A 115343-nucleotide genomic window follows, 5' to 3' on the forward strand; every position below is an offset into this window, starting at 1 on the left:
GTATTCTTTTTCCGTGGCTTCCATTACCGTGAAAGTATCCCCGGCTTGAACAATTCCTTTTAATTTGTCACGTGCAGCTTGCAATCGCTGATCATATTGGGCAAGCCACGTTTTGGCTTCCTGCTCTTTTCCCAGTAGCTCACCAAAAGCTGTCAGTTCTTCATGTACATTCTTGTACGTTCCATAAGGAATGACTATAGTCGGAGCAATTTTACTATATTTTTCATATTCAGAAGTATCTTTAGAACCAATCAGAATCATATCCGGCTGTTAAGCCAATACTTTTTCAATAGATACACTGCCACGGTCTCCAATGCTTTCAATGCCTTGTACAAGATCCTTCGAAAACGGATTATCCAGATAATACTTAACACTTCCCACAGGTTTAATTCCTAGTGCTAATAAATCATTCTGGTACATATCTACTACAATCCGCTGAGGGTGAACCGGAATCTTAATATCTCCATGAATTGTCTTGACTGTTTTCGTTGCAGCTGACTTTGATTCACCAGAAGCTTGATTCTGCTTTTCGTCTGGCTGATTTCCCCTTCCACCACAGGCGCTAAGAAAAACAATGACTGACAAAAAAAGCATCGTCACCATCCACATTTTCTTTGTCAAAATCATTCATTCCTCTCTCTATTTACGATGTTGCAGTTGACTCTTACGTTCCATATTGAGCTTGGTGCAGGCGGCTATATGCACCTTTTACGGCCATTAATTCTTCATGTTTTCCTTGCTCGGCAATCCCTTGATCTGCAACTACAATAATACGATCAGCATTTTTGATCGTTGCCAGACGATGTGCAATCACGAGTGTCGTGCGACCCTGTGATAGCTCTGTCAAGGCCTGCTGAATTGCAGCTTCTGTCTCTGTATCCAATGCTGATGTCGCTTCATCCAAAATAAGAATTGGCGGATTTTTCAGAAACATCCGGGCAATTGATAAACGTTGCTTTTGACCACCGGACAGCTTTACGCCTCGCTCACCGATCATCGTATCCAAACCCTCTGGGTAGGATCGAACAAGTTCTTCAATCTGAGCACGACGGGCAGCATCCCAGATTTCATTTTCTGAAGCATCAAGTTTGCCGTAAGCGATATTCTCACGAATCGATCCATCAAAGAGGAATACATCCTGCTGTACGATACCAATCATGGATCGCAGCGAATCCAGCTTCATTTCGCGGATATCCATACCATCAATCGTAATACTGCCTTCCTCGACATCATAGAAGCGAGGCAGCAAGCTGCAAAGTGTCGTTTTGCCTGCACCTGAAGGGCCTACAAGAGCTACGGTTTCTCCCGCATGTATGGATAGGTCCACTCTATGCAAGACCTTGTCTTTATTTTCATAGCCAAACGTTACACCTTCAAATTGAATATCTCCCTTGAGATGCTTAACGGTCTTCGCGCCTGGCAGATCCTCTACGTCGGATTCACTTTCCAACAAGTCCAGGTAACGTCGGAAACCGGCAATTCCTTTGGGATACGTTTCAATGACAGAATTAATTTGTTTGATGGGTGCGAGGAATACATTGGACAGCATTACAAATGCGATAAATTCCCCATAGGACATCTGTCCCTCAATAACAAACCATGTTCCACATACAAGCACAAACAATGAGACCAGTTTCATCAGAATAAAGCTAATTGAAGAATTCCACGCCATAATGCGATAAGCAATCAGCTTTGTTTTACGAAACCGTCCATTATTTTCAGCAAAACGCTCCATTTCATGGGCTTCGTTGGAGAACGCTTGAACAACGCGAATACCGCTAACGTTATTTTCAATCCGGGCGTTGTAATCTGCAATATCAGAAAACATACGATGGAAAGCAGCATTCATTTTGCGACTAAAATACAATGACAGGTAAATCATTAGTGGAACGATAATAAATGTCAGCACAGCCAGCTTCCAGTTAATACTGAGCATAATACCGAAAGCCCCGCCCAGAGTCATCAGCGCGATGAACAAATCCTCAGGTCCATGGTGGGCAATTTCTCCGATATCCATCAGATCGTTGGTCATACGGGAGACCAGATGGCCTGTTTTGTTATTATCAAAAAAGCGAAAGGATTGCTTTTGTACGCGATCAAACAGCTTTTTGCGCATATCCGATTCAATGTTAATTCCCAGCTTGTGTCCCCAATACGTAACGACGTAATTCAATCCGGCACTTACAACATAAATCGCAAGTAGAGCCAGACAGGCAAATAAAATCCATTTCCAGTTTCCGCTGGGTAGCAAATCATCAACCACCCGATTAACTGCAAGCGGAAAAGCCAACTCCAGCAGTGCAGCTAGTATAGCGCAAGTAAAATCAATGATAAATAACGTCCGATAAGGACGGTAATACTCAAAAAATCGTTTAAGCATATGACTTCTCCCTTCCTATTCAAATGAACTGGTTATGTAGGATCGACGGAAAGCATCTTAATAGCCTCATCCAGTGAGTGATCGATAGCCAGTGGTGAGTAGGTAAACCAAGGATCGGCCTTGATGAAATACACTTTGTGGTTTTTGACAGCCGGGAGATTTCTCCACAGCGCACTTTGTTCAATTTCCTTCAACATTCCGTCCTTAGCCGCTTCATCGTAAACCAACATAATGATACGATCCCCTGACAGTTCAGGCAGCTTTTCCATCGAAATGCTATCGTATACAAAGTTATACTTCGGGTCCTTTGCGAGCTTCTGACGTATGTACTCTGGAGGATTCAATTCCAGTGAACGGTAGATGACATGTCCTACATTTCGCGCCCCGTACACTCTTAGCACGTCCTTACCGTAGGTCATATAAATGGTAATCGTTTCATCCTTTTTGAATTTTCCAGCCAGCTTCTTTCGACCTTCTTCAGCCTTTTTGTCGAAACTAGCGATCCAATGCTCGGCTTCCTTGTCCTTACCCAACACGGCTGCGACATCCCGCAGTTGCTTAAATACATCCCCATCTCCAAACGAGACGGCTACGGTTGGAGCAATTTTCTCCAGCTGTTCTTTCACTTCTGGCGAGGTATCTTCTGTTGCTATGATCAGGTCAGGTTGTAGCTCCAGTACCTTTTCCACATTCGTCGGGTTTCCGATATCAACAATCCCGTCAATCTTTCCTTTCAAATAGTCGCCTTCTAACACATGAGAAGCAGCCCCTACTGGCTTAACACCTAAAGCCAGCATTGCATCCAAATATTGTGTCGTGACGACTCGCTGTGGATTTGCAGGGATACTGACCTTTTTGCCAGTGGCATCAACATATTCACGCATAGCAACCGATTGGGATTGCCCGTTAAGAGCATCCGTTCCGCTCTTTTCATTGGTCTGGTTGTTACTAGCTGCGTTTCCGCATGCAGCCAATACAACCATCAAAAAAACGCCAAGACCAAGCATGATTCCCCATTTTAAGCTGTACTTTTGTTGCACAATATACGTCCTCCCTAGATATATGTCTTTATAAAATGATAGTGATTCTCATTATCATACAATTGTTATTCTATCTTTTACCATCCTTTCTTACAATACAAAAATTAAAAACTTCCATTTATGTGTATAAATCGTCTGGGTAGAATAGCCAAAAAAAGGACTGATGCGCATTACAGCATCAGCCCGAAAAGCTTAATATGTTGGGTTCAAACGCCCGTTTTATTTCGATTGATCCACTAACTCCAGCTTAGCGGGAATGGATGTTTTCACGGTTTTACCTTGAAGTACATCCTTGGCTGCCTGTACCGCCAATTGACCAATCAGCTCGGGTTGCTGAGCCACGGTGGCGGTCAGCTTCCCTTCCTTAATTGATTTGAGCGCATCCTCGTTACCATCAAAGCCAATGACTGGAATATTCTTACCAGAGCTTTGAATGGCTTCAATGGCTCCCAACGCCATTTCATCATTGTGGGCAAATACAGCCTGAACATCCGGGTTGCCTTGCAGCAGATTTTCCATCACATTCAAACCTTTGGTCCGATCAAAATCGGCCGATTGTTTGGCTATGACTTTCAGATCCTTATCTGCTACTTCATGGAAGCCTTTCCCACGTTCGCGGGTAGCCGATGCGCCTGGGACGCCTTCCAGCTCAATGACCTTGGCACCTTTTCCGACTTGATCAATCACGTATCTGGCAGCCATCCGTCCTCCCTCGACATTGTCCGAAGCGACAAGTGCTTTTACATCTCCTTTGTCAGCAGATCGGTCCAGTGTAATAACCGGGATGTTCAAAGCATTCGCTGACTGCACGACAGTTGAGATAGCTGACGAATCTGTCGGGTTAATGAGTAATGCGTTCACTCCCTGCTGGATCAGATCATCCACGTCATTACTTTGTTTTGCAGAATCATTTTGTGCATCGACCACAATAACCTGCAATCCTTGTTTTTTGGCCTCTGCAACAACTCCGTCTTTAAGAGAAACAAAGAATGGATTATTCAATGTTGAGATCGACAAGCCGATTTTAATATCCTTCAGGTCTGCAGTCGCTTTAGGCTTCGCCCATTCGGGCGGCTCCAGGGAACACCCTGTCATGAGCAGGAGCAGTAAGGCAGTCATGATTAATGTAAGCTTTTTCATATTTGTGTGTCTCCTTCTATGCAGATTAGGTGTATTATGCGGATTTTTTACGGTCAATCAATACTGCAATAGCAATAACGATCCCTTTTACAACCATTTGGTAAAAAGAGTTAACCCCCAGCAAATTCAAGCCGTTGTTTAGAGTACCGATGATAAGTACACCAATTAATGTACCTACGATTCGTCCGCGTCCTCCCGAAAGGCTTGTTCCACCTAATACGACAGCCGCAATGGCATCCAATTCATAAGAAGTACCCGCTGTCGGCTGCGCCGAGTTCAAACGTGAAGTCAAGATAGCTCCCGCCAATGCGGAAAGCATTCCGGCCAATGAGTAGATCCAAATTTTTACACGTGGTACTTTAATACCAGATACAATCGAAGCCTTCTCGTTACCGCCGATGGCATACGTTTTACGTCCGAATGGTGTTTTATGCAAAATGATCCACAGGACAGCAAAGGTAATGAGCATCGTAATCGCTGGAACCGGAATACCAAACTGATAGCCACGACCGAATAATTGAAATACCAGACTGTCTCCGAGCCCCGTAATAGGGTTACCGTTGGTATAAACTAAGGTTAATCCTCTAAAAATAGTCATGGTTGCGAGTGTCGCGATAAACGGAGCCATTTTACCTTTCGTAATCATTAAGCCGTTGACCATCCCCATCACGCCACCCAATGCACAACCAATAATAATTGCCAAAATCGGATCAAAGCCGGCCAGCATCATATTTGCGACAAACGCACTGGATAGTGCTAATATGGAACCGACGGACAAGTCAATTCCACCTGTGAGAATAACGAAGGTCATACCGAACGCGATCAATGCATTAATAGATACCTGGCGCAACAAATTCAAAATATTAAGCGGTTCCAAAAAACTGGGATTTAAGGCCGATACAATGATCACCAAAATAATGAGTCCCAACAATGGGCCAAGCTTCTGTGTGATTTGTGATATTTGAATGCCTTTGCTACCTTTTGCTTCATTCTTAGTTGTCATATTACTGTCCTCCTGTAGCTAGCGTCATAATATTTTCTTGTGTGGCTTCTTCCCTGTTCAGCTCTCCGCTGATCTTTCCCTCGTGAACCACGACAATACGATCACTCATGCCAAGTACCTCGGGAAGTTCTGAGGATACCATGATAATTGCGACTCCACGTTCGGTCAGCTCGTTCATCAACTGGTAGATTTCCCGTTTGGCTCCCACATCCACGCCTCTTGTCGGTTCATCAAGAATGAGCACATTGGGACCAATACCCACCCATTTGGCAATGACCACCTTTTGCTGATTGCCGCCTGACAAACTGCCAACCGTTGCTTCGGCTGATTGGGTTTTAATTTGTAAGCGCTTAATTAATGTATTAACAAAATCCATCTCTTTTTTGCCTGAAATAAATCCTTTTGATGTAAAACTGAACAGATTCGTCAGCACCATGTTTTCCCGAATGGAAAAATCCAGCACTAAGCCCTCATCTTTTCGGTCTTCTGTAATGAAGCCAATCCCTAGTTTCACTGCATCATCTGGCTTGCGAATAGACACCTTTTTCCCACGTACGTGTATCTCACCACTATCCAAAGCATCCAGTCCAAATAACGACCGCATGATCTCGGTCCGTCCCGAACCCATCAAGCCCGAAAAACCTACGATTTCCCCAGAGCGCACAGTAAAATTCACATTTTCAAATAGACCTTTATGCGATGCGTTTTTGACCTCTAGCACCACTTCTCCCAAAGCAGGCGTTCTTACCGGGTAGCGTTCAGTCAGCTCTCTGCCAACCATTTTCCGTACAACCTCGTCAAAATTCGTATCAGGGATTGCTTGAGTATCTACGGTTTTCCCATCACGCATAATGGTAATCCGATCACAGATTGCGAATATCTCCTCCATCCGATGGGAAATATACACGATTGAAACACCATCTTTTTTCAAGGAAGTAATAACCTCAAACAGCTTTTGTATTTCCCGTTCGGTTAAGGCTGCTGTCGGCTCATCCATTACGATCACTTTAGCATCCGTCATGAGTGCTTTGGCTATTTCAATCATTTGTTGTTGACCCACTGAACACTCGCCTGCTTCACCGTTCAAAGGAAGATTTACTGAAAGCTTGCTAAATTGCTCATTTGCTAGCGCTTTCATTTTAGAGCTATCTAGTAATCCCCACTTGGAAGTCATCTCCTTGCCGATAAACAGATTTTCCAGTACCGTCATCTCCGGCCACACATTCAGTTCCTGGTGAATAAAAGCAATCCCTTTTTGCTCCGCTTCCTTGGGGTTGGCAAAATAGGTTTCCTGACCGTCAATGATGATCGTTCCCTCATCGCGTCGATGCAGTCCGATTAAAATATTCATCAGCGTTGATTTGCCTGCACCATTTTCACCCATGAGGGCATGTACTTCTCCTTCACGGAGATCAAAGTCAACACCACTTAGGACCTGATTGGTTCCAAAGGCTTTGTGAATTCCTTTCATTTGAATCTGCATGCTGTCCCCCCCTTTTCATTCCACACTGATTTATCCAAAATGAACTCCTGCCTGTAAAATACAATTGGCAAACGGCGTAGCCTCTCCTGTACGAATGACAGCTTTTGCTTGTCGGGTTAATGCCTTAAATTGTTCATGTGAGCAAAACTCAATAACGGCAGTCGGCTCAATAATCTGTGAATGCTCTAGTTGCTCTCCTGCAAAGGTGCGCATAATATACTGCAATGCTTGTTCATTTTCTTGTTTGATTTCTTCGGCTAATGTTACTTTTTCAATCACCATGTCTGCCGCAATGACATCAACAACATCCTGAAAGGAGGGAACCCCCAGTTTCAATGCCAAATCAATTTTGGTAACGCCTTCAGGAACTGGTAAGCCGGCATCAGCCACGACAATAAAGTCCGTGTGGCCAAGATCCGCTAGTATTTTAGAAATATGACTGTTCAGAATTCCATGTTTCTTCATTATAATTGCTCCTCCACTTCACGACGGGTTGGCATTCCGCCTTGCGCTCCAAATTTGGTAACGGACAATGACGCAGCCCGATTAGCAAATTTCACACTGTCTGCTAGCGATTTTCCTTCAGCCAGTGCCACCGCAAATGCAGCGTTGAAAGTATCTCCTGCACCTGTTGTATCAACGGCTTCTACCTTGTAAGTAGGAACCACAACTTCCTGTTCTCCGTCGAAAAACCGTACACCATTGCTGCCTTCAGTTACAAACAGCTTATTCGGATATTTGCGCAACGCTTCTTGAAGACTCATGTCCTTAAACATGATGGCAGCTTCATGCTCGTTTGGCGTAATGTAGGTTGCATTGGCAATTACGCTTTCTTCCACCTCACGAGCTGGGGCTGGATTCAGCAATAATGGTACCTGATACTTCGCACAAATTTCGCTTACATAGACAATCGTCTCTGGCGGTATTTCCTGTTGAATTAACACAATATCCGAATTTCGAATGACATCAAGCGCTTCTTCCACGTAAGCGGGTGTAACTTCATTATTTGCTGCTTTTACCACGACGATACTGTTATCACCCTCGGCCAGTACAATGTGCGCTGTACCACTTTCCATATGTGTAACCGGTTTCACATAATCAATATGAACATGATTTTCTTCAAAATTGCGTAAAATCTGTTGTCCAAAATGGTCATCCCCTACACGTCCAATCATCTTAACGTCCGCGCCGAGTCGTGCTGCGGCTACTGCCTGATTGGCTCCTTTACCTCCAGGCACGGTTGTAAAGCTTTCTCCTAATACGGTTTCACCAGCACCGGGACGCTTGGATGAAGTCACTACGAGGTCCATCGAACTGCTTCCGATAACCGAAATTTTAGCCATGATGATCCACCTTTCTCGTCGTTTCCCGTTCGATAAATTTGACGGGCAATTGTATGCTTGAATAGGTAAGTACTTTCGAATGAAGATTAGGTACACTTGTTTTCGTTGCTTGCACCTGCTCAATTAACTGAATGAGCAAACCTGCCGCCTCCCAGCCCATTTCATAAGCAGGCTGTCGGATCGTTGATAATGGCGGAAATAACAAGCTGCTTAATGGTATATCATCAAACCCGATTATTTGAACATCTTCCGGGATTTTCTTTCCTAATCTATGTGCCTCATGCATCACCGCTGTAGCTACAATATCGTTACTGGCAATCACTCCGTCCGTATCCGGATACTTGCTGAACAGCTCTTTGGCCCACGATTCAGCCTCCTTGAACGAAAAAGACGTTGTCTCGACGACATGGTAAGCAATACCGGAATGCTGAAGCTCTTCCACCGCCCCGCGAAAACGATCTTGTGCTGGACGAATATGAGCAGGCCCCTGCATAACTGTAATTTGTCTGCTGCCACGGGCAACCATGGCCTGAGCAGCCAAGCGGCCGCCATGAGCTCCATCCGCATAAACGGAGAGACTGTCACTGGAAGTCCGGTCGAGAAAAACGACTGGTATTTTCAGTTTGGCGTAACAGTCGGCAGCAGGGTCATTGGTAGATGAAATAACCCCAACAACATTATTCTGAACAAAAGTATCCATGTAATCTAATTCTTTTTGGCGATCTTCATCACTATTACCAAAAATAATCCGAAAATCATTTTCCTGCATTCGATCCTCCACCCCACGAGCCAACAAGGGAAAGTAAGGGTTCGTAATATCCGGCAGCAGCAGGCCGATTAATCTGGATTTCTTTTTATACAGAGAACGTGCAACTTCATTAGGCTTGTAATTTAGCTGCTTCACTGCAGCTTCAACCTTCCGCCGTGTATCCTCGTGGACATATCCGGTTTCATTAATAACTCTGGATACGGTCGCTACGGAAACACCTGCAAAACTTGCTACCTGCTTAATTGTTGTCATAATGTAGGTTCAACTCCAATTGTGTAACCGGTTACACATATAAAATATCATAGCATTTATTTTTTGACAAGCATTAATTATTTGCACGTCGAAAGCATTAGCCGTATAATTCATTTTGTAACTGATGAAGTTTCACCTTTTTTACTTACACTAAAGTAGGCAGATTCACTCCCAGTTGCTCAATAAAATATGTATACATGGAGGCATTTCCTGATGAATATCGAAGTTTGGTCTGATTATATGTGTCCGTTCTGTTATATCGGCAAACGCCGTTTGGAGCAAGTTTTACAGCAGTTCCCACACCACGATGAGGTTCAATTGACATTTAAGAGTTTTGAATTGAACCCTAATGCTGTGAAAGATAGTGGTAAAACGATTAATGAAGAACTATCAGCAAAATATGGTGTCAGTCTGCAAGAGGCTCATGCCATGAATGATCGCATGACCGAAAATGCTCGTTCTGCGGGTCTGGACTACAATATTCATGCCATGGTGCCGACAAACTCTCTCGATGCTCACCGCCTAACGCATTGGGCTCACACACAAGGCAAAATGTTGGAATTGAGCGAGCGTTTATTTCAGGCTGTCTTCATGGAAGGCAAGCATACCGGGGAACATGAAGTGCTGGCAGCGTTGGCAGCCGAGGTGGGTTTGGATCATAACGAAGCCGCTGCTATTTTAGCCAGTGACCGCTTTACCAACGAAGTTAGAGCTGATGAAGCTGAAGGCGCTAAGTTAGGCGTTCAGGGTGTGCCATTCTTTGTATTTGATCGAAAATTTGCTGTTTCTGGTGCTCAGCCGGAAGAGGTATTTCACGATGCGCTTCAAAAAGCATGGGATGAACGTTCACCTTTTACTATGATTAGCGGCAGCTCGTCCAAACAGGATGCAGCTGGTGTATGTACCGATGACGGTTGCGAGCTTCCAAGCCGTGAGAGCTGATCAGTCAATAAATTAAACCTCTCTCTAAATAACTTATGAAAAAGCGTGCCAGCACCAATTACACCTGATGCGGCACGCTTCTTTATTTTTTTATAATGATTTAATCATTCCGCCGTCCACAAGAATGGTGCTGCCAGTCAAATAGGATGAAGCCGATGATGCCAGAAAAGCAACGACTTTACCGAACTCTTCTGGCTCTCCGTACCGTCCCAACGGAATGCCCTCTTCTGCTTGTTTGCGAACTTGATCCGTCGTTTGGTGGGATTTTTCGGCTCGATGCTCGTCCAAGCTGCGTACGCGATCGGTTGCAATTCTCCCTGGTGCTACAGTATGTACCAGAATATTGTAAGGGGCTAATTCCATTGACAATGTTTTCGCTAATCCAGCGACCCCAGTACGTAGTGTGTTGGAAATAATCAGGCCCGGAATCGGTTGTTTAACTGATGAGGAGGCGATATTTAAAATTCTACCGCTTTGTTGTTTTTTCATATAGGGTAACACCTCACGGATCAACCGGATATGACTAAGTAAATTTTGCTCAAAGGCCTGCATCCATACTTCATCTGTAAAATCATCAAAGGTGCCCGCAGGAGGGCCACCCGCATTGTTAACCAAAATATCGACGGTGCCAAACCAATCAACTGTACGGCGGATGGCCTGGGAGATATGTTCAGGTTTGGTTACATCACAAACTACATATTCAACGCGACCACTCGCTGTTTCCCGTAATTCGGCTTGCATCCGCTGAAGCTCTGCTTCATTTCGTCCCGAAATAACTACATTTGCACCTTCACGTGCCAATTCGCGTGCACTTGCTTTGCCAAGTCCTTTACTGGAACCTGCAACAAAGGCTGCTTTTCCCGTTAATCCTAAATCCATTTATGATGACACTCCCTTTTCTGAGACTTCTCTATTTAATTGTACACATGACCAGAACATAATGCGAATAGCTCGGTACAAAATAGCAAAACAAAAAAGGGCCTGACATTCAGCCAGGCGCCCTTTCTGTATACACCATTTTTTGTTGACAGCACGTTATAATGCTTCAGATGTTGTTGCCTGCTCATATACAACAACAGACTGGCTCTCAGGCTCCCATTTAACATTTGCTCCCAAAGCCTCTCCGATTACCCTTACAGGTACCATTGTTGTTCCATCCACTATGGATGCTGGCTGCTCGATAGAGTATGGCTGGCCATTAATGTAGGCTTTGGCGCTATTCACGAATAATTTGACGGACACACCGTTACGCGTGACAGTAACAGCCTTTTCTTTCGGATCCCAGGAAACCTTGGCATTCAGAGCTTCGGAAGCTGTTCTAAACGGAACAAGTGTGGTGCCATTGCGGTTAATCGGTTCGGCATCGTATTTTTCACCATTCACGAACAGCTTCATACCTGATGACCGTCCAGCCTTCCTCGAGAATAAATCCAGCTTTTTGTAGCTTTCCAGATTGGACACATCAGCCAATACTGCCTCTTCCTGCATGTAAACGGCATCTGTTACATTTCCGTTTTCAGCTAGTAGCTCTGCAGCCTTAGTTAGTGCTGTGTCAGAATTTCGGATCAATTCAAGTTCAGTTACCTGCTCCGGGGTCAAACGTTCCGGGTATTTTGTAAGCAACAGATTCGCAATAACCGCTCCTGCCGGCTTATCTTTTGTATTTTCTACCGCTTGAAGCAGACCATTGTACCCGTTGTGTCCCTTGCGACCTTTTTGGTCTTTGGACTCCCCGTATGTATCATCCGTTACTGCAACAGGGGTATTCTTTTTGATTTCGTCGTGTTTATCTTTTTTGCTGCTCTTTTCATTCCGGTCTTTATCAGACGCCTTTGCTTCCTGTTTGTTCTCCTGACCATTTCCGCGCCCCTGCTTGGCTTCGGCGGTTCCCGCTGCCAGTCCCAAGACCAGTATACACGCTAATAATGCTGTCCATGTGTTTCTCATGATGCGATTCCTCCTTATAGTAAAAGACCAGGTTTAAATGTAACCTACATATATTAACGGCTACTATAAGCTAAATATGAAGCTCTTTTTTTCTAGTGTTGCATTTTTAGGGGCTGATGGCTAATCCAATATAATAAATTTTATTATGCGCGAATCTGTTTCCACAGTATAATGGAAAATGCAAATGCATTTTAAAGATTAACCTTTCCATTCGCATAATAGAAAGAAGAGGAGACAGACATGTTCGGCACCATTCTTTTAGACGTTGTTTTACCTATTTTTGTCCTTATCGGTTTTGGCTGTATCATGCAATATTATTTCCGACTGGATTTGTATACCTTAGCTAAAATTAATTTTTACTATATCACCCCTGCAGTTGTGTTTACCGGTCTTTATAACTCTGAAATTTCTTTAATCCTCATGGGTGAAGTCTCACTTTTTTATGCCTTGTACATAGCTATTTTGTACGTAATCAGCACTACCGTTGCCAGATCTCTGAAATACAGCCCCGGCATGCGTGGAGCTTTTACAAATAGTGTAATGCTTGATAATTCAGGAAATTATGGTCTACCAATTAATCAGTTGGTGTTTAAAGGTGATCCGTTGGCTATTTCCGTCCAAGCTCTGATTATGACTTTTCAAAGCTTTGTTACATTTACATACGGTACTTTTGTTGTACAAAATGGTAAGGCCAATACACGAAAAATTTTAATTAATTTTTTGAAAATGCCTGTGCCCTACGCGCTTGTGCTGGGCTTGCTCCTGAATCTACTGCACAGTCCATTGCCTAATTTGCTGGCTGAGCCTCTAAACTATATTAGCCATTCGATGGTCGCAGTGGCTCTACTTACTTTGGGAGCACAAATTGTGCAGTACCCTTTTCATTTGCGCCGGACAGCCGTGTATATCAGTATGGTATTACGCCTGATTGCAGGTCCAATAGTTGGTTTTATGCTCGTGTTCTTCCTAGGTCTTAAGGGGATTCCCGCTCAAGCATTGCTCATTGCGTCAGGTATGCCTACCGGCGTTAATACAAGTATTTTGGCGGAAGAATATAAAAATGAACCTGATTTTGCAGCACAGACAGTATTACTTTCTACGATTGTGAATGTCATTACGATGACCCTGTTAATTTCAATATCCCGTCATCTTACTTGAGGTGTATGATAAATATAAACTTGATTTATGACGCTTTTTGTCTGAGGACAGGAGCGTTTCTTTTTCAACAAAAAAAGAACATACGTTCTGGTTCTTATCTTTTTTTCTGTTTGAAGTGGTGTGTTTGTTTGACGGAGATGGTATGCAAGAAGGAATCTTTTTCTATTATGAATTTTTCATATAGTGAAATAGTTATGTGTTTGAATTCAAACCCCTGCTGATTGCTGTTTTTAACTTGAGCTTCTTTTATTTTTAGATAAGAATGAGGAGAACTAATTCCTCAAAAAATAAAGCCAGCTCGCTCATTAGAGTGGCTGACTTTAGAGTATTTTTATGAAGATTTAGGGCTCAATTCCCCATTGCTTGATCCCAGACAGGTAAGCGGTTATTTTAGTAGAATCTTGTAAGCTGTTTGCTGTGGGGTTAAAGGAATAATCATCAGTCTGTGTATAATTGCTCCAATCCGCTTTGGATATCCGGGTTTGTAGCTCAACACTCTGACCAGGCTCTAAAGAACCCGCTGCCGACTTAAAACCAATTTCCGCATAAGAATCTGCACTTGGCTTTGCATTGGTTAACGCTTTGAAGTTAGCAATCACATTCTCTGTACCGATGCTTGACCAATCTGTAAAGAAGTTCTGCGATTTCTCACCGTTAATGGTGTAATAATAACGCAATGTCACGTCTGCTAGGGAAACGGGTGAGCTTCCTGTATTGGTTATTTTAAACTTGGAGCTGATCGTATTACTTGTTGCAGATATATTCCCATTGAAAGATTGCACCTTCAGAGCGCCCTCGCCTGTTCCCGGCTCACTTGGCGTATCCCCTTTTACCGTAATCGTGAACAACGCATCATTGCCAGTACTAAAATGGAAGTTAAGCGTTGTCTCTCCTTTGGGAAGTTTAGATAAATACTTGTTGGTAAGAATGACTGTTTCTCCACTAACCGTATAATCTTCACCTTTGCTCAGTGTCACGCTCCCTTGCTTGATCGCATCTAGTGTATTACCGTTAAGTGTAAGCTTTACAGTAATATCGCTATTGCCGTTAGCCACTCCATAGGTTGCAGCTGTCGGTGTAATACTTGCTTGCCCGGTCGAAGGCTGATCCCCCCCTACACGATCTGCCACCAGAATGCCGCGCCCATTCGTTCCCAGATAAGCACGTCCGTAAACCCGAGGATCCCCAATAATGGTGGTCACACGAGCATATTGATGCTTGTCATCATTAATGCGTACCCAGTTTGCGCCAGTATCGTCCGAGCGATAGAATCCACGTGTACCGTCAATTTTACCAACGATAAACACTGTTGCATTGGTGCGATTGGGTGCTGCTTTGCCAAAGCCTACAAAATCCGCCTCCTGTACATGATCAAGCTTGGTGAATGTAACACCTGAATCTTTGGAATGCCATAAGCCGTATGGCCCTCCGTCCTCGGAGCCTCCAGCAAACCACACATCCCCTTCCGCTCCTCGTACAGCACCAATATCTGCATTCCCTACACTTGGCAAACCAGTAACTGTGGATGCTGTGAAGGATGCGCCTCCATCAACACTTACATATATTTTTCCAGCAGCAAACGCGTAGTATTTGTTAGAATTTACTCGGTCAGAGGCGATCTTTGCATTGGCTGGTATTCCCGTGCTTGCTGTCCATGAGTTTCCTCCGGTTTTGGAATAAAATACACCTTTGTCCGATGTACTCCACAGCAATCCATTACCATTTGCCGCAACAGCGATGCTGCCTCCTCCTGCTGTACCAGAAGGCTCGCTATTTGCTTTGTACCAGTTTGCTCCGCCATCATTGGAAAATCCGATGGATTTGGCATTTGGATCTTTTTTATAGTCTGCTTTACCCACCCGAGCCATAAAAGAAGGGTTCAGCTCGGCATAATCAATGCTTTCGCTGCTTGTAAAGGTTGGATTATCCAGCATTTTAGCGGGAGCCTTGAACAGATCATCATGTCTGAATCCGGAAACATCACCCACTGCACTCACTAGAGGAGCTCCAGTAGGAGGGCTCACCAGATCCAAAATCGCCGTTTCCTCTATCCCTTTAGCGGCTACCGAGATGTCCAGCTTATCTCCCTTGTCCCAATTGGTCAGATTTTTAGAGCCATATATCGTAGCTCCTGTGCCATACAGCATATGATCTGAGTTAAATGGATCTATCTCAAGATCTCCAATCATCCACCCTAGCTTGGGCGATACTTCTGGCGGAGCAGGGTTGGCATTGAAAGTCAGCCAAGGCGCACCGGATATATCCAGATTGTATTTGAGCTTACGAGACGGGTAACCGTCGAATTCCCAAATAGGGCTCCAGGTTGCTCCACTATCAGTACTGCGGTAAATCGTTTCATCCGGCCACCAGGCATTCAATGTTGCAACCATAAGGGTACCAGGCTTCTGGGCATCCACCGTCAGTCCACCATACCCAAAATGATTGTCTGCGCTGCTGCTGGCAACGGGGCTAATGTTAGTCCACTGTCCGCTGGCTGTATTCAATTTCCATAGTTCACCCTTTGTTCCGTCATATGGCCCAGCTCCATCGCTGTAAGAAATATACAGGTTTCCATCTGGTGATAAAACACCGTGATGTGGCAAATAACCTGTAGGCTGTCCTGCTACAGCAGACCAGGTTGTCCCGCCATCTGTACTGCGGTAGACACTTTGCTTTTTGTCTGCGACACCCACATAGATGGTCTGTGTTGCTTTGCTGGAAGAGCCCGTTTTTTTGTCAAAGGTGATCCAGGCTAAACCGACAATATCACTGGTGTATTCATTTGAAGGGTCCTGTACATACGTCCCCGGATTCGGGAAACCGCTCACCTTACTCCAGGTTGCCCCGAAGTCGGAGCTTTTCCACAGTCCATTACCACTTCGAGCTCCGAAGAATAATATATTGTTCTTATTCGGATCAATTGTCAGACGTTCACCCATCGAGCGTCCCGGCATATTGCCTCCTACCTTAAAGGGAAGCTTCGTAGTCTGCCATGTATTACCTTTGTCAGTGGAGCGCATAATTTGCCCGTTATGTTTATCCCAGGAATTAGTATACGTACCTGTAGCTATATATACACGATTCGGATCCACAGGATCGGTGGCTAGTGCGTCGACACCATTTTTGTTCCAATCTTCCCAGCCCACAGAATCGGTCAGCGGAATCCAGCTTTCATTGGCAGGATTCCAGCGGTAAGCTCCTCCAATATCTGTGCGGGCATAGATCAGATCTTTTTCCGTTTCATTAAAAATAATACCAGGTACAAAACCACCTCCACCACCTGTAACGACACTTTTCCAAGTATATTCGTCACTTGGAGCAGCATGAGTGGGTGCTATCATGCCTGTCCAGGAAGCACCCCCTACTACAAGCGCCAAACATGCAATTCTCAACCTGCTTTTTGTCTTAGTCAATGAATTCAACCTCCTTCTCTGTAATCATTTGAATTGGTAAGCCATTTGGAGCTAAAAGTAATCAGACAATTGCGGATTCATTCCTATCGTTATTATTCCATTCATCAATCAAACGAGCGTTCTTTCAAGCTCACCTCCAGTAATTCAATAGATATGCAACATCCGATTGATAGCGCTCACACGGATGTTTGCTCAATAGTTTCGTCATCTTTTTCTCTTTTCCTTGTGTGAAAAATCAAGATAATGTAATAGGATCTCCTGGTTGACTACTTGTAATATAAGAGTAAGCTTTCCCTTACCGTTGATACCTCTTATAATTTACTATTAGGAATTTTTCATATAGTGAATTATTTTCTTAATTTTTTATTCAATCTAGATACCAAAATACTTTGATTTACAGCAAAAAACCGCGCTATGCGCGGTTCGAGCTTCCGTTAATGCTATGGCTAACCATTAAAAAATATAATTATTGCAAATATTCAAGCGCCAACGCTAGAAAAATATGTCCTGAGATGAGCAATGCGCGCTCATCAAAATCAAAGTGAGGATGGTGATGAGCAAAATGCGTTCGTTCATCCTCATTACGTGCACCCACATGAATAAAAGCTCCAGGTCGTTGCTCTAGATAATAGGCAAAATCCTCTGCTCCCATGACCGGTTTCAAGTCCATAAAAGCATCTGCCCCATACAGCCTGCTGACTAGCTCACGTACCCGTTCTGTTTCGGCCTCAGCATTCACCAGTGCAGGATAGCCATTCAAATAATCAATTTCGTATCCCGCATGATAAGCCTCCGTCAGACCTTTTACGATACTACGAATTTCGTTCTCGACTTCCTTGCGTACATCCTTATTAAACGTACGTATGGTCCCTTCGATTTTGGCTTTATCTGCAATCACATTAAAGGCAGTACCCGCTTGAAATACCCCAATCGTTAACACCGCTGATTCAATAGGGTCCACTCTGCGACTCACCACCTGCTGCAATCCGTTCACAATCTGACTGCCGATGACAATGGAATCCACTGTCTGATGTGGCCTGGCGCCATGTCCACCTTTGCCGTTGATCTGAATTGTGAAAGCATCGACTGCAGCCATTGCCGGACCACTCTTTAAACCAATTTTGCCCAGCGGGATCTCCGAGGAAAGGTGGATACCATATACTGCTTCCACCCCATCCAGACAACCATCCTCGATCATGAATTTGGCTCCGCCAGGCGGTTTTTCTTCGGCATGTTGAAAAATAAACACAAGCTTTCCCTTCAGTGTCTGACGGTGATGGCTTAACACTCGTGCGACTCCTAGCAGCGCAGCCGTATGACCATCATGTCCACAAGCATGCATAACACCGGGAACGGTCGATTTATAAGGCGCATCCTTTTCATCCTGAATAGGAAGTGCATCAAAATCAGCACGAAATGCAATCGTTCTACCTGGCTGGCCACCTTCTAAAAAACCGAGCACACCATTTCCACCGACATTCATTCTTACTTCAATACCAAAAGAGCGTAATTGATCGGCGATAAATGCAGATGTATTCGTTTCTTCAAAAGAAAGCTCTGGATGCTGATGCAGATGTCTTCTCCATGCAATCAGTTCTTGTTCACCATCTTTTAGTTCCTGAACCCATTTCTCCAGCATATTACCCTCTTTTCCTATTGAATTTATATACTTACATCCTTATCTTACCATAGATGATTCCAATAAGTTATATATGAATTAGCAAATAGCTTTATACCTGTGTTTTTATAGTGTCAATGCAGCTTCTAATTGGAACGATCTATGGATAGAAGACTGTAATTAACAACAAAAAAAGCCGACAGAATATTCTCCTCGGCTCTTTTCTGATGATTTTCTATTATGAATTTTTCATGTATTGAAAAACTGACTTATATTTCCTCGCACTGGATGTGTCTGCTCCCTATACTCACCATTCGTATAGCTTCCAATTACCTTGCGCCAAAAGGATTGGGCTGGTCTATTCGTGCTCATCTGCGTCACCTTCCACCGCCCGTTAAAACGTCCAAACAGCTCATGAGCCGCCCATGTACCCACACCATTGTACCGATAAGGACGAAGTACAAAGAACTCAGCCATGTAATAGTCAGCTTCTCGATTGCTAGACATTCGGTCAACGAGTGCAAAGCCCACAGGAATATCCTGTCTCCAAATCAGAAAAGGTAGCTTCTGTTCGCCGCTCGTCCAGTATTGATACAAGTCTGGATAAGCCGGGAATGTTCCCTTCTCAGTGACATCAATTCGCAGATAGGCTGTAAAATCGTATAAGTAAAATTGCATGAGTTGGACAATAATGTCCTTCTGCGACTCTGGTACACTCTTTATGGACAGCTTCAATTCTGATTTGATATTATATCCCATACTTTCACCTCTCTTGGCGGTCAGCTTGTTCTTTACTTTGATTACTCCCATCCAGTGCTGTTCAAAATATGCTAAAATACATGTATTATGACCGGACGAGGTGGACCCTATGAACATACAAAAGATCATCGACCGGCGCAAACTGGATGAAAAGATGCCGGATCTGCCATGGTACGTACAGCAATTTATGGATTACAAGCTTCCCGACCTATCTCCCTCTACTTTGCTGGAATATGTACGGGATTACGAAGCTTTTTTTTCATGGCTTCGCTCGGAAGGCTTGTCTGCCGGAGAAGCGAATGCCCAAGTTACGCTGGAAGAATTAGAGACACTTCATATGGATAGCATTACAGGCTTTCGCTTGTTCCTGTCTACCAAACGCGAAGGCTCCAATTCCCGCATCACCATTTCACGTAAGTTGTCGTCCCTGCGTTCACTCTTTCATTACTTGAGTCAAATCGCTGAGGATGAAAACTTTTATCCGTTGCTCAAGCGCAATATTATGGCCAAAGTCGAAATTAAGCGCGTACATAAACCCAAGGATACGGCCGCCAAGCTCAAAGGAAAAATACTGGAAGAGGAAGAGCTGCTTGAATTTATCGGCTATATTTATGAAGGCTACGGACAAGATTTGGCTGATAACAAGCAAGCCCTATACTCCTATGAATTAAACAAGGAGCGGGATGCCTGTATCGCAAGTCTTATTCTAAACTCGGGGCTACGTGTATCCGAAATCGTCAACTTGAATATGGATGATCTCGATATAAACAATAAATTACTGTATGTGTACCGCAAAGGAAATAACGATGAAACTTTTAAAACGCCAGTATATTTCCGCGAGCAGTCCAAAGATGATCTCGCACTTTATTTGTCCTTAAGACATACCCGTTATCGCGCTCCAAAAAAAGAAAAGGCTCTTTTTGTCGCACGTCCCAACGGCAGTACGGAGGGCAAACGGATGACTAAAAGAGCGATTCAAGCTATGATCATCAAATACGCCAAACGGTTCGGCAAGCCCTATTTGACCGTTCACAAGCTCCGTCATTCCTTTGCTACTGACTATTATTTACAAAATGATATTTACAAAACCAAGGAACAGCTGGGGCACGCTTCGACAGAAACAACGGAGGTCTATGCCCACCTGACTGACAAAACGATGTCTCAGGCGATCGAACGGCGGATAGAGACTCAGACTGACCCAGCCGATTAATGGCCTTCTCAGCCCTGCTCTGTCTGGAATCCTGCTCTGTGCCTCTGAATTTGTTCGAGTAACCAGCGGCCTGCCGGGTCGCTGGCATCGGCAGGATATATCTGCACCGATTGTTCATCTGAGTAGAAATCCTGAGCCCAATCCATATGGCACTCCCAAACTACTACTCCCTGTACATTTGTCAGCTCCTGAACAAGTCGGGCATCCGATTGTTCTCGCACCATGACCAGCTTCGGATATTTTTCCTGCTTGAAGCCTTCCAGCAACACACAGTCATACGCCTGAAAATGCCGGATGAGTCCGGTCACAGGCCGACTATGTTCCTCTAAAATGGCTGTTCTTTCTGCCGAAACAATCGCTACGCCTTCGGCGCCTGCCTGTCGGTGCTTGTACGTATCTGTTCCCTCATGATCCATCTCAAATTCATGACCATCATGCTTGATCACTGCTACACGTAGTCCTGACTGCTGCACATATCGAATTAAACCTCCAAGGAAGGTGGTTTTTCCTGTATTTTTGAATCCGACAATTTGACATACAAATGGATGTTTTGTTTTCACGTCACCTGTCCGCCTTGAAGCACCAGTACATGCACCTCTTCACCTTCGCGCAAGCCTTCTGTTGTGGGAGGAACTACGATCAGACAATCGCTGTCCTTAATCGTGACCATGGCACTGGATTCATCTACTCGCGCAGGAATCGCATATACTTGTCCACCACGTATCTCCAGAGAACTGCGTACAAAGCGGGTATAGTTGTTTACCTTCGTATAATCTGCTCCTAGCTTCGCTGTCCAGGTTTGCAAATACGGATGTACCGAAGATAACATCATTTGAATAGTTGGACGTACAAACAGCTCACAGCCTACAAAGCACGCACCGGGATTACCTGAAAGCGCAAATAACAGCTTGCCGTCTATCACTGCGGCTGTGGTTACACTACCTGGACGCATCGTAACCTTGTTGAACAGCATATTCACATCTTCCTGCCGCACGAGGTCACCCATAATATCAAAATCACCCACCGACACTCCACCACTCGTAACCACGATATCATAGGCAGCTATTGCTTCTCTGACAGAAGCCCGAGCAAGGTTCAAATCATCATGAATGGCTTGCAGAATGAACGGATCTCCTCCTGCCTCTCTAATTTGAGAAGCCAGCATATATGTATTACTGTTTCGAATTTTCCCCGGTTGTAACGGCTCATCCACTGCGAGCAATTCTGACCCTGTGGAAAAGACGGCCACCCTTGGCTTCCTGTAAACAGGCACACGATGTACACCAAAAGTAGCCAGTACCGAGATGTGCCCTGCTCCCACACAAGTTCCCTTACTGAGCAAAAGCTGACCTTCCTTAATCTCATGACCAATTTGTGTCACATTTTTGCAAACTTTCATACGCTTCTTCAAGCCAACATATGTCTGTCCATTTTCCTCACGCAGCTGTGTCGCCTCCAGCATAACCACCGTGTCCGCTCCTTCAGGTAATTGTGCTCCTGTCATGATGCGGGCTGCCATTCCCGTCTCCACCCGCTTGTCCGATACGGTGCCACAAGGAATTTCATCAATCACATGTAGCCAGATTTCCTGACCAGTCGAACAGACTTCAGTGTCCGAGGCAAGGATCGCATAGCCGTCCATTCCAGAGCGACGAAAGCGGGGATACGGATGTGGCGCAGTCAAATCCATCGCCAGATAGCGACCATGTGCTTGCTCAAGCCCTACGTCCTCCCTTTCGCCCTGTTGAACATAGCTAGCTATCCTGCTTTGTGCCTCTTCCACCTTAACTGCTTTACGTTGGAATTTTTCTGTATTTAATGGCGTCTGATTCATGTTCTCACTCCGTTCTTCTAAAATACCCTCTTTCTGTTATAACGCTAAAACCGTTATCTGGCAAATCCGAACGGTATTTATTGGATTGCTGCAAGTCTCTATCCGCCAAAAAACAGCCTGAATATCATATCGCGGCTGTTTTTGGTAGATTTTAGTCTTTGGTTTTTGGTTTTGCATGTCATCACGTCAGTTTTCTACGTATATTAGGTTATATTATTTTTACCGAAATAGATTGAATCTATTGAAACCTCATATAACGAGGACATTTGCTGCGCTCGAGCTATTGTTAAATCGGATGAATCTTCCTCTATATGTTTTAATTCATTCATTGACATACCAAGTATATTGCAAGCTATTAACTCACTATATCCTGAAGCGAGTCGTGCCATCTTTATTGTATAAAAGCTAGTGCAAGTTACATTTTCATTTTTATCTGCAACCATCCAATCAACTCCACAATATAATTGATAAAAAAGTAATTTACCTGTATACTCTGAACGAAACACTTTTCCCCTGTTAGGAGCAAGTAAGGTGCAAAAACTTACTCGGGGGAAATGCCTTTTGAAAGAGGAGCTCAAATCTCATGGACGCACTCAATCATGGCTCGCCCGACGAACTGGATATTCGCGGCAACAAATATCCAACTGGATCGCGGGACGTGACAAAATGTCATTCGAGGCGGCAGTCCTCATTTCTAGGATATTGGAGTGTAAAGCTGAGGACTTATATGAGTGGGAACTTGCCTGACAAACAGGCATTTCCTTCGGGGCATTTGTACATGCCGGCATTTACAATATATATCCCGCTTTCACCCTCCTTTTCTTATATGTAGGTTGTTTTCACCTTAATTTAAAAGATTGTTATTTTTTTCATAATCAATTTTATCACATGGAAAATGATTAAAAACGGGAAATATGTCGAATTAAATCGAAACCGTCCGGCTTATCCTAGTCTAACTGATTATTGACTTATTCATTTAAATCTGGTAATAAAAATGACCCCTGAATTTTCATGGGTCATTTCCACAGTTTTTTAAGCGCTTTAAGTTTATTATGAGACATCGAGCAAGTGAAGTCAGATCCTTCGAATCGTATCAGCCCTCCAAATGCGTTAGACTCAATTTCACAAACCAAGTCGAGATTTATCAGGGTATCTTTATAAGCTGGATATAGATACGGAAAAGCTTCCCTGCAAGCCTGTGCGGTTAGCCCGATTGTATAAGAGCGATCTCCAGAGTGGAAACGCGGGACATAGTAATTTTTTTTAGGTTCCCACATATCCACACTAAGCATATTCCCTACCTTAAAAAAACCGCTCACTGTTGCCTTACCCACTACCTTGATTTCCGATCCGAAAATATAACGAATTTCTCTATCGGCATTCATTGCATCCGCATATATTTGTTTCCATCGAGATAAATTGGCTGAATTTATACTTTCTTTGATGTCTTGATTTTTAAAAACAACCTGCCCCCCTCCATAATCTCCCGTAATGATCTTGTCCACTTGTGTGATGTTAACCAAATTAGATCCGTCCAAATTGCAAAAAGTGGGTAAGCCTACGGAACATTCATGGAGGGTGGTGGGAACTGTAAATCTTCCATGAGAAGTATGAAAAAGCGGGATGTGATAATTGCTTTTAGGCTTCCACAATTCAATCGCAACTAGGTGATTCTCACAAAAGAAAGAGCAATCTCCAAGTGAATTGTCATCAAGCAATGGAGTGGCTAGGATTCGCTTTCCCTCTTCCATTAAATTCAGTTCTTTTCTGTTTTCTTCAGCTCAGCTGGTACAGGTTTAGCGCCAAATATTGTTTTTTCTTTTTTGGTAGACTCGTTAGCGTATTTCCCAAGGCTTATACTTAAAACTCTCGCCAATTTCTTATCCATTTTCGCTCACCTCCTTTCCATAAAGGAAGAATACTGAATGCTTGTATAACTATAGATAAACATATTATGTGAGATTGTACAAAAAAATTTAATATGCAAACCAAAATACATATCGTTTTATTATACTTGTGATATTTGGTCTTATTAATATAGATAAAATGATTGGGAGCATATACTACAAACACTAATAATGAACAAGCGTTAATTATCAAAATTGTTGATAAACCTAAAGAAACAAAAGGTATAGTTACACATATGGCCGTTGTAAAACAGACACAAAGGGTAAGGTTGCTGAAGTGTACCCCACCTGAAAATCTCCTTACAAACATGATCGTAGCCAGAGCTAGTAATGCCCCCCAAAAATGTCCTGTTATCCAGGCTATAACTGCGACCATTAGTACTGCCGAAATTTCGGTAATTTTTATACCAATCGCATACTCCATCACTTCTACACTTGTAGGTCCATCAGGATCAGCTTTCTTTATTTCTGATGCGATGTGCCTCGATAGCGTTTCTAGCATCCTCGTAATCTCCTTTCTCTGAAAAGAAGTACGAAATTCCAAAAGTTAGCAATGAGATGGAAAGTAGTCCTATCGTATTGGAGTTATAGAGCATATACAAAGTAACAAGAATAGTGACAAATGATATTAGGGAGCCTATGATGAACATTTTATTAAGGGGTGATAGGTAATTTTCACCTTTCAAAAAATCATGTGGGGGCTGAATGATAAATGAGAAACCAAAGTTGTATTTCCCCATGACAAAAGAAATAAAGTACGCAGTAAAAATAGAAGCTAACTGTATAACGTAAATGGAAGAACCAGAAGTATTATTAATAATATCAGGTTGTGCTACTCCGAAAAAATTTGCAAATATATATACAAATAGCTGTAGGTTAATGTAAGCTGTTAGACCAGAACCAGCAGAAAATGCTGCAAGATATGTTTTGATCCCTAAACCAAATCTTAAAAAGAGAACCATTAACAAATACTGAAGCGGAAAATCAAATTTAGGCATGCCTATAACTTCTCTCATGAGAAAGGAAAAGAAAGCTATGCCAATTGCATAGAAAAGTATTTTTCTTCGATTTTCCCACACCGGAAGCATATAAAGCTTCAAGACCAAAGTAACTGCCGCTAAAGCATCGAAAAAACCAAGTAAAATATATAAAAAAGCAGATAACACAGTTACATCATCCTCCTATTTCGCCTGATGTAATTGTATATTTTACTAATAGATGTGGCAATGAAATAATCTAGTAAACTGTCATTTTTTGTATAAATATGAGGTAAAATTTTCTTTCTATGGCTTTCTTCTTCAAACTCGACACCCATTCGTGCTAACAAAAAAATCCCCCCCAAGTAAGCGACGTTGCTTTTGCTAATGTATTATGTTGGTTTTTTTTCGATATCAAGGTTATAATCTACTTAATTTGGGGTGGAGGGATTATAGTGGCTTTAAGTGACAATTTTAAAAAATTACGTATAAAATATCATTTGACTCAACAAGAGCTTGCTGAGATCGCTGGGGTTACCAATAAAGCAATTTCAGCTTGGGAGAGCGGACTTTCTGAACCACGAATGGGTGCTATAGAAAAGATAGCTCGTCATCTCCATATCAAAAAAAGCAACATCATCGAAGACGATGGCATTGAGCACATAAGCTCTGATCAGGTGTAGGTCAAAGTAGACGGTAATAAAATCGAAGTGAGAGCATCCGTTCAATTCACTGTAGGTTATATCAAACAACAAAAAAGGAACTGTGCAACAGCTCCACAGTTCCGCAAACAACTTTAGAAGAATATAAAACATTACCATTATCGTCGACTTCGTCGGCTGATTTTACCTGAGCCGCTGCGTGTTTTAGGCTTACTATACGATTTGCGCGGCGAATCAAATATGCTGGAACCGCCGCTGCTGCCTCGGTCACGTGAAATCGAGCCTCTGCTCGGTGAACTGCTGGAGCCTCTATCGAATAGACTCCCGCTTGATCCAACGCTGGAATCCGAATTTTTCCCTCTACGGGTAACTGAGCCTTTTCGCTCCACCGTTATCGGCGGGATCGCTTTTTTCTCCTGTGCTGTTGGAGCACGATATTGCCCTTGTGAAGGTCGGTATACATCTCTGCTCGAATAACCTCGATAGGAGCCAGACCCCCGCAACGAATCGAACAGAGCATCCAGCACAGTTGCAGTTAAGTATCCTTTTAGAAAGCTGGAACTGTAATTTTGCTCGACATACTTTTTACTATCAATTTCAATGAGTGTGTCTTCCTTCTTAGCTGGATCCTGCTGCAAATGGTACCACTCATCACTATATACCAGAAACATCCGCTCATTGCTCTGAGGTGACATTTGTTCCGGTGTACGCTGTTCTTTCAATTCCTCCGCTACTTCGGGAACCGTTTTGCCTGCCGCCCGATACACGTACGAGGTCGAGTTTCCGCTACCACTAACGGATTCCAGCGGATACGTATCTTTCACCTTTGGCGCGCCGCAGCCGCTTAACACGGATACGAACAAGCTCAGCGCCACAATGACCTTTAATGCATATTGCCAGGTGCGTTTGCTCATGTGTAACCCTCTCCTAGCTTGCCCGAATAACCTTGACGTCTCCGGTAATCACTTCTTCTCCTTCATAAAGCATAAAGCGACCGTCCTGCCATTCTACCCGCAATAGATGGTAATCATCAGACTGGTACTGCCAAACATGTTGCTCTCCACCCTGCCGGAAAGGAGCACGGCCCATAACGGTAACATGCCCAAAATACTGTTCTTCCAAATGATACGTTATATCATCCAGCTCTAAAATGGTCGGTACTTCCTCCGGGTTGTCTAGTCTGCCATCGATGGCCTGATAAAGCCCGAATTGCAGTGTTTCCCGTTCCTCAATATGAAGATAACTCACTTGATTACCATCCTGAAGCGTCAAAACAACGGCATTCCGAGCACGATTATGTACACGACCTACCACTTCATAGGTGACAAGCGACACCTCACAAATATCCCCTGGATTTAAGTGAAGCATGCTTTTTTCCGCTTTCGGCGGTTCAGGCTTAGCAAATAGATTTGAAATTCGTTTCCATACACTCATGGTTATATTTCCTCCTTACTTTGCCTAGAAGCATGCTGTAATGATCAAGGCACCAACCAAATGCAGCGCTCCCGAAAACAGACCGAAACCAATTTTACCTTCCTGGGTACCTTTATCCAGATCAAACTGTGCCCAATATCTCAACAGCAGACGCACAATCACTTCCAAAACAAGCAGGATAATAAAGGCAATCACAGAATACACAAGCGCTTCAAGCAAATTATTAGCGGTAGCAATTGAACCTGATAAAATATATCCTTGTGCAATCAGCTTCATAATCATCCGTACCGTTACGGCCATATTTCCGGCTTTTACTTCGGCAAAATCCTTATACTTTGTAAATAAAGAATCGACATACATTAATACGAACAGCAAAATAGCACCCGCGCCCGTCCATACCAGCATCGCTTTCATCGTTTCTAAAAAATGCATTTGCTACCATCCCTCCACATCTTCTTGACTACATATATTGATTTACGCCCCCAGGCAGGGAAAAGCGAAGGAGAAAACGTTTCTCCTTCGCTTACTGAGCCCTCACACTAGCGGCAATGCTTAAAAGTTCTTATTTGTTTTCGTATTGTTTCAGCAAAGCAGCAAGTTCATCGTCCACAGCACTTTTCTTATCCAGCTCTTTGAACTCTTCATCCAGCGATTTTTCCTTGGAAGCCATTTCGTTGCTCGCTTCAGCACGTGCTTCTGCTTGCAGCATTTTTTCCTCCATACGCTTCAATCCAGCAGTTGCCGTATCCGAGCTAAAACCGTTCATAGCTTTGTTAATTTCAGTTTGCGCTTTAGCTGCGTTATAACGGGCAACCAGTGTCTCGCGCTTGTTTTTCATTTCAGTCAGCTGTCTACGCATTTCATCCAGCTTACCACGCAGGTTGTCAGCTGCAGCTTTGTTTTGCTCATAACCAGCTTGGAACTCGTTCATTTTTTGTTCGGCAGATTTCTTTTCTTCCAGCGCACGACGAGCAAGATCCACATTTTGTGCTTTTGCAGCCGTATGAGCCTGTTCTTCGCGTTTTTTCACCAAAGCTGCCTGTTCTTCGTATTGCTGTTTGAATCTCTTTTCAATAGCAATTTGAGCGGCTACCGCTTTCTCTGCGTCTTCCAGATCCTCTTGCATATCACGAATGTATTGATCCGTCATTTTAACTGGATCTTCTGCCTTGTCGATAATGGCGTTAATGTTAGACATCGTAAGATCTCTTAATCGTTTGAAAATAGACATGTGAAGTTCCTCCTAGAATTGAATGCTTAAATTTTAAGCTCTGTACACATGTTTACGCAAGCTTTGCAAAGAGGTTTCAAAAATATCTAAAAACCGCGTAGATAAGGCTCTGGGATATCTGCCTGTACTTTTAGCGCCCGTGAAGCATGCAGCGCCCAATAGGGATCACGCAGCATGGCACGCCCTATGGCTACCAGATCAGCTTCATTTTGCTGAACGACTCGGCGGGCATCCTCATAATCATCCAATAAGCCGACAGCAATGACAGGCACATTCAATTTTTCACGGATGGTATGAGCCAAATCGACCTGGTAACCAGCACGCGCAGACGGGCCTCCGCTGGAGCCTATCGGACCCTCACCACCAGAAGAAATATGGAAAATGTCCACACCTGCATCACGATATCGTTCCCCTATGGCTGCTATGTATTCAACATCATATCCGTCTTGGACATATTCTTTGGCAGATATCCGCATTAGCACAGGCATATCAGCAGGAAGTACCTCTTTAACAGCACGGATCACCTCAACACCAAACAGTGACAAATCCTGCCCATACTCATCTTCTCTGGTATTGGTTAAAGGGGAATGAAATTGATGGATCAGATAGCCGTGAGCACCATGAATCTCTACCGTGTCAAAACCCGCTTCTACCGCCCGGCGAGCCCCCTCTTTGTAGGCCTGAACCAGTTCCTTGACTTCTGCTCTCGTCAAAGTGTGCGGATCTTTAAAGCGTTCACTAAAGGGGATCGAGGACGGGCCTACAGGTGTCTCAGCATCCTCGGCCTTGCGTCCGGCATGGCCTAATTGAATGGCAATTTTGGCACCATACTTGTGGACTTCCTCTACAATTTTACGATATGCAGGAATATGTTCGTCACTCCAAATGCCCAAATCACGATCCGTAATGCGTCCATCCGGATGAACCGCTGTCATTTCCACAATTATGAGCCCAGTCCCTCCTACCGCGCGACTCACATAATGGACATAATGCCAATCCGTCGGTTTGCCGTCCTTGGCCTCCACGCTGTATTGGCACATTGGGGGCATGACAATCCGATTTTTTAATGAAAGCCCCTTTAATTGATAAGGAGTAAACAAGTCGGTCACTTTTATCCATCCTTCCCTCAATTCCAAGTATGTATCATAATGAATAGCATCCCCATTATACACCAGCTGTCACGGTATACCGAATCCTTTGTAAGGCTAAAACTTGCGAAAATGCTTCAGTTTTCGGTCATGTTTAAGAGAATATGTACGTTTACTTCGTCATCTTCACGGATACCCGCTTCATGATGTACTTCTCTTCAGCCGTGGAGGGCTTCACTCAATCACCAGCATAATTTTAATAGGACAGGTACATAATAGCTGAGAGCACCACTAGGTACCACTGCACGGAAAGGGGGAATACAAATGCGGTACAGGGGAGTGTTGCCATGTTTAGCACTGTTACTAGCATTTTCAAGTTTTCCCGTTCACGCGGACACGCCTCCCAACATCGGAACGCCCCATCCCAAGGAAGCTGCTGTCGCTACTTCGGTATATCAAAGTAAAGATCGAGCTACTCCAACATTAGCGATGCTACGAAAAAAGCATGCGGACATTTTTAAAATGTGCGGCCCGCACACCCGCCAAATTGCCTTAACCTTTGATGATGTGCCCGATTCAAGGTATACGCCGCAGGTTTTGGACGTATTACACGCAAATGGTATCAAAGCTACCTTTTTTATCGTCGGCCACCGTGCGGAAAAGCATCCGGGGATCATACGCCGCATCATCCGTGAGGGTCATGCTATAGGAAACCATTCCTATACTCATCCGGATTTCAGGAAGGCCACACCAGAACGTTTTCGCCACCAGATTACAAAAACAGAACGCATTTTAGAAGCCAGCATAGGTTTTCGGCCCAGATTGATACGACCACCCTATGGTGAAATCACGGAGCCTCAAATCCAGTGGGCACGTCGTCATGGGTACATGATCGTCAATTGGAATGTGGACTCTCTAGACTGGAAGGGATTAAGCAAAACACAAATTCAGCGCAACGTGATCCCGGCTACCGGACCTGGCTCCATTATTTTAATGCATGCAGGTGGAGGTCAAAGTTCCAACTTGCAAGGCACTGTCCAAGCTTTGCCGGGTCTAATCCACTCTCTAAAAGCTAAGGGCTACAAATTTGTCACTGTCCCCCGGCTACTTCACACATCGGAACGAAAATAACAGTACGTCTAAGCTTCAAATATACCAACAACGTAAAAAGGCTGCCTTAACGAGCAGAATGCTTCTGCTTGTAAGACAGCCTTTTTTAGCGATAAACGACCGGGCCTAATAAAAAGTCGTCCCAGTTATATGTTGTATGATAGATCAAGTTTACATAACTTATATTATGTTTAATCAAATCATACATAAGCACAATGCTATTTATCAATGACGTACAGTTTCACATTCTGGAAGCCGAAGTCGTTCACGAATGATTTATTGCCAGGGATAAAGATATCAATCCGCTTTCCGGTAATAGCACTGCCCTGATCACGGGCAACGGCCACAAAAGAATGGTCTGGCAATCCAGGATGGGAATAACCTGTAACTAACACCTTTGTTCCCATAGGAATGACTTTCGGGTCTACCGCAATTGTACCTAGCTTAAGCGGATTGCCGTAATAATCGACCGCACCCCATTTGCCATTTTCATCAGCTGCGGCAGAATATGCTGTAGCTTTAACATCAACTACTTTACTGTAATTGAATGTTTTGCCCCATGCTTCAATTGTTGGCTTCTCATTCGCTGGTGCTTTCTCTGTAAGAAGCTGTGGCTTCGAATCCGAAGCCGCCTTTACACTTTTTTCGTCTGGCACTTTAATTTGCAGACCTGCATATATGTTGTTGGACGCAATATCCGGGTTAGCCTTCGTCAACTCATCTACTGATACCCCATAACGTTGAGCAAGCAAAAAGAAGGTATCGCCTTCTTTGGCAGTGTGAAGCGAAGCAGCATCTGCTACTCCAGCTGTCTGTGCCAGCCCTGCAATAGCTGCAGCAAGCACCGCAAATTTCATAGTTTGTCCAATATGTTTTAAATGTTTCAAAGATATGTACCTCCTCTGTTATGCCTGCGAAGTTAGCTGTCGGATTCGGACTCAGGAGAAGCCCTATGCTTGTGCAATTCACCCCTAGGCATATTCCACAACATCTTATGATGCATTGGAATCATTGCCGTTGTTACGTCCCCCGCACTTCCCATGGTTTGACCCCAGCACCTGAGTATTTATTATCATTGCTGCTGCCCCGGTAAGTTTTGGCTTACTGCATAATATCACAATTTTGTAACCTTATCTGCATGAAAATGTTGGTAACCTAAAATATCATACTATACTCGTTACAATTTTGTCATCAAGAATTCGTTTTCTGTTACGAAAATATGGAGATATAGTGACAAAAAGAGAAAAGCCCTCCGTGAAACATCATCACGAGAGGGCTTTGTTAATATTTCATAAAAGCATTTTCTTACAGCACTTTAGCAAGAAAATCACGGGTACGGTCATGGCTTGGAGTACCGAATACTTGCTCAGGCGTACCTTGTTCTATAATTTGACCGTTGTCCATAAAGATGATTCGATCCCCTACCTCACGGGCAAAGCCCATTTCATGCGTCACGATCACCATCGTCATGCCGCCCTCAGCGAGCTTCTTCATCACGTCCAGAACCTCTCCAACCATTTCAGGGTCAAGGGCAGAAGTAGGCTCATCGAACAGCATTACGTGCGGCTGCATGGCCAAAGCACGTGCTATCGCAATACGTTGTTTTTGACCGCCAGATAACTGGTTCGGGTAGGTATTCTTCTTATCCTCAAGACCCACGGTCCGCAGGAGCTCCAGCGCAATTTTCTCCGCTTCTTTCCCCGACTGCTTTTTCACCTGCGTTGGTGCAAGCGTCAGATTCTGCAGTATTGTTTTATGCGGAAACAGATTAAAATGCTGGAAAACCATCCCCATCTTCTCCCGAGTCGCATTAATATTATGACCACGGGCCGTAATCGGCTCACCCTCAAACAAAATTTCCCCTTCTGTTGGCTGTTCCAACAGATTCATACAACGCAAAAACGTACTTTTTCCTGAACCACTCGGGCCGATAATGACGACTACTTCACCTTTGGCGATATCTATATCAATGCCTTTTAAAATTTCATTCTTACCGAATGATTTACGCAGTTGTTTAACGGTGATCACTGGCTCTCAACTTCCTTTCCCATAAACCCAACAACTTAGATAAGCTGAATGTCATTACAAAATAAATAGCGGCTGCGATTACGAACGGACTCAAGCCTTCGTAGGTAATATTCTTAATGACCTGGGCTTGATACATAATATCCACCATCCCAATGGTCGAAATAATAGATGATTCTTTAATGATCGTAATGAACTCATTACCAATAGCAGGCAATATAGATTTAAATGCTTGCGGTAAAATGACATGACGCATTGCTTTGCCTCGTCCCATCCCGAGCGAGCGGGCAGCTTCCATCTGTCCACGGTCTACGGCCTGAATACCCGCACGGAAAATTTCAGCCAAATATGCCGAGCTATTCAGAGACAATGTGATCACACCCGACTGGAGTGGGGTAAAATTGATACCCAGCGTCAAAGCAATTCCGTAGTGAATGATCATGAGCTGTACCAGCATAGGTGTACCGCGCAGGATCTCGACATATGTGGTACCTAACCACTCAATGATACGTATACCACTCATTCGCAGCAAGGATATGATCAGACCAATAATGAATCCAAACAATACTCCGAGTGCAGACAACAACAGAGTGTAGCCAATACCCGTAGCGTAAAGACTACGATATTTCATAAATATATCTACAATGCTATTCGAAGAAACCTGTCTGTCGGCAGACAGTGCACTCGCTTCTGTAGAAAACTTCTCAATTGCCCCCTCCGCTTTCAGGCGAGCCAACGTTTTATTTACAGAGACAAGCAATTCAGTATTTCCTTTACGGATACCTACGGCAGTTTCTGCACCTTCATCCTCAGGTACTGCCTTGGCAAGTGTTACGGTACCGTCTAGCGTGTATCCTTTAGCCACGGTATCTTCGATTACAACTGCGTTGACACGCTTTGTCCGAAGCTGGAGTACCAGATCGGATATTTTATCTAATGAGGTAACCGAAGCATTAGGCACTTTTTGTGCAATTTCTTCCTGAATACTCCCCTTCTGTGCACCGAGCTTCTCTCCTTTCAGAGTAGCCATCGTTGAATATTTGTCCTTATCCTCCGGGCGTACCATAATGACTTGTTTGGAGTGATAGTACACATCCGAAAAATCAATACTCTTTCTGCGCTCATCCGTCGGTGTCATACCGGACAGCACCAAGTCTACACGACCACTTTGCAGAGCAGGCAGCAAGGAATCAAAGCTCATGTCCTCTGGTATCATCTCTGCGTTCAGATCCTTGGCGATTTCCTTGGCAATCTCCACATCGAACCCAACAATGGTTTTCTTACCGTTAATGACTTTATAAAACTCATACGGCGGAAAGTCGGCACTCATGCCCACTACAAGTTTTTTCTGTGGTTTTGCTTCCGTTCCGTATGCATTGAGCATCGGAAGACCAGCCAACAGTAAGATAACCGCCGACAAAACCAGGGCGGTAAAACGATATGCCTTTTTCAATCTTTTTTTCTCTCCTTAAATTCTTTATAATAAATAAGATTGTGTCATTATAAATGAATATGCATGATTATGCAATGAATGTTATAGTACAATTTTAGTATATCTATCGCAGTACCTACATTACAGCTTATATAAAGGAGTTTTTAGCATGAATTTCAAACAGACCATTCAACACACCATTGAACAGCACGCCCAGCGGTTTAAGGACATTTCGTTATATATTGGCGCAAACCCTGAACTTGGAAACGAGGAATTCCTGGCCTCTGCCCGTTTAAAAGAAGAACTTGCTTTTCACGGATTTGAAGTTCAGGCACCCGTATTGGGTATAGAAACAGCCTTTATTGCTACTTACAAAGCAACAAAGCCTGGACCAATCATTGCTTTTCTGGCAGAATACGACGCTCTGAAAGGGCTAGGACACGCCTGTGGGCACCATTTGATATGTATGATGAGCACAGGCGCTGCCGTAGGTCTCAAATCGATTATCGACGAGACTGGTGGAGAAGTACGTGTATACGGCACACCTGCCGAAGAAACACGCGGTGCAAAGGTTCCGATGGCGGCGGCCGGGTTGTTTGATGATTGCGACATAGCTATGATGACACATCCCTTTGATCGCTACGAAAAATCAGGCAAATCGCTAGCGATTGATGCTGTGCAGTTCGAATTTTTTGGTCAATCCGCTCATGCTGCGGCCAGTCCGCATGAAGGGATTAATGCTTTGGACGCTGTGATTCAAACGTTTAACGGGATTAACGCATTTCGGCAACAGGTAAAAAGTACGGTACGTATCCATGGCATTATTAATCAGGGTGGGCAGGCTGCCAATATTATTCCTGATTACGCCTCAGCCCAATTTTACGTGAGAGCCGCGACACGCCAAGAGCTGAACCCGCTTACCCGCCGTGTTGTTCAAATTGCTGAAGGAGCTGCTTTACAAGCTGGGTGTCGTTTGGAAACTTCCAATTATGAGACTTCTTACGATGAAATGGTGACTAATCGTGTACTCTCCGACACCTTTACCGCAAATTTGGTGCAGGCTGGCATTGCGCAAGAAGATATTACGGAGGGTGAAGATCATGGCTCTATGGATATCGGAAATGTATCACTTCATTGCCCTGCGATCCACCCGTACATTCAAGTTATTGACGAGAAGCATGCCTTGCATACACCAGAATTCCGCGATTTAGCAATGCAGGACCGCGCAATGGAAGGAATGCTCTTGGCCGCGAGAACCTTGGCATGGACGGCTTGCGATGTAATCACAAATTCTGAGCTGCTGGCACAGATTAAAAAAGAATTCGCTCTACTGAATAGCAAAAGCTAAAATCGGAAATGCCGTCTTCTTTTAGAAAGGAGTGCCATTATGAATAGTATGACTAGCTTTTGGACGTTGTTTATTGTGGTTGGTCTCATCATTCTTTGGTTTATATTCCGTGCTATACACAGGAACCGTGGAAACAGAAGCACGCGCCGCCGGAATGCATTTTTCCTTAGCTCTCCGTCTCCTTCGTCACTCACGCAAGAGCGTCATCGAGAGATTACGGAGCTGAAGGAGCTGCTGGAGCGATCCATTCCAGCCTCCTATGCTCATAACGTAAAGCAACGTGTCATGGACGCCCATCCTAGCCTGACGGAGCAAGAATATAATTGGCGCTGGCATGAGCTAAAACGATACTTCATGCTATGCGCCATTATGAATCGGGTGCCTATGTTCAGCAGTGATGTAGATGAACTATGGCACGAAATGTTAATGTTTACGCGTGAATACCAGCAATTCTCCGAAGCTTTTTTTGGTCGTATGCTTCACCATGCACCCCATTCGGGCGGCTCTCAGCCGATGCCAGAGGAGCGGGCGTGGTTTGACTGGTTGTATGTGGAATGCTTTGGTTGGAATCGTTATAGTGCCAGTTTGTGGGGAACTTTTTTTAATCATCCGCTACCGAACGATGAGCTTTCACACTATTACAAACTGACAGCTTCGACGCAGCCAATAGGTGACCGATGGAATTCCCATGAAAATGTAGACATTTCACAGCAAGCACAACAAGCGGTTCATAAGATAATCCAACACCTCCATGAGCGGGTAAATAAAGCTGTAAATGATCCGGAGGGCAAGCAGCTACCTAAGGTCAACTATTTGCAGGTTGACTATCTGCTATTGGCTGCTGTGTGGTATTCATGGTATCAACCTGAACAATTTGCCATACACATGCACCCAGATTCTACAAACAGTGCCGCACTAGCCAGCTCATCCGGCTGTAGCTCCGCAAGCGGCTGCTCGAACTGGGATACACACCACTCGCACCATCATTCCTCCCATGACAGTTCTCATGGTGGAGGCTCTTCTCACCACGATTCAGGCGATTCCGGGAGCCATTCCTCGTGTAGCAGCGGCTCTTCGTGTGGAAGTAGCTGTGGTGGCGGGGGCGACTGACCAGCAACAAAAAAGGGAATTCCTCAGCCAAACCATGGCTAAAGGAGTTCCCTTTTTCATTAGCATAAATATGGTATTTATGTGCTGTTTAATCGGTCTTTGCTAGCGAACGGTAAATATCCATATACGCCTCGGCCGATACATCCCAACTGTACTCTCCTGCAAAGGCCGTCTGTGTAAGCTTGTTCCAATGCTCAGGTTGACGATAGTAATGAACAGCACGACGAATGGTATGCAGCATGTCATGTGCATTGTAGTTCGTGAAACTAAAACCGTTACCTTCACCTGTGGATTCATTGTAAGCCTGCACAGTATCGTTCAGCCCTCCAGTTTCTCGCACGATGGGGATACTTCCATAACGAAGCGCCAGCAGTTGACTAATCCCACAAGGCTCAAACCTCGATGGCATAAGATACATGTCACTTGCCGCATATATTTTTCGTGACAATGGTTCGCTAAAAGTAAGCTGCGCTGACATTTTCAGAGGATATCGTCCCGCTGCTTCCCGGAACCAGTGCTCAAAAGCAGGGTCCCCTGTTCCCAGTACGACAAACTGAATATCATCATAATACAAAATTTCGTCAAGCACTCTGGTTACCAGATCTAGCCCCTTCATATCCACAAGCCGGGTTACCATAGCAATCATAGGTACGTCCGGACGCACCGGCAAACCCAGCTCCTTTTGTAGAGCAATTTTATTTTCCTTTTTCTTTGCCAGACTTGTGCGGTATTTCGTATAAATACGATTGTCTGTGGCAGGATTGTAGCTTTGGGTGTCAATTCCATTCACAATCCCCGTTAAGCGTCCCTGCTGTCCTAATTTACGAAGTAGACCCTCCAGTCCGTATCCGTAAAATTCAGTTTGAATTTCCTCTGCATAGGTTGGACTCACGGTCGTGACATGATCCGAGTAAGTAAGCCCACCTTTCATAAAGTTCAGTCTGCCATAATACTCCACACCCTCGGGGGTAAAATAGCTTCCATCCAAGTTAAGCAGCTCCGTTAAGACCTCATATGGAAAATCACCCTGATACAACAGATTATGTATCGTAAACACCGTGCGAATATCGTTGTAAAAGGGCAAATGTCGATAATCGGCATTCAGAAGTAGCGGTACCATCGCCGTATGCCAGTCATGACAATGCACAATATCTGGCCGAAAATTCAGTTCAGGCAGCACTTCCAAAATCGCCCGGTTGAAGAAGGAGAAGCGTTCGCCATCATCCATATAACCGTAAATACCGTCACGACCGAAGTAATATTCATTATCTATAAAATAAACCCTGATCCCGTCCAACGTCAGCTCCTCTACTCCACAATATTGATCACGCCAGCCTACAGCTACATGCTTGACCGTTACCGGACGCAGAGACTTCTTATAGGTATCGGGAATACCCGCATATTTAGGTAAGATGATTCGGACGTCACACCCTGCCTGATGAAGTGCCTTTGGCAGTGCGCCAATAACATCAGCCAACCCACCTGTTTTAATAAATGGATGTGCTTCTGCTGCCGCAAACAAAATGTTCATATGTGCTTCCTCCTTATGTGGTCAATCTGCTTTTTTAGACCTACGTGGTGGTGTCTTCTTGAGTATAACGATGCTTAGGGGTGGAATAGTCACCTCCAAGCTGTGAAGCTGTCCGTGGTAAGGGATTTTGGAAGTACGTATCGCTCCGGAGTTTACCTGACCACTTCCCCCAAAGTCCTTATGATCGCTGTTCAGCAATTCCATATAGCTTCCTGCCTTTTGCAACCCAATTCGATAATTTTCTCTTTGCACAGGCTGAAAATTAATAAGGACAACCAGCGTATCCCCCGTTTTTTTGCCTTTACGTAAATACGTAATTACACTCTGCCCTCGGTCTTCAGCTTCAATCCATTGATAGCCGTCCCACGAATGGTCCAATTCCCATAATGCTTTCTCCTGAAGATATAAATGATTCAGTGCTTTCGAATATGCGTGCAAAGACCGATGACTGTCATAGTCTAGCAAAAACCAGTCAAGCTGATCCTCATCCTTCCATTCAATAAACTGACCAAATTCCCCTCCCATGAATAAGAGCTTTTTACCTGGTGAGGTCATTTGGTAGCCAAGGAGCGCCCGTAGTCCGGCAAATTTTTGTTCATAGGTGCCCGGCATTTTATCAAGCAGCGACTTCTTACCATGAACAACCTCATCATGGGACAATGGCAGTGTAAAATTTTCGCTGTATGCATAGGCTATGGGAAAGGTCAGCAAATTATGGCGCTCGGGTCGTTGATCAAACTCCGATTCCATATAATCAAGTGTATCGTTCATCCACCCCATATTCCATTTGTAATTAAAACCGAGCCCTCCATCGCTTACTGGGGAGGTCACCATCGGCCAAGCGCTGGACTCCTCTGCCATCATGAGTGCATATGGATAATAGCGGAATACCGTCTCATTCAGCTGTTGAAGGAAGGCGATAGCCTCCTCATTTTCAATCCCTCCCTTGGAATTGGGACAATATTGTCCTTCCTGCTTTTCAAAATCCAGCCGTAACATGCTCGTCACCGCATCCACACGCAGACCATCAATATGGTACACATCCATCCAGAACAATGCGTTGGAGATCAGAAAAGAACGTACTTCTGGCTTGCTATAATCGAACGTTAGGGTTCCCCAGCCGGGCTTTTCAGCAATTAGCGGGTCCGCGTATTCGAACAGTGGCGATCCGTCAAACCGTCTCAATCCATGAGCATCCTTGGCAAAATGAGCCGGAACCCAATCCATAATCACTCCAATTCCCGCCTGATGGCAACGATCCACTAAATACATAAAATCATGTGGTTCACCATAACGGCTTGTGAGTGCAAAATATCCTGTTAATTGGTAGCCCCAGGAAAGATCATACGGATGCTCACTCAGCGGCATCAGCTCAATATGTGTATATCCCATATCAGTTACATAAGGCACAAGAAGCTCAGCCATTTCCCTGTATGTATAAAACATACCATCTGCTTTTTGCTTCCAAGTGCCTAGATGAAGCTCGTATATATGTAGAGGTTTACCATAAGGTGCTCTACGTTTACGGCGCCAAGCTGCATCGTTCCAAACATAACCATCCAATGAAGATACCACTGAAGCCGTAGCCGGTCTCACTTCAGCACGTACGGCGTAAGGATCTGCTTTCAGAAATCGTTCACCATTTGGACCTGTAATGTCGTATTTGTAAAATGTTCCTTGGGATATCCTCGGAAAAAAACGACTCCAAAAACCGGATTTGGGAACCCTATATAAGGAATCCTGTTCCCCATTCCAGTTGTTGCGATCTGTAGCAAGCCCGACATGGAGAGCATGAGGAGCCCAGACCGTAAAACGAACGCCCTGTTCTCCGTTCTCCACAGTAAGGTGGGAACCCAAAGATCGGTAGCTGTGATAAAGCGTTCCTTCATGAAACAAATAAATATCTTCCGATGAGATAGTCTGTTGCGGAAGAGTTTGGTCTGTCATCACGTCACCACCCTTTTATGTTTGTAAGTAAAAATGTATGAATCGGTAATGCATTCGCTTTTGGGTCAAAGCTGACCTGAGTTATTACCCCATTCTAGCCACAATGAACAGAAAAATGACTAGGAAAAAAATAAACCTTAGTTTTTGGGGAATCTTATATACCTGATGGTTTCAAGAGTACCCCATACCGTTTATGTATGTACTACAACAGACAACTAAACCGGGAGGGAAACGAAATGTTTAATAAAGAATGCATTGCCATGCTGCTGGCAGGCGGAGAGGGACGCCGTCTTGCTCCCCTTACTTCAACGATTGCAAAACCCGCCGTACCTTTTGGCGGTCATTACCGGATCATCGATTTTCCTCTCAGTAATTGCGTAAATTCAAACATTGATACTGTAGGTGTACTGACGCAATATGAGGCAGAATCCTTGCACGAACATATTGGGGATGGAACTCCATGGGGCCTTACAAAAACGGATGACAAAGGAATTACCCTGCTTCCATCTTATAATACAGGTAACGCTGAATATTTAGGAACGGCAGATGCTATTCATAAGAATATCGAATATATTGACAGCCAAAATCCAGAACATGTGCTTATTTTATCCGGTGACCATATTTACTATATGAATTATGGCGAGATGCTGAACTACCATAAGGAAAAAGGAGCTGCGGCAACCATTTCTGTCATGGAGGTTCCTTGGGATGAAGCACACCGTTTTGGTGTTATGAGCGCCGATGAAGATCTGCGCGTCACTGAATTTGCAGAGAAGCCGGAGAAACCGGAAAGTAATTTAGCCTCTATGGGGATTTACCTTTTCAAATGGGATTACTTAAGAAATTATCTACTGGAAGACGCACAGGATCCTCAATCCAGTCATGATTTTGGCAAAGATATCATACCTAAAATGCTGGCAGACCAAGAATCACTATACGTTTATGAATTCCAGGGCTACTGGAAAGACGTAGGTACAGTTAAAAGCCTATGGGACTCCCACATGGACTTACTGCAAGAAAATTGCGCGATTGACCTTCAGCGTCAAGACTGGCCAATGTATACACGTGAACGCCGCACAAGGCTGAGCGCGCAAAAGGTGCCTGGTCGTAAAATGCAGTCATTGGACAGCCTCCTGCATGATTCCTGCCAAGTCGAAGGCCAAATTGAGCGCTCCGTAGTGTTTAGCGGCGTCGAGGTGGGAAAAGGCTCTTCCATCAAGGAAAGTATCGTTATGCCTGACACACGTATTGGGCGCAACGTGCATATTGAGCACGCAATTATCGGTGAAGGTGCTGTGATTCGTGATGGTGCTGTTATTAAAGGTAATCCGAGCGAAATTATGGTTATCGGACCCAATGAAACAGTATTTGGCAAAATGGCAGTACGGCCACAAACTACTCGTATGCTAAAAGAAGCCTATGAGCGTAACACACGCTTGCGTGCAGAAGGCTTTACTTCATAACTCTCCCCTAAATTTCAAACAGCCAGCCCTCCATTATGGTGAGGACTGGCTGTTTTTATGGTTACATCTTACATTTAACTTTAAATCTGCCCTTCCGAGAGTTGTGGTGGTTCCACCGATGGCTCTGCTTGCAGAGCAGGCAATGAAACCGTAATGGTGGTTCCAGCTCCCAATTCACTTCTAATGAGCATCTGCCCGTGATGACGCTCAACAAACTGTTGCGAGATTGCCAATCCCAGTCCAGTCCCCCCATTTTGGTGGTCTACCTGGAAAAAGCGATCTCTTACTCTGGCAAGATTTTCTTCACTAATCCCAATTCCTGTATCCTGTACCGATATCTCGATATTGCCCTTAACACGTTGAAGAGACAGATAAATAATCGAGCTCTCATGCGAAAATTTGATGGCATTATCTACAATGTTCAAAAACACCTGTTTCAGACGGTTACCGTCTCCATGAACAAGGTATGCCGTTTCCTCGGAATCCAGTTGGAGCTTAATCTGCTTCATTTCTGCCTTGGCCCATACATTCAGCATAATTTCCTGCAAAAGCTCTCGAAGATCAACTGTTCCCATCACGAGCTTCATGGCATTTTGTTCCAGTTTGGAAAAATCGAGAATTTCCTCCACCAAGCCAATCAGCCGGTCCGTTTCCTTAGAAATAATCTGCATTCCGATCTTGGTCTCTTCCGGGTCATATCCGCCAGAATTTAACGTTTCACTCCAGCCCTTAATGGAAGTAAGCGGAGTACGCAGCTCATGAGAAATGGAAGAAATAAAATCATCCTTGATTTGATTGGTTCTGACAATTTCCTGTGCCATGTAGTTCAACGTCGATGCCAGTTCACCCAGTTCATAGCGATAATCGCCTTTGATACGTGCATCAAATCGCCCCTGCGCCATCTGAGCAGATACATCGCGAATATTGTTAATCGGTCTGACAATGGAATTGGCAAGCCCTGTACTCACTACAAATACAATAATCAATACAGCTGCCATGATTCCCACCGAAAATAATGTAATGATGAATAACTTGTCATTTACTAATTCCAACGAAGTCGTATACCGGATTATATACACCTGATCCCCGACAATATTGTCCAGTTTCTGAGATACCGCCATCACCTGCTGTCCCGTGCCGGGTTGCTTTCCGATCCATTTGCCCGTATCTCCAGCTAAGGCTTGTGTCACATCACTGGTTTGCACACTTAGATCCGCAGCAAAATTTGTCGAGTTATCAATTACATTTCCCTGTTCATCAAGCAATTGTAATTCAGTGTTGGGCAGTGAAAATGTATCCAACAAATACGATTGTAATGATTGTTCCGGCTCCTTGAATTTGGATGCAAATTCACTTACCGATTGGATACGGTTCTCGATCTTTTTATAAATAGTGTCATAATAATATGACCGGAGTGCAAACATAAAAATGACTTCTACTAACAGAAGCGCCAAAAACACTACGAAAAAATAGTGAAGCACAATCTGTCGGCGGATCCCCTTTTTGATCATTGAGACTGACCTTTCCATTTATATCCATGTCCCCACACGGTTTGTAAAAAAGCTGGCTCGGATGGATTGTTTTCAATTTTCTGCCGCAGACGTCGGATATTCACATCTACAATTTTCGGATCACCCATATATTCCTTGCCCCATACGTGGTCGAGTAAAACATCTCGGCTAAGCGGCGTATTTTCTTTCTCCAGAAAAAACTGAATCAGGGAAAACTCTGTCGGTGTCAGCTCGATCAGCTGCCCGTTTTTCTTAAATTGCTTAGCTATCAAATCCAGCGTGAACGGACCGGACTGGAAGGACACCTTGGCTGCTGTTTCACGATGTACATTCACCCGACGCAATAACGATTGAATACGTGCAATCAGCTCTGTCGGGCTGAAAGGCTTGCTCACATGGTCATCAGCCCCTACAGACAAGGCATACACCTTATCCTGTTCCTGTACCTTGGCTGTCAGAAAGATAATGCCAATACGCTCATTCGTTTCCCGAATTCTCCGACAAACCTCAAAACCATCCATGCCCGGCACCATCACGTCAAGTAACGCAATATCGATATCCCGCACCGTGTTCAAAATATTCAGAGCCTCATGCCCCTCTGACGCCTCCAGCACCTCAAAACCGTTACGTTTCAAGTTAATAACGATAAAGCTACGGATCGATTCCTCGTCTTCCATGATTAAAACTTTACTCACTCTACTCTACCTGCCTTTCCCCCATCTTGTTTTTAATGGTTTTACGTGGTTCCAGCTCGCTGGATCGCTTAATACCAATTACCTGTGCATTCGTTCGCCACAGTTGGCTATAGCCTTCGTTGTTTCGCTCCCATTGTGATAACGAGAAAAATTTAATTTCCGCTATCGTTTTGTCTGTATCATCCAAAATAAACCGCAAATAGCTGTCCTTCCTTGAAACCTTCGGATCAATAGTTACCTTGCCATGCAGCTCTTTTGGCAGCCTGAAGTAGACCTGTTCATTAGAATCACGATACTGTTGCTGCTTGAAAATCGTCCCTTTGGCCCCATCCCACTGATAGAACGATACAAAATAAGGAACTTCATCCAGTGGCCTGTTGCTCCAGCCTTTAGGCTTCTCTAAATTTCCAAATTCAAGAATACCGTCACCATCCACATCACCACTAGCGATGGTAGCATCCTTGAAGGTGACATCCATAAGATTGAGCTTTCTGAGTTTGCCGTGATCCATCACGATAACATTGGAGACCGTAGTTGTCTCGGCAATCTTTGTATCAATAATGATCCCTTGCCTACCTTGGGCTACCTTACCAGCAACGACATTGTAGACACCCAGAGCCTGACTGTCCAAATCCAACGATCCAATTTCCTTAAAGGTCCCTCCACTGAATTGGAATGTTTTCACAGTGAAGAATTCATTACGACGGAGCAAGATAATGGTCAAGTCATTCAGATTATCCCCGTTCAAATCCATCTTCTTATGGTTAAAATCGTCTACAACGAAGTCCGTATAGCCCGTTGCATATATTTTTTCTAACGTTCCTCCAGTATATGAGTATACGATGAGGCCCTTCTGGTCCCCGTTCTCATTACTGTCTCCGCTCGAAAAACCTGCTACAATATCAAGCGTACCGTCATTTGTTAGATCCACTAGTTTAAATGATTCCAACACCGTGCCTTCCCCATCAAATGTAAGCTTCTTTACCCACGTCCCGCCCTGATCTTCAAACAAGGCACCATGTATCTTTACGCTCTCATCTGGTGTTTCATAAAAGAGCACTGCTTCGTCTATACCATCATTATTCAAATCTCCCGTCCGAATTGGCGTAGGATCATCTGGATCATTCGGCCTTAAAGGCTGTACCGCCCCTAATTGCGTATTCACTGCTCCATTCAGCTGTTGTTTCTCGTCAGACATCGTTGGTGTCTGCATCAGCGAAATTGGATCGCTAATCACATTACAGCCGCTTAAAAATCCAGCAAGAAGCAGCAAGGAACAGCAGCAAGCCACCATTTTCAACAGCATTTTTTTCACTTCTCTTGGCGTCCCCTTCACAATTTGTTCTTTTCTGCCTGTGTCAATCGTCTTCCCTGGATATCAAACACCAGTTTACCCTCATTCAGGCCCCAGATTCGGGAAGCAAAACGTTCAGCCATTTCCAGCGGCAGTACAGTAATGATTGTTACTCGCTCGCCAGAGCACAGCTTGCGAAAGGTTTCCAGTACATGCGCTGCTGAGGCAGGATCAAGTCCATTTACAGGCTCATCAGCTAAAATAACCTTAGCTCCGTGGACGAGAGCACGCGCTGTGGCTACCCGCTGCCGTTCGCCGCCGCTGAGCTTGTCGCATTTATCATGCGCCTTATCTAGCAGACCCATCTCCTCTAGAACGTCCATCGCTCCCATATAATCGTCGGAACGCACCATGCCAGTCACGATTCTCCACCAGGGTGTTTGACCCGATCTGCCAATGAGCACATTTTTAAGAGCGGTCCGATTCATATTAAGATGCGGATTTTGCTCCAGGTATGCCCACTCTCGCTTTATTTTCATCTTGCCCGTCCACCCGGATCTCAGTACATCATTGCCACCAACAATCAAACTGCCTTCTTCCCAAGGCTCTTGTAAAGCAAGACAGCGAAGAAGTGTCGTTTTACCACTTCCGCTTGGCCCCACTATAGCAATGAATTCACCCTCATGAATTTCAGCATCAATCCCTCGAAGCAACGGGGTACGTTCAGGCCCCACTTGCTTGGTCAGCTTCCGAATTTTAATCATCTATGATTCCCCTTTGTCCGCCATCAATACATGTTTATATTTTATAGTAATTGTGAAACAAATACCATGCAAACCGCAGTTTTATACCGCTGGTGCTCTTTTTCGGGAAAACAGACCTAACAATCCGAAAACAATATAACTACCTCCAAGGACTAGAAACATACTGCCTTGAGTTCCAATGTCCAACAACCCTCCGCTAATATTAGGTCCAATCACACTTCCCAGATTAAAATGAAAGGATGCCAGCACATTTGCAGCCGCCAAAAATGATTTGGGCAACAGGTCAGCTGCATAGGCCAAACCAAGTGAGAAAAAGGAGCCTACCAATCCACCTGCGATGGTCAGCAATACCAATGTGAACATAAAATGATTGCCACTCCATGGTAGTAACATAAAGGTCAACCCTCCTGCTATACCTACGCTCATTAGCACCTTTTTACGTCCCCAACGGTCACTTAATATACCTAAAGGCAGTTGCAACACTAAGCCTCCCAAACTGACGAAAGGCAGCAAGGCAGCAATTTCATCGGTATGGAAGCCAATACGCAGGCCATAGACTGGAAAATTACTGTTCAGGCTCGCTTCCATATAACCGTATAGAAATGCAGGCAACAGAGCGTACCATGCCCAGCTATAGCTGCGCCGGAATCTTTGTGCGGGACGCGCCTCAGTCTCCTGCTTCTCGGGTCTTGAGTCAGGCAGCTTGATTAACACTAACAGCAACACAAGCAAGCACAACAAAGCCAACGCAGCAAATGGAACCAGCATTCCATAATCAAGTAGCCACAATCCCAATGGGCCTAATGCAAAACCCAGACCATAAGACATACCATAAAAGGAAATGTTGCGGCCTCGATTCTCTGCTGGAGTTACCAGCAATATCCACAACTGCGCAGAATAATGCAACGCACTGTCACCAATACCTACTAGCAGGCGCAGTACGAACCAAACCCGAATATCAGGGATTAGCGGGAACAGCAGCAGCATGATCAGCACAAGCACAAGACCACCAGCCATCAGCTTTTTAAATCCCAGCCACCCCAAAGTCCGTTCAGCCACCAGTGTCATTGCGAATGAACCAATATACAGTGCAGCCGCGTTCATTCCGTTTAGCGAAGACGAAACCCCCATTTGTTCCAAAGAGATCGACAGAATGGGCAATAGTAAACCCTGACATAGTCCAGCAACAATAATAACTGCAATTAAGATAAAATAATGAACACGTAACGACGACGACATCCCAGCTCCTCCTGCTCGAACAAATAAATTATTAACATCATAAAATGAATGTTTAGAAATGATTTGCATTTGATACCATAATCAATAATAAATCTTATCACGATGTGTACCATGACTTTCTAAAAATCGATATATTACATATTAAGGTGTTTTTAGCATGTTAATTTTAGTGTATTAAAGAGAGAAATAAAAAAATCGCCATCTGAGATGACGATTTTACGGATAGAGCTAGTCTGGTATGTATCCGACTCCTCGGTTAAGAGCCTCGTATGTTCAATCCGACCAAGTTCACGTCACAACGCACTATTTCATATTATAGTGGACAATGCCTGGCAGAACAAGCCATAATAAATGAGTGGGCAATTTCAAAATGCTCATGTTTTGCTTATGGACGGGCTTTATTTACGTTCACCGCTCTGGGCTAGAAGACAGAATAGGAGGCATTTGATTCCATGAGTTATCAAATTAAAATAGACACTTCCCCAATTTATGAATTGCTCGGCAGCTTTATGGCCTATGTAACTAAAAAGTGGGTCCATGATATGGACTTGGGCCATGAATGGATCGACAAGGTGGATGCACGATTACAACAGGAAGTTCGTACTGAGCTAGCTACAGCTCAGGATTGCCCTTTTAGCGATTATGACGCACTCTATGCCTGGGCGTTGCTTCGACCAGAAACAGATGAAATATCCGACTATATTTCTTACTTGGATCACGGACCGGATAAGGATATGTTTGAGCTGCTTGTTCCGCATATTCCTTTTTTAACCTTTGAAGAATCTTTACGCATTCGTAAGGTATATGCACCGCTCCTCAGATTGTGGGATCGTGATTATTTTCGGGCCTTGGAAGGCGAACTGCGTGTATTGGCAGAAGAAGATGCTGCGGAAAAGCGCATGTTGTTAAGTAAAATGGAACCGGAAGCACTTGTTGAATATGCGACAGCTGGACTAGTCGTGCCACATATGGAAGACCTCGATACAGTAGTGCTGTTTCCGGTCGTTCATAATCGCCCAATTAATTCATACTGCTTTTACACCCGTACACTGCTAATCCAGTATCCGGTAGATATTCCCGAAGAGAGTGAGGAAGAACCGCCCACGCTTCTACTACGACTCACTCGTGCAGTCAATGATCCACAACGGCTGCGCATTTTGCGTTATGTAGCTCAAGGTCCTAAGTCTCTTGAAGACATGCGTCATGATTTGAGCCGATTGGAAGATACACTAATGTCTGATATGATGATTTTGCGTGTGGCTGGTTTGCTCCGCATACACATTGGACGCTATCACAAGGAAAAATTCAGCATCCGTCCCGACGGTGCGGCTGATTTGCAGGTATTTTTGGAATCCTATATTGGATTGTAATTTGAATCGCAACTTTAGTTATAAACTGAACACCGTTAAAGCTTTGGCTTGGAAGGAGTATGCATCATGTCGTATCCGAAACAGCACATTTTATTTGATCTTGATGACACTTTGGTCCACTGCAACAAGTATTTCGACCTTATTCTCAACCACTTTTTCGATTTGCTTCAGGAATGGTTTGCAGCTCATAACCTAACGAGAAATACAATCCGTGAAAAACAAATTGAAATTGATGTGGCTGGGGTTCATCAGGTGGGTTTTGCCAGCGAGCATTTTCCACAATCCCTAATAGATACGTACCAGTTTTTCTCTGAACAATTCGGACGCCGTACGGATTCTCGGGAAGAGCAGGAGCTTCGCTCGCTTGGCCGAAGTGTGTACGAGCAGGAAATTGAACCGTATCCAGGTATGGCCGAAACGTTAAATTCACTCCAAAAAGCAGGGCATTCCCTTCACCTTTATACGGGCGGTGAGCAGGTCATTCAAGAAAGAAAGATTGAGCAAATGAAGCTGGCTACTTACTTTGATGACCGTATCTATATTCGCCAGCATAAAAATGTCGAAGCACTGGAAGAAATCATCCAAATAAATCGGCTGGACCGAGGCATCACCTGGATGATCGGGAATTCTTTACGCACCGACGTATCTCCAGCCCTTGCGGCAGGTATTCACGCTGTGTATCTTAAGCAGCCTAAAGAATGGATTTACAATATGGTTGAATTGCAAAAAAACGTGAACTCTGTAATGTATACAATACAAAAGCTAACAGAAGTGCCACGGGTGATCCACGAAAGCATACAATTGCATCAACAAAAAAGGACCCTCGGATAGGGTCCTTTTTTCGTGTTTAAAAAGTCATTCAACCTTCACATTCTACTATGATAGACGACCCTATTTCAGGATTCCTCACGAACGCTAAGTTGTCCTGTTCCTGGTACATCCAGAACAATCCGCGCTTTGACGGTCGATCCATCTTTACGTTTAAAAGACAACAATTGCGTCTGCCCCTTCGCGAGCAGGGACTTGAGCATCGTTTCGGTAATCTGCTTGCCAGCATATTCCTTCCAAATGACAAAGCCACAGCCTTGCTTAAAATGGCTACACCCATACCCTTTACGGCCTTCAATAATACTCCCACCGCAATTGGAGCACGGGCAGCTGCCTAACGCCTGCCTTTGGCTCACTGAAGCATCTGACTGTCCATCAGATGAGCTCCGCACTGCTTTTGTAGCTGAACTGCGTCTTGTTGGTGCTGCTGCTTGCTTTAGCGCAGCACTTCCTGCACTACTACCGCCTCCTGATGGTGTGCGATCCATTCCTTTGGCGGTGGCACGTCCACTCGCGCCTACACTGCGGGCGTTCCCCTTGCCTCCCGAGCGATTACTCCTTGCCTCCTCGCCAAAGGCATTTGCGGGAGCAGGTGGCTGCCGCCTTACCTTATCAATGATGGACAACGTGAATCTTTTAACGTTATCCATAAACTTCTCCTGAGCTGCCTCACCCTTGGAAATTTGATGAAGACGGCGTTCCCATTGACCTGTCATTTCCGGTGAGGCTAATAGATCTACCCCGGCATGACGGATCAGGTCAATAGCCATCTTTCCCTTATCTGTAATAAGAATCTTTTTGCCCTTCATTTCAATGTAGCCGACTTTCTTCAATCGTTCAATTGTGGCAGCTCGTGTCGCAGGTGTACCTAAGCCAGCGTCCTTCATAACCTCGCGTAATTCCTCATTCTCCATCTGCTTGCCGGCGCTTTCCATCGCTTTAAGCAATGTGCCCTCCGTGTAGCTTTTAGGGGGCTGAGTCGCCTTTTCTTTCATCTCGGCGCGAACACAATCCACCGGACGCCCTGCATCAATTTCAAACTTCTTGTCTGTCCACTCGTCCGTTTCCTCTTCATCTTCTTTTTTTGATGTTTTGCTCTTTTTACCTTTATCCTGGTCAGCCTTGCTCAAAACCACTTTCCATCCTAAGGACAGAAGCTCCTTAATATTGGTTTTAAACAAATGCTTGTCCACCTGCGTCATTACGGTATGCATTTTATATTCAGCCGGCGGGAAAAAATGCGACAGAAACCTACGAATAACCAGGTCGTATACATTTTGTTCCTCCTTGCTTAGCGTCCCCGGTCTTTTTAACGTCGGCAAGATAGCATGGTGATCCTCAACACGAGACGGATTGCAGACCGATTTATTCTGTTTGTGGACCAAATTAGGGTTTGCTTGTTGAACCAGATCAGCATAAGGGCCTGTCCCGAGCATCCGTAATGCCTTATGCATGCCGTCTATATTCTGCTCTGTCACATAGTTAGAGTTGGTACGCGGATAGGAAATGACCTTGTGACGCTCATAAAGCGCTTGTGCCACATCCAGCGTTTTTTTGGCCGAATAACCGTACTTGGCATTCGCCTCTCGTTGAAGCAACGTCAAATCGTACAATTTAAAAGGATACTCCTTTGTCTGCTTCGTATCATATTTGGTAATCTTCCCCTCTTTTCCGCGTACCGCCGCAGCAATCCCCTCAGCTTCTTCCGGTTTCGTCAGCCGATCTCCCTGCCATGCCCCTTTGTACTTAATCTGATCTTGCTTAAACTCAGCCCACACGTCATAGAAGGTTTGAGACTGAAATGCTTCAATTTCCTTTTCTCGATCATGAATTAGTGCCAGCACGGGAGTCTGTACCCGTCCTACCGACAGCAGGGTGTTATGACGTGTTGTGAACGCTCTGGAAGCGTTCATGCCAATCAGCCAGTCCGCTTCACTTCGTGCCCGCGCAGCTTGAGTCAGGAATTCAAACTCCGAGGCATCTCGCAATCGTTCAAAGCCTGTCGCAATACTCTCTGCCGTCAAGTCCGAGATCCACAATCGCTTAACCGGCTGTCGTAGCTTTAGCTGCTGCTGAATTAACGCAAAAATATATTGCCCCTCTCGTCCAGCGTCACAAGCATTCACGATGGCATTGCAGCGTTTGGCCAGCTCACCAATCATTTTTAGCTGATCTTTTGTTTTCGGATTAGGTACGATTTTGAACTGTTCAGGGATAATCGGAAGATCTTGAATATTCCATCGTTTGTACTTAGCATCGTAAGCATCTGGCTCAGCCAGCCCTAACAAATGACCGATCGCCCAGGTTACAATGTATTTCTCCCCTTCCAAATAGGTACGGTTATTTTTAGCACGAGGCTCCATAACAGCGGCAATCGTCCGCCCCATATCTGGTTTCTCAGCAATAATCAACGTCTTCATACATTCCATTCCTTCCTGACGGCCTTCTGTTTCTCCTCCATGAATCATAAATATACATGGAACGCAAATGAAAACACAGCTATCCCGGCCTCATGCAAAAGGAGCTTTCTCCCAGCGAAAGCTCCTTTGTAAATTCATTTAGTCTAGCGCTTCAACAATATACGTCTATTATACCATAGATCTCATAGTTCTCTCAGATCATGATTTTACTCTATGTTGAAACTACACCATTAATAAACACGGGTCATATTTATGTTAGTTTATATTACATATATTTAAGTTTTCAGCTAATTGTTTTGTAAAATAAAAGTATTTTTCTTTAAAAAGGCTACACACATCCTCCTTATTTATGTTATGATCACTATAGATAACAGTTGCATGATTAAAAACTCAATTCAAAGTCATTTTATATGACGTTAAGTTTACACAATTTTGTACACCCCCTAGAAAATTGGATTCAACAACTAGCGACAATGCTTGAAACACAAATAAAGCCCCATCCTAAGATGGAGCCTTTACTTGATTCGTAAATTAAATTTATAATTACACCAAAACAGTAGTACCCATGAGGTATTTATCAACTTCACGTGCTGCTTCTCGACCTTCATTAATAGCCCACACAACCAGACTTTGTCCGCGGCGCATGTCACCCGCAGCAAACACCTTATCCACATTCGTCACATATTTCCCATAACGTGCCTTAACGTTGGAGCGACGATCCGTTTCCAAACCGATTTCCTTCACAATCGTTTGCTCAGGCCCATCAAACCCAATTGCAATCAGCGCAATTTGTGCTGGGAATACACGTTCCGTACCTGGAATCGGTTGATAGATTTTACGTCCAGTTTCATCAACAATACGTTGGATTTGAATGGTGTGCAGTTCTTTCAGATTGCCATTCTCATCACCTACAAATTTGGTTGTCATGATGGAGAACTCACGCGGGTCTTCCCCGAACAACGCTTTCGCTTCTTCCTGTGCATAATCGAGAGAGTACACATTCGGAAACTGCGGCCAAGGATTGGCAATCGGATCACGTTCCAGTGGAGCTTTGGTGTGTGTGCCAAATTGAGTGACACTCCGGCAACCATGCCGCAAAGAAGTAGCTACACAGTCCGAACCTGTATCACCACCACCGATAACAATAACGTCCTTACCTTTGGAAGACAAATAGTTGCCATCTTCAAGGTTAGAATCCAGATAACTTTTGATGGTGCCATTCAAATAATCCATAGCATAATGGACGCCATTCAAATCACTGCCTTCAATATTGAATTCTCTCGGCTTTGTAGATCCACCGCATAGCACAACCGCATCATAGTCGGCAACCAACTGTTCAGTAGGGATATCCTTGCCAATTTCCGTATTCGTGATGAATTGAATACCTTCAGCCTCCAGCAAGTCTACACGACGCTGTACAACCTTCTTATCCAGCTTCATGGATGGGATTCCGTACATCAGCAACCCACCTACACGATCTGCACGCTCATATACAGTCACGCTGTGCCCTGCTTTGTTAAGCTGTGCTGCCGCAGCCAATCCCGCAGGACCCGAGCCAACAATAGCCACTCGTTTGCCTGTACGTTTTTCCGGCGGGTTAGGAACAACCCAGCCTTCCTCAAAACCTTTTTCGATAATCGCTTCCTCAATTGTCTTAATGGTAACAGACTGCCCGATAAGGCCAACAGTACATGAGCCTTCACATGGCGCAGGACAGACACGGCCCGTAAATTCGGGGAAGTTATTCGTTTTGTGCAGCCGATCTAACGCTTCCTTCCACAAACCACGATATACGAGATTGTTCCATTCCGGAATAAGATTATGAACCGGGCAGCCTAAAGTTGCTCCCATGAGATCCATCCCCGTATGACAATAAGGAGTTCCGCAGTCCATACAACGCGCCCCTTGGGTACGCAGCTCTTCTTCAGACATATGCTTATGGAATTCTTCCCAATCCTTTATACGCTCTGCCGGGTCCCGGTCTGTAGGAAGTTGTCGTGTGTATTCCATAAATCCAGTTGGTGTAGACATGTTACGTTCCCCCATCTCTTCGCTTATGAACCCCGATCATCCATTCAGAATTCTAATCAAATTCGAACTTGTCTGTTTGTGTTATGAAAGGGTCTGTTCTCGTTGAATTTGATTTATTGTATCACAATACAGCGTAAAAGTAATGAAAACTTATGCAACTTTCTGCATCTACAGCCAAAAGGATTTTTTATATGGTTTATTAATTTTTCAAATGAGCTAGGTCGAGTTCATCTATTGTTATCCTGTTCTCTCGTAAACAACAAAACGGTAGTCATACAGGTTTTTGTCGTCCTTGATACCTGGCGTCTCACTGACTATAGTCCAGCCGCTCCAATCCAGCTCAGGAAACGTCGTATCACCTTCAAAGGTCTCCACAATTCGAGTCACAATCAGCCGATCAGCATGTGGCCAAAACAGTGAATAAATCTCCGCTCCGCCAATGACCATTAGCTCTTCTTTCTGGGCAAGTTGGAGCCCTTCTTCCAGCGTATGGATTACTTCCGCACCTTCCGCCTGATAGCGCTCATCTCGAGTCAAAACGACGTTGCGGCGGTTTGGTAGGCTTTTCCCGCCAAAGGATTCCCACGTTTTGCGTCCCATGAGTACCGTTTTATTAATCGTCTGCTCTTTGAAGAAGGCCATGTCTCTGGGAAGGCGCCAAGGAAGACTGTTATCCCGGCCAATCACACCATTTTGTGCCATAGCCCATATCATCGAAATGCTCATCTTTCCACCTCCTCTAATCAGATGGCGACAGGCGCCTTGATCCCTGGGTGATGCTCGTAATTCTCAAAAACAAAATCCTCGTAAGTGTAATCAAAAATGGATTCCGGCTTGCGCAGGATTTTTAACTGTGGCAAGGGATAAGGATCACGCTCCAACTGCGTATGCACTTGTTGTATATGGTTTGAATAAATATGCACATCGCCGCCTGACCAAATAAACTCTCCGGGCTCCAAACCGCACTGCTGTGCAACCATATGCGTCAGCAATGCATAACTAGCGATGTTGAATGGCAGTCCAAGGAAAGTATCCACTGAACGCATCGTCAACATACAGGATAACTTTCCTCCAGCTACGTAGAACTGGAATACAAAATGACATGGTGGCAACTTCATTGATTCAATTTCAGCCACATTCCAAGCACTGACGATATGTCGACGTGAATCCGGATTGTTTTTGATAGCCTCAATGACATTCGCAATTTGGTCAATATGTTGTCCGTCCGGTGCTTCCCATGCGCGCCATTGCGATCCATACACAGGTCCCAGATTCCCCTGCTCGTCTGCCCATTCATCCCAAATGCTAACTCCGTTCTCCTTGAGATAAGCAATATTGGTATCCCCTCGCAAAAACCATAACAGTTCATGTATAACGGATTTCAAATGTACTCTTTTAGTGGTCACCAACGGGAAGCCCTTGGCCAGATCAAAACGAAGTTGCCTTCCGAACACAGATAATGTTCCCGTCCCTGTCCGATCCTCTTTTTTCACTCCGTTCTCTAAAATATCCTCCAACAATTCCAAGTAGTTGCGCACGTTGTTTCTCTCCTTTGAGCATGAATAAAATACAGCATCGTCAATTTTTAATTTTTAAAATTCTCGATCTACCCCATTAATCTATATTTAGTTTATCATGTAGGGTACTTTTTTGACCATGTGCTGTGTGAATTTTCATGATAGTCCAATAATCTTAAAGTTTGAAAAAAAGAGACAAAGAGCGCAGATATAGCGCTCCTTGCCTCTTTTTTCATGTATGAAAACCAAAAACAAGATAATGAAATGGAATTAGCGACGTGGCGCCAATGCGTGGATCGGATGACCCATTACGACTTCTGCAGCTTCCATCACAAGTTCGCCCAGTGTAGGGTGAGCATGGATAGTCAAGGAGATATCTTCGAGTGTAGCACCCATTTCAATCGCCAGACCCAGCTCAGCAATCAGGTTGGAAGCTTCCAGACCTACGATTTGCGTACCCAGTACCAGACCTGTATCTGCGTCAGCTACGATTTTTACAAAGCCTTCAGCAGCGTTCAGGGAAACGGCACGACCGTTTGCTCCATAAGAGAACTTGCCAACTTTGACATTATAGCCTTTTTCTTTAGCTTGTGTCTCTGTGTAGCCTACGCTAGAGCATTCTGGATCTGTGAACACAACAGCCGGAATACATTTATAGTCTACAACAGATGGTTGGCCAGCAATTACTTCAGCAGCTACTTTACCTTCGTAAGAAGCTTTGTGAGCCAGAGCAAGACCAGGAACAATATCGCCGATTGCGAAGATGTGAGGGATGCTTGTGCGTCCTTGGTGGTCAACTTTCACCATTCCGCGTTCATCCAGTTCTACACCGATCAAATCCAGACCCAGTTCACCGTCTGTATTTGGACGACGTCCAACAGTTACAAGCAGGTACTCAGCAGTTACTTCTTTGCTTTCACCGTTAACAGAGAATTTCACTGTTACATCTTTATCAGTTTGCTCCGCAGTTTCCGCTTTAGCGCCAGTGAAGATTTCGATACCTGTTTTCTTCATGCTTTTCGAAACGATGGAAGTCATATCTTTATCGAAGCCAGGAAGAACAGTATCCATACCTTCAATGATCGTTACTTTGGAACCGAATTTGGAATACATTTGTCCAAGCTCTGCACCAATATATCCACCACCGATAACGATCAGGCTTTTCGGAATTTCAGGCAGGTTCAATGCTTCAGTAGAAGACAGAATGCGTCCGCCAAACGGGAATGGCTTCAATTCGATAGGACGGGAGCCTGTTGCGATAATTGCATTTTTAAAACGGTAACGTGGTGATTCATGTTCGTTGAATACACGCGCTTCGTTTTCGTTGATGAACATGCACTCACCGTTGAAAACTTCGACTTTGTTGCCTTTGAGCAAGCCGCTTACGCCGCCAGTCATTTTCTTAACAACACCGTTTTTGAATTCTTGTGTTTTTGCAAAATCTACTTTTACATTTTCAGCCGTAATACCGAAAGTTTCGCCATGTTTAGCTGCTTCGTATTGATGAGCTGCAGAGATCAAAGCTTTGGATGGAATACATCCACGGTTCAAGCAGACACCGCCCAGCTCAGATTTGTCAACGATCAATACGCTTTGTCCCAACTGTGCGGCACGGATGGCAGCTACATAGCCGCCAGGACCCGCACCGATAACCAATGTGTCAATATCCAGAGAAGCGTCTCCTACTACCATTGATTACACCTCCATTACAAGCAGCTCAGGGTTAGCGAGCAGCTGTTTAATATAGTTCATGAAGTTTTGAGCAGTTGCACCGTCAATAATACGGTGGTCAAAGCTCAGGGAAAGAGCCATTACTGGAGCGGCAACAATTTCACCGTTTTTCACGACTGCTTTTTCACTGATGCGGCCAGTACCCAAAATTGCAACCTCAGGGAAGTTGATGATTGGAGTAAAGAACATACCGCCTGCGGAACCAATGTTCGTGATGGAAATCGTGCTTCCTCTCATTTCATTGGCAGCCAATTTACCATCACGACCGCGTACAGCCAGGTCACGAATGGAATCAGCAATCATCCAAATACTCTTACGATCAGCATCTTTGATAACAGGAACGATCAAGCCGTTGTCTGTATCTGTAGCAATACCGATGTTGTAGTATTTTTTGTAAACAATTTCGTTAGCTTCTTCGTCGATCGAGGCATTCAGAGCCGGGAATTGACGGGAAGCGGCAACCAAAGCTTTTACGATGAATGGCAGGTAAGTTACTTTTGTACCTTTCTTCTCTGCAATTGGTTTGATACGAGTACGGAAAGCAACCAGCTCGGTTACATCCACTTCATCCATAATTGTAACGTGTGGAGCCGTGTAAGCCGACTTAACCATAGCATTGGAAATTGCTTTACGGATACCTTTAAATGGTACACGTTCTTCCTCAGCACGCGGATCTACAGCTGGTGCGGATGGTGCTGCAGCTTTCGCTTCTTTTTTAGCTGGCTCTTGCGCTTTTGCAGCTTCTTTCGCTGCTGGTGCAGCCGCTTGGCCTCCGCCATTTTTGAAAGCTTCTACATCTTCTTTAGTGATTTTACCGTTTTTGCCGGAGCCACTCACTTGAGCGATGTTAACACCTTGCTCACGTGCAAATTTGCGAACGCTAGGTGTAGCCAGTACGTCTTTGTTCGAAGCAGCAGGTGTTGCACCTGGTTGCGTGTTCGCTCCACCTTTGGCAGTATCCTCTTCTTGTTTAACAGCAGCTGGTGCTTCTTCTTGCTCAGGAAGTTCACCTTCAGCAGCGATGACAGCCACAACTTGACCTACGTTAAAGATGTCTCCGTCTTTGGCAAATACTTCTTGAACCGTACCATTAACCGGACATGGAACTTCAACTACAGCCTTGTCGTTTTGTACTTCCATGATGATATCATCATCAGTTACTTTATCGCCAGGCTTGATGTGCATCTTGATGATTTCGCCTTCGTGAAGACCCTCACCCAGCTCTGGGAATTTATATTCAAATCTAGCTGCACCTGCAGCTCCACCTTGTGCAGCAGCACTTGGCTCAGGGCTAGCAGCTGGTGCTTCCGGTGCATCTTCTTGTTCAGGAAGTTCACCTTCTGCGTCGATGACAGCCACAACTTGACCTACGTTGAAGACGTCTCCGTCTTTGGCAAATACTTCTTGAACCGTACCATTAACCGGACATGGAACTTCAACTACAGCCTTGTCGTTTTGTACTTCCATGATGATATCATCATCAGTTACTTTGTCGCCGGGCTTGATGTGCATCTTGATGATTTCGCCTTCGTGAAGACCTTCACCCAGCTCCGGGAATTTATATTCAAATTTTGCCACGTTTAAAACCTCCCAAATTTACGGTGTGCTTTAATTAAAATTCCAATACTTTATTAACCGCATCAATGATACGTGTTGGCGTTGGCAACCAAGTATCTTCAATTTGAGCAAATGGATAAACGGTATCCGGACCTGCTACACGCAGAACTGGTGCTTCCAGATGCAGGATTGCTTTTTCATTAATTTGTGCAATAACTTCAGCAGCAACACCGGCACTCTTTTGCGCTTCTTGAACAACGATAGCACGATTGGTTTTTTGAACAGAGGCAACAATGGTATCAATGTCAATCGGGCTGATTGTACGCAAATCAATGATTTCCACTTTAATACCCTTTGTTTTTTCCAGCTCTTCAGCAGCCTTAACTGAAGTGTGTACCATCATACCGTAAGTAATGATCGTCACATCGGAACCTTCACGAACTACATTAGCCTTGCCCAGTTCAACTGTGTAATCATTCTCAGGAACTTCAGCACGGAATGCATGGTACAGGTTCAAATGCTCCATGAAAAATACTGGATCGTTATCGCGAATAGACGCGATCATAAGACCTTTTGCATCGTAAGGGTTGGAAGGAACAACAACCTTAATACCTGGTGTTTGAGTCAAAAGACCTTCCAAGGAATCTGTATGCAGCTCGGCTGCCTTAACACCGCCACCAAAAGGTGTACGGAATACGATTGGGGAATTGTAACGTCCACCGGAACGGTAACGCATACGGGATGCTTGAATTGCCATTTGATCGAGTGCTTCAAAGATAAAGCCTACGAACTGGATTTCAGCTACAGGGCGGAAACCTTGGATACCCAGACCGACAGCAAGACCCCCGATTGCGGATTCCGCCAGCGGAGTATCGAATACACGTTCTTCGCCAAATTCTTTTTGCAGACCTTCTGTAGCGCGGAATACGCCACCTACATGACCTACGTCTTCACCGAAAAGCAGGACGTTAGGGTCGCGTTTCAACTCTACGCGCAGTGCGTCACGAATCGCTTCTTTCATGTTCATTTGTGCCATTTGCTTCATTTCCTCCTTAAACATTGACAGATCAGTTTCAGTTCAGGTCAATCGAAAAGCAGACCGGATCGGGTTGCCGCCCGGTCTCTTTCAAGTTCAATTATTTAAAATCAGCTTTTTGTTCTTCCAAGTGCTTAGGCGTAGTTTCGAACATGCTATCGATCAGGCCAGAAATTGTCATTTTTTCTGTTTTCTCAGCTTTTTTGATCTCTTCGTTCACTTTTGCCTTAGCTTCTTCTTTTACGCGAGCTGTATCTTCTTCAGTCCAAAGACCTTTTTTCTCAAGGTATTTCGCAAAGCGGGCAATTGGATCTTTTGCATTCCATTCGCCTTCTTCTTCTTTAGAACGATATTTCGTTGCATCATCAGAAAGGGAATGCGGACGGAAACGGTAAGTAACGGCTTCAATCAATGTTGCACCTTCGCCATTACGTCCACGCTCTGCAGCTTCTTGAACAGCTTTAATAACTGCAAGCACGTCCATACCGTCAATTTTCACGCCTTTAATACCAGCAGCTACTGCTTTATGAGCGATCGAAAGGGCAGCGGTTTGTTTCGAGAATGGAGTTGTGATCGCGTAACCATTGTTTTGCACAAAGAAAATAACTGGCAATTTGTACACACCAGCATAGTTCAGACCTTCGTAGAAGTCACCTTCGGAAGAACCACCGTCACCTGTATATGTAATGACGACTTGTTTTTGTTTTTTCAGTTTGTAGCCCATTGCAATTCCCATAGCGTGCAGAATTTGCGCGCCAATGATGATTTGCGGCATCAATACGTTAACGCCGTCCGGAATTTGACCACCATGTTGATGACCACGGGAATACAAGAAAGCTTGATATAATGGCAGGCCATGCCAAACGAGTTGCGGAATATCTCGGTAGCCTGGTGCAATAAAGTCTTCTTTTTGGAGCGCAAATTCACTACCAACCATTGTTGCTTCTTGTCCGGATACCGGAGCGTAGAAGCCGAGACGTCCTTGACGGCCCAAGTTAACAGCACGGTCATCCCAAGTACGTGTAAATACCATACGATACATAATTTCTTTCAATTGATCATCTGTAAGTTTAGGCAATTTATCTTTATTGATAATTTCACCATCCGGAGAAAGTACGGACAGAGCCTCAACTTCCTCTGTGTAAACTTCATAAGGAACCTTGCTCATTTTCTTCACCTCAACAAAAAAATTTGAATATCAAGTTCCGCTGTTATAGGATTATTATACACCTGTTATATCGCTCGCGTCAAAGATTTAGTTATTTTTTTTGAGTTTGGCACAATTTTGTGTATGTAACAGGGTGTGTTTTTTACTATAACAGCTTAGTACATGATTGAAATTTTAAACATCTATTGCAATCAGGGTAATCTTAACTTATTGTGATCCTTAATGCAAAATAATACCCAAGAAAGGTGACGAAAAATGACGGATTCTCGGTATTTAAAACGAACCATCCTTAAAGACGAAGTAGATAGCCGCTTACTTGGCGAAACCCGAATTCTTCGGATTTATTTGCCGCCCGGCTATAATGAAATATTGAGCTACCCGGTCGTCTACTGTCAGGATGGAGAGGAATTCTTCAACTTTGGACGAATTGCAACACAGGCCAACCGTCTCATACTGGATGAGGGCGTGGAACCCTTCATTATTGTAGGCGTGGAAGTGAACACCAAAATCAGAACTCAGGAGTACGCTCCCTTCGGCAATCGTTTTGAGGCATACACTGCCTGTTTTGCAGAAGAGATTATTCCCTATGTGGAACAAAAGTATCCTATAAGAAAAGATGCAGCTTCCCGCATTCTGGCTGGGGATTCACTGGGAGGCAGTGTGTCTTTGCATTTGGCGCTATTGTATCCTGAGCTGTTTAATCGCATTATTAGCCTCTCAGGTGCCTACTATGAAGCTTCGCAAGAAATTATTGCCCGTGAGAAAGAACTGTCGTATCTAAATGTATGGATGACAGTTGGCCTTCAGGAAGATGCTTTTGAGAGTGATACCGGCATTTACAACTTTGTAGAGCTGAACCGTCAATGCGCAGATTTACTGCGCGAGCGGAACGCCGAAGTTTCTTACCGTGAAAAGGATGGTAAACATTTATGGGGCTTTTGGCAAAACGAGTTGCCTGACGCGCTAATGTATTTTCTGGATCGTGCCTGAGTAAAAAACATCCCAGACAATGATGAGGAATGAGCATTGACCTAGGAGGTCATAAGGCTCCTTCCTCTTTTTTATAATTTGGTTACGCTTTCAAAAATGTATAACGAAAAACGGCAATGATTGCCGTCATCTGTCGTTCACATTATAGCTTTTCTTCTATGATCTTGTCCAGCAAGGCCTCGCATCCCGCGTCCAATAATCGATAGGTCTCTTCAAAATTTCCGGTAAAATATGGGTCGGGTACTTCTCTTAACTTTTCTTGGGGAAGCAAATCCATGAACTTTAGAATATCAGCATCTGCTCCACCTGCAAGTTTACGCATATTTCGTTCATTAGAGTCATCCATGCACACAATATAATCAAATGCGTCAAAATCACGATCCGTTATTTGCCGTGCCTGTATGCCTTGTTCGCTGATTCCGTGCAGTTTAAGCTGCTTTAGCGTTCCCTCATGCGGAGGATTTCCAATATGCCAGTCACCTGTTCCAGCCGAGTCCACCCGAATTTCTGCGTCTAATCCCCGTTCCTTTGCTTTATGTCTCAGTATTGCCTCCCCCATGGGAGAGCGGCAAATATTGCCCAAACACACAAACAAAACGTTAATCATTTCGTTCCCCTTCCTATTCACGTCGCACTTTTTTTCTGTTCCATTGTAGCCAGGACCTCCAAAATTGTGCAAGCCATATTTAACGCGGTATACTTAAAATGATCGTATATCTGGAACCGTATGCAGAAAGAAAGGATGTTGGTTATGATGAAAAAGCGAGCCATTGTATTTTCAGGCGGTCGTCTTAATGAAGAAGATTTACAACAAATACAACCCGATGATTTTATTATAGGCGCAGATAAAGGTGCCCTTTTCCTGATAGAACGCGGTATTACACCACACGTCTCTGTAGGAGATTTTGATTCGATTACTTCAGAGGAACAAGAACAGGTAAAATCAGCAAGCCAACGTATGATTGCGTGCGATCCAGTACATAAGGACCTAACTGATACAGAGCTTGCTTTAGAAATTGCTATGGAAGAACAAGTAGATCATGTACTCTTGCTCGGTGTTACTGGCACTCGAATGGACCACACCTTAGCCAATGTTCAAATATTAGTACGGGCCATGCAGCATCACATTAGTTGCGCTATCATGGACGCACATAATTATATTGAGCTGACCGGATCAACGCTCGAGATCCAGCCCATGGGATATACATATACATCCCTGATTCCTATGACCGCCGAAGTAACAGGTATACAACTGGAAGGATTTATGTATCCCCTTCATAATGCCACCCTCAAAATGGGACAATCACGGGGTGTCAGCAATAAGCTAACGGCTGCAAAAGGTACTATTTCTATCAAAAGCGGTCTACTACTCGTTATTCAAAGCAAAGATTAATTATGACATTGTTGTAACTATTTAAAAAGTTGTTCACACACTCAAAACCCTTGACTAACAAGGGTTTTTCGGTTTTTTGAAGGTACTAGAATTAATTTATTTTTTACAAATTGTAATTTTTAATCGTTTTTTAATAATTGCGACGTAAGCCTTGCCCCACAAGCATTTGAGAGTAGTTTTCCAACTATTAGGCGGCTTCAAAACTGTTATACTCAACGCTGTCAGTTAGTTAGCAACTCAGCAAAATATTGCACAAATCTATTTTTGGAGGTACTTACAACATGAATATGCATAAAATCATAAAAAAGGTAATTATCGCAGGAGTCGCTGCCACTATCGGCTTTGGTACTTTTGCCATTGAGGGAACAAATACAGCACAAGCTGCTACTGCTACTACTACTGTAGGTCAAAAAGTAATTAACTACGGCAAAAAATATATGGGTACTCCTTATAAGTTTGGAGCTTCCACAAGCACCACACGCAATTTTGACTGTTCTTCTTTCATGAAGCACATATTCAAGAAATACGGAGTCGATTTGCCGCGTACTTCTGTTCAACAGTCTAAAGTCGGACATGCCGTATCCAAGGCCAATTTGAAAAAAGGTGACTTAGTGTTCTTTTCAAGCGGTAGCCGTGCCACAGGACGCAATATTACTCACGTAGCAGTATATATGGGCGGGGGTAAAATCCTACACACTTACGGTGGACCTGGGGTGACCATCTCTGATTTGAACTCCGGAAACTGGAAAAGAACGTACATTAAAGCACGTCGCGTGCTGTAATGTAAAACTCATTTAAGATTGGTAAGCCGGGACGAAAAGTTCCGGCTTTTTTTATACATAACTTATGCTATTTTGCTTCGATCGGCGTTCTGAGTGAATAGCCAATGCCTCGTTCGGTTCGAATCATTTTAAACTTTTGCCCTCTATCTACTTTAACCCTTAAATGCCTGATGTACACATCTACTACGTTCGTATCAGCGATATAATCATGTTTCCAAACATCCTTTAAAATTTGCTGCCTGCTACAAACTTGGTTAAGATGTATCGCCAGATGTAGCAAAAGATCGAATTCTTTCGGAGTTAATTCCAGCTTTCGCTCCCCTCTGCTCACCATTCTGCTTGCAGTGTCTATATGTAAATCCCCTGCCTCGATTGCTCTTTTCACATCACGTTCAACACCAAAAATTCGTAATAAATTAGCTACTCTAGCCTGAAGAACTCTAGGATAAAAGGGCACTACCATTACATCATGTGCTCCTTGTTCAAAGCAGTAAACCATAAGTGCTTCCTCATCTGATGAAATCATTACAAGCAGTGGAATATGAGGATAGTTCTGCTGCAAAATGCGAATCAAGCCTTGAGTGTCCGCCTGTTCATCTTTAATGTTCAGGAGTAGCAAACTCACAGGATTTTGAGCTATATAAGGGCTTACATCCGACGTATTACGAACATGAACCACCTGATAACCTGCCTGCTCCAATGGATGAACGAATACAGCGGGCTCTTCATTTTCATCCACAAGTACAATTAACGGGCTCATCTTTTCACCCACCTGGTTTGGACATCGCATTACATATTGGATACGAACAAGTTTGTTATAAGCCATTAAAACATATTTGTGTTAGTGTAACAAAAAAGCAGAAAATCATTCTCAAAGAATGGTTTTCTGCTTTATGCTTTATGGTTTATGGTTTTCAGCCCAAATAGCGATGATATAGACTTTTTGCTTTTGCCACGTCCTTTGTCCCATGGATCAGCGCTCTGCCATCTGCAAAAACAACCAAGCGATGCTCGCCCACACTAAAGGAAACCAGATACGAATTCCACTCTACGTTCCCCTCACCCAATGCTGTAAATCTATTTGCTATCTCTGCGAGATTCAGATGTGTTCGGTTGGCAGGTCTTATTTGAACGGTATCCCTACCGCACAAAACATCTGTTTTCTGCCGATAAGAGGCTGATAAATAGGGATACGTCGGTTGGCTACCGCAAGAAGGACAATTCGCTTTTTTTAGACGATCCACTGCTATTGCTACATACTCATTTTTCCACAAATCAAACGAAAGCAACTTTCCTCTCAAGTTCTCAGGATATCCACCAAGAAGCTTGAAAGCTTCCGTAGTCTGGTTAGCGGTGACCATTTGTACTGCCTGCGGAATAATCCCGGCCGTATCACAGGTCTCCCCTCCAAGCGGTACAGTTCCCATCAGACAGTGTAGACAAGGTGTCTGACCCGGTAAAATAGTGTAAGTTACACCATAGCTACCCACACATCCTCCATAAATCCAAGGAATGCGATGCTTGAGTGCCATGTCGTTCATAAGAAGCCGGGTATCGAAATTATCGGTTGCATCCATCATGAGATCTACCCCCTGGATCAACTCTTCCAGCTCTTCTATCCCAACATCCAAGACATGTGCATGTATAATTGTTTCCGAATTAATATCCTTTAATCTTCGCTGGGCAGCTACTGCTTTGGGACACCTTTGCACAGCATCACTTTCCTGAAAAAGCTGCTGGCGCTGCAAATTGCTCCATTCCACATAATCCCGGTCTACCAGGCTTACCGTACCTACGCCTCCACGAACTAACGTTTCTGCAATACCTGTGCCCAGCGCTCCAACACCTATGATTAGTGCGTGAGAGGAAGCAAGCCGGCGTTGGCCTGCAGGCCCAAAGGGTGCAAACCTTTCCTGTCTGGAATAACGGTCACTTTGTGGTGGTTCAGGAGCAGATTTTTTAGTAATCCTCATCCCTGAACCATGCCTTCTATCGGACTGCTTGCTGAGGCATAACGTTTTACAGGAATCATCCCCGCCTCAAATCCATATCTGCCTGCACGTACAGCCAGCTTCATGGCCTCAGCCATTTTCACAGGATTCTTCGCTCCTGAGACAGCTGTATTCAGCAGAACACCATCTGCTCCCAACTGCATTGCCATTGCTGCGTCACCAGGTGAGCGAATACCAGCATCGACAATGACCGGAACTTCCGCTTGCTCGATAATCAACTCTAACGAAAACGGATTGAGCAAACCATGTCCTGTACCAATCGGCGACGCTCCAGGCATTACGGCATGTACTCCAAGCTCTTGCAACCTCTTCGCTAGTATCACATCATCCGATATGTAGGGTAGCACGACAAAGCCTTCCTCTAGCAACTTTTCACTAGCTTTCAATGTTTCAAAAGGATCAGGCAACAGCGTCTTGCTATCCCCAATGACTTCTACCTTAATCATATCGCACAAGCCGGAGGCTTTTGCCAACTTGGCAATACGGATTGCCTCCTCTGCTGTTGTTGCCCCCGCTGTGTTGGGAAGAAGTGTATACCGGCTCAAATCCAGTGTATCGAGAAAATGCTGCTTATCCCGTTCCTCCAAATTCAGTCTGCGCACAGCGAACGTTAATATTTCCGTCTCAGCAGCCTCTACGGCTTGGGATTGGATATCCAGATCCGAAAATTTCCCTGTTCCTAGCAACAGCCTTGAGGTAAAAGATGCTTTTCCAATGGTTAACATGATCAACCGCCTCCTACAAAATGTACGATTTCTAGGCAATCTCCATCCTTAAGTACCGTTTCATGATGATCTTCACGGGTCAATATATGCCGATTCAGCTCTACCACTACGGTTTTCACCTTTAAATCAAGTTCATGCAGCAATTGATCCACACGAGTGATTCGATTGGAAATGGTCATGCTCTGTCCGTTAATGGTCAGCTTCATAAGCTTTCCTCCTTGAAAAGTTCAGAAGAAAATTTACTTATTCCAAGTCCAGCTGCACCAGCCCCTTTAAGCATAGCTGCCATCGCTCGCCCAGTCGCATCACTAAGCAGGACACCGTTGCGATAATGCCCGACTGCAGCATAGACGCCCTCTACCCCAGGAACAGGACCAATGAAAGGACGCTCCGCAGTTGCCTGCGGACGCAAGCCTGCCCATGCACGTACAAAAGAAGCTTCCTGTACACGCGGTAACCAGGCAGATGCACGTGCTAACAACCCCTTTAAGCCTCCTACGGTCACCTCTTTGTCATATTGATGCGAAAGACTTGTGGCACCAATCCAAAGCTCGTTATTCTGTTTAGGCACGAGGTAAATATCGTCAGCATAAATGGTATAATCCAACGGATGATCCTTCAAGGAGACTGCTACCGCTTCGCCCTTGACCGGGTATAGTGGATAATCAAACCCAATTTGTTCTAGCAAGTTCAAGCTGTCCAAGCCTGCGGCAATCACGACCTGATCGCAGGAAAAAAAACCACTATCCGTTCGCACACCACAAACTCGACCATCCTGTATGACCAGTTCCTCAGCTTGAGTTCCAGACCATATTGTTGCTCCCAGCACCGCAGCTGCCCCTGCATAAGCACGGCAAAGCTGGACAGGAGACACTTGTGTCTCCTTTGATCGGTAGATAGCCCCAATTACTTGATCTGCCAAGCCCGGAATCCGTCGGGCCAACTCCTTGGCATCCCACCAAATGGGACGATCATCCTCTCGCATATTCGCAGCATTCCAGCGTTTTTGGCCCTCTGCTTCCGAACGAAATGGGGTCACAAATCCTCCTGTACGAAAGTCCACTGAAATACCCGATAAACGTTCCAAATCACAGACAAGGTCAGGGAATGCATCTCGACTTGTACGGGCAAATCGTGCCAGCTCAAGGTCTGCAAACTCTTCACTTTCCGCTGCCAGCATTCCCACCGCTGCTCCTGATGCTCCCTCACCAGGGATCCATCGTTCCAGCATGATCGTACTACGTCCCTCCTTAGCCACATGATAAGCAATGGAACTGCCGATCACACCTCCGCCTATGACCAAGCATTCAGCGTGTCCTATCGCTTTTTTCTCTGTATGTGTCTTTGACATATGTTCCGTGTCTCCTCTCCAGTGAGCTTCTGCTTTCCCTTCGTCTTGTTTTCTTGCTACAGGTCGTGAACTACAAGATCTACCATTCGCCTATATTCCATCGCTGCTGCAACGGGTGACTTTGCTTGCCATATACCAGACATCACCGCAATTCCGCTTGCTCCAGCATGATAAAGCTCTGGAACATGATGGGGTTGTATGCCTCCCAGCGCTATCACCGGAATGTCCGACAATCTGCAAATGCGTTCAAGCTGTGCTATACCCCGCGGTACAAGACCGGCTTTACAATGGGTCTCATATACATGACCAAATAGTACATAGTCTGCTCCAGCCTGCTCGGCGGTCTGCACCTCCTCCAAGGAATGTACAGACACTCCACAGCGTGTACCCTCTGAAAGTAGACTTTTCGCATCCACCACAGATAACCCATTAGCTGGAAGCTGGACAGCTCCTGCCGAGGTAAGTAAAGCTACGTCCACGCGGTCATTTACTACAATTTGCCGCAAAGGAACTTCCTGCTTGATCATGCTACGAGTCAAAGAAAGCAAAGCAGAGGCACCCTTCTGTTTCGAACGTGCGTGTACATAATGAATATAAGGACAAATAGCGGCAGCCACTTGGGGTACATTCACACAGGAGACACTTTCCATCGTAATTACGTGTAATTCGATCTCATTTTCACCTCACTTGGACTAAAGAATATGAACTTGTGTTATAAAAAAATCGTATTAGCTGAATCTATATTGTTTTAGCTCCATATTGGGTAATATCATACGGAGCCAGCCACATGTACCAGCAATAATGAAAGGAGATTATATGTAAATCCATCTACGGAAACTCGAACAAATGAAGATGAACGAAACGCAAAAAGCCACTTCCCAAAGGAAGTGGCTTGACAAACGTTCAAAATCAAACGGACTATTATATCCGTAAACGTATATCGTTCCCTGCGCAAACAAAAGTAAAGAGCTACTACCTTGTTTGTACAGTACTCACTTCCCTACGCTGGCATAACCCAGATCAGGTACAAAGGGTCCGAAATCCATTTATTTCGTCTCAGCCGCATGGGCGGCTCCCCTAGTGTGACTATTTTATTGTATCAGCTAAAGATAGCTTAGCATATTTTCCTAATTCTGCAAACCCCACCTTGTATGAAATCTGTCAGAACTGGATTTTAGTTAACTTTACTAGACCACTCTTCTACATTCCACGTTTTGGTTACCCAATCCTCGTAAAAGTCCGGTTCGTGGGATACAAGCAATACGGTCCCTTTGTATTCCTTCAAAGCGCGTTTGAGTTCATCCTTTGCTTTGACATCCAAGTGGTTGGTGGGCTCATCAAACAGTACCCAGTTACTCTCACGCATTAACAGTTTACAAAGGCGGACTTTAGCCTGTTCTCCACCACTAAGCGCAGACAGAGGCCGCGTGATATGCTCATTCTTCAAACCACAACGCGCCAAATGCGCTCGTACTTCATGCTGATTCAAATGTGGAAATTCATTCCATACATCGTCAATCGGTGTAATTTTCTCTGCCTTTACTTCCTGCTCAAAATAAGCGGGCTGCAAGAAATCTCCTTGATAGGTTTTTCCGCTGATTGGAGGTATTTTCCCCAGAATGGTTTTGAGTAACGTAGACTTACCAACACCATTGCAGCCTACAATTGCGATCTTTTCGCCACGTTCGATCGTCATGGACATTTTAGGCAAAAGGGCATGAGTATAGCCAATTTCAAAATCAATACCCTCAAAAACTGTTTTCCCGCTTGCACGGGCTTCTTTGAACTGAAAGGTTGGCTTTGCGGCTTCTTCTGGCTTATCAATACGTTCGATTCGATCAAGCTGCTTTTCACGGCTTTTTGCACGACCTGATGTAGATGCGCGCGCTTTATTGCGCTGAATAAAATCTTCCTGTTTCTTAATATATTCCTGCTGCTTCTCATATGCATCAATATGCTGGGCTTTGTTCAGATCCGCCATTTCAAGAAACTTTTCATAGTTAGCTGAATAACGGGTCATCTTAGCAAATTCAAGATGGTAGATTACATTAACGACTTGGTTCATAAATTCAGTATCATGTGAAATTAGGATAAAAGCATAGGGATAATCCTTCAAATATCGCGTAAGCCACTCAATATGCTCCACATCCAAATAGTTGGTAGGCTCATCCAGCAGCAATACATTTGGCTTTTCCAACAGCAACTTCGCAAGCAGCACCTTTGTCCGTTGCCCACCACTAAGGGCTGCTACATCCCGATCCAGTCCGATGGCAGAGAGACCTAATCCATTCGCCATTTCTTCAACCTTCACATCAATGAGGTAAAAATCCCCCATATCCAGTTGCTCTTGAATTTCTCCCATCTGTTCCAGCAGTACTTCCAACTCTTCGGGAGAAGCCTCTCCCATTTTATCCGTAATCTGCATCATTTCCTTTTCCAGTTCCAACAAAGGAAGAAACGCGTCTTTTAATACATCACGTACTGTTTTACCTGGCGTTAGCTTGGTGTGCTGATCCAGATAGCCATAACGTACACGTGGAGTCCATTCCACTTTGCCTTCATCTTTAAGCAATTTTCCAGTCAGAATGTTCATGAGTGTCGATTTACCAACACCGTTTGCTCCTACCAATCCTACACGTTCCCCCGCAAGTAATCGAAAGGAAACATTTTTAAATAACGCACGGTCCCCAAAGTTGTGGGATACATTTTCTACAGTCAATAAACTCATAAGCTGTTTTTGGCTCCTTATTGTCTCATCGGCATTGCCGAGTGTTCTTATTTCATATAGCTATTGTTTCTTTCAAAGCTTTATTGTAGCACATCCGGCACCCTTATCGGAATATTGAAAACAGCGAATTTTAAGGTTTTCAGATGGATTGGCCTAAAAAAAGAAAAACAGTTAATCGTAGTAGCACTTAAGCTCCTCTTCGGTAGGTACGTAAGGAGTTTCTTGCTGCTTTGGTAATCTAAGCTTCTAGTATACAGAAGCTTACAATTCCCTAGCAACGAATACCTAAATAATTGATAAGTTCTAATAACAATTAATAAAAAGGAACTCTATGTAGACAGTCCTCATGAGTATCGGAGGAATAATAAAATGAAGAAAATGTAATCATCCCGGTCTGGATTCTGGACCGGGATGAAATAAAATTAATTTATAATTGGCTATCTTTCAGCAGACATGGCAATTTCTTTTGTTTCATGAACTGTACCAAATGGATGCTCAGGCGGTGCATAGATAACGTATATCTTAAGGGGCGTATTTCCTGTATTAATTACATTGTGCCATTTTCCAGCAGGTATCATAATTGCATAGTCATCATAGGCCATCACTTGATAATCTAATTTGTCTTTCCTATCCCCCATTTGAACAAGTGCCTGACCTTCTTCAATACGTATGAATTGATCAGTTGTTGGATGAGCTTCTAAACCGATATCATCGCCAACATTAATACTCATCAGAGTCACTTGAAAATGTTTCCCTGTCCATATAGCAGTACGATAATTTTTGTTTTGATTTGCAGCCTGGTCAATATTCACTACAAATGGACTTTGTCCATAATCTCTTAATATTATCTTTTCATTGAGATTACTGTCGTTGTTGTACCAATTGTAGTATTGAGGATTATAACTCCGATAGTTGTAATTACAGCTGTTATACATAGGAATATGCCATGGGAAGTGATGGCATGATTTAGGGTACATACTCATTCTCCTTTTTTTGATTCAGTGTTTACTTATCATATGCGGTTGCCTATATAAAGGACTAAAAACCTTCAACATTAGACAAGTGCCTAAATGATGCCAAGACAAAAATATTCACAAGCGGTTTCGTCTTTTACTTCAACAGATATTAGCACTTAAATTTACATATAACTGCATATACTTTGCGAGTGGTGTTAGCTTCGTTGGAACTCCCCCGATATGTCGAGTATCAAATTCCATTTATTTGACTCACTCTTTAAAATAGCAGTGACCATAAAATCGAAAGACTAGGCTGTCACTGCAGGCCAACCTTTTAGTTGACCTAATAATACGAAACCCACCCCGGAGAGTGATTATTTTAAGCTGTTATGATATTTGTATTCGAAATACCCAGCAGCTGCCGCAGATTTTTCATCCATAAAACGCTCAATCGCTTGAAAAGGGGCTGGATATGAATCTCTATAAAAATATTTCATTCCAGTACCAGGTTCTATGCCTCCAATAATAGATCGCTTTCGGACGACTCTTCCACCACCAAACCCGTAGTTATTGTAATACCTGTCTCCAACTGGAATGCCTTGGATAAACGCAATCATACCCACATCATCTATCGTGTTATACCATTCCTCTTGTGGAATGAATGGAAGAGTGAACGTATAGGAAATGCCATTCCGTGCTGCTTTTTCGTTATGGACGTTAATCATTCGAGCCAGATCTTCCTGAACGGTGCGAACGATGGTAGAACGGCGCATTTGCTCAAAGGTTAATGAATTGTTCAGTAACGAAATGGGGGTCTGACCCTCAAGCTCCTTTTGAAAACCCTCCACCCATCTCTGATTTCGCGCATCATATGCGTGCAGATAATTGTCCAGGGTGAATCCCACACTATTGCCTGCTGCATCAACATAGGCATAAGGCTTTTTTTCGCTCCACTTGTGGCCTATGACCGCTTGTCCATACGCATCTTTATAGGTTGCTGAAGCGAACGTATAATAACCATCATAGTCCAGAATCACAATGACTGGTATGTAATCCAATAACGCACGTTGTGCTGCTGTATCCCCATCAATGCCCATATTAAGGAAGAAAGTGTGCAGGAACGTGGTCAGTGCTTCTTCTTTATCTACACGAAAAAACTTATCTGATCCATATCCGGCCTCGCGTTCCTGACGTTCATTCTGTGAGAGCACAACACCTGCATCCTGAACTGCGGTACGGAGAGCAGACGTATATTTCATTTCTAGCTGCTGTACTTCACGCTGATTCTGCACTCGTAAATCACTAACCACACCAAAGGGCAAAAAGAGTAGGACAAATATAACTGCAAAATCAGTAATCTTCATTCAAAACCATGCCCCCGTAAGAAGCTGAAACTGCCGGCTTATCGTTATCTATTCCACCCAAAATCCAGGATTTGTATAAATCCGCAGGAGTTCGATTCGTATTATGTAATCGTACTGTAAAATAATCTCCGGCCATCAAGGTATACCGACGTGTCTGTTCCGACTTGGGCTGCGAATTATCAGGAAACAGTACAGGTAAGATTTGCGGGTTATAGTAGCCATCGTATACAGCTTCATAATTACCCAGAAAACTGTCTGGATTTGCCGCATCTGCATAGTTCGGTACATATTTTTTGTGCATATGCTCCAAATCAACTTCGTACGTATTGCCTGTCAGCTCCAGATCACGCATAAAATCGTTATACATCGTCGGTGTAATGTAACCTTTGGTTCTTACCATATCAACAAAATGTACAGTCGAATGATATGTATTTAACCCGGATATATCATCCTGCCGTTCAGCAGCTTGAGCTGCGGGTACGATGTACAAAAGCAATACAGCGAGCAACGCCCCCAGCAGCTTGGATATTGTTTGAACCACTTCAGTCCTCCCCCAATTTCTCAAAACGTACAGATGTTATGTCTCCGTTCCCATTACGCTGTGGGTATATGGCATATATAGAGGAAGCATCCAAGGTAGATACATCAGGCTCAAACGGTTCAGAGTATACATCGTACTCTAAACCGTCAACTTGAACCGAAATCCCCTCCTGCAAGTTCATCCGAATGGTCTGGATAACTTGAGTCCCCTTAATCCGTTGTGGCGTCTCCACCTCTATAGTTCTGGATATCCGCCCCTCTGATTGCTCCTCCCGCTGCGACCTTAATTCCAGTGCACTACCCAATTGACTGGACAAGTTTGCTGCTGCTGCACATGCGGTTATAAATAGAATAACTGACACACCAAGCCACAGCATACTTGAAGCGTGATCAGACATGCTCACATCTCCCTTATGACTATCATCTTTGCTGTACTTCTTAAGACTGGGTAAACAACAACCCACGTACCACGTTTGATTTGTCTTTAACGATTTCAGCCTTGAATTTACCACTTGGATTTACGTATTCATTCTCCTTTTCATTAAGTGTATTCGCAATTTTTCCCGTCTTATCACTGCCGCCATTCACAGCACCATACTGCTCGCTGTCTGGACTAATGTTCAGAGCATTTCCATACCACTGTCCTGCCATATTTTTGCCGGTTTTAATCTGAATACCAAACTGGTCCTTTCCCTGAAACTTCCGCAGCGCATTGGTTACCTGGGAGCCGCTAATTGTTGTGCCGTCGTATACTGTAAAGGAGGCTTGAGACAATTCGGTCTGGATATCGGCGAAATTGTTTTGTGCTGTTTTAGTAGCTTCCTGAGCTGAGATAAACAGTATGACTACAATTGTAATTAGTGCGATGGTCAAAAATATCCCAGCAGCTACCTTTAATGCTGTTGATGCATTGTTCATTTCTTTCTCTCCTCAACTTGTAATATTGGTTAATCATCATTGAATTTACTTACTGAATTTTTTGTATTTGCTCATAATAGCTATCCATTTGAACAAAGCTCATACCGATCAGCGGAATCACCAAATATAAAAAGATAAGACCATACATCGGGGCAAAACCAATCATCCTCCCCCAGATTGCCTTGCTGTCTATTATTTTTTCATACTCCTGTTTTCTTTGTTCAATATAGTAGGTCATCTGGGATTCCAAATCATCAAACGCCTCTCTAATGGTAATTTTCCCCAAAGATAAATGAAGCTTGTCCACCAGACGTTGAAATTCCGGCAAAGGTGCTTCTTCTTTCAACAAATCGAGAGCTGCCTCTGGTCCATGTTCATAATGAAGCAGACATTTTTGCAGAGGTCTTTTGAAGATAACTGAAAATCTGTTCAGCCACTCCAATATTTCCTCGACAGACATTCGTTCCATAACCCGTAAAATGGAAATAACCGTTTGAAACTGATACACCTCATGCTTCATGTCCAAATAACGCATTTTCCGTTGCAAATATAATAAAAGCATGGGCATTTGGTAGGCTACAAACCCAGCAATTATACTAATCAGTACTTCCCACCATTTGATATATTCTTCATTCCAATCTTTCAGCTTTTGGAGAATTCGTTGAGTATTTCTGGATAGCTGCTCTGGAGTAGCTGTGCCATTAGCATAGTGTTCTAAAGCAGCGTACGCTCGCTCGTATGTGCTGTCCGCTTTCATGTTCAACGTTTGCATGATTTTGCGGTCAATCTCACTCTGCTTCAAAGCTTCCTTTTCCTCTATCGGACTTAAACGTCCAAACATTTGACCCGATTGTACTGGTGCGTGAAGGATATGCGTTTTTTCAGCTTCATGTAAAATAAATATGGTGCTGATACTAAGCACTAATCCTAAGATAAAAAGAGCAATTCTGCGTATGTAGAGCCACTCAAGCTTTACCTCCGCACCACTTTCCTTTAATAGTCGGGTTATCCGGGAATAAGATGTCATATGCTGCCGGGGAATTAAAGAATCCACCATATTACGAATGATGGGCAGACGATATAACTTCTGCTCCCACACCCTCCGCCCTTTACCCGCACGATATCCTGTCTCGTCCGACTGTTGCAGTTTCTGTAACAGAAAGTAGGATAGGATGATAACAATGTAAACGGTCAATTTTGTGATATAACCCAATTTCCCCTGATAAAATTCATCCATGGATGGAAAGCTGGATCTCGCCCATCTCTCGATTGGGGTAGTAAAGAAAACGGGGGCCAGTGCGATCACGTTTAAACTTTTTAGTAGGTAGTCCAGTTTATTTCTCCGCAGTAACTCCAACTGGATTTCACGTGCAAGACTGCTTAGCCCCTTTAAATAAATGGAACCACCATCCTCAACCCGATCACCAAACTCCATTACCATATACGAAATACCAGCAAAGGCTTTTAAAAACCGATTTGGAGCTGATTCATAATATCTTTCGAGTGCCTCGTGCGGATCAGCATCTGTCAGCGCCTCATGGATGAGCCGTGCATGTCTTCCAGCCTCTGCTCCTGCTAAATCGACCGCTTCAGATATGGATTCTTCTACCATACCGTGCTGATGATAGTGATGACGTACATTGGCGAACAATTCGATCATTTGAGAAAGTAGCATTTTTTCTATTTGGCTAGTGGCCACATCTATAACAAGAGTGTTGATTACCACTCCACATAAAACGGCCAATATAGCAAACTCTATTCCTGGTTTCATCATCAATAGCACAACGCCGCTGCAAACAAAAATACCCCAGATGAACAGTATCATCTTCATGGTCTGCAGACGAAGCTTATACTCATCGTATGCATACTGACCAGCTAGTCGCTTACGTACACTTGTGATGTATCCAGATGTGATAGGGACCCTCATACACAGCGTATACAATTTATGCATTAAAGTTTGAAGTTCCCGTTGAAGTACCGCTTTTCCCTTTCGTTCTTCCTGTACAGAATGAATTCTACCTCTGCGAATTGCATAGCTCTTATGCTTATGCAACCCATACAAAACTGTATATAGAACTGCAAATCCCCCACCTGATATAAGCAAAACCCACAATAAAATTTCTTTAAGACTCATAGTCTTCCTCCCAATAACGGGTCAAAAAACTGCGGAAATCTGTAGCATCCTTAGCATTCATTTGCTCACACATTTCTGCTACGCTTTTAGGTGTCAAGGGCTTCATTGGTATATAGCTTCCATTTCGATATTCCATAACATGGCGATAGCTATAGCTCGATGAAGCATTGGGACCTACATCAGTATGCTCTGGATTACGCGGTACACATTCTGTGATCCGTTCGATATAACGCCGCCCTTGCGCATCACGCTTGAGATGCACATCAAAATTAATGACATGCACTACCTGTTCTTCAGCAATGCCTTCATGCTGAAATACTCCAGTTTTGAGCAGTGAATTACGAAGCGAAAATACAAGATCGCGAAATGTTTTAGCATGGTGAGTAAAAATAGTGAACAGACTAGCAACCTGCGACATTTGAATCATCCAAGCAGCTACTTCATCACTCGCTACTTCACCTAGAATATTGACGGTTCCATCTGTTTTTTTCTGCAAGTCAAGACCTTGTTGTCCTGAAATATGATCTGTTTCTCGAAAGGTAAGAATATTACGGCGACTGTAGATGTTGCGTAGATGCAGCTCAAAGGCCATTTCCTGAACGCGAAGCGTATACGAAGCGTAAATATGCTTGACCATCGCCATTAACAATGTTGTTTTTCCTGAACCCTGCGCACCTGTAATTGCAGTAATCCGACTGCCTTTCATTAGATAAGATAATAGCTGGATTGGAAAATCAGCGTTTTGTCCCCTAATTAACTGTTCCAGCGAAGCGCTTTGAATATCAAACTTACGAACAAAGAAAGCCCATGATTCAGAGAAAGGCGGGCGCACTACTACTACCCGTGATCCATCCTTCATTTCGTTGACCTTATAACCATTCGCTTCAGAAAGCTGTCCTGGATAATTGTATTTGTAAATATTTTGACATACCCTTTTAAGCTCACGTTCCGATCCGAAGGAAAGGAATGAAAGATGGATAGTTTTACCTTTGTAGAAAATCCACACACTCTCATATCCATTTGTAGTAGGCGCAGAGGTTTGTTCAAATACATATTTATCTGAAGACCAATGTGGTGATGAAGGAATCCCACCTTCCGGCACACCACTGACACCCCCGCTTACACCATCGATCTTCTGGTCACGAATTTCATCAATGACAGAAAAGCCTTTATAATTTTGATAAATCCGCTGCACAATAATATCCACTTTCTCCATAAAGGAAAGGGGACGGTATTCACAGTCATAGATATAGCGGATATCCTCTGTCGTTACGAAATAGCTTCCATCCTCTTCACCTTGCTGTGAATACCTCATTTCGGCTAAGTCATAAGTATCCAGTAAACGTGATAGTGCATCCGCGCCAAACTTCTGCTGATATTGGTAAAAAATAATTTCGAATTGATCCTGTGTGTCAAACAACTCAGGTCTGGAGAATGGCATAACAGTATCGGCGATTTTCTCGTTCAAACCGTAACCGTTTATCAGAAGCTCACTCATCAGATTTTTAACAAAACGTTTATCTCCACTGCTGCCATTGGCACAGTCCTTTAACGCCCTTCGTAGTTCCGCCCTTTGATGGATACGCCGCCTATATTCCTCTTCATGTAATCCGGCATCTGCCATCTGGCTGTGACTTAGTTCATGAAGCGCATTTTTGATATATTCTATCAATGTTTCGAATGTGGCATCTTCGTTCTTTGGTTCTACCCGAAGAGCTGAATGTTGCGAGTAAAGATTCCCTCGATATTTAACAATAATCAGTACGATGCACAACAACACAATGCAGGTAACAATTAACCCGTTGATCATATGAGCGGACAGCATTAAGCGCCCCTCTCCAAAGCCTTGAGCCGAAGATCGGACTCTACCGCCTCCAGAATAGCTTTGCTAATCTGCCGTACGCTCTGCGCCCATCCTACAGACATAAAAAGCTTGCGTTGCTGATCTTTTCCACTTCGCACCTCGCGCTGCACATGGCCAATCACATCCCTGCGGTTCCATGCGTCCATAAATTCGGTGCTATAAGGAACTGTATACAAAGTACCCTTGTAGCCATATCTCCTGCGTATATTCGCTTCATTCGCTTGTGAATGCACATCATATTTTCCAAGGACAATTAATAAGGGTAATGACGAATATGTGGATAACGGAGACACAGATTCAAAATAAGCGTCCAACTCACGCATATTCTGAGTGAGCGAAAGAACAGCCAGTTTGGCTCGTGCACATGCTTCATGCTGTACAGCCCCCCAGCCTCCCCCACTCCCTGCATCAATCAGCGTTAAATCATAATATTGATTCGCTGTATCAATTACCACCCTTACAAGATCAGGGGAAAGTAGCGGCGGTGCAGCTCCAAAGCCGGAGGTTCCCTCAAGTACATCCAGAGTGTGTTCTAACACAGGTATTGTATAGTTACGAATATTTTCTCTAGACAGCGTCCCTCTCAGAACTAAACGTGAAACAGCCTCCCAGCCCCCTTCCTGAATCTGTAGACTCGGATCGTCCATGGCGTACTCCTGTATAGGAAATCCTGATTCAATACCGGTATGCCTACGGCCTAAATGAGTCAATAATAGTCTTCCTCTATATAAATTACCTATGGTAATTGCTATTGCTGCCGCTAAAGAGCTACTCCCACTCGCTCCCTTAATTGGACTCCAAAATAAAATGGTGCTCATGCTCTCCTCCTTTCCGCACGCTTTAGCGCACGATGACTCTCTTTTATCTCCCAACTCATCCATTCCCCAATGCAACGGCACAATTCTCTCTTATATATTCTGGATAGAGGTTTTAGCAGAAGCTGTTTTTTATGCTCATTTTCCAGCTTTAGAGCAAGCTGCCCCTCATCCCATGGCAGTACATACGGCTCTTGCTGCCATAACGCAGGGAAGCGGTTCATGTATTCCCACAAATACGCTTCCTCCACACCACAATCCACTGCTTGTATAAATAGCTTGTGAAATACAAGATTTTTGGGGAAACCAGGTTGGTCAAACAAATGCTCAAGCCAATTCTGTCCGTTGTGCATTAACATGTGGCTATAATCACTGACCCAAACTCGCAGTTCTGCCGTTTTCCAAACCGAAATTGGACAAAAATCAGGCAGCTCTACATCCAAAATAACAATGTCATAAGTCTGTTCTTCATTTTGATCAGCCAGCATATCGATATGCAGATCTTCCCATGCTGTAAATCCAATTGCCACATCGAATCCACAAAACTGCGTAATGGGTAGTGGTTTATCAAGCATTCCTATGCTATACCGATACCGTCCCCGCAGTGTAGCATCCACAAGCAGTACCTGTTGACCGGAAGCTGCCAATACGCTGCTGATGTATAATAAGGTATCGCTTTTGTCACAAAGACCGGCAAATATCCATGTTTTCATACTTCCGTTCCTTTTCTCTCATTTATTTGGCATACGGATCAGAGCTGCCGCCCTGCGTTAGAATCTTCGTTTGTTCTTTGTGATCCTGTTCCTCACTCCCTGTATCATCAATTCCGCTTGCTGCATCTTCAATAGCTGTGCCCGCATGCTGAGCTGCAACCTCCTCACTTAGGACTCTTTCCGCAGGTGTTGAAATCACATTGTTTGATGAACCAATCGCATTTTCTAGAGAATCTCGTAGCTGCTTGGACAGTTTTTGTTCAGCAACACGGACTAAATTCGGATCACTATTCATTAACGCTAACACCTGCGCATTAGGCGGATAGGTCGGGATTGCCTTGGGCTGAAATTGGGGATCTACATATGTCAGAGCATAGATGGATGCTTTATGCAGATAGGCATCTACAATAGCACTCGAAAGCGATAGTATTTCCTGCTCATTCATAGTAACCCATACGATTGGGCCTTCCAGCCGGGAAATCTTCTTTTTGGATAATAGAATGTAATCCTGACCTGTTGGAAATTGAATGCGGATATCTACTTCGTCCCCTGACTTCAGGCTGCTGGGCAGTACCACCACTTTTAACTCACGGTTGCGTAAATCCTTAGGTGTCGGTTCATTAGCAGTAATCATAGCCGATGTAAGCACAGATCCTTTTTTTAGTTCTATCTTGGCTGTAGTGCCGGAAACTTCATTTTTATTTGCCAATAAATTAGACGGGGCTTGAGAACCAGGAACCTTAATTCCCTTCAAATCATTAGATGTAATCTGCTCGCCTGGTGAAATGTCACGAACAACCGCCCAGCCTGTTTTCGCGGTCCGTTGCTCTTGTTCATACAGTTTCCATTTCTGCTCTGCCTCCACCTCTGCCTGTTTCCTGATCTCACTCATTTGATGGGTATTCAGTATAAGGTAGCTCACAAAGATCATGCCTACAATTCCCGCGCCAATACAACCTGCGGATAGTTTTTGTTTGCTGCTTTTTCTTAGCTTAGACACACAGCTTCTCCCCTACCTCTTTTTGATATATACATGTCTATTTATTTAGTGCTGCCGTTTAAGGAATCCGAAACGTTTTTTCCGGGTGTCTGTAATGACTCCACGAAAAAGCTCATCCAATACCTGATCCATTTCATCATCCTGTTCGAAGGGGTCTGAGTGGAACGGCAGCGCAAATACTTTATCGTGTTCTAGCTCCTTTCGTAACCTGCGGACAGCCTCCGAGGATGCCAATGGCAAGCAGTAATTCCATTTATGTTGCGGATGACGCTGAAGAGATCGGGCTAAGCCCGTTATATCCTGAACTCTCCATTCGGCTCCTGAGCCAACAACTAGCGGGTAATCAGCTCTCAGAAATTCTTCCAGTCGTTCATTGTCCTGCCCATTCCCCAAGTCCAGTACGATAAATCTGTAGGAGCCGCCCAGCAAAGAAATGACATCCGCACGAGATGTTTGCCGCCAATAATGGACTCCATCGACTTCAAAACGCCGACTTGAACTCGCTTGTCCAACAGGTATGCCTTCCACGACTTCTTGCAGTCGGGCGAATGCCTTAGCTGTACTATGTAGCTCAACCAAGGCTACAGAGTGGGCTCTTCGAGCCAAGTAGTGGCTCACCGCAATTGCTGTGTGCGTAGCACCGGAGCCGGAAGACACGCCCAGCACAGCCACTACCCTTGTTCCAGCATAATCCATTGAAGCATTACTCATAGATTTTCCTGGTTGAGCAGACTGAAAATCAGCACTGCGCCTCAGTTCTCCAATGACCTCCTCAGCAGACTGAAATCGTTCCTCAGGATGATGCCGCAGCAGCTTTCGAATTATCGGAATCAAATGTCGAGGAAATTCCCCACGAATATACCCTTCAACTCCTGCAGTCCACTCGCTATATTTACCACCTGTACATAGATACAATAGTAACGCCCCCAGACTGTACAAGTCCGAACGAGCATCCGTCTGTCCTGTTCCATATTGCTCTGGGGCAGCGAAGCCTACTGTGCCCAGCTTTATCGTATCCTGATCCAGCTCGGACTTATAACTCCTCGCTATCCCAAAATCGATCAGCTTAAATTCCATTTCTGGTGTCAGCATTATATTCGCCGGCTTGAGGTCCCGATAAATGACTGGTAATTGACGGGTATGCAAATAATCAAGTACATCCAATACCTGCAGAGCGAGTGGAATGATTTGTTCCTGTGGTATATAGCCTTGGTATCCCCTCATGTATGCTTCCAGCGTAATTCCTTCGATGTAGTCCATAACCAGATATACCGCACCAGATGGAGGATACTCAAAAAAATCAACAATTCTCGGTAAACGTGGATGGCTTAGCGAAATCAACATTTCGGCTTCCGTCCGTACAATCTTCATTATTTTTGGATCGGCAATCGACTCCTTCACCGCCCAATGCTTGCCCGGCAGCTTTAAATCTTCGGCCATGAACACGCGGCTCATGCCTCCCGAACCTAACGTGCGAATTATTCGGTAACGCTCACCGACAATTGACCCGAACTCTAATCGTGATGGTTGATTCATCATTCTCTTACCTCCCTTCTAAAAGCAGACAACGCAAAAAAGGGAAAGCCACCGCAAAATGAAGTCTTCATGCTGACATGAAAACAATTTTCGCGGGATGCTTTCCCTTGATTTAACACAATTATTTTTTTAAAGGAACAATTTGGCTTTATTATATAGCACACCTGTATCTATTGTAAAGAATTATTTTCCATACTTGATCATATACAGGGTAATCTCGTCTCGGTTATGGAAAAGCTGCTTAGCTCGCTGAATCTGCATGCCGGACTCCTCAAATGAAGCAATCACATCATGAATGAGCGCCAAGGGCTTTTTATGCATTAGCTTGACTGTTACGATAGCCGTACCACCACTCCGCAAACTATATAGTAAATCAGTAACGAGCCTTGCCATCTGTTTTGGACTCCAGCTCATATCACAAACCAGCAGATCGAACGAATTCTCTTTAAATTTGACTTCACTTGCATTTTTACGCAAAAACGTCAGGTTGGCGTACTTCATCAGTGATGGCTCCATCTTGGCCGGATCAACCGCTGTAACTTTCAGTCCACGCTCCAGCAAAAAGGAAGTCCATCCACCCGGTGCTGCCCCAATATCTAGTCCCTGATGGAAAGCGCTAAAATCAATACCGAACGTAGCTTCTGCTTCCAGTAGCTTGAATTTGGCACGAGAGATCTGTCCGTCTTCCTTCTGAAAACGAACTGCACCTCCACTCCAATCCGATAGGTTGTCCTGAGGATGTGATACGCCTGCGTACCACGTATCCGTATCTGCAAAAACGGACACAATAACATCGGCGCCTTGTACCACCAACTCCATAGGTAGATCACTTAATTGTTCACTCAAAGCCAGCCTGAGTGCACCTGCGCTTTCAGTCCAACTGCTATTAGTTCCTTTGCGTACTTGCAAAGAAACACGTTGATCTATCAGTTCCCTGCGGTTACGGATAAATGCAACCAGACGCTCTTGCACTTGAACCAGATCCGTTCCTTCCTCCTGAAAATGAACAGGAAACAAGTGGCGAAGAAACATTAGTGGCTGGCCTGTAATCGTCCTCACTGTTTCAATTTCTCCCGCGGGTAGTGTTGCTAAAAAAATTTCACCAGGTAGAAGCATTGTACTTTTTACAGACCCAAATAATCTTCTAAGCTCCTCTTGAGCATAGGGTGCAAAACCATGGTTGGCCGTACAAACAAATCTTGATGATGACAAAGCGCATTCACTCTGTTCATCTGTATTCATGTATAGTTCTTCCAAAATAACGTTACCCTCCAGTGCACACCCGAATCCAGGGACGTTCACCATCCCATTCCAGCTCAACTGGAACTTCATAAGTGTGCATAATCAATTCTTTCGTTAAAACTTCTTTTTTCGATCCAGCAGCTGCGACTTTGCCATCCCGAATCAACGCAACATGCGTAAAAAGAGGGACAATCTCCTCAATGTGATGAGTTACATAGACCACTGATAAGTCTCGCTTGCGAAGCCGATCAATCTCGACCAACATCTTTTCCCGTTCAAATAAGTCCAATCCGGCACAAGGCTCATCCATAATCAGCAGACGAGGTTCAGCCATCAGCGAGCGGGCCAGCATTACCTTTTTACGTTCTCCTTGCGATAATGTGCCCAACGGGTGATGAATCAGATCGCCTAAATTCATACCCTCCAGAAGAGATACGGCTTTTTCTTTTGCCTCCGTCGGAATCTCCTGATAAAAACGCAAAAAAGCATACGCACCTGTAGCCACCACTTCCCAAACGGGATCTTTTAGCGCCAGCTTTTCCAGTAATGTCTGGCTAATGTATCCGATCTGCTTGCGAACTTCTCGCACATCACATTGACCATACGTTTGCCCAAGCACTTCAACCGTACCACGACTTGGAAACATATACCCTGTCATCATTTCCAACAATGTTGTTTTGCCGGAACCATTGCGACCCAGAATAGCCCAGTGTTCACCTTCTCGTATTTCTAGGCTTACATCGTCCAGGATACGTTTTTCTTCCCGCTGTAATGTAATGTTCTTTATGGATATCATTCCATCACGCTCCTTATCCTGCTCAGCAAGTGTCCTACAGATTCCATTTTGTAGATGATTTCAGGATTTTTGTTTTCACCATTATATATAAGAAGCGCGGGGACGCTGGAAATCCGATACTCCTGAACCAGTTCAGGAATATAGTTAATGTTGCTCTGCACCACTGCTCCTTCGGGGAGCAAACGCTCTGCTACCTCTAACATTCTACGGGCAGCCGCGCATGTTCCGCACATGGGAGTGTATACAAACAAAGCCAGCTTACATCCTTCCCATATGGCACGGCGCGCCTCTTTTTGTCCGATCTCTTTCATCGCTTAGACTCGTTTAGGATCTCTTGCATACGCACCTCAGGAATTGGCCCGTTATGCACAGTGACTCCCTCCGGCTTACTCGCATAAAGCAGATCATACATGGCTCGCCGCCCCTGCGGACTGGAGGAATGCAAGTAAATTTCACGCGGATATAACTGTTTACTTGCAATAGCAGCAGCTACATCCTTTCCCGTCGGTTGCCCTGGACCCAAATCATAATCTAACGATAGTATCGAAATAGGGTATTCATGAAGTAGAAGCAGACACTCATCCGCATCCCTTGCCAGCTTAAAACCTGGAGGACAAGGTCGATAATCGTCCATAAACAAATACACCAACTTCTCCTCCTTCTTCCCAAAAAAGTAAGCTTACACCATTCTCTAAGATCACTATTATCTATTTAAAATAATTCACTCCCAGCTTTGAATCATTTGAATGTCCTCCTGATGTGTCCCATCAGGTCCCGCCTCACTCTCCAATACGACGGGAATACCTCTTACAGCTTCTTGTTCTGTTATCCAGCGCATGCCCTCAGTACCAATGTAACCTTGCCCCACGCGCGCATGTCTGTCTTTTTTAGAGCCGTACGGGTATTTGGAATCATTCAAATGAACTCCGCACAGTGCTGGCCAATAGCCGAGACGGTCCCCTTTTTCAAGCAAAGCCTCGTCCATTCCACCGTTCCACAATCCTGCTGCATACGCATGACAAGTATCCAGGCAAAATCCGATGCTGCCAGGATCTCGACACAACTGGCGAATTTGAACCATTTCCTCCAGCGTGGTTCCCATGGGACCGTGATCCCCAGCCTGATTCTCAATTAATATTTTAGCATTTCCCTGCCAGCCTTCCAGCACATCATTCAGACAGTTAATAATATTACGATAGCCCTCCAGCGGGTCAGACGAATGCATATGCCCAAAATGGACAACTATCCCCTTCGATCCACAGGCTTCAGCAATATCCAGATCATTGCGTAATGAAGCAACCATCAGTTCATAAAGTTCCTGACCGCGTTCGCGACCATGAGCTGGATTCACGGGATATGGCGAATGAGCAATAGATTGAAGTTGGTGCTCTGAGCAGTAGGTTTTACAAGCAGCAGCATCTATGGAACTCCATTCCTTCAGCTTGAGACTACGAGGATTTTTCGGAAAATATTGAAATGAACGTCCTCCCTGCTCTCGTGCACGTATAGCAGCTTTGGAAAAGCCACCACGCGTACTCACGTGAGAGCCGATAAGCAATTTAGGCATCATGCTGCTGCACCGGGCAATAAAATGCTTTTTTTCCCGCCAGCTCGACTCTTACAATTTTCCCACCGCTTGGAGATTCTTCTCCTTCACGGTCATATACTCGACACTGATGATCAAAGCCACCTGTTAGCGTGTCTCCCTCCATTAGAGGCATTTCCATATAACCGCCCTCCGCAGTAGCTTCACGAAGTACGGATTGAGTAGCATGATATAGCTTTTCCACTTTTTCTGGAGACTGTACAATATTTTGTACCTTGGAACCCGGTGTAAATCCGGCGATATAAGCAATTTCGTCCGAATAGCAGTTTCCAATCCCCGAAAAAACCTGCTGATTTACCAGTGTTGTTTTCAAAATTCCCCGTCGTCCTTTTAGACGTGCTGTAAAATTCTCCAACGTCATACGACGGTCTAACGGATCTGGTCCCAGGTCTGACAAAGCTTCATCTGTTTCTTTAGCCGTCAGCAAGTGCAGATAACCTAAGCGCAGTCCGATAAAATAAAGCTTCACTCCGCTAAAATCCAATTCGATCTGAATCGTACGGTCTGGACGTTGCTCCTCCGTTCCCAGATACAACAGTCCTCCCAACATTAGATGAAGCACAAGTCGTTTACCCGTGTTTAAATGAAAAATCAAATGCTTACCCCGACGCTCTAAATATACAACGGTTGCACCCAGCAATTGCTTTTTAAAGGTTTCCACTTCAGTATTAATGGACTTTTCGCGGCTAACCGTCACTCCAGTAATCGGAATGTCCAAAATTTGTTTTGACAATAAGATTCTGTAGTTTTCCATTTCAGGAAGTTCCGGCATATCAACATCTTTCCTTTCGTAGCTACATAGCTTTTAATTCTCGCAAATTTCTAAAACATATATTTTTTTATGACTTCAGCTCTTCTTTCATCCATTCCTGCAGTTCGTCCAAATTTTCAAACATCAGGTCAGGTTTCACTCCAACGGCACGAATATGTTCATCCATATTAGCGCGAGTCGTCACGCCTGACAGAATCAAAGCTGTCTTACAACCTGCTGCTGCACCTGCCGCAATATCTGTAAGCATATTATCGCCCACAACCAGAGCTTCATCCGCTCTAATGTTCAAGCGATTCAGTGCATAATTCATTAGCACGCTTGAAGGCTTGCCGATGACGATCGGTTTGACCTGTGAAGCAGCTTCAATGGCAGCTCCAATTGTACCTGCACCTGGTGTAAGTCCGTCATGCGAAGGCAATTGTAGATCCGGATTTGTCAAAATAAATGTGGCTCCCTCACGAATCCAACGCATGGCAGCTGCCAGCGTTTCATATGTAAATTGACGATCTATCCCCTGTACCACATAATCAGGATGGTTCTGAACAAGCTGCAAGCCAGCCCCCGTGAGTGCCTCGCGTAATCCCGTTTCACCAATACAATATACAAGAGCTCCAGGGCTTTGCTGTGCAACATATTGTGCAGCTGCTAACGCTGAAGTATATACTTCATGACTAGCTGCTTCAATTCCCATACCAATCAAATGCTCAGCCACCGATTCGGGTGTGCGTGAAGCATTGTTTGTGACATATGCATAAGGTATCTGCTCTGAGCGTAATCGGGAAATGAACAGATCCGCACCCTTAATCATTCGATTTCCATGATAAAGTGTTCCATCCAGATCAATTAGTAACGATTTTATCGCAATCCCCTCCCCCACTTCAATTTCATACATCATAACATTGAAAATAATAATTCACCCCATGAATGGTGTTCTCCTTTTTATTTAACCACCTGAATGACTCAGGTCATTAAATAATCGGTCATTTCCACTCATCTCATCTATCTTAAGTCAAAAATGCTTATGAAGTCCATGAATTGCTGGTAAACCATCCAAAATAGCGTCAACCCTCGCTAAAAGCCGTCGCTTCCCCATAGCATAAGATCATTTCTTCGTCGAATTCCATCGAAGATGCTACGTCTTCAAAGAAAATTTCCTGTATTTCCTGGGCATACTCAAGCAACTAAATCCTTTAAATTCGATATATAGAAACTCAAATATGACATGCCTCCATATGTGGTAGAACAATTTCATTCATCCTCATACTGATACGTCTCACCTCTTGTCGCATCCTGCGCTTTCCCGGAAAATAATTTCTAGTGAAAAAGAAAAGCACCGGAGCAAGCCCCGGCACCTAAGCACATACCTTTCTCTCCAATCGTTTATTGACCGATATCAGGTACCGGTAACAACACATGCTGCTCCGCAAGCAATGAATTGGGGAATAGGCTTCGCGCTTCCTCCAGCAAAGGCTGAAGCTGCTCTTGATCTTTATACCTAGAACTAAAATGCGTCATAATTAACTGCTCCGCACCTGCGGCTTTGGCAGCTTCCGCTGCCTGAAGCGCCGTACTATGATGATATTCGTACGCCGTATCCGCCAGATCATGCAGAAATGTGGCTTCATGAACGACAACAGTCGCATCTCGTGCCAGCACTACCGTATTCGGACAAGGTCTCGTGTCACCTAAGATAGTGACGATCCGTCCTTTTTTAGGTGAACCCAATACATCCTGGGGATGCAGAATAACTCCACCCTCTACTTCCACACTTTCTCCACGCTTTAATTTACCGTATACTGGGCCAGGCTTGATCCCGTATCGTTCCAACAGTTCTTGGTTGAGCTTACCGGGCTTATCCATCTCTACAATTCGGTAGCCATAACTGTCGATCCGATGATCCAGCAAAGCGGATTCCACCCGAAATTGACCGTCATCGAACAGAACCCCGCCCGTATGCTCCACAATATGTAGTTGGTAATTGATACGAGATTGGCTGATCCCTAAAGATAGCTCAATATATTGCTGAAGCCCAGGCGGTCCATATACCGTCAGAGGTGCCGTACCTCCCTGATATGCCCTACTCGACAAAAGGCCTGGCAGACCAAAAAGATGATCCCCATGCAAATGAGTGATAAATATTTTTTCAAGTCTGCTCAGCTTGAGCGGCGAACGCAATACTTCCTGTTGAGTGCCTTCACCGCAGTCAAACAACCACATGCTTCTTCGTTCCTCCAGTAAACGAAGAGCAATGGATGTTACATTTCGCTGAATTGTAGGTACCCCTGCATTTGTACCGAGAAAATATAATTCCATGACATTTACCTTCTTCCTGCTGACCAGCAAAAAACCTCCGAAGCTCGGAGGGTATTTGCTATCCCATCTGATAAAGGTGTTAAACCTTTTCGACGTTAAAATACTGCGCCTGAGGGTGGCTGAACACCATGGCTGATACTGAAGCCTCCGGTTCCATCATAAACCCTTCTGTTAGCTCAACGCCAATGTCCTCAGGTTTTAACAATTGGAACAACGGTCCCTGATCCTCCAGATCCGGACATGCCGGATAACCAAAGGATACCCGTATACCTTGATATCTAGCGCCGTGCCGCTGTTTCATCGTCATATCGGCTGGGTCCGGGAACCCCCAGCTATCCCTGATAATATGGTGAAGCCGTTCTGCTAGCCCTTCTGCCACTTCGAGCGCTACCGCTTGAAGTGCGTGTGAACGCAGATAATCTCCGTTGTCTTTCCACTGGGTAGATAGCTTCTGAATGCCATGACCAGCGGTAACAACCATAAAACCTACATAGTCCATAACCCCTGATTCCACTGATTTCAAAAAATCAGCCAGACATAGATAGGGCTCTACCTGCTGACGCGGAAACGTAAATGTGTGCAGTACCTTGCTTACATCCGATGGATCATAGATTAGAATTTGGTTTCCTTGGGACTGAGCCGGGAAGAACCGATACATAGCACTCGCCTGAATAATTCCGTCTGTAACAGCTTCAAACATGATGCTGTCCACGGTTTCCTTCAACTGAATCGCTTTCGGGTCCCCCGAAGCTAGCAGTTGCTCTACATTCCCTTTTAAGCCAAGATGATGTCCCATCAGCATCTGCATATTCACATAAGGCAGAATATAGTTCAGTGGATAGTTACGCAGTACATGGCGATCCGTATCCGGTGGGATATAGACGGGCAAATCCTGAGCAATGTTAGAGCGTACAGCCCGAGTTAGCTTAGGGAGCGGCTTGGCCTCCACGACCGTTGCCGCTTCTGCCTCCTGCTCAGCCTTCATGTCCTCGGCCATTTTTTTACGGGACTCAGGGTCCATAAGCTTATTGGCAATATCCAGGCCATCCATAGCATCTTTCGCGTAGGCTACCAGTCCATCATACTCAGGACGAATACGATTTTTAGTAAACTTACGCGTTAAGGCAGCTCCACCAACCATTATTGGAATATCAATGTTCGCATTTTTCAAATCCTGCGCGGTTAGCACCATTTGTTGTGCCGATTTAACAAGCAGACCGGACAGGCCGATCATGTCAGCCTTTTCTTCACGATAAGCCTCAATAATGCGTTCTGGTGGTACTTTTATACCCAGATTTACAATATGGTAACCATTGTTGGATAGAATAATCTCCACCAGATTTTTACCTATATCATGCACATCACCTTTGACCGTAGCCAACAAAATCTTACCTTTTACCGAGGATTCATTCTTCTCCATGAACGGCTCTAAATAAGCCACGGATGCTTTCATTACTTCAGCGCTTTGCAGAACCTCCGCAACAATCAGCTCGTTGTTGTTAAACAGACGTCCTACTTCTTCCATCCCTTTCATTAGCGGTCCGTTAATAATCTCCAGAGAAGAATATTTGGCGAGAGCTTGCTCCAGATCCGGGATCAGTCCCTCCTTACTTCCCTCCACTACATAGGAAGCCAGCCGTTCTTCGAGCGAAAGGTTTGATATCTTCTCTTTTTTCTCCACTTTCTTGTTACGAAAAGCTGCTACAAATGCAGATAAAGTATCGTCATTTGTATTATAGATCAGATCTTCCGCCAATTTCCGTTCATGCTCAGGGATAGATGCATAGCGTTCAAGCTTCTCTGTATTTACAATTGCATAATCCAGTCCCGCTTTGGTGCATTCATACAAATAGACAGAATTGAGCACTTCACGACCCGCTTCCGGTAAACCAAAGGATACGTTACTGATGCCCAATATGGTATGAACCCCAGGAAGGGCTTCTTTAATGATACGTATGCCCTCAATCGTTTCCTTAGCCGAACCGATATATTGTTCATCCCCTGTTCCTACTGGGAATACGAGCGTATCAAAAATGATATCCTCCGCTGCCAGACCGTAACGGTTCACCAACAGATCATAAGAACGTTTAGCTACCTCAAGCTTATCCTCACGCGCAATTGCCTGTCCACGTTCATCAATCGTTCCGACAACAACAGCAGCGCCGTATTTATGAATAATAGGAGCCATTTTCTCAAATTTTTCTTCACCATCCTCCAAATTAATGGAGTTAATAATTGCCTTACCTTGCGAATATTGAAGTGCTTTATCGATAACTTTAATATCCGTGGTATCAATCACCAATGGTACTTTCACCTTGTTTACAACCAGTTTCAAGAACGCTTCCATATCAATCATTTCATCCCGGTCCGGATCTTGCACACAAATATCAATGACATGTGCTCCGCTTTTTACCTGAGCGCGGGCAATTTCAGACGCCTCTTCATATTTGCCTTCTACGATCAAACGCTTGAATTTCCGGGAACCCAGAACATTTGTTCGTTCACCAACCATATACGGACGATTATCCTGTTCAATATATACTGGTTCAATGCCTGATACGGCAGGAGGATGATGACCTACGAGCTGGCGAGGCTCAAACTGCGCCATACTTTCACTCATTACTCTTATATGCTCTGGTGTAGTACCGCAACAGCCTCCTGCAATATTCAACCAGCCTTTTTCAGCGAAAGCAGCCATTTTACGAGCTAATGAATCCGGCGATTCATGGTATTGACCATTTTCATCGGGCAAGCCCGCATTTGGATAACAACTAATAGCTGCAGAGGACATTTCAGACAAAGAACGAATATGATCACGCATAAACTCTGGACCTGTAGCACAATTCAGTCCAATCGAGATTGGGTTTAAATGTTCGAGTGATATGCAGAAGGATTCGATATTTTGTCCGGCCAACGTTGTTCCCATCGGTTCAATCGTGCCAGAAATCATTAACGGAAGCTCAATCCCTGTCTGCTCAAAAGCCTGACGAATTCCAATGCTGCCTGCCTTAACGTTAAGCGTATCCTGTGAGGTCTCCAACAGAAGAACATCCACCCCGCCTTCAATAAGCGCCAAAGCCTGCTCCTGATAGCTTTCAATCAGCTCTACAAATGTAACACCGCCTGTGACAGACAAGGTTTTCGTGGTTGGACCCATAGCTCCTACAACAAAACGAGGCTTGTCCGCAGTGCTGTATTTATCCACCGCGTTACGTGCCAGTTTGGCCGCCACCAGATTAATTTCACGGGCACGTTCTGGTATATCGTAATCCGCCAAAACGACGGATGTTGCTCCAAATGTATTCGTTTCAATCAGGTCTGCCCCGGCCTCCAAGTATGCTTCATGAATCCCTTGAATGACATCCGGTCTCGTTAAGACCAACATCTCGTTGCAGCCTTCCAACTCTTCTCCACCAAAATCAGCGGGAGAAAGGTCTTCCTGCTGAATCATAGTACCCATAGCCCCATCAAGAAGGAGTATTCTTCGTTGTAACGCATCCTGCAAGCTAACTTTATCCAAAATTTCTTCACCCCCGCAAAACGTTAAATCCTAGTTTAGCAGAAACCGTATCATTTAGATAGATTGAAGTAAAAACATACGTTTTATGCAGGCTATTCTTCTTCATAAACGACTTAGCTGATCTATTTTTGTAGTATGCATCGTTATAGACGAACGTCTTTAAACTGTATCGTTTAGCTATAGTCGTTCCCATATAAATGTTTCAGCCTGTATTGTGCAACTGGATAAGACATGGTATTCTTTATACAACATTAATCCAAGTGGAAAAGAGGGATTTGTATATGGCAGAAATTTTTATACGCAATACGAATGAGCGAATTAGTGGTGAAGAACAAGTACGTGAATTTTTGGAGAGCCACCAAGTATTGTATGAACACTGGGATGCTTCCAAGCTGCCAAGGGAGCTGCAAGAAAACTTTACTCTGACAGATGATCAAAAAGCCGCTGTTCTTAAAACATTTGAACCTGAAATCAAGGATTTAGCCGCACGTCGCGGATATAAAATATGGGACGTTATCACCTTATCTGAAGCAACGCCGAAACTGGACGAGCTGCTGGCCAAGTTCGAGCAAATTCACACCCATACCGAGGATGAGATCCGTGCCATTGTTGCTGGTAAAGGCATTTTCATCATTAAAGGCTCTGAAGAGATCGGCTATTTTAATGTAGAGCTTTCACCAGGTGACGTTATTTCCGTACCTGAAAATACACCGCACTTCTTCACTTTAATGGAAAATCAAAAGATCGTCGCAGTCCGCTTGTTCATCGAAGAAAATGGCTGGATTGCCGAACCGTTCGAAGATCCAACATTCACTACAGCATAATTAAGATCTATGGTGTCAATAAGAAAACTCCCTCCGCTCTGTAGCATATCGAGCGAAGGGAGTTTTCTTGATACTTGTTTTAGAAAACTGTAGATTTCTCACTTTAAAGATTGAATAATTCCATGCAACTCAGACAAATGCTTGATTTGGAACTTCGGCTTGATTTCTGTAGTATTGGTTTTAGCGTTCCGATTCACCCACACCGAATGGACACCAGCTGCCAAAGCCCCTTGAATATCAGTCGTCAGCTTATCTCCTACCATTAAAGCTTGTCCAGGTTCAATTCCTAGAAGTCCCAAAGCATGCTGAAATATAGAAGGGTCAGGCTTGCCCCGACCAAAAGAACCTGAAATGACAACATGATCAAAAAAAGGAGCCAATTGAGGAACTCCATCCAGCTTCTCCTGTTGTAGATCAGGGGAACCATTTGTCAGCAATAACAGCTTGTATTGCCCCTTCAATTGTTCCAGAATCTCAAACGTTTCTTCATATACATGTGGACGTGCACGTCTTTCCGAAGCAAATTGGGCAGCTAGCTTCTCCGCCAACTCCTCATTATCTATCCCCAGTTGCTGAAGCCCTCTGCGCCATGATTCCTTACGATAAGCAGGAGCCAACTGTTCCAATTGGCGGAATTCAGGTTGCTCACCTGCTGTAAAATTCGCCCACAGTCCTTCAAACGGATTAATGCCAATCATTTGAGTAAAACTAAAGGTTTCATAGGACTCATACAAAGCGCGCGCTTCCTTGCGTACGGCTTCTTCCAGCGTTTTCGGATCAGCCCCTGTTTCTCGGGAGCCTGTTTGACACGCTGCATCAAATGCCTCTTCTACACTACGTTCATCCCACAGAAGGGTATCATCAAGATCAAACATTATCGCCTGAATCGTCATATGAATTATCCACTCTCTTTCCACTGTATATGTAAGATTGTCTGTTTGGTCACGAATCAGATCGTTATGTGTGCCCATATTAAGCAAGTGGCCGCACCATGTTATATGAAAAAATAACATCATACGGCCTTACTTACAGAGCTACAGGCTAAATCGGTTATTTCTTATCTACCTGTATCTGATTGGATAGTGCAAACTTTTCAAGCCGCTCTGCGATGGCATCCGTATCGTAGCGTCCCAGTGATTTTGTAAAAATAAAATTACCGCCCTTCCCTTTTCTTTCAACGGTAACGTAACCCTTTTCAATTTTGATGGCTTTCATGTCCCCTGCCGTCATCGGACGTTCTCTTCCACCTTTTAACATATAGAGGGTATCTTTTCCCACTTTTAAATAAGGACGGCGAATGAAGAAGATAACAGCCAGCATCAAGTACAAGCCAAATACCAGCCAGTCCATTCCCCGCATGCCGGTCTTAGTCAAAAAGTAACTCATAAGCATGTACAATACAGCAAGACCAGCCAGCATGATTGGCACAGTAATATTACGGCCACGGAAAATGTCCATTGCTGAACCTGCGCCGTTAATGGTTTGAATGCCTTGTTTCTTGCGCGTTTTATTTAAATGCGCTGTGTTTTTACGTACTTTTCTTTCAAATGATCGGGCCATCTCTCAATTCCCTTCCCAATAAATATTACATTAAAACAACTGCCTTAAAGCTGATCTATATAGATACCAGGAAAGATACCTAAAACAAGGCAAATGATGCAGGCTTTAGCGACATTAATGCTTCAGCCCGTCATTTCCCTTCGACGTATCATCGTCCACAAATTCAATGGTTTCAAGCTGCTGCCGAAAATTACGGCGAATGTTGCCTAAATAAATTTCCCGAAGGTTGGCGCGCTCTGTGGTTTCCTCTTCTGTCAATCCTTCGGCTTTTGCTTTGCGCGCTAATTCATTAATGCGCTGTACCAAGCTGTCTATATCCAAATTGTGTCCCCTCCATAAAAGCAAAGATATAATACACTTTGACATGTAGAAAAGAGCTTGTCAAGGCTCCCGCATTGCGCTCCTTGACAAGCTCTATAGTCTTATAGATCAGAAGTGTGGAAGCTTAAGCACCTGACCTGCCTGCACTCCCCGATCCTCCAAAGCGTTAATACGCATAATCCCTTCAATATATACCCGTGTATCCATTCGTTCCGGTTTATGATTCACGGCAATATTCCATAACGTATCTCCAGGTTGTACGGTCAGCTTAATCACCTCTTTATTAGAAACTGAAGGTGCTGCGAAAACCGTAAGTACACCTGCCCCTGCAACCCAAACGATAATTACTAGAATAAGAAGCTTGAGTAAAAGAGTATTGGTAATAACCTGTAACAAACGCACCTTACCCTCTTTTCGGGTCTCCTGTAAATTCTCTAAGTTCATCGGGAAAATACTTTGATAAGTGCTATATTTCATAATTGGCCGCGTCCTCCAAACGTTTGTTCTTATGTTTTTCACAATATAACACGAACATTTGTTTTGTTCAATAGAAAAGAGAACAAAAGTTCGTAAATATTTTTAGGGATTATTTAGAACTTATGTTTGTACGAACGGAGGTTCTATGCTATAATTTTCCCAAACGTTACTAAATGGGGTTGATACGGTATGTCTAAGATTTCGAGCCGCCAGCAGGCCATTCTTGAATTTATCCGCAATGAAGTGCGTCTAAAGGGATACCCCCCTTCTGTGCGCGAAATAGGCGAGGCAGTCGGATTGGCCTCCAGTTCTACGGTTCACGGTCATTTGGATCGTTTGGAGAAAAAAGGACTCATTCGCCGCGATCCTACGAAACCACGGGCTATTGAATTACTTGGTCAAGACGAATCGGATAACAGCAACTTGATTAATTACTCCATTAGTCGTGTTCCCGTCGTCGGCAAAGTAACCGCTGGTCTTCCTATTACGGCGACAGAAAATATTGAAGATTACTTTCCTCTTCCCCAACACTTTGTTGGTGAGGATAAAATATTCATGTTATCTGTTGTAGGCGAAAGCATGATTGAAGCTGGTATTGCTAACGGAGACTATGTAATCGTACGTCAGCAGCAGACAGCTGATAACGGAGACATTGTAGTAGCTATGACAGATGAAGACGAGGCAACAGTTAAAACCTTTTACAAAGAAAAAGATCATATCCGGCTTCAACCTGAAAATCCAGCCTTTGAACCGCTTCGCCTGACACACGTCAGCATATTGGGCAAGGTTGTTGGACTCTTCCGGGACTTCCACTGATTTATCGTGCTTTCTTCCCCGTTATACTACCACGAATATAAAACCGGCCGCCTAGGCGAGCCGGTTTTATATTGTTATTATGTTTACTATGTGTGTCTCACAACTATTCTTTCCTTTTCAGCAACCTATATTGTCTCTACTATTATATCCCCCCCATTATCCGAAATAGTCCCGTCTGATCTTGAACTGTTTACTTTTATTAGCTAAACAAATGGAAATTTGACTCATGTGAACCTACTCTAGCCTTCCCCTATAACGTAAAGTTGGGAAGGCGAACGCAGGCTAGCATGAGTTTTTTTAAAAAACATTTAGGAACATAGGTACTAGCTTCTTTTTGTCTTTAGTAGATTTATGCTGATACATTACTAGCACAATTGACATATGTATATAGCAGACCTAAAGTAAAGGAGTTATGCAGATGATCAGAAATAGAGTTAAAACGTATAAGCATCGCATCGGGAAAAACAGATATCTGGTCGTTAAAGTCTTTCAAGCCGCAGCTGCTAAAACAGGAAGCGGAAATGCACTCGCAACTAACGCATTAAATATCAAAATTACCAAGCGTAAGCATAAACATCATTAAGATTTAACCGTACCTTCATTTCTTTGAAGGGAGGTGATATTATGAGCAGAAGACACAGCAACCGTGAATTGAGAAGAAGAAGATTAAACATCCGTTCCAACCAAAGAGCCACTGCGCGTGCAAGAGGTAACGCACTGGCTGTCAATCTGTTTAGCGTGAATGATGGACAACGCAGACGTTAATATTTATTTACAAGCAAAAAGCAGGAAGAATTCTTCCTGCTTTTTTTGTGTTAAATGATCCCCAAACTACCAATCCCGCCAGTTATAGCTTCTTCAAACTTGTATCAGCTTTGGTCCTGCTTGCCCGCTTTTCTTTATAAATTTTATAAACAAGGCTCGAACAGCTGGACCCATAACCAATAATTGTAATGGATAGGCGGAGTCTTTTTTTATTTTAAGGCTCTGTTATACGTTAATGTTGATAATTTCAATAAAATTAAGGGAAAACCAATTGTAGACGGTTTCCCTTTTTCCTAATTCAAAAAAATTTTAGTCCTCAATCAACATATTAAGAAGGAGTTATTTTTCCACCAACTTTAAACAAAAAAGGAATAAGTGCTAATAAAATAATTCCTACTACAAATGTTGATATGAATAACTCTTTCCATATAATTAAATTCTTTGAAAACATTTGATAGATAAATAATGAATTTATTGGAAGGTTAAGTAATAAACCAGTGAGAAGTCCTGGTGCATACTTTTTCATCAAAATGGTCGCAATAAGGTGCGGAAAAATAGCATTAAAAATCATTGAACCTAAAAATCCAATAAAAATCCATTTCGCAAAATCTGATTCTGGCATATATAAAAAACTAAATGCAGATAAATAAGCCAGAATAGTTATAAAAATAACAGCAAAATGGAATTCACTTGAAGTAACTGGCTTTTGAAACCTTGAAGATTGCTGTGACCATTTAGGCAACCAAATTGCTTCTTCGATATTATGAAGTGTAATAGCAAAACAAAAAAATACTACGAGATAATAGCCCATATACCTTTTCCCCACCCTTAAAGTAACTTACATCGTTAATTTAATAAGAATTACACATTAAATTTTGATAGTCTCAGCCTGTCATATGTGTCCGTCATTTCAAATAAAAATGAGTTTGATAGAAATTCCTTTATATGCTGTTTAGTGCTTTCGTTACTACGACTATCGACAAATAAAAACCAAACAAGGTAATTATCAAGATATTTCGTAGCCACACCTTTAAAGCGGTCTATCCATTGTTTCAAACGAGAATGGAGACCATTGACATTTTGAATGTGATACAAGCCTTTAATAACGTGTTTGCCACCGTCTGATTTAATCTGATAATGCTCTAAACCCTTTTCTTTTGCATAGGTTTTGTAGGCTCTCCAAGCATCGGTTACAAGCACATTTTCATTGGACAGTTTAGAGCCAATCAAGGCATCGACTTTCGGTTTTACAATACGCCCCATACAAGCAACTTTAGAGACGGTTGCTTTTGTACGGTCTCTGGCAACGAGAACACAAACTTGTTCGTGGCTTATACCTCTATGATTAGATTTACCACAACGTTTACGAGGTTTTCGGTCTGTAATACCACGTTGTCCCTTTTGAGAATACAGGAAATAAGTCTCGTCAATTTCAACAATTCCTTCAAAATGGTCAAAATCCATTTGTTTCAATGCGTTTAACAGTTTGTGTCTCCAATAAAAAAGAGTAACCCAAGTAACCTCTACGATTTCAGCCGATTTTCGTAGAGAATATCCTTTAAACATACATTCAACAAATGTAATCCATTCGTTACCTTTCCGAGTGCGATACAAAACGGTATTAGTTGTGTCAGTAAAGGTTTTGTTGCAACATTTACAACGATAGCGTTGACGACCATTGTATTTTCCAAATCGAACAACGTGTTCTGATGAACAGAGGACACTCGAAACCTTCTTTGAAGCGAGTTTCTCTCATTTCATTGATTAAACGACCACCAGCAGAAGAAGAAGGTTCAACATAGCGTTTAACCCATTGATAGACTTGTTCTTTTTTTGTATGCGGTAATTTGTCGATATACTTTAACAAGTTGCTAAACGCTTTGCTCACCTTTGTAACCTCCCAAAAGTTTACGAATGTTTGTTCTTGTTTACTATAGCAAGTTTATGGAAATTTATCAAATATCAACATTTTTCTTTAACAGAGCCTATTTTAAAAAATCCCCACTACCTTAGCTGAATTGACCCCAAAAAGTTAGACACAAACAGACTTAGGCTGCTACAGAGGACTGAATGCGGTATTCTACCGGCTACAGTCCTCTGAGCTTTTGTTTGGTTCTTCGATAGTTGTAGTAGTGAATATATTGATGTAGTTCTTGAATGAAATGTTCAATGGATTCAAATTCTTGAATATACAGAAGTTCCGTCTTTAAGATTCCAAAGAAATTCTCTACCACGGAGTTATCCAGGCAGTTCCCTCGGCGTGACATACTTTGTGTGACTCCTCTCTCAGAGAGCATTATACTGGTAGCGCTTTTATTGCCACCCTTGATCAGAGTGCAGAATGAGATTGTGTTGCTCTGGTAGCTTCTCTAAGGCCTTTTCGAGCATCTCTGTGACCATAGAGAGAGTCGGTCTTCTAAAAATGGTATAGCTGATGATTTCACGGTTATATAGATCCATAATTGGAGACAGATATATCTTTTGTCCAAACAAGTGGAATTCCGTCACATCAGTAACCCATTTCTCATTAGGCACCATTGCATTAAATTCTCTCTTCAAGACATTTGGAGCTATTTTTCCTTCGGCTCCTTTGTATGAACGGTATTTCTTCCTACGAACCATACAATGAAGCCCTAACTCCTTCATTAAGCTCTGAACTGTCTTATGATTGATTGGAGTCATTTTGCGAATCTCCCTGTTCATGGTTCGGTATCCCGCTCGACACTTTAATTCATCATTAAATACACGCTGCATTTCTGTTTTCACATCGGCGTACTTATCAGACTTGTTCCACTTTTTCACGTGATAATAGTAAGTGCTTCGAGGAATGCCTGCAATGTTGACAAGCTCTTTGACGTTAAATTCATGCCTTAGCTCGTAAATCACAAGAGCTTTGTCGTCGTTTGTAATGAGTTTTTTTCCTGAACTAAGGCATTCAATTTTTTTAAGTACGTTACCTCCATACGAAGGCGTTGGTTTTCCTTAATCAGCTCGTCTATAACACTTTCATTTGCCTCCAGTTCTTTCTGCGGCTCTTTACTAGCTGTACGTCCTCGTTGCTCCATATAGAGTCCTTCAGGGCCTTCATTTCGATAAATGCGCTCCCAATTCCGAATGGATCTATCTTGTACGTCATGCTTCTTCGCAGCAGCTTTATAACTCAAATGGTTCTCATGCATATCTTCTAATATGTACTGCTTTTTTGTTCTCCAGTAAAAGTCCTGTGTGTTCCCTTATTGATCAATCCCGCAGCTCCATGCTTGGAGTATGCAGCTACCCATTCATTAACCGTTACATGGTTCATTCCATACTTACGAGCTGCTTCGTTCTCGAACAGCCCTCCCTCAAGTACATCTATAGCAACTTTTATTCGTATTTCTTCGCTGTATTTGACCATAAAGTAAAATCCGCACCCTTTCTTCTTAGAGGATTATATCATGTGTCTAAGATTTGGGGTGCGGTTCAAGCTGGTCGGCGGGGATTTCGCTTATTTAGAGTATTCACTTACACTACACATTAGGAATTTTCTAGTATTTGATTATAGCTGATCCCGCTTTAGCCCACTCTTTGGATTCTAATTGAATCCATCCATATACTGGTGAGTCAGAGTTGATTTTTTGTTTTATCAGTGAAAGGTTTTCATAGTTGCTGGAACTGTAAAGCGACCCTGTTTTTGGCGCAACTTTTACTGTCAGTATATTTTTTATATTTGGTTCTTCATCAGTACTAGTCCAGACTAATCGATTATAATAATTTGCGTTAAACGGGTTTTCTAAACCACTAATCGAAAATTTTACTCTTTTCCCGACAATAGATACATCTGTATATGCTGTGTCATCTTTAAAAATTACTAATTGAGATGAAACTAATTCTTGATTTAAAGAGTTTGTATAGGTGTCATGAGTAACGCTTGCTGCATCTGCCGAAGCTGATAGCGGGGACAAAACTGAAAATAAGAGAGCAATTGTGAAGTAGTTTTCCTTCCTATTTATCTTCATCCATAAACATACGGATTATTGATTGTCAAAGTAAGGGGAGCTTTGTCTGACATAAAAAATACACATTCGGGCAGATTACATTGTCCACTTCTACTCTATATTCAAACTGCTTACGAAAGAAATAGAGACCGTTAATCAACGATTGGAGTTACTCTCAATAGAGAAATTATTGTTGTTGGCTATACCATTTCCGAAGTTGATTTATATTTGCTTGGTGATACCGGCTGTGATCAGATATGTGCCAGATTCCAATAAATTAATCACAAAATTATAATCCGCTAAGAGATCCTTAAGTGAATTATCCCTACTTTGCGGAATATTATTATGTTTATCAACCATAGGACCATACTTTTCCTCAAGATATTCAGGAATATCTTCTCCTTTAATTCTGTAAACCCATTTCAAGTCCACATATGACAAATGCCTAATCAACTGGGAAGTGCTGTTATACTTATGATCTGGCCCTTTATAATCTAACTCGCTTTGCTGCATATCTTGAACGATGGATTTTAATCGGTTGTAATTACCCTCCACCATTGAATAAAAGATGCCTACCTGCGGTGTCATAGATTCAGACCCTCTTAGATCAAAAATCATTAAAAAACCTCATTTCATGGGAAGATATAATTTGTCATAACTTTGTGCCATCAAAATATTTATATGTATGCTTTTAAAACTGAACATTCAGTGACTCATTCGGGGCATGTGTAACAATTCCTTTAACTAAAAAGCTCTACCAACCATAAGGTTAGCAGAGCCTTTGCATTTAAGAACCTCCAACCTGTACAAGGATCTGAATATGTTGCGTCAGGACGGGAAAAAACAAAAAGCTACTTGCAACGATTAACAGTGTCATTTTTTTCAACATTGTCTAACCACACCTTTTCTGATAGTTTAAAATACTCTTCTCTGGCCTCTGGAGACGCGTATGCTTGGAAATGTGCAAAGAGACCCGTACAGTTTATAAAGTATGTTTCATTGTTTAGTATATGTGCTTTTACCATAGCACATAATAATTGTTTAAAACCATCATTGTACTTCCCCCTGTTTAAATAATAGTAGGCCACTTCGTAACAAAACCATGCAATATAGTCAGGTACCACTTGTTGGGTGTACATATCAGTAGATAGCGGAAGTTGGGTAAAGGCATCAATGTCTATCTTAAATCGCGATAGTACATCATCTACATTCAAATTATATCGGTTAGCCGCTATCATAACGTTCAACAACTTTGAGAGTTTTTCATCCTCCACAGTATGTGCTGTTTCAGCTATGTATTCAACATAATCTGCAAGCACACTTGTATCTCCAGATAGGAGTTTATTAACGTAAATATTGCATCGTGCCCAGTCTTGATACATTTCTACCCAATATAGGGTATCATCATCAGTCTCTCTAACCCACTCCAAGTCTGCATAGGCATATGTATATTGTAGAGCTTGTTGATAATCGCCTTGGGCATCACAGACACTTGCACACAACAGGTCAGCATAGGTAATATATACAAACATGGGGCGACTTAAACTATTTTTAGACTCGTCATCCTTTAGTTTCTTCTGTTGATGTTTCAAAGTGTATTGGATTTCCGCTTTTGCTCTCAATTTTCTCGCTATTTCATCAACCTTATCCCATTTACGCAAAGACCTGTACACATTAGCTAAGTCCTTCAATGCATCAAGTTGTTCTATTTCATCTAGGCGCTCGACATAAGGCTCGAAAAGTATGGCTGCCCTAAGATTGCGGCTTTGATCGTCATCAATCTGAATCGTGAAAATCCGATATTGACAGATGGCCAAGCGTTCAGAATGTTGATATTTTTCCACTTCTGCTACACTTTCATAGAGCAATAGTGCAGCATCATATCGTCCCTGCGCTAACAATTCTTCTGCAATGTCAAATAGCTTGGGTGAGTAGAGTAGATTGTCCATGATAGCTCCTACCACTCGACGGATCGCATCTAACTTGTCCAACTCTGCACAGCGATACAAAAATGGTTCGATTCGCCTCATATTAGGGGGAATGTCGATAATATAGTTTTCTACATATAAGTCGTAAAAATAGCCCTCTGGTAAACCCATAGCCTCAGTGATTCTATCAATTTGGTTAACAGACATAGAACTATTTCCTGTTACAATGCCACTTACTATCCCCCTATTAATGCCTGCGATATGCCCGAATTGCGTTAGGTTCAGACCCTCTTGTTTTAGGTATCTATCTAATTCCGCCCGAATCGTAGGTGTATGCTTCATGTCATATCCACCCTTCACATAAAAATTCCAAAATTTTTATATTATTGTTATCTATTTTTCTCTAAAATTGACCATATGTCAATATATTATGCGAATAATTGAGATTTCATTTTTAACATAAAATGAAATAAAAAAACTTCGGTAAGTAAGGTTTATGCTGATCACTGACAGTAGAACCCAATAAGCGCAACCACCTATTATGGCAGGGTTTCCCAAATAGGCTGTAAAAACTTAGTTAACCAAAAGGAAGAGAATACTATGGTTACTGCCAAATAACCTATGCGCCATTGGGTTCAACTTTTACCATCTTAAAAAAAAGTGAAGTGTGTTACATTATAATTTTTCACAAAATTAAATCCAAAATGCTTTAGTAATTATAACCAAGAGGATAAAAAGCACCAAAATTGCCGCTGTAGAAGTCCACACACCGTAGCCACCTTCACATGCACCCATGGTTTTGACCTCCTTTAATTGTTGTACTTCTAATATATGTATAGATACGTTTTGTGACAGGGCATACAGATTAAACAAAACAAAGACTCAACCAGCTAAACCGGCAGAGCCTAATCACCTTTTTGTAAAAACATTACAAGCTTGTGCCATTAGAGTATCATCGGTCCAACAGGATCACTTGCTTATCTCTCTGTCAATAAGGAATATGGGATATACACCTTGAAAACGCTATATTTAACATTTCCTGGTTATAAACTAAATACTTACTGTTTTGGTCTAGCACCCAGTTGGCAAAACCTAAAGCTCTGGTGTAGCTACCATAATCGTAGGGATTAATTTTAAACTCAAGAATATCCAGCATAATCTGGTTCTCTTCATCTGATAATTCCAAGCCCAACTTACTAAACTGTCTTTGACGAATTCTCCGAGCAGTAGCATCTTGTATAGCTTTGTGCTGATTGGACACTTGTCCATTATGTTGACGATAATACAATACGTTTATGGGGAGGTTTGCCATTTGTACCTGGAAAGCTAGTCGGTTCCACAGCTCGTAGTCTTCGGCATGGGGATAATTACTATCATATTGAATGCCAAGCCGACGGATCATGCTATTGCGCATTATTACAGCAGGATGGCAGATACAACAGTGAAATAGCAACCATGTTTTAATTTCGTCATGACTGGCCGGATTTACCTTTATTGATCCTCCACTAGATGAAGTAAAAGCAGCACCGCATACATCAACCAATGGATTATGATCCATAAATGCGATTTGTACAGCTAGTCGATCTGGTGTAGAAATATCATCGCTATCCATACGAACGATATATTCACCATTGGCCTTTTTTAATCCTTCGTTTAAAGAAGCGATTAACCCTCGATTGGTACTATGGAAGATTTTTATCACTCTAGGGTCTGATATTTGTGAAATAAGAAAGGTAGATCCATCTGTCGAACCATCATCAATAACAATTAATTCAAAATCTGAATAAGTTTGAGCTAAAATACTGTGTATTGCTTCCAAGACAAAAGCCGCATTATTGTAAACTGGCAGTATGACCGAAGCTCGTGGCACAATATTCCCTCCCTTTCATATTTTAAAAATAGAATCAGTAATAAAATCACAAAGCAGCTCCCCTATTTTTGATAGCTGTTCCTTCTATATTCTTATGTTCTAAGATATGTTCTGAAATATATTTTGAAGCGGCTTCCCGGTAATATAATATGCCCTTTTGAAAATTTAGAAGCTTTCCACTCCTAGAAAGCCAATCCTCTTATCAAAAGACACCTCCGTATAATTAATTAACAGAAAAAGATTCGCTAGTGCCATCAAAGATTGATTGGTTTGAATATTCATGCTTCAAAGTCGAGTTATTTACTTCTTAGATGATATTGACAAAATAAGTAATAAATTTGTACAATCAGGAAAAATATATTACTTAGATCCCATTCTTCATCGGTAATAAACATATTATAAATATCAGTAATATTTTCTTAAAGATGGGTATAACAACTCTCTTTTGCCTCTCCTTTTTGCAAATGTGCCTGTATTTAATTTAACGTAACCATATTTGTCAGATATCACGGCTGCATATACTACTGTATATCTATATCTAAGTGGAAAACGGACTGTGAGATTCAGCCGAAGATCATATCTGCATCTTAAAAAGGGAGATTGAATGATGGAACGAAATGTAACATCCGTAGAACACTACACTCCAATTTTGATTGTCGGTACGGGTATCTCGGGGCTTGCTGTCGCTTATTATTTGTCGAAAAACAATATCAAGTATACCATTACAACAAAAAAGAATGCGCCCAAACAAAGCAACTCCTTTCTTGCAGCCGCAAATACACGTGTTCCATCGGAGAATGATATTAACAATATTATTAATCTTACGATTAATAAATGTGGAGCAGATCGATCGGTTATTGAAACGCTATATAGAAACTCCAACATAGTTATAAATTTTTTCGAGGAATTAGGAATCTCTTATGAAAAAACATCCTTTGGTATCATGCCTGAATGTTTGATTAAATCACAGGGAGGAAAAAAATTAATTAATTGTTTGTTACAACATATTGAACAACCGCTGTGTAATAAAATTTTGATTGATTTGGAAAAGTCTGATGATGGAATCATCGCATTATTTTATGACATTCAATTAGATCAATTTATCAGGATATATACTAATTATTTGGTATTAGCTACAGGAGGATATGCGGGACAATTTAATTACAATGATAATTCACCGGGTTCGACTGGAGAAACGCTTATCCTAGCTAAAAAAATAGGCGCAAGATTAAAGGGAATGTCTACTGTAATGTCTCATCCTTGGTCAATATATAATGGAAGACAAATTTTATTGGGCGGAGTTGTATCTTTAAGTCAAGGGAAAATAGTAGATGAGGAAGGAATTCAACTATTAAAAGATGAGTATATTTGTGATGCTATTGCTCGAGATGATTACCACGAAATGATTGACGAGATTTTACATTTTGAACTAGATTGCATCAAGCAAAAAAAGGATATGTACTTGGATATGAGCCATGCTGATGAAACTATATTGAATGAAAGATTTAAAAAATATGGATTTAGCACTAAGGTGGTTAAAAATAAAAGAATCAAAATCACACCAACAATGCACTATTCTTCAGGAGGAATCGAAATCAATGCTAATGCTGAAGTTATAAACTTGAATCGTGTTTTTGCTACTGGAGAAGCTCAATTTAATGGTGATCTTGGTATGGGAAGAATCCCTGGGCAAGCATTTGCAGCGGGTATCGTTTTCGGTAAATTAATTGCTGACAAAATAGCTAATGAAGGTGTCTTCAATACTCAATACCCGATTACATTTAAAGATCCACCTGAACCTATGCAGCTCTACTCAAAAGAAAATAATGACTTTCCAATTGAAGAGTTTCAGAAAAAGTTGTCAACTCTAATGGTGGATCTGATCGCACCTGATTCATCTGTGGTTTCTCTATCACTCCATAAAAGAGAAATCCAAGAAAGTCAAAACATAATATTGAGTAGCGCAAGAGGATCAGGAAAACGATATGAGGATATTTTAACATTATTTTTTGGATATTTTGTTGCGTTAGAAATTATAGAAGATCTTGAAGAAAAGGCATTCGGTATAGGCTAATAAACCCTTCAATGAGACGTTCCCCTTTCCGACGAAACCCAATAAGCGCAAAACTATTATGGCAGAAATTCACCAAGCACCCACCAAAAGAACAGCGAATGCTGTGGCTATTGCCAAATAGCTTATGCGCTTACTGGAATCAATCTTGTACAATCCATGAGTGAAGTGATATTATCCAACAGTTCTTTTCACAAATTAAACCCAAAGTGATTTAGTGATGATAACTAAGAGAATAAAGAGCACTAAAATCGCCGCTGTAGAAGTCCATACACCGCCGCCGCCATTACCTTCATATGCACCCATGCCTTTTAACCTCCTTTATCTGTCGTCACTTTAATATATGTAAGAATACATTCTGTGATAGGGCGTGCTGGTAATTAAAAAACACCACAGAAACATTTTCCCCTTTATTTTGAATATATCCACTCTTATTCCCGTTTTCATTAACATTGGATACTACCTCTCCGTTAGAGCAGGCACCATTGATAAAAATACCATTGACGCATGAAAGTAGATCATAGCGCTTCTGAGTTATTAAAGCTAATCAAGAAAATGCTCAAATAAAACAAGCTCTACTAACCTTAATCGGTCGGCAGAGCTTGTTATCTAATCTGATTTCGGGCAGATTACCAAAGAAATAAGGGTATTGAACTTGTTGATGGGGCACTATACAATTTTCTTCAAAAAATTAAACCCAACACGATTTAAGGATGATAACCAAAAGGATATAAAGCACCAAAATTGCCGCTGTAGAAGTCCACACACCTGCACATCCACTCATAGCTTTAGCCCTCCTTTAATTGTTTTCACCTTAATATATGTATAGCTACGACTCCGTGACCGGGCATTCAGTTAAATAGAAAATACACCCAACCAGGCGAATCCAGTGAAAATGCAGTTGTAGACTAAGCATCGGCGTTAAAGTAACTGGCAGGTTAGTGGTGGAGTTGTAAATTGACTCACGTAACATCGCGTGTTAGTATGATTTTAGCCAATAACTGAATAAAAACGTTTTCTAGGGTTCCGCAATCGCAAGATTGGTCTGGTCCAAGAGAAAACGCACAGCCAAGTGGCTGTGACACGGAGGGATAAAAGCCTGGGAGATAACCGCATTGTGCGGTTATCTCCCAGGCTTTTATCTTTTTCTTTTATGGACCAATTTTTAATAAGAAGTTTAAGGAGGAGCGTGTTATGAACAAAACGTGGTTTTCAGTCATTGTGGCGGCTATATTCGAGGTTGCTTGGGTCAGTGGGTTAAAGCATGCGGATAGTTTTTTGGAATGGAGTGGTACAGTAATCGCAATTTACATCAGCTTTTATTTGATGATCAAGGCGGCTCGTTCATTAGCGGTTGGAACTGTATACGCTGTATTTGTCGGGCTAGGGACAGCTGGAACTGTAGTAGCTGAAATTTTATTATTTGGCGCAGACATAAGTGTTTCGAAAGTAGCTTTAATCGGGCTGCTGCTTATTGGAGTGATTGGACTAAAAATGCTTAGTAAGAAGAAAGAGGAGGTAAGTGGACTATGAATTGGGTGTATTTGATCTTAGCGGGCATTTTTGAAATGATCGGGGTTTTGCTTATAAACAGGTTCAATCAAACCCGCAGTTGGAAATCGCTGACTCTTTTGATTACTGGTTTTGGCCTAAGTTTTATATTTTTATCGTTGGCAATGCAAACACTCCCGATGGGTACGCTGTATGGACTGGAATTAGCGCTTCTGGAGGCGCTATCCTCGGCATGATCCTTTATAGTGAGCCCCGCGGTTTAATGCGCATTTTGTGTATAGGGTTGGTCCTTAGCTCTGCTGTGGGGTTGAAACTAGCTAGTTAAAAATATATATTGATGCAGCTCTAAAGTTCGTTTCCTGAGCAAGCTAACGATGAATGTTAATTTTAATAAAGCTACGGCAGTCTAGGATTATATTTCCTCTTCCAAGGCTGCCGTTGAAATAAAATTCTACAAGAGTTTAGAACTGAAATTGCAGAAACCAACCTCAGTGTCATCTTCAAAACGCAATTGATCAAAATTATGAAGTCGACAAAATATATTAGGTAAATCTCTAATATTAAGAGTCAACATTTTGGCTTGTATATACTTTTGATAAAGTTCTTCTTGTGTGCATATAGGACTTGTGAACAAGCTAGAACCCCCTTGCTACTATATTTGCTTATGGTATCCTCTACTTTTCCATTAATTTATTGAATATCTCTCTATCTTTGGAAGTAAAGTCGGAAATCCGTTTCTTTTGCTCGTACGTGTTGGTACTTGAATCCAATTTAATGAAGCCATTTTCACCAACCACGTATACGATATTTTCTTCTATTTTATATGACAGAACGTTATCAATCACTGTATTTGGGGCTTCAATTTGATGAGTGTATAGTATTGGAGGCTCACCCGCTCCTCCCCCCCTGTAAATCTGAAAAGTCCCATCTCCAAAAAACTCTAGCGTATCTTTTCCATAAGGGTACTTCCTCATTGTGTCATCTCCAGAATTTGCCAAAAAAATTATAGTAGTAGTTATAACTAGTAGAAAGATCAAGATGTAGATGTGTCTGCGTTTCATCTGCACTTCACACCTCACTTCCAAGCTTTTTTTGTATCAGTTACTGTAACATAAGATGTATACTCATTGAGTGTTCCCCATGATTCCATTAAATTTGTTAGATTGGCCGCAGCCCAACCGAGTTTGTTGTCCCCAGTAAACATTTGTTTAAAATTATATTCAAAATTATATTTATCATAATATATTGTAGTAATTTCCCATTGTCCTTTTACATATGTTCCATCTATTTTGTATTTCATTTTGTGAAAAGCGTTATATAAATCTTTGTCACTTTCTAATCCCTTAGAACCATTATATGAAAAACTTTTAACTTTATTAGCGTTAGCTTTTTTGACTTCTTCATTAACTATTGCGATGTGCTCTTTAGATTTTTTAATTTGCTGTGCCTCATACGACCACTCGTTAAAGTGTAAATTTCCTGGTTTGTAGTCAAGTGAATGTTGAAGTAAATTGGCTGTGATGTCCCCGTACTTCTTTCGAGCTATAGGAACAGCTACTAATGCAAATGCTTTACGATCAGGATAATGTATTACAGTATCTGTTGAATCTTTTACCTTCTCTACGCCTCGCACCCAAGTCTTTCTAGTTCTACCATAGGATTTTCAAACGGAAAAGTATTATTTCCTGCATACAATAGCATATTCTTACTGTATGCACCTTCCAATACTTTTTTCGAGGCATCAGAATGATCCTGTTCTCTTGTTTCCTTAGGTTCTACCTGAGGACTGTACTGAATTTTTCCCAATTGATCTTCTTTTTGTTTTAAAACAAGTTCAAACTCAAGAATCTCTTTACTAGTATCAATCTGTTCTTGATACTTATCTACATAAGCGTGTGTAAATGTAATATCTCGGATTGTATTTTCATTTTTAACGATTTGGATATTACATTTGCGATAGTAATCCTCACTATCAGGTTTATATTCTGTGGTTGCCCATGTATACAGCATGTTGGAATTATCCGCATTGTCTACAACTGAAGGAAGCGAATGAAGCGGAATTTTACTTTGAATATGTAGTGAATGAGCCAAGTTTGGAGACTTAGCTGAAAGTTTTATGGAACTATTATTCTTATAAGTAAAGCCAATGATCTCACCATTTACAAACTCGATTGGTTCACCACCGGATTTGCGTTCTATTCTTAATGAAATGCTCATTGAAATAATCTCCTCTGTTAATTCAATCTAGTTTTGTAGGAAAAATTTGTTAAAAAACTAATTTCCAAATATTAATATATACGAAAAATATTAAATAGTAAACATATTTTCAACGTGCTAAAGGACGTAAAAAAAGCCCCGGTTTGGTCATACCCCTGTCAAGTAGACAGAACTAAAAAGACATCTTTAAGCAGCAACCGTTTCTCGGTATTCAATCGGGGAACGGTTGTTTAATTTTTTCTGAAATCTATTTTCATTATAAAAAGAAATGTACTCCCGTACGTGTTGTTCTACCTCCGCTAGGGTTCCGGGTTTCGTTAAATAAATCTTCTCTGTTTTAAGATGGGAGAAGAAGGATTCTATACAGGCATTGTCTAGGCAATTTCCACGCCTTGAATGGCTCCCAAGCATGCCAAGCCGCTTAAGTTTGCGGTTAAACGGCTTGGAGGTATACTGAAAACCCTGGTCTGAATGGAGAATGACACCCTCCATGTTCACGTTCTTACTTAGAACGTCTAGCGTCTCGCTAACTAGAGCAAGATCATTTCGTTCCGAAAGACGCCAAGCCACGATTTCATTGTTAAACAGATCTTGAATGACAGAGAGATATACAAACCGCTCTCCAGCTCGTATGTATGTAATATCGGTAACCAGCTTGGATAAAGGAGAATCTGCCTGAAATTGTCGATCTAATCGGTTGGCATTTACCACAGATGCCTGTTTGCCAAAAAAGCGCCGCTTCTTTCGAATGACGGAACGGATCCCTAATTTCTTCATTAGGCGGTACACCTTTTTGTGATTGACCAAGATACCTTCTCTACGTAAAGCAACGGTCATCCGCAGATAACCAAAATAGGGATGGATCCGGTGGATCGACAACATATGCGATTCCAGAAGCTCTTCTTCTTGCTTACGCTGCTGGGTTGTTTGCTGATTCTTTCTCCATTTATAATATCCTGCCCGAGAAACATGGGCTAATTCAAGTAACCATTTCAACGAATATCGTGTTCGCATTCCCTCAATAATTTCAAACCTCGCTTCTTTCCTCGTCACTCCTTGTGTAGATTTGGATACTGCTTTTTTAAATATTCAATCTCCGCCCGTAGATACGCCATCTCCTCTTCCATACTGGAAAATTTCGTTTTGGGTCGTCCCTGCCTTGTGGTCGTTGGCTGGAGGTTCTCCCCCGCTCGATGTTTCATCACCCAGCTTTGCACTTGGGATTTATTACGAATGTCCAATTGTTTCGTCACTTCACGAATACTCATATGTTCTTCGTTCACCAACCGGACTGCCTCCATCTTTACATCTAAGGAGTATTGCCGGAATGATTGTCCCTTTTTAGCCATGAAAAATCCCCTCCGTTCAACAAGATTAAGTCCATCTTAACAGATGTCTTTTCTCTCTTGTCTACTAGAAGGGGATAATACCAGTTACCTATGGCCTTTTATGTACTGCAGAATAATATCCTCCAACTTAACCCAGCTAAAATCACCTTCACCGTGTGGCAACCGTACGTGAGTTGTAGGAATTTATTAGCGCTTGCTTGATTAGCTGCACTTTCTGATCATCCAATTCTGGCTTCCCGCGCCGTTAACTGTCGTTCATGAGTTTTAGATACGCTTCCTTATATTCCGGTATGATGCGGCTGCTTTCCCCTAATCCATTACCTTCGAGTCTTATTGACATGACATGTATGCAGCCTCCTGATGTGTTATGGACGAATTATATTCTGAGTACAGAAAAATAAACTTCAGATCATTGGAGGTTTAATACCGTATAATGACTATTTCCAAACGAGAAATGTAATGATCTTTTGGCACCATCCCAGCCCTCTATGATTACAATATAGAGCGTATCCGTCTTCGCTCAGCAGAATAATGTAGAGTATTGGTGGTAGCGTTCGATATCAGGTAACAAAGCATTCAACTTCTTTGTTACCCGGCGTTTCTGTATACTATACAGATCAAAACAATGAACACAAAAGCGGACACAACTATTATGCAACAATTACGGAATAGACGTTGCCAAAGTTACACTAAACTTTTGCAGAAGTTTACGATGGCGCACGTGAAGCCATGGAAAGATTATGGGGGCGATATTCCTGAGCCAGTAGGATAAATCAAGAACAGCAGTAAATTTAATGTGTGTATTCCTAAAAGCCTACGTCGTCCATTGCCAAAAGGGGCTACCGAAAATTCTCCCTTGAACTAGCATTGCCTTTACAAATTGAGCAAATGAGGGATTTACAATAAAGTTCGTCCCCCCTCCCTATTACCCCAGTCTAAACAAACGCATCGCAGTTCGTGCCAACCTTCAAACGGCAAGTCATTCACCGCATTGGTGCCAAGATGCCAAAGGCTAAGAACAGCTGCGAGTTCCCAAAAAACAGTTATCAATAAAGCGTACAATCACAGCACGTTGATACATTTAAACTAATTAGGAAATTATCCAAGTAGGAGGAAATAACCATGGCATTTGAAGGTTATGGAAAAGACAAGCGAGAACATTGGTTTGACTGGCCATTCCCCTTGTCGGTATCAATACTGTATGTGGATGCGGATGTAGATGAAACAGAAACGAAATGGTACCTCATTGACGAACAAGAAAAACACTTGATCCGAATTAGGGATGAAAAGCAAATTGAACTCCTTCATCACTGCATGTATGGAGTCTTGTTAAATGACGAGAAGATCAACTGGATTATTGATAAAAATGGCGGTAGATTTACCTATCACGATAGTGTGCAAGATTTTATCAATTTCCAGAAAGAATACCTTGATACACTATAAGTGGCGTGAACAGTTAAAAGCTCTACCGACCAATTAAGGTTAGCAGAGCTTTTAAATTTATTTAGAATATTCACTTACTTCAAATGTTAGGATACGATCATACAGCATGTAGTCCTTACGGCTACTGAACGGGCCTTTATTATTATCGTGCTTATTAATGGCGTACGAAGCCGATCCAGAACCAGCCTGTTTGCCTTCGTACCAGGAGATAAAGTCATTTACCTCTTTCATGCTTAGATCGAATTCTTTCTCTAGACCAGTTGTCATGGTGACTACCAGAATTGCGCGGTTTCCTGTTGGTTGCTCAGGATCAGTTTGACCGCCTCCACCTTGGGGAGCTGCTGAAGCTTCATTGGAGTATTCTGAATCCACACCATTTACTTTAGCACTCACAACAAAGTAGTATTTTGTTCCGTTGGTCAGATCTGGAATGATGAAGTTTCCATAGGCATCTTTTGTTGCTGTTGCGGTTTCAGTATATTTGCCGGATTCTGTTCCGTATTTTACTGTATAGCTTTCTGCATTCTCGATTTGATCCCATTTTAAAGTAACTTTACTGTCGCCTGCAGAAGCATCTAAATTGAATGGAGCATTGATAGGTAATAATTCTCCGTCTTCTGCTATATCTATAGCATCAACTTCAAATTCCTTACCTGCTTGATTATTTGTCAATTTAACAATATGCTTACCTTTGTCTAAATTTAGTTTTTCAAACAAAATAACTCGATGTTTTACTGGTGAGCCATACGCTGAATAATTCATTATTTTCACACCGTCAATGTTCACTTCAATGTTATTAGATTGTAAAGTCCAGACTGGAGCTAGAACTCTAAGCTTTTCGCCAGTGAAAGCAAATGAAATTGTCGCGCCTTTGTCTTTACTATAATAATATCCCTCTTTATATGCTTGGTCTGGCTCATCGGATGGTACGAAAGCAAACACTCCATTTTCTCTCAAGATTGTCTTATAAGTATCATCAAATCTCTTCCAACCTACTTCTGGTTCTGTAAGCCTGTCCCCAACAGACGCAGCATAAATATTTGAATTTAATAGACTGACCGTTACAAGTAAAAAAGCCCCGAATAATACTCCTATTTTTTTGATAAATCGTATTTTCACTATTATTTCCCCCTAGTAATTTAATGAACAGATACTAAGGTAATATATTCCTCAAAACATGTCTAAACATAAACTTGCTGATTTATAAATATAATCTAAATATTTGCATATTTATTTTTTATTGGGTATGAAACAGGTCTTACACCAGTTCCCCAGCTGAATCCTTTACCTCTACTCTAAATTCAAACTAGTCAAAAAAAAAAAAAGCGCTGCCGACCAATTAAGGTTAGCAGAGCTATCTATTATATATCGCAAATAAGACTGCCATTTATCAATTCTCATAACAACTAAATTTTATGGTACTTAG

Annotated in this window: 112 protein-coding genes, 5 pseudogenes and 3 riboswitches (1 of these 120 cut by a window edge); of the genes and pseudogenes, 22 read left to right on the forward strand and 95 right to left on the reverse strand. The window is 43.1% G+C overall.

Annotation, left to right across the window (positions count from 1 at the left end):
* The 10 genes from EGM68_RS26130 to EGM68_RS13680 all read right to left on the reverse strand — a co-directional run.
* Nucleotides 1–261, reverse strand: the start of a protein-coding gene (locus EGM68_RS26130) for an ABC transporter substrate-binding protein (protein ID WP_240664038.1). 357 nt of this gene lie to the left of the window's left edge; 261 of the gene's 618 nt are visible here — the first part of the coding sequence; the start codon lies at nt 259–261; its stop codon lies off the left edge, out of view.
* 9 nt (nt 262–270) lie between these two features.
* Complete coding sequence (locus tag EGM68_RS26135) at nt 271–627, reverse strand: ABC transporter substrate-binding protein (protein WP_240664040.1); 357 nt, start codon at nt 625–627, stop codon at nt 271–273.
* Nucleotides 628–664: 37 nt separating this feature from the next.
* Entirely contained in the window at nt 665–2380 is a 1716-nt protein-coding gene (locus EGM68_RS13645; RefSeq protein ID WP_013371404.1) for an ABC transporter ATP-binding protein, read from the reverse strand.
* Between the two features lie 32 nt (nt 2381–2412).
* Nucleotides 2413–3420, reverse strand: a complete 1008-nt coding sequence (locus tag EGM68_RS13650; RefSeq protein ID WP_058711200.1) for an ABC transporter substrate-binding protein — start codon at nt 3418–3420, stop codon at nt 2413–2415.
* Between the two features lie 219 nt (nt 3421–3639).
* Nucleotides 3640–4560 (reverse strand): ribose ABC transporter substrate-binding protein RbsB, encoded by a 921-nt coding sequence (gene rbsB, locus EGM68_RS13655; RefSeq protein ID WP_013371406.1) that lies wholly within the window; start codon nt 4558–4560, stop codon nt 3640–3642.
* Between the two features lie 34 nt (nt 4561–4594).
* On the reverse strand, nt 4595–5563 hold the full coding sequence (locus tag EGM68_RS13660; protein WP_040103629.1) for an ABC transporter permease subunit: 969 nt from the start codon (nt 5561–5563) through the stop codon (nt 4595–4597).
* 1 nt (nt 5564) lies between these two features.
* Nucleotides 5565–7046 carry a sugar ABC transporter ATP-binding protein gene (locus EGM68_RS13665; protein ID WP_102163718.1) on the reverse strand — a complete coding sequence of 494 codons (1482 nt, stop codon included), beginning with the start codon at nt 7044–7046 and terminating at the stop codon, nt 5565–5567.
* A 30-nt stretch (nt 7047–7076) separates the two neighbouring features.
* The gene (rbsD, locus tag EGM68_RS13670) at nt 7077–7511 is read right to left on the reverse strand and encodes a D-ribose pyranase (RefSeq protein WP_025674544.1); all 435 of its coding nucleotides are present in this window, start codon (nt 7509–7511) and stop codon (nt 7077–7079) included.
* Nucleotides 7511–8389, reverse strand: coding sequence for a ribokinase (rbsK, locus tag EGM68_RS13675; protein ID WP_025674545.1), 879 nt, complete (start codon nt 8387–8389; stop codon nt 7511–7513). The genes rbsD and rbsK overlap by 1 nt, the downstream gene beginning before the upstream one ends.
* Nucleotides 8382–9410 (reverse strand): LacI family DNA-binding transcriptional regulator, encoded by a 1029-nt coding sequence (locus EGM68_RS13680; RefSeq protein WP_025674546.1) that lies wholly within the window; start codon nt 9408–9410, stop codon nt 8382–8384. Before EGM68_RS13680 ends, rbsK begins: the two co-directional genes overlap by 8 nt.
* Nucleotides 9411–9623: 213 nt before the next feature.
* On the opposite strand from EGM68_RS13680, the gene EGM68_RS13685 reads away from it, so the two are divergent.
* On the forward strand, nt 9624–10352 hold the full coding sequence (locus EGM68_RS13685; protein WP_013371412.1) for a DsbA family oxidoreductase: 729 nt from the start codon (nt 9624–9626) through the stop codon (nt 10350–10352).
* A gap of 90 nt (nt 10353–10442) precedes the next feature.
* Here the strand turns inward: EGM68_RS13685 and EGM68_RS13690 are convergent, their stop codons facing one another.
* Together EGM68_RS13690 and EGM68_RS13695 are read right to left on the reverse strand one after the other, a co-directional pair.
* On the reverse strand, nt 10443–11231 hold the full coding sequence (locus EGM68_RS13690; protein ID WP_129549416.1) for an SDR family oxidoreductase: 789 nt from the start codon (nt 11229–11231) through the stop codon (nt 10443–10445).
* 156 nt (nt 11232–11387) lie between these two features.
* Entirely contained in the window at nt 11388–12299 is a 912-nt protein-coding gene (locus tag EGM68_RS13695) for a copper amine oxidase N-terminal domain-containing protein (protein WP_040103624.1), read from the reverse strand.
* 240 nt (nt 12300–12539) lie between these two features.
* Here EGM68_RS13695 and EGM68_RS13700 point away from each other — a divergent pair, with 240 nt between their 5' ends.
* Nucleotides 12540–13457, forward strand: a complete 918-nt coding sequence (locus EGM68_RS13700) for an AEC family transporter (protein ID WP_013371415.1) — start codon at nt 12540–12542, stop codon at nt 13455–13457.
* A gap of 341 nt (nt 13458–13798) precedes the next feature.
* Here the strand turns inward: EGM68_RS13700 and EGM68_RS13705 are convergent, their stop codons facing one another.
* The 3 genes from EGM68_RS13705 to EGM68_RS13715 form a co-directional block, all read right to left on the reverse strand.
* Nucleotides 13799–16870 carry a cellulose binding domain-containing protein gene (locus tag EGM68_RS13705; RefSeq protein ID WP_129549417.1) on the reverse strand — a complete coding sequence of 1024 codons (3072 nt, stop codon included), beginning with the start codon at nt 16868–16870 and terminating at the stop codon, nt 13799–13801.
* 466 nt (nt 16871–17336) lie between these two features.
* Nucleotides 17337–18509 (reverse strand): M20 metallopeptidase family protein, encoded by a 1173-nt coding sequence (locus tag EGM68_RS13710; protein WP_129549418.1) that lies wholly within the window; start codon nt 18507–18509, stop codon nt 17337–17339.
* Between the two features lie 228 nt (nt 18510–18737).
* Nucleotides 18738–19247, reverse strand: coding sequence for a GNAT family N-acetyltransferase (locus tag EGM68_RS13715; protein WP_025674556.1), 510 nt, complete (start codon nt 19245–19247; stop codon nt 18738–18740).
* Nucleotides 19248–19356: 109 nt separating this feature from the next.
* Here EGM68_RS13715 and xerS point away from each other — a divergent pair, with 109 nt between their 5' ends.
* Nucleotides 19357–20457 carry a tyrosine recombinase XerS gene (gene xerS / locus EGM68_RS13720; protein WP_129549419.1) on the forward strand — a complete coding sequence of 367 codons (1101 nt, stop codon included), beginning with the start codon at nt 19357–19359 and terminating at the stop codon, nt 20455–20457.
* An 8-nt stretch (nt 20458–20465) separates the two neighbouring features.
* Here the strand turns inward: xerS and mobB are convergent, their stop codons facing one another.
* The 3 genes from mobB to EGM68_RS13735 all read right to left on the reverse strand — a co-directional run bounded on the left by mobB (nt 20466) and on the right by EGM68_RS13735 (nt 22734).
* Nucleotides 20466–21017 carry a molybdopterin-guanine dinucleotide biosynthesis protein B gene (gene mobB / locus EGM68_RS13725; protein ID WP_129549420.1) on the reverse strand — a complete coding sequence of 184 codons (552 nt, stop codon included), beginning with the start codon at nt 21015–21017 and terminating at the stop codon, nt 20466–20468.
* Nucleotides 21014–22291 (reverse strand): molybdopterin molybdotransferase MoeA, encoded by a 1278-nt coding sequence (locus tag EGM68_RS13730; protein WP_129549421.1) that lies wholly within the window; start codon nt 22289–22291, stop codon nt 21014–21016. Before EGM68_RS13730 ends, mobB begins: the two co-directional genes overlap by 4 nt.
* A gap of 203 nt (nt 22292–22494) precedes the next feature.
* Nucleotides 22495–22734, reverse strand: coding sequence for a helix-turn-helix domain-containing protein (locus EGM68_RS13735; RefSeq protein WP_016820734.1), 240 nt, complete (start codon nt 22732–22734; stop codon nt 22495–22497).
* An 88-nt stretch (nt 22735–22822) separates the two neighbouring features.
* Between EGM68_RS13735 and EGM68_RS13740 the strand changes: the two genes are divergently transcribed.
* Nucleotides 22823–23038, forward strand: a complete 216-nt coding sequence (locus tag EGM68_RS13740; protein ID WP_016820733.1) for a helix-turn-helix transcriptional regulator — start codon at nt 22823–22825, stop codon at nt 23036–23038.
* Nucleotides 23039–23307: 269 nt separating this feature from the next.
* On the opposite strand, the gene EGM68_RS13745 is transcribed toward EGM68_RS13740, so the two are convergent.
* From EGM68_RS13745 to EGM68_RS13755, 4 genes are read right to left on the reverse strand one after another with little or no spacing between them, the layout of a single operon-like run.
* The gene (locus EGM68_RS13745) at nt 23308–24042 is read right to left on the reverse strand and encodes a hypothetical protein (RefSeq protein WP_129549422.1); all 735 of its coding nucleotides are present in this window, start codon (nt 24040–24042) and stop codon (nt 23308–23310) included.
* Nucleotides 24043–24047: 5 nt separating this feature from the next.
* A complete protein-coding gene (locus EGM68_RS26390; RefSeq protein ID WP_013371424.1) occupies nt 24048–24179 on the reverse strand; it encodes a hypothetical protein in 132 nt (43 codons plus the stop codon).
* A complete protein-coding gene (locus tag EGM68_RS13750) occupies nt 24152–24700 on the reverse strand; it encodes an accessory gene regulator ArgB-like protein (protein ID WP_025674564.1) in 549 nt (182 codons plus the stop codon). Before EGM68_RS13750 ends, EGM68_RS26390 begins: the two co-directional genes overlap by 28 nt.
* Entirely contained in the window at nt 24651–25364 is a 714-nt protein-coding gene (locus EGM68_RS13755; protein WP_040103619.1) for a hypothetical protein, read from the reverse strand. The genes EGM68_RS13750 and EGM68_RS13755 overlap by 50 nt, the downstream gene beginning before the upstream one ends.
* 266 nt (nt 25365–25630) lie before the next feature.
* Here EGM68_RS13755 and EGM68_RS13760 point away from each other — a divergent pair, with 266 nt between their 5' ends.
* Nucleotides 25631–25858: a helix-turn-helix transcriptional regulator gene (locus tag EGM68_RS13760; protein ID WP_013371426.1), complete on the forward strand. Its 228-nt coding sequence runs from the start codon at nt 25631–25633 to the stop codon at nt 25856–25858.
* 137 nt (nt 25859–25995) lie between these two features.
* Here EGM68_RS13760 and EGM68_RS13765 read toward each other — a convergent pair whose 3' ends face one another.
* The 5 genes from EGM68_RS13765 to EGM68_RS13785 form a co-directional block, all read right to left on the reverse strand.
* On the reverse strand, nt 25996–26751 hold the full coding sequence (locus EGM68_RS13765) for a DUF4247 domain-containing protein (RefSeq protein ID WP_129549423.1): 756 nt from the start codon (nt 26749–26751) through the stop codon (nt 25996–25998).
* Between the two features lie 13 nt (nt 26752–26764).
* Nucleotides 26765–27271 carry a DUF4178 domain-containing protein gene (locus EGM68_RS13770; protein WP_043885983.1) on the reverse strand — a complete coding sequence of 169 codons (507 nt, stop codon included), beginning with the start codon at nt 27269–27271 and terminating at the stop codon, nt 26765–26767.
* Between the two features lie 24 nt (nt 27272–27295).
* Nucleotides 27296–27703, reverse strand: coding sequence for a DUF350 domain-containing protein (locus tag EGM68_RS13775; protein ID WP_013371429.1), 408 nt, complete (start codon nt 27701–27703; stop codon nt 27296–27298).
* Nucleotides 27704–27833: 130 nt separating this feature from the next.
* Nucleotides 27834–28502 (reverse strand): PspA/IM30 family protein, encoded by a 669-nt coding sequence (locus EGM68_RS13780; RefSeq protein WP_013371430.1) that lies wholly within the window; start codon nt 28500–28502, stop codon nt 27834–27836.
* Between the two features lie 86 nt (nt 28503–28588).
* Nucleotides 28589–29611, reverse strand: coding sequence for an NADH:flavin oxidoreductase/NADH oxidase (locus tag EGM68_RS13785; protein ID WP_040103616.1), 1023 nt, complete (start codon nt 29609–29611; stop codon nt 28589–28591).
* 303 nt (nt 29612–29914) lie between these two features.
* Between EGM68_RS13785 and EGM68_RS13790 the strand changes: the two genes are divergently transcribed.
* The gene (locus tag EGM68_RS13790; RefSeq protein ID WP_129549424.1) at nt 29915–30721 is read left to right on the forward strand and encodes a polysaccharide deacetylase family protein; all 807 of its coding nucleotides are present in this window, start codon (nt 29915–29917) and stop codon (nt 30719–30721) included.
* 197 nt (nt 30722–30918) lie between these two features.
* On the opposite strand, the gene EGM68_RS13795 is transcribed toward EGM68_RS13790, so the two are convergent.
* From EGM68_RS13795 to EGM68_RS13805, 3 genes are all read right to left on the reverse strand, one after another.
* Nucleotides 30919–31587: a 3D domain-containing protein gene (locus EGM68_RS13795; protein WP_013371434.1), complete on the reverse strand. Its 669-nt coding sequence runs from the start codon at nt 31585–31587 to the stop codon at nt 30919–30921.
* Nucleotides 31588–31593: 6 nt separating this feature from the next.
* A riboswitch (cyclic di-AMP (ydaO/yuaA leader) is annotated at nt 31594–31767 on the reverse strand.
* Between the two features lie 238 nt (nt 31768–32005).
* The gene (locus EGM68_RS13800; RefSeq protein ID WP_013371435.1) at nt 32006–32728 is read right to left on the reverse strand and encodes an amino acid ABC transporter ATP-binding protein; all 723 of its coding nucleotides are present in this window, start codon (nt 32726–32728) and stop codon (nt 32006–32008) included.
* Nucleotides 32715–34178, reverse strand: coding sequence for an ABC transporter substrate-binding protein/permease (locus tag EGM68_RS13805; RefSeq protein ID WP_129549425.1), 1464 nt, complete (start codon nt 34176–34178; stop codon nt 32715–32717). The genes EGM68_RS13800 and EGM68_RS13805 overlap by 14 nt, the downstream gene beginning before the upstream one ends.
* A 148-nt stretch (nt 34179–34326) precedes the next feature.
* On the opposite strand from EGM68_RS13805, the gene EGM68_RS13810 reads away from it, so the two are divergent.
* Together EGM68_RS13810 and EGM68_RS13815 are read left to right on the forward strand one after the other, a co-directional pair.
* Entirely contained in the window at nt 34327–35505 is a 1179-nt protein-coding gene (locus EGM68_RS13810) for a M20 family metallopeptidase (RefSeq protein WP_058712421.1), read from the forward strand.
* A gap of 39 nt (nt 35506–35544) precedes the next feature.
* Nucleotides 35545–36615: a glycine-rich domain-containing protein gene (locus tag EGM68_RS13815; protein ID WP_129549426.1), complete on the forward strand. Its 1071-nt coding sequence runs from the start codon at nt 35545–35547 to the stop codon at nt 36613–36615.
* 88 nt (nt 36616–36703) lie between these two features.
* On the opposite strand, the gene glgA is transcribed toward EGM68_RS13815, so the two are convergent.
* Together glgA and glgB are read right to left on the reverse strand one after the other, a co-directional pair.
* Nucleotides 36704–38146 carry a glycogen synthase GlgA gene (gene glgA / locus EGM68_RS13820; RefSeq protein ID WP_013371439.1) on the reverse strand — a complete coding sequence of 481 codons (1443 nt, stop codon included), beginning with the start codon at nt 38144–38146 and terminating at the stop codon, nt 36704–36706.
* Nucleotides 38147–38167: 21 nt separating this feature from the next.
* Complete coding sequence (gene glgB, locus EGM68_RS13825; protein WP_058830877.1) at nt 38168–40093, reverse strand: 1,4-alpha-glucan branching protein GlgB; 1926 nt, start codon at nt 40091–40093, stop codon at nt 38168–38170.
* A gap of 236 nt (nt 40094–40329) precedes the next feature.
* On the opposite strand from glgB, the gene EGM68_RS13830 reads away from it, so the two are divergent.
* Nucleotides 40330–41556: a glucose-1-phosphate adenylyltransferase gene (locus EGM68_RS13830; RefSeq protein ID WP_064964185.1), complete on the forward strand. Its 1227-nt coding sequence runs from the start codon at nt 40330–40332 to the stop codon at nt 41554–41556.
* An 80-nt stretch (nt 41557–41636) separates the two neighbouring features.
* Here EGM68_RS13830 and EGM68_RS13835 read toward each other — a convergent pair whose 3' ends face one another.
* The 5 genes from EGM68_RS13835 to EGM68_RS13855 all read right to left on the reverse strand — a co-directional run bounded on the left by EGM68_RS13835 (nt 41637) and on the right by EGM68_RS13855 (nt 47059).
* Nucleotides 41637–43067 (reverse strand): sensor histidine kinase, encoded by a 1431-nt coding sequence (locus EGM68_RS13835; RefSeq protein ID WP_129550327.1) that lies wholly within the window; start codon nt 43065–43067, stop codon nt 41637–41639.
* On the reverse strand, nt 43064–43762 hold the full coding sequence (locus EGM68_RS13840; protein WP_007432526.1) for a response regulator transcription factor: 699 nt from the start codon (nt 43760–43762) through the stop codon (nt 43064–43066). Before EGM68_RS13840 ends, EGM68_RS13835 begins: the two co-directional genes overlap by 4 nt.
* 1 nt (nt 43763) lies before the next feature.
* Nucleotides 43764–45098: a hypothetical protein gene (locus EGM68_RS13845; protein ID WP_129549427.1), complete on the reverse strand. Its 1335-nt coding sequence runs from the start codon at nt 45096–45098 to the stop codon at nt 43764–43766.
* Nucleotides 45095–45820: a phosphonate ABC transporter ATP-binding protein gene (locus tag EGM68_RS13850; protein WP_129549428.1), complete on the reverse strand. Its 726-nt coding sequence runs from the start codon at nt 45818–45820 to the stop codon at nt 45095–45097. The genes EGM68_RS13845 and EGM68_RS13850 overlap by 4 nt, the downstream gene beginning before the upstream one ends.
* A gap of 81 nt (nt 45821–45901) precedes the next feature.
* On the reverse strand, nt 45902–47059 hold the full coding sequence (locus EGM68_RS13855) for an MFS transporter (protein ID WP_090738954.1): 1158 nt from the start codon (nt 47057–47059) through the stop codon (nt 45902–45904).
* Between the two features lie 452 nt (nt 47060–47511).
* On the opposite strand from EGM68_RS13855, the gene EGM68_RS13860 reads away from it, so the two are divergent.
* Nucleotides 47512–48429: a hypothetical protein gene (locus EGM68_RS13860; RefSeq protein WP_040103606.1), complete on the forward strand. Its 918-nt coding sequence runs from the start codon at nt 47512–47514 to the stop codon at nt 48427–48429.
* Between the two features lie 66 nt (nt 48430–48495).
* Nucleotides 48496–49260 carry an HAD family hydrolase gene (locus tag EGM68_RS13865; RefSeq protein WP_013371449.1) on the forward strand — a complete coding sequence of 255 codons (765 nt, stop codon included), beginning with the start codon at nt 48496–48498 and terminating at the stop codon, nt 49258–49260.
* A gap of 65 nt (nt 49261–49325) precedes the next feature.
* Here EGM68_RS13865 and EGM68_RS13870 read toward each other — a convergent pair whose 3' ends face one another.
* From EGM68_RS13870 to pdhA, 8 genes are all read right to left on the reverse strand, one after another.
* The gene (locus tag EGM68_RS13870; RefSeq protein ID WP_129549429.1) at nt 49326–51677 is read right to left on the reverse strand and encodes a type IA DNA topoisomerase; all 2352 of its coding nucleotides are present in this window, start codon (nt 51675–51677) and stop codon (nt 49326–49328) included.
* Nucleotides 51678–52220: 543 nt separating this feature from the next.
* Nucleotides 52221–53708: a glutamate synthase subunit beta gene (locus EGM68_RS13875; protein WP_064964191.1), complete on the reverse strand. Its 1488-nt coding sequence runs from the start codon at nt 53706–53708 to the stop codon at nt 52221–52223.
* Between the two features lie 237 nt (nt 53709–53945).
* Nucleotides 53946–54434: a dihydrofolate reductase gene (locus EGM68_RS13880; protein ID WP_129549430.1), complete on the reverse strand. Its 489-nt coding sequence runs from the start codon at nt 54432–54434 to the stop codon at nt 53946–53948.
* A 17-nt stretch (nt 54435–54451) separates the two neighbouring features.
* Nucleotides 54452–55246: a thymidylate synthase gene (gene thyA / locus EGM68_RS13885; protein WP_129549431.1), complete on the reverse strand. Its 795-nt coding sequence runs from the start codon at nt 55244–55246 to the stop codon at nt 54452–54454.
* Nucleotides 55247–55495: 249 nt separating this feature from the next.
* Nucleotides 55496–56917, reverse strand: coding sequence for a dihydrolipoyl dehydrogenase (gene lpdA / locus EGM68_RS13890; RefSeq protein ID WP_044786074.1), 1422 nt, complete (start codon nt 56915–56917; stop codon nt 55496–55498).
* A 3-nt stretch (nt 56918–56920) separates the two neighbouring features.
* Nucleotides 56921–58534: a 2-oxo acid dehydrogenase subunit E2 gene (locus EGM68_RS13895; protein ID WP_129549432.1), complete on the reverse strand. Its 1614-nt coding sequence runs from the start codon at nt 58532–58534 to the stop codon at nt 56921–56923.
* A gap of 34 nt (nt 58535–58568) precedes the next feature.
* The gene (locus EGM68_RS13900) at nt 58569–59549 is read right to left on the reverse strand and encodes an alpha-ketoacid dehydrogenase subunit beta (RefSeq protein WP_013371456.1); all 981 of its coding nucleotides are present in this window, start codon (nt 59547–59549) and stop codon (nt 58569–58571) included.
* Nucleotides 59550–59649: 100 nt separating this feature from the next.
* On the reverse strand, nt 59650–60717 hold the full coding sequence (gene pdhA / locus EGM68_RS13905) for a pyruvate dehydrogenase (acetyl-transferring) E1 component subunit alpha (RefSeq protein ID WP_016821911.1): 1068 nt from the start codon (nt 60715–60717) through the stop codon (nt 59650–59652).
* A gap of 255 nt (nt 60718–60972) precedes the next feature.
* On the opposite strand from pdhA, the gene EGM68_RS13910 reads away from it, so the two are divergent.
* The gene (locus EGM68_RS13910; RefSeq protein ID WP_129549433.1) at nt 60973–61707 is read left to right on the forward strand and encodes an alpha/beta hydrolase; all 735 of its coding nucleotides are present in this window, start codon (nt 60973–60975) and stop codon (nt 61705–61707) included.
* A 142-nt stretch (nt 61708–61849) separates the two neighbouring features.
* On the opposite strand, the gene EGM68_RS13915 is transcribed toward EGM68_RS13910, so the two are convergent.
* Nucleotides 61850–62314 (reverse strand): low molecular weight protein-tyrosine-phosphatase, encoded by a 465-nt coding sequence (locus EGM68_RS13915; RefSeq protein ID WP_013371459.1) that lies wholly within the window; start codon nt 62312–62314, stop codon nt 61850–61852.
* Nucleotides 62315–62458: 144 nt separating this feature from the next.
* On the opposite strand from EGM68_RS13915, the gene EGM68_RS13920 reads away from it, so the two are divergent.
* Nucleotides 62459–63100 (forward strand): thiamine diphosphokinase, encoded by a 642-nt coding sequence (locus EGM68_RS13920; protein WP_129549434.1) that lies wholly within the window; start codon nt 62459–62461, stop codon nt 63098–63100.
* Nucleotides 63101–63381: 281 nt separating this feature from the next.
* Nucleotides 63382–63882 carry a C40 family peptidase gene (locus EGM68_RS13925; RefSeq protein WP_013371461.1) on the forward strand — a complete coding sequence of 167 codons (501 nt, stop codon included), beginning with the start codon at nt 63382–63384 and terminating at the stop codon, nt 63880–63882.
* Nucleotides 63883–63949: 67 nt separating this feature from the next.
* Here EGM68_RS13925 and EGM68_RS13930 read toward each other — a convergent pair whose 3' ends face one another.
* The 27 genes from EGM68_RS13930 to metH all read right to left on the reverse strand — a co-directional run bounded on the left by EGM68_RS13930 (nt 63950) and on the right by metH (nt 92787).
* On the reverse strand, nt 63950–64642 hold the full coding sequence (locus EGM68_RS13930; protein WP_129549435.1) for a response regulator transcription factor: 693 nt from the start codon (nt 64640–64642) through the stop codon (nt 63950–63952).
* 154 nt (nt 64643–64796) lie between these two features.
* Nucleotides 64797–65855, reverse strand: a complete 1059-nt coding sequence (locus EGM68_RS13935; RefSeq protein ID WP_129549436.1) for a ThiF family adenylyltransferase — start codon at nt 65853–65855, stop codon at nt 64797–64799.
* Nucleotides 65852–66619, reverse strand: coding sequence for a thiazole synthase (locus EGM68_RS13940; RefSeq protein WP_040103594.1), 768 nt, complete (start codon nt 66617–66619; stop codon nt 65852–65854). Before EGM68_RS13940 ends, EGM68_RS13935 begins: the two co-directional genes overlap by 4 nt.
* 2 nt (nt 66620–66621) lie before the next feature.
* Nucleotides 66622–66825 (reverse strand): sulfur carrier protein ThiS, encoded by a 204-nt coding sequence (gene thiS, locus EGM68_RS13945; RefSeq protein WP_013371465.1) that lies wholly within the window; start codon nt 66823–66825, stop codon nt 66622–66624.
* A complete protein-coding gene (thiO, locus tag EGM68_RS13950) occupies nt 66822–67970 on the reverse strand; it encodes a glycine oxidase ThiO (protein ID WP_129549437.1) in 1149 nt (382 codons plus the stop codon). The genes thiS and thiO overlap by 4 nt, the downstream gene beginning before the upstream one ends.
* A 56-nt stretch (nt 67971–68026) precedes the next feature.
* Entirely contained in the window at nt 68027–68620 is a 594-nt protein-coding gene (locus tag EGM68_RS13955; protein ID WP_064964197.1) for a thiamine phosphate synthase, read from the reverse strand.
* A gap of 330 nt (nt 68621–68950) precedes the next feature.
* A riboswitch (TPP riboswitch) is annotated at nt 68951–69059 on the reverse strand.
* Between the two features lie 85 nt (nt 69060–69144).
* On the reverse strand, nt 69145–70698 hold the full coding sequence (locus EGM68_RS13960) for an ABC-F family ATP-binding cassette domain-containing protein (protein ID WP_013371468.1): 1554 nt from the start codon (nt 70696–70698) through the stop codon (nt 69145–69147).
* A gap of 437 nt (nt 70699–71135) precedes the next feature.
* Entirely contained in the window at nt 71136–71675 is a 540-nt protein-coding gene (locus EGM68_RS13970) for a cupin domain-containing protein (RefSeq protein WP_013371469.1), read from the reverse strand.
* Between the two features lie 353 nt (nt 71676–72028).
* Nucleotides 72029–73018, reverse strand: coding sequence for a hypothetical protein (locus EGM68_RS13975; protein ID WP_129549438.1), 990 nt, complete (start codon nt 73016–73018; stop codon nt 72029–72031).
* The gene (locus EGM68_RS13980) at nt 73005–73559 is read right to left on the reverse strand and encodes a hypothetical protein (protein WP_129549439.1); all 555 of its coding nucleotides are present in this window, start codon (nt 73557–73559) and stop codon (nt 73005–73007) included. The genes EGM68_RS13975 and EGM68_RS13980 overlap by 14 nt, the downstream gene beginning before the upstream one ends.
* A 1-nt stretch (nt 73560) precedes the next feature.
* Entirely contained in the window at nt 73561–73956 is a 396-nt protein-coding gene (locus EGM68_RS13985) for a hypothetical protein (RefSeq protein ID WP_013371472.1), read from the reverse strand.
* Nucleotides 73957–73996: 40 nt separating this feature from the next.
* Nucleotides 73997–74476, reverse strand: a complete 480-nt coding sequence (locus tag EGM68_RS13990) for a hypothetical protein (protein ID WP_007430644.1) — start codon at nt 74474–74476, stop codon at nt 73997–73999.
* Between the two features lie 49 nt (nt 74477–74525).
* The gene (locus EGM68_RS13995; protein ID WP_129549440.1) at nt 74526–76610 is read right to left on the reverse strand and encodes a hypothetical protein; all 2085 of its coding nucleotides are present in this window, start codon (nt 76608–76610) and stop codon (nt 74526–74528) included.
* Complete coding sequence (locus EGM68_RS14000) at nt 76600–78435, reverse strand: ATPase, T2SS/T4P/T4SS family (RefSeq protein ID WP_129549441.1); 1836 nt, start codon at nt 78433–78435, stop codon at nt 76600–76602. Before EGM68_RS14000 ends, EGM68_RS13995 begins: the two co-directional genes overlap by 11 nt.
* Nucleotides 78435–79292 carry a hypothetical protein gene (locus EGM68_RS14005; RefSeq protein ID WP_013371476.1) on the reverse strand — a complete coding sequence of 286 codons (858 nt, stop codon included), beginning with the start codon at nt 79290–79292 and terminating at the stop codon, nt 78435–78437. Before EGM68_RS14005 ends, EGM68_RS14000 begins: the two co-directional genes overlap by 1 nt.
* Nucleotides 79289–80002, reverse strand: a complete 714-nt coding sequence (locus EGM68_RS14010; RefSeq protein ID WP_013371477.1) for a hypothetical protein — start codon at nt 80000–80002, stop codon at nt 79289–79291. The genes EGM68_RS14005 and EGM68_RS14010 overlap by 4 nt, the downstream gene beginning before the upstream one ends.
* Before the next feature lie 22 nt (nt 80003–80024).
* Nucleotides 80025–81002: an SAF domain-containing protein gene (locus tag EGM68_RS14015; protein WP_013371478.1), complete on the reverse strand. Its 978-nt coding sequence runs from the start codon at nt 81000–81002 to the stop codon at nt 80025–80027.
* A 45-nt stretch (nt 81003–81047) separates the two neighbouring features.
* Nucleotides 81048–82541, reverse strand: a complete 1494-nt coding sequence (locus EGM68_RS14020) for a serine/threonine protein kinase (protein WP_129549442.1) — start codon at nt 82539–82541, stop codon at nt 81048–81050.
* A gap of 180 nt (nt 82542–82721) precedes the next feature.
* Nucleotides 82722–83780 (reverse strand): 23S rRNA (cytidine(2498)-2'-O)-methyltransferase RlmM, encoded by a 1059-nt coding sequence (locus EGM68_RS14025; RefSeq protein ID WP_129550328.1) that lies wholly within the window; start codon nt 83778–83780, stop codon nt 82722–82724.
* A gap of 22 nt (nt 83781–83802) precedes the next feature.
* Nucleotides 83803–84576: an ABC transporter ATP-binding protein gene (locus tag EGM68_RS14030; protein ID WP_013371481.1), complete on the reverse strand. Its 774-nt coding sequence runs from the start codon at nt 84574–84576 to the stop codon at nt 83803–83805.
* Nucleotides 84573–84887, reverse strand: a complete 315-nt coding sequence (locus EGM68_RS14035) for a thioredoxin family protein (RefSeq protein ID WP_129549443.1) — start codon at nt 84885–84887, stop codon at nt 84573–84575. Before EGM68_RS14035 ends, EGM68_RS14030 begins: the two co-directional genes overlap by 4 nt.
* Nucleotides 84884–85222 (reverse strand): cyclic-phosphate processing receiver domain-containing protein, encoded by a 339-nt coding sequence (locus tag EGM68_RS14040; protein WP_013371483.1) that lies wholly within the window; start codon nt 85220–85222, stop codon nt 84884–84886. The genes EGM68_RS14035 and EGM68_RS14040 overlap by 4 nt, the downstream gene beginning before the upstream one ends.
* Nucleotides 85223–85297: 75 nt before the next feature.
* Nucleotides 85298–86146, reverse strand: coding sequence for a deoxyribonuclease IV (locus EGM68_RS14045; RefSeq protein ID WP_014599877.1), 849 nt, complete (start codon nt 86144–86146; stop codon nt 85298–85300).
* Nucleotides 86136–86954, reverse strand: coding sequence for an Fpg/Nei family DNA glycosylase (locus EGM68_RS14050; RefSeq protein WP_013371485.1), 819 nt, complete (start codon nt 86952–86954; stop codon nt 86136–86138). The genes EGM68_RS14045 and EGM68_RS14050 overlap by 11 nt, the downstream gene beginning before the upstream one ends.
* Before the next feature lie 67 nt (nt 86955–87021).
* Nucleotides 87022–87849 (reverse strand): TIGR01457 family HAD-type hydrolase, encoded by an 828-nt coding sequence (locus tag EGM68_RS14055; protein ID WP_013371486.1) that lies wholly within the window; start codon nt 87847–87849, stop codon nt 87022–87024.
* A gap of 485 nt (nt 87850–88334) precedes the next feature.
* Nucleotides 88335–89267: a ribonuclease Z gene (rnz, locus tag EGM68_RS14060; protein ID WP_025675967.1), complete on the reverse strand. Its 933-nt coding sequence runs from the start codon at nt 89265–89267 to the stop codon at nt 88335–88337.
* A gap of 79 nt (nt 89268–89346) precedes the next feature.
* On the reverse strand, nt 89347–92787 hold the full coding sequence (gene metH, locus EGM68_RS14065; protein WP_043885986.1) for a methionine synthase: 3441 nt from the start codon (nt 92785–92787) through the stop codon (nt 89347–89349).
* Nucleotides 92788–93068: 281 nt separating this feature from the next.
* Here metH and EGM68_RS14070 point away from each other — a divergent pair, with 281 nt between their 5' ends.
* A complete protein-coding gene (locus EGM68_RS14070) occupies nt 93069–93611 on the forward strand; it encodes a 1,2-dihydroxy-3-keto-5-methylthiopentene dioxygenase (RefSeq protein ID WP_013371490.1) in 543 nt (180 codons plus the stop codon).
* Nucleotides 93612–93709: 98 nt separating this feature from the next.
* Here the strand turns inward: EGM68_RS14070 and EGM68_RS14075 are convergent, their stop codons facing one another.
* From EGM68_RS14075 to EGM68_RS14090, 4 genes are all read right to left on the reverse strand, one after another.
* Nucleotides 93710–94504 carry an HAD family hydrolase gene (locus tag EGM68_RS14075; protein WP_173364600.1) on the reverse strand — a complete coding sequence of 265 codons (795 nt, stop codon included), beginning with the start codon at nt 94502–94504 and terminating at the stop codon, nt 93710–93712.
* A gap of 157 nt (nt 94505–94661) precedes the next feature.
* Nucleotides 94662–95171 carry a hypothetical protein gene (locus EGM68_RS14080; protein ID WP_013371492.1) on the reverse strand — a complete coding sequence of 170 codons (510 nt, stop codon included), beginning with the start codon at nt 95169–95171 and terminating at the stop codon, nt 94662–94664.
* Between the two features lie 114 nt (nt 95172–95285).
* Complete coding sequence (locus EGM68_RS14085) at nt 95286–95492, reverse strand: DUF896 domain-containing protein (RefSeq protein WP_013371493.1); 207 nt, start codon at nt 95490–95492, stop codon at nt 95286–95288.
* Between the two features lie 108 nt (nt 95493–95600).
* On the reverse strand, nt 95601–95969 hold the full coding sequence (locus EGM68_RS14090) for a LysM peptidoglycan-binding domain-containing protein (RefSeq protein ID WP_129549444.1): 369 nt from the start codon (nt 95967–95969) through the stop codon (nt 95601–95603).
* Nucleotides 95970–96158: 189 nt separating this feature from the next.
* Here EGM68_RS14090 and lexA point away from each other — a divergent pair, with 189 nt between their 5' ends.
* The 3 genes from lexA (at nt 96159) to EGM68_RS25745 (ending at nt 97550) form a co-directional block, all read left to right on the forward strand.
* Nucleotides 96159–96785 (forward strand): transcriptional repressor LexA, encoded by a 627-nt coding sequence (lexA, locus tag EGM68_RS14095; RefSeq protein WP_013310545.1) that lies wholly within the window; start codon nt 96159–96161, stop codon nt 96783–96785.
* Nucleotides 96786–97203: 418 nt separating this feature from the next.
* The gene (locus tag EGM68_RS25740; RefSeq protein WP_013371495.1) at nt 97204–97368 is read left to right on the forward strand and encodes a hypothetical protein; all 165 of its coding nucleotides are present in this window, start codon (nt 97204–97206) and stop codon (nt 97366–97368) included.
* 41 nt (nt 97369–97409) lie between these two features.
* Nucleotides 97410–97550: a hypothetical protein gene (locus EGM68_RS25745; RefSeq protein ID WP_013371496.1), complete on the forward strand. Its 141-nt coding sequence runs from the start codon at nt 97410–97412 to the stop codon at nt 97548–97550.
* A 328-nt stretch (nt 97551–97878) separates the two neighbouring features.
* Here EGM68_RS25745 and EGM68_RS14100 read toward each other — a convergent pair whose 3' ends face one another.
* From EGM68_RS14100 to EGM68_RS14150, 10 genes and pseudogenes are all read right to left on the reverse strand, one after another.
* Complete coding sequence (locus tag EGM68_RS14100; protein ID WP_129549445.1) at nt 97879–98361, reverse strand: HXXEE domain-containing protein; 483 nt, start codon at nt 98359–98361, stop codon at nt 97879–97881.
* A gap of 50 nt (nt 98362–98411) precedes the next feature.
* Nucleotides 98412–99438: pseudogene (locus tag EGM68_RS14105) on the reverse strand (IS1595 family transposase).
* Between the two features lie 199 nt (nt 99439–99637).
* Nucleotides 99638–100531: pseudogene (locus EGM68_RS14115) on the reverse strand (IS3 family transposase); the annotation flags it as partial.
* 129 nt (nt 100532–100660) lie between these two features.
* Nucleotides 100661–100729 (reverse strand): annotated as a pseudogene (locus EGM68_RS26145) (hypothetical protein); the annotation flags it as partial.
* Between the two features lie 5 nt (nt 100730–100734).
* Nucleotides 100735–100947, reverse strand: coding sequence for a transposase (locus EGM68_RS14125; protein ID WP_129549449.1), 213 nt, complete (start codon nt 100945–100947; stop codon nt 100735–100737).
* 130 nt (nt 100948–101077) lie between these two features.
* Nucleotides 101078–101548, reverse strand: a complete 471-nt coding sequence (locus EGM68_RS14130) for a hypothetical protein (protein WP_129549450.1) — start codon at nt 101546–101548, stop codon at nt 101078–101080.
* 201 nt (nt 101549–101749) lie between these two features.
* Nucleotides 101750–102115 (reverse strand): DinB family protein, encoded by a 366-nt coding sequence (locus tag EGM68_RS14135; protein ID WP_346427882.1) that lies wholly within the window; start codon nt 102113–102115, stop codon nt 101750–101752.
* 263 nt (nt 102116–102378) lie between these two features.
* Nucleotides 102379–103797, reverse strand: coding sequence for a helix-turn-helix transcriptional regulator (locus EGM68_RS14140; protein ID WP_013371498.1), 1419 nt, complete (start codon nt 103795–103797; stop codon nt 102379–102381).
* 351 nt (nt 103798–104148) lie between these two features.
* The gene (locus EGM68_RS26150; protein ID WP_080683377.1) at nt 104149–104250 is read right to left on the reverse strand and encodes a sporulation protein YjcZ; all 102 of its coding nucleotides are present in this window, start codon (nt 104248–104250) and stop codon (nt 104149–104151) included.
* Nucleotides 104251–104443: 193 nt separating this feature from the next.
* Complete coding sequence (locus EGM68_RS14150) at nt 104444–105325, reverse strand: glycosyltransferase family 2 protein (protein WP_129549451.1); 882 nt, start codon at nt 105323–105325, stop codon at nt 104444–104446.
* Between the two features lie 604 nt (nt 105326–105929).
* Between EGM68_RS14150 and EGM68_RS14155 the strand changes: the two genes are divergently transcribed.
* Nucleotides 105930–107399 (forward strand): FAD-binding protein, encoded by a 1470-nt coding sequence (locus tag EGM68_RS14155; protein WP_240664042.1) that lies wholly within the window; start codon nt 105930–105932, stop codon nt 107397–107399.
* A gap of 195 nt (nt 107400–107594) precedes the next feature.
* Here the strand turns inward: EGM68_RS14155 and EGM68_RS14160 are convergent, their stop codons facing one another.
* Nucleotides 107595–107702, reverse strand: coding sequence for a hypothetical protein (locus tag EGM68_RS14160; RefSeq protein ID WP_016821960.1), 108 nt, complete (start codon nt 107700–107702; stop codon nt 107595–107597).
* Nucleotides 107703–108087: 385 nt separating this feature from the next.
* Nucleotides 108088–108180 carry a YjcZ family sporulation protein gene (locus tag EGM68_RS26155; protein WP_225683653.1) on the reverse strand — a complete coding sequence of 31 codons (93 nt, stop codon included), beginning with the start codon at nt 108178–108180 and terminating at the stop codon, nt 108088–108090.
* A gap of 223 nt (nt 108181–108403) precedes the next feature.
* Nucleotides 108404–108504, forward strand: a riboswitch (guanidine-I (ykkC/yxkD leader).
* Nucleotides 108505–108590: 86 nt separating this feature from the next.
* On the opposite strand from EGM68_RS26155, the gene EGM68_RS14165 reads away from it, so the two are divergent.
* Together EGM68_RS14165 and EGM68_RS14170 are read left to right on the forward strand one after the other, a co-directional pair.
* The gene (locus EGM68_RS14165) at nt 108591–108929 is read left to right on the forward strand and encodes a DMT family transporter (protein WP_129549452.1); all 339 of its coding nucleotides are present in this window, start codon (nt 108591–108593) and stop codon (nt 108927–108929) included.
* Nucleotides 108926–109233, forward strand: a pseudogene (locus EGM68_RS14170) (DMT family transporter). The gene EGM68_RS14165 and the pseudogene EGM68_RS14170 overlap by 4 nt, the downstream one beginning before the upstream one ends.
* 349 nt (nt 109234–109582) lie before the next feature.
* Here the strand turns inward: EGM68_RS14170 and EGM68_RS25890 are convergent.
* The 5 genes and pseudogenes from EGM68_RS25890 to EGM68_RS26570 form a co-directional block, all read right to left on the reverse strand.
* Nucleotides 109583–109969, reverse strand: coding sequence for a hypothetical protein (locus EGM68_RS25890; RefSeq protein ID WP_040103564.1), 387 nt, complete (start codon nt 109967–109969; stop codon nt 109583–109585).
* A 14-nt stretch (nt 109970–109983) separates the two neighbouring features.
* Nucleotides 109984–110541 (reverse strand): hypothetical protein, encoded by a 558-nt coding sequence (locus EGM68_RS26160; RefSeq protein WP_240664044.1) that lies wholly within the window; start codon nt 110539–110541, stop codon nt 109984–109986.
* On the reverse strand, nt 110529–111125 hold the full coding sequence (locus EGM68_RS26165) for a hypothetical protein (protein ID WP_240664046.1): 597 nt from the start codon (nt 111123–111125) through the stop codon (nt 110529–110531). Before EGM68_RS26165 ends, EGM68_RS26160 begins: the two co-directional genes overlap by 13 nt.
* Before the next feature lie 186 nt (nt 111126–111311).
* A protein-coding gene (locus EGM68_RS14190; protein ID WP_431191750.1) for an IS3 family transposase occupies nt 111312–112474 on the reverse strand; the annotation gives its coding sequence in 2 pieces (ribosomal slippage) (nt 111312–112210 and nt 112210–112474; 1164 coding nt in all).
* 84 nt (nt 112475–112558) lie between these two features.
* A pseudogene (locus EGM68_RS26570) lies at nt 112559–112814 on the reverse strand (YolD-like family protein).
* Between the two features lie 782 nt (nt 112815–113596).
* On the opposite strand from EGM68_RS26570, the gene EGM68_RS14200 reads away from it, so the two are divergent.
* Nucleotides 113597–113917 carry a hypothetical protein gene (locus EGM68_RS14200; RefSeq protein ID WP_129549454.1) on the forward strand — a complete coding sequence of 107 codons (321 nt, stop codon included), beginning with the start codon at nt 113597–113599 and terminating at the stop codon, nt 113915–113917.
* A 57-nt stretch (nt 113918–113974) separates the two neighbouring features.
* On the opposite strand, the gene EGM68_RS14205 is transcribed toward EGM68_RS14200, so the two are convergent.
* Nucleotides 113975–115036 carry a fibronectin type III domain-containing protein gene (locus tag EGM68_RS14205; protein ID WP_240664047.1) on the reverse strand — a complete coding sequence of 354 codons (1062 nt, stop codon included), beginning with the start codon at nt 115034–115036 and terminating at the stop codon, nt 113975–113977.
* Nucleotides 115037–115343 lie beyond the last annotated feature (307 nt).

The sequence above is a fragment of the Paenibacillus sp. M-152 genome, assembly GCF_003856555.1.
Lineage (GTDB): Bacteria > Bacillota > Bacilli > Paenibacillales > Paenibacillaceae > Paenibacillus > Paenibacillus polymyxa_C.

What these genes read in the sequence shown, in the direction of transcription:
- EGM68_RS13940 (WP_040103594.1), bottom strand. Translation starts at nt 66,619, where the DNA reads ATGTTAACCATTGGAAAAGCATCTTTTACCTCAAGGCTGTTGCTAGGA.
- EGM68_RS13975 (WP_129549438.1), bottom strand. Translation starts at nt 73,018, where the DNA reads ATGAAGATTACTGATTTTGCAGTTATATTTGTCCTACTCTTTTTGCCC.
- EGM68_RS26135 (WP_240664040.1), bottom strand. Translation starts at nt 627, where the DNA reads ATGATTTTGACAAAGAAAATGTGGATGGTGACGATGCTTTTTTTGTCA.
- EGM68_RS13700 (WP_013371415.1), top strand. Translation starts at nt 12,540, where the DNA reads ATGTTCGGCACCATTCTTTTAGACGTTGTTTTACCTATTTTTGTCCTT.
- EGM68_RS14165 (WP_129549452.1), top strand. Translation starts at nt 108,591, where the DNA reads ATGAACAAAACGTGGTTTTCAGTCATTGTGGCGGCTATATTCGAGGTT.
- EGM68_RS13765 (WP_129549423.1), bottom strand. Translation starts at nt 26,751, where the DNA reads ATGAGCAAACGCACCTGGCAATATGCATTAAAGGTCATTGTGGCGCTG.
- EGM68_RS13960 (WP_013371468.1), bottom strand. Translation starts at nt 70,698, where the DNA reads ATGAGTTTATTGACTGTAGAAAATGTATCCCACAACTTTGGGGACCGT.
- EGM68_RS13735 (WP_016820734.1), bottom strand. Translation starts at nt 22,734, where the DNA reads ATGGTTGCAGATAAAAATGAAAATGTAACTTGCACTAGCTTTTATACA.
- rbsB (WP_013371406.1), bottom strand. Translation starts at nt 4,560, where the DNA reads ATGAAAAAGCTTACATTAATCATGACTGCCTTACTGCTCCTGCTCATG.
- EGM68_RS14005 (WP_013371476.1), bottom strand. Translation starts at nt 79,292, where the DNA reads ATGAGCACCATTTTATTTTGGAGTCCAATTAAGGGAGCGAGTGGGAGT.
- EGM68_RS13730 (WP_129549421.1), bottom strand. Translation starts at nt 22,291, where the DNA reads ATGAATCAGACGCCATTAAATACAGAAAAATTCCAACGTAAAGCAGTT.
- xerS (WP_129549419.1), top strand. Translation starts at nt 19,357, where the DNA reads ATGAACATACAAAAGATCATCGACCGGCGCAAACTGGATGAAAAGATG.
- EGM68_RS13695 (WP_040103624.1), bottom strand. Translation starts at nt 12,299, where the DNA reads ATGAGAAACACATGGACAGCATTATTAGCGTGTATACTGGTCTTGGGA.
- EGM68_RS14100 (WP_129549445.1), bottom strand. Translation starts at nt 98,361, where the DNA reads ATGGGCTATTATCTCGTAGTATTTTTTTGTTTTGCTATTACACTTCAT.
- EGM68_RS13935 (WP_129549436.1), bottom strand. Translation starts at nt 65,855, where the DNA reads ATGAGGATTACTAAAAAATCTGCTCCTGAACCACCACAAAGTGACCGT.
- EGM68_RS13835 (WP_129550327.1), bottom strand. Translation starts at nt 43,067, where the DNA reads ATGATCAAAAAGGGGATCCGCCGACAGATTGTGCTTCACTATTTTTTC.
- EGM68_RS13810 (WP_058712421.1), top strand. Translation starts at nt 34,327, where the DNA reads ATGAATTTCAAACAGACCATTCAACACACCATTGAACAGCACGCCCAG.
- EGM68_RS14045 (WP_014599877.1), bottom strand. Translation starts at nt 86,146, where the DNA reads ATGATGCCTAAATTGCTTATCGGCTCTCACGTGAGTACGCGTGGTGGC.
- lexA (WP_013310545.1), top strand. Translation starts at nt 96,159, where the DNA reads ATGTCTAAGATTTCGAGCCGCCAGCAGGCCATTCTTGAATTTATCCGC.
- EGM68_RS14155 (WP_240664042.1), top strand. Translation starts at nt 105,930, where the DNA reads ATGATGGAACGAAATGTAACATCCGTAGAACACTACACTCCAATTTTG.
- EGM68_RS14000 (WP_129549441.1), bottom strand. Translation starts at nt 78,435, where the DNA reads ATGCTGTCCGCTCATATGATCAACGGGTTAATTGTTACCTGCATTGTG.
- EGM68_RS14050 (WP_013371485.1), bottom strand. Translation starts at nt 86,954, where the DNA reads ATGCCGGAACTTCCTGAAATGGAAAACTACAGAATCTTATTGTCAAAA.
- EGM68_RS13900 (WP_013371456.1), bottom strand. Translation starts at nt 59,549, where the DNA reads ATGGCACAAATGAACATGAAAGAAGCGATTCGTGACGCACTGCGCGTA.
- EGM68_RS26390 (WP_013371424.1), bottom strand. Translation starts at nt 24,179, where the DNA reads ATGGATAAGAAATTGGCGAGAGTTTTAAGTATAAGCCTTGGGAAATAC.
- EGM68_RS13815 (WP_129549426.1), top strand. Translation starts at nt 35,545, where the DNA reads ATGAATAGTATGACTAGCTTTTGGACGTTGTTTATTGTGGTTGGTCTC.
- EGM68_RS14020 (WP_129549442.1), bottom strand. Translation starts at nt 82,541, where the DNA reads ATGATGAATCAACCATCACGATTAGAGTTCGGGTCAATTGTCGGTGAG.
- EGM68_RS14160 (WP_016821960.1), bottom strand. Translation starts at nt 107,702, where the DNA reads ATGGGTGCATATGAAGGTAATGGCGGCGGCGGTGTATGGACTTCTACA.
- EGM68_RS13790 (WP_129549424.1), top strand. Translation starts at nt 29,915, where the DNA reads ATGCGGTACAGGGGAGTGTTGCCATGTTTAGCACTGTTACTAGCATTT.
- EGM68_RS14125 (WP_129549449.1), bottom strand. Translation starts at nt 100,947, where the DNA reads ATGGTCAAATACAGCGAAGAAATACGAATAAAAGTTGCTATAGATGTA.
- thiS (WP_013371465.1), bottom strand. Translation starts at nt 66,825, where the DNA reads ATGAAGCTGACCATTAACGGACAGAGCATGACCATTTCCAATCGAATC.
- EGM68_RS13990 (WP_007430644.1), bottom strand. Translation starts at nt 74,476, where the DNA reads ATGAACAATGCATCAACAGCATTAAAGGTAGCTGCTGGGATATTTTTG.
- pdhA (WP_016821911.1), bottom strand. Translation starts at nt 60,717, where the DNA reads ATGAGCAAGGTTCCTTATGAAGTTTACACAGAGGAAGTTGAGGCTCTG.
- EGM68_RS13910 (WP_129549433.1), top strand. Translation starts at nt 60,973, where the DNA reads ATGACGGATTCTCGGTATTTAAAACGAACCATCCTTAAAGACGAAGTA.
- EGM68_RS14070 (WP_013371490.1), top strand. Translation starts at nt 93,069, where the DNA reads ATGGCAGAAATTTTTATACGCAATACGAATGAGCGAATTAGTGGTGAA.
- EGM68_RS14025 (WP_129550328.1), bottom strand. Translation starts at nt 83,780, where the DNA reads ATGAATACAGATGAACAGAGTGAATGCGCTTTGTCATCATCAAGATTT.
- EGM68_RS13680 (WP_025674546.1), bottom strand. Translation starts at nt 9,410, where the DNA reads ATGACAACAATTAAGCAGGTAGCAAGTTTTGCAGGTGTTTCCGTAGCG.
- rnz (WP_025675967.1), bottom strand. Translation starts at nt 89,267, where the DNA reads ATGGAATTATATTTTCTCGGTACAAATGCAGGGGTACCTACAATTCAG.
- EGM68_RS13865 (WP_013371449.1), top strand. Translation starts at nt 48,496, where the DNA reads ATGTCGTATCCGAAACAGCACATTTTATTTGATCTTGATGACACTTTG.
- thiO (WP_129549437.1), bottom strand. Translation starts at nt 67,970, where the DNA reads ATGTCAAAGACACATACAGAGAAAAAAGCGATAGGACACGCTGAATGC.
- EGM68_RS13880 (WP_129549430.1), bottom strand. Translation starts at nt 54,434, where the DNA reads ATGAGCATTTCGATGATATGGGCTATGGCACAAAATGGTGTGATTGGC.
- glgB (WP_058830877.1), bottom strand. Translation starts at nt 40,093, where the DNA reads ATGACAGACCAAACTCTTCCGCAACAGACTATCTCATCGGAAGATATT.
- EGM68_RS26150 (WP_080683377.1), bottom strand. Translation starts at nt 104,250, where the DNA reads ATGGGTGCATGTGAAGGTGGCTACGGTGTGTGGACTTCTACAGCGGCA.
- EGM68_RS13915 (WP_013371459.1), bottom strand. Translation starts at nt 62,314, where the DNA reads ATGATTAACGTTTTGTTTGTGTGTTTGGGCAATATTTGCCGCTCTCCC.
- EGM68_RS13995 (WP_129549440.1), bottom strand. Translation starts at nt 76,610, where the DNA reads ATGAGTCTTAAAGAAATTTTATTGTGGGTTTTGCTTATATCAGGTGGG.
- EGM68_RS13860 (WP_040103606.1), top strand. Translation starts at nt 47,512, where the DNA reads ATGAGTTATCAAATTAAAATAGACACTTCCCCAATTTATGAATTGCTC.
- EGM68_RS13985 (WP_013371472.1), bottom strand. Translation starts at nt 73,956, where the DNA reads ATGTCTGATCACGCTTCAAGTATGCTGTGGCTTGGTGTGTCAGTTATT.
- EGM68_RS14055 (WP_013371486.1), bottom strand. Translation starts at nt 87,849, where the DNA reads ATGATGTATGAAATTGAAGTGGGGGAGGGGATTGCGATAAAATCGTTA.
- lpdA (WP_044786074.1), bottom strand. Translation starts at nt 56,917, where the DNA reads ATGGTAGTAGGAGACGCTTCTCTGGATATTGACACATTGGTTATCGGT.
- EGM68_RS13925 (WP_013371461.1), top strand. Translation starts at nt 63,382, where the DNA reads ATGAATATGCATAAAATCATAAAAAAGGTAATTATCGCAGGAGTCGCT.
- EGM68_RS14200 (WP_129549454.1), top strand. Translation starts at nt 113,597, where the DNA reads ATGGCATTTGAAGGTTATGGAAAAGACAAGCGAGAACATTGGTTTGAC.
- EGM68_RS26155 (WP_225683653.1), bottom strand. Translation starts at nt 108,180, where the DNA reads ATGAGTGGATGTGCAGGTGTGTGGACTTCTACAGCGGCAATTTTGGTG.
- EGM68_RS25890 (WP_040103564.1), bottom strand. Translation starts at nt 109,969, where the DNA reads ATGAAACGCAGACACATCTACATCTTGATCTTTCTACTAGTTATAACT.
- EGM68_RS13745 (WP_129549422.1), bottom strand. Translation starts at nt 24,042, where the DNA reads ATGGAAGAGGGAAAGCGAATCCTAGCCACTCCATTGCTTGATGACAAT.
- glgA (WP_013371439.1), bottom strand. Translation starts at nt 38,146, where the DNA reads ATGAACATTTTGTTTGCGGCAGCAGAAGCACATCCATTTATTAAAACA.
- EGM68_RS14030 (WP_013371481.1), bottom strand. Translation starts at nt 84,576, where the DNA reads ATGATATCCATAAAGAACATTACATTACAGCGGGAAGAAAAACGTATC.
- EGM68_RS13770 (WP_043885983.1), bottom strand. Translation starts at nt 27,271, where the DNA reads ATGAGTGTATGGAAACGAATTTCAAATCTATTTGCTAAGCCTGAACCG.
- rbsK (WP_025674545.1), bottom strand. Translation starts at nt 8,389, where the DNA reads ATGGCTAAAATTTCGGTTATCGGAAGCAGTTCGATGGACCTCGTAGTG.
- EGM68_RS14140 (WP_013371498.1), bottom strand. Translation starts at nt 103,797, where the DNA reads ATGAAGCATACACCTACGATTCGGGCGGAATTAGATAGATACCTAAAA.
- EGM68_RS13855 (WP_090738954.1), bottom strand. Translation starts at nt 47,059, where the DNA reads ATGTCGTCGTCGTTACGTGTTCATTATTTTATCTTAATTGCAGTTATT.
- EGM68_RS14090 (WP_129549444.1), bottom strand. Translation starts at nt 95,969, where the DNA reads ATGAAATATAGCACTTATCAAAGTATTTTCCCGATGAACTTAGAGAAT.
- EGM68_RS14130 (WP_129549450.1), bottom strand. Translation starts at nt 101,548, where the DNA reads ATGAAGATAAATAGGAAGGAAAACTACTTCACAATTGCTCTCTTATTT.
- EGM68_RS13645 (WP_013371404.1), bottom strand. Translation starts at nt 2,380, where the DNA reads ATGCTTAAACGATTTTTTGAGTATTACCGTCCTTATCGGACGTTATTT.
- EGM68_RS13750 (WP_025674564.1), bottom strand. Translation starts at nt 24,700, where the DNA reads ATGCTAGAAACGCTATCGAGGCACATCGCATCAGAAATAAAGAAAGCT.
- EGM68_RS13780 (WP_013371430.1), bottom strand. Translation starts at nt 28,502, where the DNA reads ATGTCTATTTTCAAACGATTAAGAGATCTTACGATGTCTAACATTAAC.
- EGM68_RS13690 (WP_129549416.1), bottom strand. Translation starts at nt 11,231, where the DNA reads ATGGATTTAGGATTAACGGGAAAAGCAGCCTTTGTTGCAGGTTCCAGT.
- EGM68_RS13775 (WP_013371429.1), bottom strand. Translation starts at nt 27,703, where the DNA reads ATGCATTTTTTAGAAACGATGAAAGCGATGCTGGTATGGACGGGCGCG.
- EGM68_RS14075 (WP_173364600.1), bottom strand. Translation starts at nt 94,504, where the DNA reads ATGACGATTCAGGCGATAATGTTTGATCTTGATGATACCCTTCTGTGG.
- rbsD (WP_025674544.1), bottom strand. Translation starts at nt 7,511, where the DNA reads ATGAAGAAACATGGAATTCTGAACAGTCATATTTCTAAAATACTAGCG.
- EGM68_RS13955 (WP_064964197.1), bottom strand. Translation starts at nt 68,620, where the DNA reads ATGGAAAGTGTCTCCTGTGTGAATGTACCCCAAGTGGCTGCCGCTATT.
- EGM68_RS14135 (WP_346427882.1), bottom strand. Translation starts at nt 102,115, where the DNA reads ATGACACCGCAGGTAGGCATCTTTTATTCAATGGTGGAGGGTAATTAC.
- EGM68_RS14080 (WP_013371492.1), bottom strand. Translation starts at nt 95,171, where the DNA reads ATGGCCCGATCATTTGAAAGAAAAGTACGTAAAAACACAGCGCATTTA.
- EGM68_RS13875 (WP_064964191.1), bottom strand. Translation starts at nt 53,708, where the DNA reads ATGTCTACACCAACTGGATTTATGGAATACACACGACAACTTCCTACA.
- EGM68_RS13710 (WP_129549418.1), bottom strand. Translation starts at nt 18,509, where the DNA reads ATGCTGGAGAAATGGGTTCAGGAACTAAAAGATGGTGAACAAGAACTG.
- EGM68_RS13830 (WP_064964185.1), top strand. Translation starts at nt 40,330, where the DNA reads ATGTTTAATAAAGAATGCATTGCCATGCTGCTGGCAGGCGGAGAGGGA.
- EGM68_RS26165 (WP_240664046.1), bottom strand. Translation starts at nt 111,125, where the DNA reads ATGAGCATTTCATTAAGAATAGAACGCAAATCCGGTGGTGAACCAATC.
- EGM68_RS13715 (WP_025674556.1), bottom strand. Translation starts at nt 19,247, where the DNA reads ATGGGATATAATATCAAATCAGAATTGAAGCTGTCCATAAAGAGTGTA.
- EGM68_RS13665 (WP_102163718.1), bottom strand. Translation starts at nt 7,046, where the DNA reads ATGCAGATTCAAATGAAAGGAATTCACAAAGCCTTTGGAACCAATCAG.
- EGM68_RS13870 (WP_129549429.1), bottom strand. Translation starts at nt 51,677, where the DNA reads ATGAAGACGTTGATTATTGCTGAGAAACCAGATATGGGGCGGACGATT.
- EGM68_RS13850 (WP_129549428.1), bottom strand. Translation starts at nt 45,820, where the DNA reads ATGATTAAAATTCGGAAGCTGACCAAGCAAGTGGGGCCTGAACGTACC.
- EGM68_RS25745 (WP_013371496.1), top strand. Translation starts at nt 97,410, where the DNA reads ATGAGCAGAAGACACAGCAACCGTGAATTGAGAAGAAGAAGATTAAAC.
- EGM68_RS13930 (WP_129549435.1), bottom strand. Translation starts at nt 64,642, where the DNA reads ATGAGCCCGTTAATTGTACTTGTGGATGAAAATGAAGAGCCCGCTGTA.
- EGM68_RS25740 (WP_013371495.1), top strand. Translation starts at nt 97,204, where the DNA reads ATGATCAGAAATAGAGTTAAAACGTATAAGCATCGCATCGGGAAAAAC.
- EGM68_RS13920 (WP_129549434.1), top strand. Translation starts at nt 62,459, where the DNA reads ATGATGAAAAAGCGAGCCATTGTATTTTCAGGCGGTCGTCTTAATGAA.
- EGM68_RS14010 (WP_013371477.1), bottom strand. Translation starts at nt 80,002, where the DNA reads ATGAAAACATGGATATTTGCCGGTCTTTGTGACAAAAGCGATACCTTA.
- EGM68_RS13685 (WP_013371412.1), top strand. Translation starts at nt 9,624, where the DNA reads ATGAATATCGAAGTTTGGTCTGATTATATGTGTCCGTTCTGTTATATC.
- EGM68_RS13970 (WP_013371469.1), bottom strand. Translation starts at nt 71,675, where the DNA reads ATGTACCCTAAATCATGCCATCACTTCCCATGGCATATTCCTATGTAT.
- EGM68_RS14035 (WP_129549443.1), bottom strand. Translation starts at nt 84,887, where the DNA reads ATGAAAGAGATCGGACAAAAAGAGGCGCGCCGTGCCATATGGGAAGGA.
- EGM68_RS13660 (WP_040103629.1), bottom strand. Translation starts at nt 5,563, where the DNA reads ATGACAACTAAGAATGAAGCAAAAGGTAGCAAAGGCATTCAAATATCA.